This window comes from Desulfosporosinus sp. FKB (assembly GCF_002196705.1).
GTDB lineage: Bacteria > Bacillota > Desulfitobacteriia > Desulfitobacteriales > Desulfitobacteriaceae > Desulfosporosinus.
This window is the reverse complement of the sequence record NZ_NADJ01000038.1, coordinates 115343-230685: the sequence shown is the minus strand read 5'-3', so window position 1 is coordinate 230685 and position 115343 is coordinate 115343. Positions and strand designations below refer to the sequence as shown.

The window sequence follows — 115343 nt, the reverse complement described above, 5'->3', positions numbered from 1 at the left end:
AAACGAGAATAATCAAGGAATATTTATATTGGTTTTTTCATGGTTCTTTCATGGATGTAAACAGGGAGTGATTTTGCACATGAACAATAAGACAAGTGTTTATGGGAGCTTTACACAAGCTCTTTTCTTTTCTGGAGTCGTTTCAGTTCCTAAATATCTATTAACTCACTATAAATCAATTGGTATAACAGATCGTGAAGTTATGGTCTTAATTCAGATTCTCTGTGAAGCCGAGACCAATCCTTATCCGTCCTTAGCTTCCTTAGCTGCTCGTATGAGTGCAACTTTAACGGAAATCGAAGAAAGTGTCGGCCATTTGGTAGAGCGAAATCTACTGGCAATCGAACGATACTGGAATTCTGCTGAGCAAAAGTGGCTAAATAGTTATCGTTTTGTTGGTTTAATTGATGAACTTGCGGAATTGTGGGCCATTGAACGTTCTCAACAATTAGAAGAAGAACGAACCTTACGACAAACTCAATCAACGTCTGCCCCGACTCCTGTTAAATCGTCAATGGAAAATTTAGTTCGTGTTTTTGAACAGGAACTTGGAAGACCTCTAACAAGTATTGAATGCGAAAACTTAGATCGTTGGCTATCAACTCATTTTTCTGAAGAACTAATCATTGAAGCATTAAGGCGAGGAGTTAGCGCAGGAATCCGAAACTTTAGGTATTTAGATTCGATACTTCGAGAATGGGAGAAAAAAGGATTACGAACGAAGGCGGAAGTAGAAGCTGAGGATGCTTATTTTCAAGCTCGGCAAGAGAAAAAAGCTTCAAGGCCTAAAAAACAAGGATCTAAAACTTCTCCAAACAAATATGACAACTTTTATCTTTAAGAGAATAGGCCAGTTGGGAGGGTATTAATTGAATGAAACGTATCAGTGATATCTTGGCCAATAAGGGACTATCGCCAGAATCTAATACGGCTCTAAGCATATATGAGAATTCACAGGTGAAAGAAAATTCTTTTAGAACTCAAACTAATGATCCAGAGGAATGTCATCAACCTTCTGAAAGGTATAAATGTCCTCTTTGCCAAGATAGAGGAATTTTGCTGGAAGGAGATGTTGCTTTTCCTTGCAGCTGTATGAAATTAAAGAAATTAGATAATCAATTTCGAACCGCACGTATATCTCGAGAATTAAAAAAATGTCGTTTTGAAAACTTTAAGTTTGATTATTATCGTTCAAATGTTGGAGATCAAATTCACCATGAAAGCGCCATAAAAGCCTTGCGCGCTTCTCAAAGTTTCGTGGAAGAATGCCGGGCAAATCCTCATGCTCTTGGGATAATGTTTACAGGTCCGGTCGGGTCTGGCAAAACGTTTCTAGCTGCTGCAATTGCCAATGAACTTATGGAAGCGCAAAAACAGGTTTTATTTTTAGTTGTGCCAGATCTTTTAGATGAATTACGAGCAACGTACAAATCAGATGTCAATGAATTGGATTTGCTTGATACGGCGAGAACGATACCAGTTCTAATCCTTGACGATTTGGGCGCGCATAATTATACTGATTGGACAAGAAATCGACTTTATTCCATAATTAACTATCGTATGAATGATCAACTTCCTACCATCTTCACTTCGAACCTGACTCTTGAGGAGATGGAAGAATATTTAGGGGTACGTACTACTTCAAGAATTATTCAGTCATCGCGCATTTTTCGCTTAACTGTGGAGAGAGACATTCGTCATCAGATCTATCAGGATCGTGAAGTCAAAAAGTAACGTTCCGTAATTTAAAATCCATAAAAATTTTCCAAAACTATGCATGTCTTTAAAAGGACATGCATAGTTTTTTTTATAGAATAAATCTGAATTATAGGAGGTTGTCAGCTTTGACTAAAATTATAGCTCTTAATCGTAAATATCTCGTAATGCTAACCAGTGTCTTACTAATTTGTCTAATTGGATTTGCCGGGTATTCATTCTGGCAGACGAAACAAACGAGCGGATCAAGCGTAACAGGTACACCTGAAATTCAAATGTTGGGGGTAAATGTAGAACCGGCCTCAGTTGTGAAAGATCTGAATTACGGCAATGTTACTTTAAAAGGTGCACAAGTAATTACTAGTAAAACCTTTGATCTAATTGTTACTGTTCAGAATACAACTGCTAAAAAAATGACAAACATACCCGTTGAATTGCAAGTCTCTCTGGCAGGCGATGAAACCAAAAAAGTAATTTCTCCCGGCGTATTGCCTTCTTTGGAACCGGGTACTAAAGCACGAGTTGCTTTTCGCCAGATAAAATGTTTGGGTGATGCCCTTGGCAAAAGTGCGACTGCCGGGCAACATATGATGATTGTAAGAATTAAACCCAATCCTGCCGGTGGAGTAGATCAAGCCACGGAAGCCAGTTTTCGTTTCATTGTCGATTCAACCGTTAAGGCTCCAGCTGCAACGAACAAGCAATAGGTATTATACTAGCTGTAACTGACAACTTAGCAAGAAATAGATGAGGGGCTATACGTATGGATATAGTCCCCTTTCAGCATTTGCCTGAATTTTGCTTAACAGCAATTTGGAGGTATAATAGACCTGAGGTGAATCTGATGAAGATGTTAGTAGATTTACATACGCATACGATTTCTAGTGGACATGCCTATAGCACGATTTCCGAAAATGCCTTAGCTGCTTCGCGGAAAGGATTGCAATTATTAGGGATGACGGATCATGGCCCCAGTATGTTAGGGGCACCTTCTTTATATCATTTCGGAAATTTAGCAATTTTACCCGAAGAACTTCACGGAGTAAGGATCATACCGGGAGTCGAGGCCAATATTATTAACCATGAAGGTGAACTTGATGTACCCATAAATTATTTAACTCGAATGAAACTTGTCTTAGCCGGCCTTCATGTCCAATGTTATCCGGGTGGAACAATTGAACAAAACACCCAAGCGTATATTAAAGCCATGGAAAACCCTTTTACCGACATGATGGTTCATCCAGGCCGACCGGAGTTTGAATTAGACTTAGAAAAGATCGCTTATATGTCAGCTCAATTACAACTTCCGGTTGAAATTAATAACAGTTCTCTTGCAGCCGGAAAAAAAGAGACTCAGGAGAATTGTCATCGCTTCGCGAGTTATATGGCAAAATATAAAGGCCCTATTATTATTGGCAGCGATGCTCACTTTTGGGATCGGGTAGGGGTCTTCGATCGATCTCTGCAATTGATTGAAGAAGTAGGGATCTTGGAAGATCAGATTCTCAATACTTCTCCTCAACGGGTGCTTGATTATTTACAAGATCGACGGAGAAAGCGTTTTACAACCATTTAATAAGTTTATGTTCCGAAAGTTCAATCTCCTTTCTTAGGGCTCCTGAGCCTGTGATAATGATAGGATTTTCAAAAAGAAGGCTACTATGCCTTCTTTTTTCATAGATTGATCTTATGGATGAATTTATAAAAAGTTTGTTTCACAAAATAATTTATAGTAAAATGAGTTTTGTGGTAAAACTAGAAGTACTTCTAGAAGATAAGAAAAGGACGTGTCAAAGTTGTTAAATAAAGAAAGACAGTTCGATCGCGAACGGATGGCGGGAGCTATGATCATAGTGAGCTTATTAGTGATCTTCCTGTCAATGGTTGGCATAAGGCTCCTCAATGTTAAAGTATCCAATATTGAATTAGTTGACGGTGATTTGTATACTGTGATAACCGATCAAGGACCTGTAAATATAGATAAAAACGATATTTTACGTATAGAAACCACTAATACCAAAGCAAGCATTACGGGTACGCCTGTTGAGCTGGATAAAATTTATACCACAAAAGGATTTATTTATTTTTCCTCAGTTGATCCCTTTTATAAAATCGGTCAGAAAATCATTCAATCTGTTAAAAATACGGATAAGACTGTTTGGATACTGTCAGATAAAAAACCTATTTCCGATGCAACTCCGGATGAACTTCAAAATGCTAATTTAAAACTAATTCAGCCTTTTAGCTTTGCTATAGGGACTTCTCCAAACATGATTCCGTTTGTTTTTACATTGTTAACGATACAGCATTTGGCTTTTGCCTTTGGGGGTATTGCCTTATTTGTTCTTGTATTCCCGCTGCGAATGAATTCCGTTAAATATAATTCGTCTACAATCCAGCAAGATCCGGAGTTCTGCGCTGCTGATGATCATATTGGCGCTGTAGCTAAATAAATATAAAAAAACGCTCCCTTCGAGCGTTTTTTCATTAGAAGGTAATTACATATTAATGTCGATGAACTGAAGAACTATTAAACTATCTTGAATATTTTTGCATATCGCGGTATTATTGGCAAGTAATTTCGGGATTGAAATGGGTGAAATTCGAATGAAAAGGGCTATATTAGTATCAGGTAAGTCTGCTTTAAATCAAGAAATAAAATCTATGTTGCCCTTAGCAAATTATCAACTTCTAGCGACAACCGATAACGGCATGGAGGCCTTGCGTTTTATACATCGCTTTGAACCTGATCTTGTAATTATGGGATGGAATCTTCGCGGTTTAAGTTCATCGGAAGTTCTCCAAAATCTTGTATTGCAGCATTTATGCCCTATTGTGGTTGTCTTAACTCAAGAAGAGCATTATGTCCTTCCTGAAGTCATAGAAGCTGATGCCCATCATGTTGCTGTTTATCCCTGGCGTGTTTTAGATATAGTTGCAGGTATTCAAATGGCAGAGCATCGCTATCAACGTGAATCAGAACACTATCAGCAACTGCAGCGTTTAGAAGAAGACCTCAAGACGCGGAAACTATTATTCCAAGCTATGTTGTCTATCATTCAGCAGCACGGCATTTCAGAACAAGATGCTTATAAAGCTCTTCGTGATCATGCGATGACAACGCGTAAGTCCCTGAGGAAAGTTGCTCAAGAAGTCATTAAAGGAGTCTGGTCACCTACATTATAGATCATCGAATCTGTTTCGGATTTCGAGTGAACTCGTTCAGCTAAGCTGAACCACTCCCACTTGTAGAAGTGGGAGTCGTCTGACGATTAAAAAAAGTTGAAAGGAGTTTTTTTATGAAAGTAACTGTAAAACATATTAAGGGTATGCACTTTCAAGGTGAAGGAAGTTCAAAAACAATGACTCATATTGATACAGCTGTTACTGCCGGCGGTTCAGGACTTGGTTCTAATCCGATGGAGCTCCTTTTAATGGCTATAGCAGGCTGCAGCGGAATGGATATCGTATCTATCCTTGAGAAAATGCAAGTCAAGCTGCAGCGATTTGAGGCAACGGTAGAAGGGGAAAGGGCCAGCGATCATCCTAAAGTATTTAAAGATATCGAGGTTGTCTATAAATTTTGGGGTGAATCTCTTCCTGAGGATAAGCTGCGTCGGGCTGTTCAGCTTTCTATGGAAAAATACTGCAGCGTTGCCAATATGATTGATAAAGCGGCAGATTTGACGTACAGGATTGAAGTGAATCCAGAGTAAGCAATAAAGTGATAACTTATAGGAGCCGTATTAGCCGGCTTTTTTTTCGTTTGTCAGGCAGTGCAGAGGACAAAAGTTATCACATTGATTATGATAGATATCTTGGAGACAATCCTTGATTGAATTAATATGATTTGTTATACTTAAGACGGCGTTGTGGGTATATTTTAATGACGAATGAGGCTGAAGAATGTCAATATTATTAATGGTTTTAAGAAGTATATTTGTTCTTTGCGTAGTGCTTTATTTGTATTATTTTTCAAAACGCAAAAAATATGGTGTTGCAATTTATTTGTGGACGATTATTATTGTTGGTATGGCGTCTGGGTTACTTATTCAGTTCGTCGAGGTTTATCAAGGAACTTCTCAATGGTCTTCAATTCAGATCAGTGTATACTTTTATTTAGTCTTAATTCTTTATTCTATATGGAAGTTGATATCTGAATTGAAAAAGCGGGGTAAATAAGTCATAAAGGTCAAATAAGGGTTCGAGGCCGCAAAAAAATGCGGCTTTGTTTTTTAGAGAATTTTTTAATTTAAGATCAATGGAGAAGGGGAAAACAATTCTTATGAAGAAAAAGCGAACAATTAGAATCAAGAAGATTTTAGCCTTTTTAGTCTATAATCTTATTCTTGCTGGAATTCTTGCGCCCTTTGTTCTGTTCTGGGGACCATTTCAGTCCCTTAAAACTGTAGCAGTAGGTTCGGTTTATACTTCACGTCATCCACAGTTTGTCAAAGCCTTTTTGTCACAAGCTGAAATAGATAAAATCATGGAAAGTGGCTATGGCAATGGAGTTTTGACTAGTCAGGATATATCACGCAGCAGTGTTGTCAATGACGCAACTTCAGGAATTACCATTGAAGATATTAAAGGTCCGAGTTTCAAAGGAAAAGTTATGTTGATTAAAGATCCCAAGCGAATCAAGCTGGCAGTAACAAAGCAGATTGGCACAACGGGAGAACGGGTTAGTGACTTGGTTCAAGATATGGGAGCAATTGCCGGAATTAACGCAGGAGGATTTTATGATCCCAATGGTAAAGGTAATGGAGCCTTTCCCGACGGGCTGACTGTTCAAAATGGCAAATTGGTCCATAACAATGTCGGAAATCAAAAGGTAAATATTGTTGGCTTCGATGATCAAGGTAACTTAGTTATTGGAGATATGACTGCGAGTCAATTGGAAGAAAAACATATTCAAGAAGCTGTTTCCTTTGGGCCAAACCTGATTGTTAACGGCAAGTCTGTGATTCAAGGCGATGGCGGATGGGGGATAGCCCCAAGGACAGGAATAGGACAAACGGCCGATGGAACTGTAATTTTCGTAGTAATTGATGGCCGTCAACCAACTTGGAGCATTGGAGCAACGCTGCGAGATCTCATGAATGTCTTTAACGATTATCATGCTGTAAATGCTGTTAACCTGGATGGCGGTTCTTCTTCTGAACTCGTCTATGATGGGAAAGTCCAAAACAAGTTGTGGGATATTTTTGGCGAGCGCTATATCCCGACAGCTTTTGTTGTAACCCCTTAATAAGCAATCCCGGTGTAAAGGAGAAATTTCATGAAGAAGCTACGTACTGTTGCCGTTTGGACATTAATTTCCTTATTAGTGCAATATGGGGGATATTCTTATTTAAATCGTAAAGTGCAGCAAGTAATTACTCCAGACCAAAGTCCTAAAATTATTACTACTCAGCTTAAAGCTACTATCCCCGGATCGAATCTCCAAAACGTTCAGGTTTCTTACGCTAAGGACTATATTGCTTATTCCGAAGATGGTACTCTCAAGGTTTTTAATCTTAAAAAGCAGAAGGTCGTGTTCGAAAAGGCTCCCCCTTCCGGAAACGGCAGCTCCTTGGGAGTTTTGACCTATCAGTGGCTGCCGGATAGAAATACACTGCTCTATTTTTATGCTAAGGCAAACCCGAATCCCTACACCTTAGTAACCGTTTATCCTACTCAAACTCAGTCAAAGACTTCTGGTCAGACTTCGCAATCGACTGTTCAGACACCATCGACGACAGTACCCAAAACAGAAGATCCCAATGAAAAAGCGAATTCTAAAACTACGGATAAGTCGAGCAATAAAACTAACAGCAACAGTACCACAAAAGAATCCACGAAAGAGGAGACTGCTAAGCCGTACGTCGTGAAACGTTATAACAATCCCCAATTAACGGAGTTGTATTCACTCGACCTTCCAGACAGTGACGATGATTCGACGGCACCAGATGATCGATTTAATCAAACGATTGATAATTTTCCTGCAGGTGGAAAGATCGAGGAATGCGTCGTTTCAACATTCACAAATTTGATGTATCTGACGGTGAAAAGTGCACAGTCTGAATTGCTGCTGGAAATTGATGTTATGAAAAACGTCAAAACACTAAGTAAATCAGGTGAAACTATCGATAATATGGCGGCTTCTGATCGTTATGGGACTCTATACCTTGATAGTAAAGTTGGGTCCAAGCATGAAGTCATTGCCTTAGATGGTTCAAAGCGTGTAGTGATTTCTAATAATAATTCTGATCAAATTTTAGGTATAAGAGATGGCAGTGTTTATATCGGTGAAATTGAAAACAATCGACTTGTCAAAATCAAAACTACCGATGACCTTACCCATGTCACGAGCAATCCTTCACTTGATACTCTTTGGGAAGGAAATATTCCCTATGACGATTCTGTACGGACTCTAATTGGAGCAGACGGACAAGTTATTGTCTATAATGATCAAACTGCCAATATTATCACTAAAGGGAATCTCTCGGAAGTTAAATTGCAAGGGGACGAAAATTATGTTTCTGTTGATGGGGCGGAATTAGTTCAGCTTACCAAGAACGGGGATTCTACCCAGGCCGTATTGCAGCCGCTTAAATCTAAAGAATAAACAAATATCTCTGAAGCAAGGATGCCGAGTGTTCCTGAGTTCACTTTCATGGGCGAAGAAAACTTCCTTTGGGAAGTCTATAATTTAGTAATCATACAAAAGGAGCGCACGCGAGCGCTCCTTTTATGTTAAATTTCTTTGAGTAATTCTAAAACGATGTTTTTATAACGTTAGGTCTATGTTTTATCAATCGTAAGACTCCCAGTTCACTGCTTAGGGCTTGATGAACTTTGTAAGTCTTTAAGTTGAGTTTCTAAATTGTCAAGTAAGTCACGAATTTGGTTCATTTGATCTAGTATCGAGGAAATTGATTGAGATTGACTGCTCGGGGTTTCCGTCCCTGATGGTGTGGTCGGCGGAGGGGCACTTTGTTGCTGCCCAGGAATGGTTGGCTGGGGTGCTCCCTCTCCAAAGATTTGAGTTAACGCTGAACCGACATTATCCGTCATTACTAACTGATCCTCGTAAGCGAGAACGACTCGTTTCATTTCAGGGATGCTTCCGCCTTTGTCTGATTGCAGATAAACCGGTTCAACATAGAGGAAGTTTCCGCCGATCGGAAGAGCTAAGAGGTTTCCGCGGATGACGCTGGATCCTTTTTGATCCCAAAGCGACAACTGTTTTGAAATATCCGGATCTTGATCAATGCGCGATTCAATCTGCAATGGTCCGTCGATTTCGATACTCTTGGGGAGTTCGAAGAGCATGAGCTGTCCATAATGTGAGCCGTCCATTCGTGCCGCCATCCAAGCTACCATGTTGTTGCGAGAATTTGATTCACTGGAAGCCGGGGTAAAGGGCAACATAAGGACAAACTCAGGTTTTGTTTCTCCGGGAATTGTCATAATCGTATAATAAGGATCAACATTTTGAGGTTTGGCCTGGTAAAGTTCTTTGGCAATATCCCAGGCATCTTCTTTATTATAGAAAACGGAAGGATCTGTCATATGAAATGTTTTAAGCATGTTACTTTGGATAGTGAATAAGGTTTCAGGATAACGCAGGTGACTTTTCAAAGATGCCGGAAAACTGGAAAAATCTTTGAACACTCCGGGGAAAATGCTCATGTATGTTTTTAAAATAGGATCTTGAGGATCAATAGCATAAAAATCAACGGTTCCGTCGTTGGCATCAATGACGACTTTGACAGAGTTACGGATGTAGTTGAAATCTTGGTCGGAGTATTTATTCGAATACGGCAAGGCATCAGACGTGGTATAAGCATCGACAATCCACTTAAGGCGGCCGTTATCGATGACCATATAGGGATCAGAATCATAGGTTAGAAAGGGTGCTAATTTTTGAACCCGTTCTTTAATATTGCGGTAAATAAGCATTTTGCTATTTGCTGTTACCTCGCTGGCAAGATAGAATCGTAATGTTCCATGGCTGAGGGAAAGCATAAACTTATTAATTGGGGTAAAGGGGATTCCTGTTTTTCCGGTATAAGAGGTTTCAGAATTTGTATCCCCTTGAGGATAATCAAACTCTTTAATCGAAGTATCGGCAACAACCCAATCATTGGTAAGTTCACCGTAATAGATGCGTGGTTCTTTTAGCTTCAGTTCAGGAAAATTAGTGACAGGGGGGATATCGCTAATCGCAAAGGACGGTAATCCCTCAGGCCCTACAGCATTGGCAAAAGAAGCGGCGGCACCATAACCGTGAGTATATTTGAAGCGCAAGTTTACAAAGGTTTGAGCCTTGGGATCTAAGTCCGGTGTGGATATTTCTCTGGGGCCTAACATAACTTGGCGATACTCACCATTAACCATATAGCGGTCGATATCGATATCATTAAATTTATAGTAGAGGCGAATTCCTTGTTTTTGGGTAAATGTTTGCAGCAAGGGACGTGTATCATTAAGTCTAATATTGTTCAAAGTACCTTGATCGGCCTTTAAACTGCTTAAAGTTATCGGTGTGTTTCCGGGATAATTAACCTCAGAAATATGATTTAATCCATAACCGTATCGAGTCATGGCAATTTCATTTTGGATGTAGGGCTGTTCTTTAGTCAACTCATTTGGAATTACTACAAAGGATTGCAATAGATTCGGAAATATGCCGTAAATTACAATTCCAACAGCAATAACCCCTGCAACAGGGACTGTTAGTAAGCGAGGATCTTTAAATGTTTGGGCAACAATGGCTAGAACAAAGCCTATTATGCTGATCACAATTAAGATTTTAAGGGCAGGCAGGGCAGCCGTTAAATCTGTATAGCCTGCACCAACAACATGGCCGTGGATAGAATAAAGTAGCTGAAAAATGTCAAGATAATAACCGAAGGCTTTTAAGGCGAAAAGAATACATATTAATAAGGCAAGATGACGGCGAGCCCCAGGAGTAATTTCTACTGCTCCCTTACGCCAAAATTTGAGGGAATGAAGTTTTAGTACTCTTGTTACGATATAGAAAATCGCAGTAAATAAGGTGAGGAGAAATAAGGGAGCAAAGAAGGCATTAAAAAAGGTTCTTAAAAAAGGCAATTGAAAAAAATAAAATGCCAAATCCTTCCCAAATATAGGATCAGTTTGCCCAAAAGGTGTAGCATGGATAAAGGATAGAACATCTAACCATCCGGTAAACCCGGCAATAAAACTTACTCCGAAACTTATAACGACTGAAATAATGAGGAGCCAAATTGTTACTCTGCGCTGGGATAAGCTTAAAACCGGACGATTCATATCTTGGACTAAACGTAAACGAAGACGCAGACGTTCATTCACAAATGTTACGATGGCATGGCGTATGGAGAATAATGTCCCAGCTATAAAAATGAAGAGAATCGTTCCGTTGACAGCTTGGAAAATAACCTTGCTTAAGAGTGGCGTCCAGAAAAGCTGTGAATAACCGAGATCCTTAAACCATAACCAATCTTCATATAAGCCGCTTGAAGCCTTCAGTAAAGCTGCAATAAAGATAATCCCTACAAGGATTTTGATGAAACGTTGCAATAAAGATTCCTCCTTTAAAACTATGGCTAAAACCCATCATCATCGTTTAGATCTATAACCAGTATTCCATATATTCTTCCCAAGAAATAAAAATCCCTTCCAAAATTTTTATAAATTGTGATTAGAGTCTTTCTAAATTTAGTCTTGCTATGGTATACTAAAACATATAATACCCGTGAGGGGTATGTTAGAGCGCATTAAGAGGAGTTGTTTAATAATGTATGACGTAATAATAGTTGGAGCCGGCCCTGCGGGACTGACTGCAGGAATTTATGCTTCCCGGGGAGGTCTTAAGACAGCCATCGTTGAATTAGCAATGCCCGGCGGACAAGCGGCTTCAACGGAAAAAATTGAAAACTATCCGGGATTTCCGGAAGGGGTTAATGGTTATGAGCTGATGAATTCATTCCATCAGCAAGCCTTGTCCTTCGGCGTTGAATTTATTTATGAAGAAGTCAAAACTCTTGACCTTAAAGAAACGGTTAAAAAAATTCAAACTGATAGTTCTGTTCTTGAAACAAAGTCGGTAATTATCGCCGCTGGTTCAAAACCAAGATTGTTGAATGTTCCGGGGGAAGATCTATTCAGAGGCAGAGGCGTGTCTTATTGTGCAACTTGTGACGGTGCCTTTTTTCGAGGCAAAAAGGTTATCGTTGTAGGCGGGGGAGATGCAGCCCTTGAAGAAGGCGCCTACCTGACAAAATTTGCGGAGGAAGTTATTCTTATTCATCGGCGTGAGGGTTTTCGGGCTTCCCAAATCCTCATTGACCGGGCAAAAGGCAACTCGAAAATGCGCTTTGAATTAAATTACGTTGTTGAGGAGATTCTTGGTTCAGATCATGTTGAAGGAGTACGCTTACGTAATGTCCTTGATTCAACAACGAAAGAAATTCAGGCTGATGGTGTATTTATTTATGTCGGGACCGATCCCAATGACCAATTTTTAAACGGTGAGATAAAAACTAATGAACGAGGGTATATATATACTGATCAATATCTGCAGACAAATATTGAAGGTGTGTACGCAGTCGGTGATATTCGTGATACACCTTTACGTCAAGTGGCAACAGCTGTCGGAGACGGAGCTCTTGCTGCCGTTGAAGTTGAGAAATATCTTACGGAACATCAGAGTTAATATCAATTGTTCATGATTCTAATGGCTAATTAAGAAAACAAGTCAGAACTTGATAATTTATGGGGGTTGTAATATGCTGTAATTGTGCAAGAATTTATAACTCTAATCAATTTAAAATTATTAAAAAATAAGGGTGGAATGCGCTGTGCACTTTGTCGTCTGCCTAAAACAAGTACCAGATACCTCAGAAGTCCGAATAGATCCCCATACTAATACCCTCATGCGTGAGGGAGTACCGTCAATTATCAATCCCTACGATGCCCATGGTCTGGAAGAAGCAATTCGTTTGAAGGATAAAGTTGGCGGAAAAGTTACTATCGTCAGTATGGGTCCACCCCAAGCGAAAGAAGCTTTAAAAAAAGCAATGTCTTTTGGTGCTGATCGAGCAATTCTTCTAAGTGATCGCGCTTTTGGCGGTTCAGACTCTTTGGCAACAGCTTATATTATTTCAACGGCTCTTAAGACGATTCATGAGACGGAACCTATCGATCTGGTGTTTGCCGGAAAAGAAGCAATTGATGGCGATACTGCTCAAACAGGACCCGGTATCGCCCAACGCCTCGGTTTTCCCCAATTGACCTATGCTATCAGAATTAGGGAACTGACAGACACGAGCGTAACTGTTGAACGAAAAACGGAAAGTGGCCGGCAAATCGTTCAAGCTCAGCTGCCTGCTTTAATTACTGTCGAAAAAGAACTGAATGATATACGCTATGCGACATTACCCAACATGATGAAAGCCGCCGCTTATGAACCTGAACTATGGAATGTAAACTCTTTATCATTTGATTTAACTCAAATGGGTCTTAAGGGATCTCCTACGAGTGTTTCGCGAATTTTTGCCCCCCCAGGACGTTCTGGCGGAGAGATCATTGATGGGCAAAACGATCCGGCGGGGACCGCTGCTTCAGTCGTTCAAAAGCTTTTCCAACAAAACGTCATCATGGTTAATCCCCTTATGAAGGGAGGAAAACGTTAATGACAGTTGCTGTAGATAAGACAAAGTGTATTGGCTGCGGAGCCTGCGTTATGGAATGTTCCCTTGAAGCTATTGATTTAGTTGACGGTTTAGCTACTCCGGACCCAAATAAATGCAAAGACTTGGGTAGTTGTGTTAAAGTTTGCCCAACGAATGCTTTATCCCTTGCTATTCCCCAGGACTCAAAAGACGAACTGTCTTCTGAGGTCGGTTCAAAGTTTAATCTGAAGGAGCCTTTACCTGAATCTGTCAGCGATTATGCTCAGGGAAATGAGAAAAAAACTATTCGTTCTCAAGTGACTCCGATTGCAGGGGGAGATGTTTGGAGCGGGGTTTGGGTTATCATTGAATATAACAATGGAAGAGTTGCTCCGGTATCCTGGGAGTTATTGGGCGAGGGCCGAAAACTTGCGGATTCCCTTGGGTCTGAACTTTGCGGCGTAATTACCGGTTATCAAGTTGACAATGTTATTCCCGAAGCGTTTGCCTATGGCGCTGAAAAACTCTATGTTATAGATCATGAAGTTCTCAAAGACTATCGAACAGAACCTTATGCTGAGGCAATTACGAGTCTCGTGCGAAAATATCAACCAGAAATTATTTTAATGGGTGCGACATCAATGGGACGAGATGTGTTCCCAGCTGTTGCTACGAAGATGCAAACCGGTTTAACTGCCGATTGTACCGTATTAGGAATTGATCCGGAGACAAAACTCTTGCAGCAAACCCGGCCCGCTTTCGGAGGAAATATCATGGCGACAATTCTTTGCCGCGCAAGACGCCCGCAAATGGCGACGGTTCGTCCGAGAGTGATGGAAATGCCTGAGCGAGCAGAAGGTCGAGAAGGGGAATTAATTCGGGAAGAATTCGGCTTAAGTGAAAGTGACATTCATACAAAAGTCCTGGAGTTTATAGCGGCTGATGCCAGGAGCACTTTTCTTGATAAAGCTGAAATTATTGTTTCGGTAGGTTTGGGGATTGCTGCTAAACGGAATTTAGTATTAGCAGAAGAATTGGCAGAAGTTTTAGGTGCTACTCTGGCAGGAACTCGCGGGGCTGTGGAAGCGGGTTGGCTCAGCCATGATCAACAAGTAGGGCAATCAGGCGTTACTGTTCGTCCTAAAGTATATATAGCCATTGGGATTTCTGGTGCTATTCAGCATTTGGTAGGTATGGAAACATCCGATTTTATCATTGCCATCAATAATGATCCCGAAGCTCCCATATTAAAAGTTGCAAACTACGGAATTGTCGGAGATTTATTCCAGATCGTGCCTGCAATGACTTCAGAATTCAAAAAACGCCTTCAGCATGGCGTGGCTAATTAAGGAGGGGCAACCATGGAAAACTTTGATGTAATTATCGTCGGAGGTGGTCCTGCTGGCCTATCTGCCGCAATTAGTGCTGCTAATGGAGGTATGAAAACATTAGTCATTGAACGCGGGGATTATCCCGGCACGAAAAATGTAATGGGTGGTATCCTTTATACTAAGGCTACGGATATGGTAGTGCCAGAGTTTTGGAAAGAGGCACCCTTAGAACGCCCCATTATAGAACAGAGACTCGCTATGTTAAGTGGAGATGAATCGATACTGGCGGGGTATCGAGATCCGGATTGGGCGAAGGAACCTTATAACGCCCATTCGATATTACGGGTTAAATTTGACCGTTGGCTTGCTCAGCAAGCTGAAAAAGCCGGTGTTATGATTATTACAGAAACATTAGTCGAAGATCTTTTATATCAAAACGGAAACGTTGTAGGAGTTCGGACGGGTCGAGCTGAAGGGGATTTGGGAGCAAAAGTCGTCATTATTGCCGAAGGAGTAAATAACTTTCTTGCTGTTAAGACCGGGTTGGCTAAACCTTTGAAACCAGCCTCCGTAGCTGTCACTGTTAAAGAAGTTATTGCCCTGCCCAAAGAAAAGATTGAAGATCGTTTTTGTCTCGATGAAGGACAAGGGGCTACTATCGAACTCTACGGAGATTCCACTGCAGGCATGATGGGTGTGGGATTTATCTATACGAATAAGGATTCCATATCTATCGGGGTTGGAGCAATTTTGGCATCTGTGATTCGTGAACAATGGACACCTAATGATCTTTTGGAAAATCTAAAAGCAAAACCCTATGTTAAGCGTCTTCTGCAGGGCGGTGAAACCAAGGAGTACCTTGCTCATCTGATCCCGGAGGGCGGTTATACTCAAGTCCCAAGACTGCATCGTCAGGGAGTTATGGTAGTAGGGGACACCGCTATGCTTATGAATTCGCTGAACCGCGAAGGGTCAAATCTTGCCATGATATCGGGAAAAATTGCCGGCGAAGTTGCAGCTCAAGCGATCAAAGCGGGGGATGTCAGTGATCAAGCAATGGCGGTTTATGAAGCTCGATTGCGTGATTCTTTCGTTTTAAAAGACCTTTACCATTATCGTCATATGGGTGAATTCTTTGAGAATAACCCTCATCTTTTAAAGATTTATCCCAAAATGTTTTCCAAAGCCGCCAAAATGTATTTAACGGCTGATGGGACACCTAAGAAACAACGCCAGAAGGAAATAATGCAAATGCTCTTCGAACAACGATCAAAAGGTGGTATTATTAAAGATATCTATGGGGCATGGAGGGCATTACTATGAAATTAGACGATAAACTTTATTTAGTGCGATTTAATACTGATAAATTAAATCATATTAAAATCAGCGATCCAAAAGTTTGTCTGAACCAATGTCAAGATAAACCTTGTACTCGCTTTTGCCCAGCCCATGTTTATGATTGGGACGAAGAGGAGAAGCGAATTTCTGTAGGGTATGAAGGATGTCTTGAGTGCGGTACATGTCTCATTGGCTGCCCTTATGGCAACATAATCTGGAAATATCCGAGAGGCGGTTTTGGGGTTTCCTGGAAGAATGGTTAAATATTCAAACATAGTTTTGGTTCAAGAGCAGGGAGGTTACCCCCTGTTCTTTTTTACCAGGATTTTCATTAAAACGTTCTTTTAACCACGTGCAGATTTCCCTTCAAAGTTTCTTTGACAGTCATTTGAACGATCGGTAGAATAGAGTGGAAGGGAGCATAACCATGGAAGTAACACTCAACAAAGAAACTTTAAACAAAGAAACCAAGCTTATTAGTCTGATAAAATCCTATGAAAGCGTCCTTGTAGCTTTTTCGGGCGGCGTCGATTCTACTTATCTCATGGCTATAACTCAGGAGGCCTTGGGGCAAAACTGTAAAGCAGTTTTTGCACGTGGCCCGATGATTTCCAGCGAAGAGCAGAACTCCGCTCTATTGTTAGCTCAAACATATCACTTCCCCATCGAAGTGATTGATATTGACATTATTGAGTTACAACCGTTTCGAGATAATCCGCCGGACCGATGTTACTTTTGTAAAAAAGAATTATTTGAGACATTCCTGTCGCTAAGCAAACAATTAGGATATTCTAACTTAATTGAAGGAACGAATGCTTCCGATGACCAAGATTATCGTCCTGGAAGAAAGGCTCTCAAAGAATTAAAGATTAAAAGCCCCTTGCTGGAGGTTGGACTTACAAAGGAAGAGATCCGAGCTTTATCTCGGCGACGGAATTTACTGACTTGGGACAAGCCATCAATGGCCTGTCTTGCTTCAAGAGTTCCTTACGGTGATGCCATATCCGTTGAATTATTAACCAGAATTGCTCAGGCTGAGGCTATTCTGGTCAGTTTTGGCTTTGACGAATGTCGCGTAAGGGCCCATAAAGACATAGGGCGTATTGAGATTCCGACCCAAGAATTTGCGTCTTTTTTCCAACATTATACTGAAATTGCTGAAGCTATTAAAAAGTTAGGTTTTCAATTTGTAACGCTGGATTTAGAAGGACTTCGTTCGGGCAGTTTAAATCATAACCAGAAGGGAGGGGGACTAAATGGATGAGGAAACCCTTAAAACTCTCCTTGAAGCCGTTAAAGCAGGAAATTGTACCCCAGAGCAGGCTTTAAACCAACTGAAGGAATTGCCCTTTGAGGATTTAGGGTTTGCCCGCTTAGATCATCATCGAGCATTAAGGACAGGACAATCTGAAGTTATTTTTTGCCAAGGGAAGCAACCAGAGCAAATTGTTTCCATCTTGAAACATTTAGGCGCTAAATCTCGGAATGTCTTGGCAACTCGGCTTATCCCTGAACATGCTGATATAATACTGCATCATTTCCCCGGTGCTCAGTATGATCCCCTGGCACGCTGCCTCCTGTTGCTGCCCTTGGAAGAGCCAACAATTCCAGGAAAAATTCTTATCATGACTGCCGGCACAGCTGATTTACCTGTAGCCCGGGAGGCTTGGCTTACAGCTCGTTATATGGGTCATGACGTAGAAACAATTTTTGATGTTGGTGTTGCGGGGCTTCATCGCCTTCTTGCTCAACGAGAGACTATGGATAGTGCAGATGTCTTGATTGTTGTGGCAGGAATGGAAGGTGCTTTAGCGAGCGTTGTCGGCGGTTTAGTCGAGCAGCCGGTGATAGCCGTGCCGACAAGTGTTGGGTATGGCGCTCATTTTCAAGGGCTGGCAGCATTACTCAGCATGCTGAACAGCTGTGCTTCAGGAGTAGGCGTTGTAAATATTGATAATGGTTTTGGGGCGGCTTCTTTAGCGTCGACAATTATTCGCAGAGTAAACAAAAATCATTGAGAGGAGCCTCAATTTGAAAATTCTTTTTTGGGATACATTTGCAGGTATTAGCGGAGATATGGCTTTGGGGTCTTTAATAGCCTTAGGTGCAGACACGGAGAAGATTATTGAACAATTGCATTCTATAGGTTTGAACGAATTTCGACTGGATGTCCGTTCGCGTCAAGTTCAAGGCATTCAAGCAACAGATATCGATGTTGTAATACTAAATGAGCTCCAACACGAAAGCGATCATAGTCATGAAAACGAACACGAACACGAACACGATCATAGCCAAAAGCATGATCATACTCATAATCATAATCATAATCATAATCGGTTTCTGCCAGATATTCAGAACATGATCTTGTCAGGTTCCTTATCCGAACGTTCTCAAAAAAACGCTTTACGAGTGTTTGATGTCTTAGCTGAAGCAGAAGCCAGAGTTCATGGGACAACTCTTGATAAAGTTCACTTTCATGAAGTCGGGGCAGTGGACTCTCTTGTCGATATCGTTGGGACCTGCATCGCTCTTGATCTTTTAGACATTGAGGAAATTCGTGTTCCTACTCTTCCTTGGTCAAAAGGCTTTGTTCAATGTGCTCATGGAACGCTGCCCCTGCCGGCTCCTGCGACTCTGATGCTGCTGCGGGGCTTTAAATTCAGAGAATCCGGCATTACGGGTGAACTTATTACGCCAACAGGAGCATCTCTTATGAAGGCTTTAGCTCAACAGAGTGATTTCCCGGAAATGGTTATTCAGAATGTGGGTTATGGGTCAGGTAAAAATGATTATGGCATTCCAAGTCTGCTTCGAGGGGTAATTGGAGAAGTATAAACCTAAGGAGATAGTATGGTTGAAAAAATTATTGATAGTTTGAAACAGTCAGGCTGGAATGTAGGCACTCTAGCGGGAAACTGGTTTTGTGCTGTCTCTGACTCTCAGCCGCGAGGTCTTATCTTTGGATATTTAAATGAGATTCCTGATGATTTAATGGTTAAGATATCTGAATTTAATATTCCACTCTGGGACGCAATTGTTTTTTGTCCTACAGGGTTTGATTCAGCGCAGTTAAAGAAACATCGTTTTCCGGGTATCCAATTATGGTATTGGGATCTGGAAATGGGGAATCTATTTCCCTTTCCACCGACGAAAAAGCGGGATATTCCCAATATGTTACAGCAAATTGCCAGCGGAACTCCAATTACGCTGAATGTTGAACCCCAATCTCCAAAGCTATCGACGCCTTATTTTACTTATGTTCTGCTGGGAGTTAATGTCATAGTTTTTTTACTTCTGACTTTAGCAGGTGGGTCAACAAATCCTGATGTCTTAATCACCTTCGGCGCTAAAGTTAATTCTCTAATTCAAGCGGGTCAAGTGTGGCGCTTATTGACATCTATGTTTATTCATATTGGCATCCTGCATCTAGCTTTCAATTTATATGCTTTATGGGCATTAGGACCTGTGACGGAACAGAGTTATGGGCATGGAAAGTATTTTGCAATTTATATGTTAAGCGGTCTGGGAGGATCCTTAGCGAGCTTTCTGTTTTCGCCGGCTCTTTCGGCGGGCGCTTCAGGAGCAATTATGGGCCTCTTAGGAGCCCAGTTGCTTTTTATTTACAAACGACCGTATCTGTGGAAATCCGGTCTGGGAATGAACCTTGTGATCGTTATTTTGGTAAACCTTGGCTTTGGCTTTTGGCAGCCGGGAATTGATAATTTTGCGCATTTAGGAGGACTTTTTACTGGAATGTTAATGGGTCTCATTTTCTCCTGGAAAACCTTCGCGCAACCTAAGAGTACCAAACTTTCATAAAAATACCTCTTTCTTACAAGCATAGTTTCCACCTATCTAAGGACAAACTATTATCAAGAGCTTGCGGTTTCTTAGCGAGGTGGCTTTAATTAATTGCCATCGTTAGTTAAGAAAGCGTAAGCTCTTTAATGTTTGTAATCAATTCCTATGTATTCGTCTTTTGGGCGGTTCGATGAATCTCAGTAAAGAATTCACTAACTTCTTGGGGAGTAGGAATATGTTGCTCGACGTGACCTAATTCTTTAGTTATTGTGGCAAAGGCATTTAACCAAGCCTCAGTGATTCGAGTTGCAATTTCTTGAGGGCTATTCATAGTAACAACTCCTTTCAGTTTTATATAGCTTATGTTATTTTAGATAATGAGTGCATATCCATTGCGGTTATAGATATTTGAGGAGGATGGAGCATTTTTGGTGAAAGGGAAGAAAAATGTTAGACATTATTTTTCACGAGATTATTGGGTATATGCCGGAATTTTTCTTCTAATCGTCTTGGTTGGAGGGAGACTGCTTGTTCTTCAAGTTATACATGCATCCTATCTTCAAGCTAAAGGAATTGAACGTAGAACTGCAGATAAACGTCTTCAGCCTAAACGTGGTTCAATTTATGATGCTCAGGGGAACGTTTTAGCCCAGAGCGTTCCTGTTAAAGAAATCTATGCAGATCCGAATACTCTAAGGAACCTAATAGCTCAGAAGAAATTCAGCAATACCAAAGAACATGTGGCTCAAGAGCTTGCGGAAATCTTAGATCTTAATGCCCAAAACATTCTTGATAAACTTAATAAAAACCTATCGTGGGTTAGCCTCGCTCATCAAGTGGATCTACAGAAAGCTAATCAGGTTATGGCTTTGAAAATTCCAGGAGTCGGAATGAATGAAGAAGAAAAACGAGTTTACCCCATGGGAACCTTAGCCGCTTCAGCTCTAGGAATCGTTAATTTGGAGGGACATGGCGCCGAAGGCATTGAGTCTTATTATGATATAGTTTTATTTGGCAAGCCTGGTTTTCAGTCTTTGGAGCAGGACACTCGAGCGCGTTCTATCATTGAGACAATTGACCAAAATAGCCCTTCTCGCCCTGGCAATTGTTTAGTTCTTACCTTAGATTCAACGATTCAATATTTGATCGAACAACAATTAGATCATTTGCAGCAAAGTACAAAGGCTGACAAAGTGACGATTTTAGCCATGGATCCAATGAGCGGTCGTATTTTGGGCTTGGGTTCACGTCCGACCTTCGATCCTACAAATTACCTTACGTCATCGCCGGAAGAACGACGAAACTTGGCGATTAGTATGTCTTATGAACCAGGTTCCACATTTAAAATTATCACCGGCTGCAGTGCTTTAGAAGAAGGCGTTATATCAACGGAGGAGACATTTCCTGATCCGGGATATTTGCGAGTAGGCCCCCGTTTAATCACGAACTGGGATTCTGATCAAAAACCACATGGCAATCCTACCCTTACTGAGGGCATGCAATTGTCCTCGAATGTTGTCTTAGCTCAGGTTGGACTAAAATTAAGCAAAAGTACTTTCTATACATATTTGAAGGCCTTTGGCTTTGGCTCAAAAACCGGAATTGATGCATCAGGTGAGGAAAGTGGTTTGCTTGTTCCTCAAGAGAATGTGCGAGATTTGGAATTGGCAACTATGTCTTTTGGACAAGCTAATTTAGTGACACCTATTCAATTATTAACTGCAATATCGGCTGTTGCCAATGGCGGAACCTTATATCGTCCGTATATCGTAGATGCCGTTAAAACACCCGAGGGAGAAGTAATTCAACAGCAAAAGCCAATTCCCATACGCCAAGTGGTATCCCGGACTACGGCGACACAAATGACGAATATTCTTGAACAGGTTGTAACTGCTGGAACTGGTCATCTCGCTCAAATTCCCGGGATTAGGGTTGCAGGTAAAACCGGGACAGCGCAAAAAGTAGATCCCAGTACCGGGGGATATTCTGCAACAGACTTCATAGCTTCATTTGTTGCCTTTGCTCCTGCCGAGAATCCCAAAATCGCAGTCTTAGTTATTATTGATACTCCAAAAGGTGAGGAAGGGCATCAAGGCGGAACTTTAGGAGGTCCTCCAGCAAGGGCAATAATTGAAGGTGTACTTCAATATTACGGTATTCCTGCAGCCCAGAATACCCCAAGCATCATACCTTTTACATCGGATGATTCTCCGATCAGGCCTTTGCCAAAACCGATAATTCCCAAACGATCACCGGGGAACGGAGAAGTTATTATTCCGGATTTAACAGGAATGACAATACGTGAAGCCGGGGATGAACTGGCAAAATCCGGGCTGCATTTCAATTTTACCGGGAGCGGTCTCGTGATTCAACAAAATCCTGAGGCCGGCAATATAGTAAACAAAGGGACAATAATTGAAATCAAGTTCTCACCTTTAAAGCCTTAGTTTTTCCCAGAAGGCATCCTAAGTTTCAATTTTAACTGTGTCCTTAGGTATGATAAGATATGGTTGAGAAATAAGCAAAAACACGGAGGAATGGTAAGTCATGCGTCTTGATCATCAAATTGAAGCAATGAAAGAAGACATAATTTCAGCGATTCGTGATTGTATTCAAATTAAGAGCGTAAAGGATGTAGCTCATGCAGCCCCAGGATCTCCTTTTGGACCTGGAATTCAAGAAGCCTTGGATTGGACTTTGAAATTGGGAAGGAAACTTGGCTTTGAAGTTAAAAATGTTGATGGATATGCTGGTCATATTGAAATGGGTAGTGGAGATCTCTTAGGAATATTGGGGCATTTAGACGTTGTACCGGAAGGGGATGGTTGGTCGGTTCCACCTTACAGTGCAGCCATCGTTGATGGGAAAATCTACGGCCGTGGCGCCCTGGATGATAAAGGGCCGACTTTAGCAGCTCTATTTGCTATGAAGGCCATTAAAGATGCTAATATCCCTTTGAATAAGCGAGTTCGTTTAATTTTAGGTACGGATGAGGAATCAGGTTGGGCAGATATGGATTACTATTTAAAAAAAGAAGAGGTTCCCTATATTGGTTTTGCACCGGACGCCGAATTTCCTCTGATTCACGCCGAAAAGGGAATTCTTCATCTGGAATTAAAAAAAGCATTTGAGGCTTCTTTACCGCATCTTGTCAGTATTCGTGGGGGAGAACGAGCAAATATTGTTCCCGACCTTTGTGGAGTTACTTTGCGAGGTCTTGATCATGAGTTGATCGTTCAGTCCTTGAATTCCGTCGTTCTCCCTGAGGGAGTGGGGGCTGAAATCAAGAAGCAAAAGGAAACTTCGGAGATTATTATTAGTTTTAAAGGGATAGGAGCTCATGGCAGTCTTCCGGAGAAAGGAAAGAATGCCGTTATCTTTGCCCTGAAATATTTGCAGCAATTACCTCTAACTTCTGCGGAGCAAAAAATACTTGAGTTCATGTTAATGTATCCGGGAAAAGGCTTCTTCGGAGAAGGATTTGGCATTGCTTTCAGAGACGAACCCTCTGGTCAATTATCTCTTAACCTGGGAATCTTCGAATTGACTTCGGATCACCTGCGCTTTGTTCTTGATATTCGCTATCCGGTAACATACAAGCAAGAAGATGTTTTGCAGCCGATCGAAAAAATTATTCGGAGTGAGGGATTTACTTTAGAAATTCTTAGCCATCAAAAAGCTCATCATGTTCCCAAGGATAGTGAACTGGTGAAATCACTGTTGAAAGCTTATGCAGATGTAACTGGCCTCGAACCATACGCTTTTGCTATTGGCGGAGGAACGTATGCTAAAGCGCTCCCTCAGGGCGTGGCTTTTGGTCCTGTTTTCCCAGGTGAACCTGAAGTGATACATTGTGCTGATGAATATATTTCTATCAATAACGTGCTGTTAACGACCAAAGTTTATGCCCAGGCAATCCTAAATATTGCAAGTGACCTTGACCATCGCTAAGATTAAACGTAGGTGAATATAAAAGGATAGGAAAATTATATTCTATAAAAAAAGCTTGACTATCATTAGAATCGTGAGTATACTAGTTATTGTTGTTATTGCGCCACTAGCTCAGCTGGTAGAGCATCCGACTCTTAATCGGCAGGTCCGCGGTTCGATCCCGCGGTGGCGCACCAATTGAATTACAAGAGTAGGTGTATCAGGTTTTATTGAGATACCTGCTTTTTTTTGTGTATTTAGAGCTACTTTTGACTGCCAATTTTTAATTAAAATTTATAAGTCTCTAGATAATATCACTTTCTTTAATCAAATAGTAATTAACCATGTAAAGTACGCCAGGGTTCTGTATAGAAAAGAAGGGATAATCAAATAGATGATATCCCTTTCCGTTGTAATCATTATTTGGATTTTATAACTTGACCTTCTTTAAACACGGCGCCTACCGACTGACCTAAATTATAGTATCTGAAACCCATTCCTAAAGTCGGATTGATTTTCAGTGGGTCGGGTACATCACCTGTCAAGCAATTCTCATTTACAAATGTCGAAACTATTTCTCCAAAAAACACTTCAAATCCGCAGATAGGAACTGTTTGAACGACTTTGCATAAAAAGTTCATAGGGCATTCGCTAATCATTGGGGCTTTTCCAATTTCATCATAGAATGATGAAAACAAATGAGATTTATCTACTGTTTTTCCTGATACTGAGCCGCAGTAATCTGTTTTTTGAATCATATCAACAGAGGGGATATTTACACTGAAATATCCGTTTTCTTTGACACCAATAGTTGTAAAATGAGTATCCTTTAAGGATATATAAAATATCGGTCCTTCACACACTACTCCAAAAGCCCCAATAGTGGCATAATTAGGCTTGCCGTTAACTTCAGCTCCAGCAAGCACAATAGGAATTGGATTAACCATCGGGTAATTTTTGATTTTTACTTTTTCCATGTAAACCTCCAAATATTAGTCTTGCTTGGCTGCCAGCATTTATAATATAGCTGGATTTCTCCCAAAAGTATAGACTTTTTCTTTGCGATGAATTATCATATTGTTATAGTGTGCCCTGAGGATTAATTGTTTCTTCATGGGCATCTTTTTTAGTTTATTTGATCGGTTCCATTCTATGCTGATTGCACATTTAAATCCCATAGGTTTAAAAACAAGCGTTTGGTTTTTCTGGACGTTTGTTTTTTTATCGCCGAATAATTGTGCCGTGTAATCATTTCGTTTTCCAAGAAAAAGACAGGAGGATATCTGTATAAATATAGTATTATGGAGATACATGGATAGAAATTGTTGCTATTCATATAAAATAGAGGTATAATAAGAACATAAGTTCGAACGAATACCAAATAAATGTACTAGTATATTGTGTTACGGTGTCATGTATTGCAGGTCTCTTTTAGTTTCTTAATATCTTAAATCAATACATAGACGCATCCTAATCCAAAAGGAATTTGGCTATCTTGAAAAATGACTAGGTTCTTAATAGTGTAGTTGCTGTATTTCCTTCCTTGATCGGCGAAGACCAGTTATTGAGGTGGAGGTGTAATAATGCCCAAAGTTACAGTCGTTTGTTATATTGCTTCTTTATTGTTCTATGGATTTGGCTATTCCAAAAACTTGATGTTTAATGCAGGACAAATTTATACCTATGACGATAGTTTCAATTTATATCTTGCGACGATTTATTATGTTTTAACGATCTTTTCAGCAGTTATAGGATCTCTCGTCCTTTATCTCAGTACTTTAAGAGTGGAAGCTCCATTTAAAGCCCAGGAGACAATGGAGCTGGGACGCAGCTATAACTATAAAAGAGTTAGAGAGAGGGTGGGTGAAGAGCGAGCAAGATCCAAGATAAAAGCCCAATCTGTACAATATAACCATGGTGTGGATTGGGAAAGAAGGATATCTTCATAATTCGGCGGAGAACAATCTAATTCTTATGTTAAACATAGGCGATGTTTCTTATAAGTTAAGCCAGACAAGTTAAGTCTGGCTTAACTTTTTAATTTTAAAAATTTATAATTGTCGAAATTATTTTTTCAAGAAGAAGGAAATATACTAAAGATGTTGAATGTTTAAATTATACTGACTTTTGCAACAATGCCTACATATTATGTAATACTAAAAGGGGAGGGCTTTTAATGACTAAAATGATAAAGGTTATTGGGTTAACTGGAAGCCTGCGAGAAAAGTCCTATAATTTAGCAGCCTTACATGCAGCAGCTGAGCTGCTTCCCGAATGGGCCACTTTGGAAATAGTGGATTTATCTCCAATCCCGTTTTTTAATGAAGATGTTGAAGCGGAAGGGATACCTCAAACAGTATTGGATTTTAAACGAAAAGTTGCTGAGGCAGATGCTATTCTAATATCAACTCCTGAGTACAATTATTCCATTCCCTCGGTTTTGAAAAATGCTTTGGATTGGGCTTCGAGAGGAAATGATTTGCCATTAAGCAATAAACCATTGGCAATTATGAGTGCTTCTCCAGACATGTTAGGGGGAGCTCGTGTCCAGTATCATCTTCGACAAGTTTGTTTTAAGCTTCACTCGCAAACAGTAAGAACTCCTAAGGTTTTAATAACAAATGCAGCCAAAAAATTTGATCAGGATGGAAAGCTGGCTGATAATCTAACGAAAAGATCAATCTCGAAACTTCTGCAAGTACTGCTTGAAAAAGCACAAGCAAATACTCAATTGAGTCAATCAGCAACTTTTTGCTGATGAGATAATTATGAATCGATCATAGACCCTATTTGTGGCGCATATCTAAAGGCGTCCCAAATGGGACGCCTTTAGTCATAAGCAGAATTTAAGGGGGATCACACCGACTCAGGTTATCATCTAATACCTGTATCCGCAGCCTTTGGCCATTGTCATAAAATCATCTTGAGGACAATCGACCTTGACCGTGAAGTGAGACAGTTTCCTAAAATTAGTATCAGTGTGCTCTCGGCTATCAATCTGCCATTGAATCCCTTGCTTTTTTGCGAAGGTCAGGATTCTTGCTAAATATTCTAGACTTACATTAACAAGACCGAGTGGAGTTATATTCTCGCCATTAGGGGTAAGGATCTTGTTAATGACTTGAATGTCCATTCCTTCCGGAATTTCTCCACAAGCTTCAATATGCTTAGCAATTAGATTATTGTAGATTAATTGATAATCTGCGGTCTCATGATTTTGAAGTTCTTTTATACCACTATCTTGGCCTGTTGAGGTAAATCTTTGAATTGTCCCTTCACACGCTTTCATGGGCAGCCTCCTTGAAATTAGATCTACTCAAGTGCTTAAAAATAGTGCATAAGTTGCTGTATCTAAAGATACATATTTGCTTGTACGAATTCTGCTACTGTTCATGGATATTCAATATAAATTTAATTAATTTTAAACGGAATTGATTCGAATTGGTCTCGAAATATTAACTGATCATCTTAGCGATAAGCTCTGCCGGATCAACAACTCGTACAGTTTGCTTTTCGGTATCGACTTTATCCTTGATGCCGTCTTCCAACATCGTAATACAGAAGGGACAATTGGCACCGATAACTTCCGCGTTCTTCTCAAGAGCTTGTTCAACTCTTAAGTTATTAACCCGTTGGTGATTTTCTTCTTCCAGCCACATACGGCCACCGCCGGCTCCGCAGCAGAAGCTCTTATTATGGTTGCGATCCATCTCGACGATCTCTACTCCCGGAACCATGCGGAAGAGCGAACGAGGAGCATCAAACTCTTGTTGGTAGCGGCCTAAATAGCAGGAATCATGGTAAACGATCTTTTGTGGTTCGACTGCGCCGTTTTTGTTCAGTACTAATTTTCCATCCTTAATTAATTGGTTGAGGAATTGAGTATGGTGAATGACCTCATAATTACCGCCAAACTCCGGATACTCATTCTTTAACGTATTTAGGCAGTGGGGGCAAGCTGTGATGATTTTCTTCACGTTATAGTTATTTAGGATTTCTACATTTTCAGCTGCAGCGGTTTGGAACAGGTATTCATTACCGGATCGACGAACAAAGTCGCCGCAGCATTTTTCTTCTGTTCCCAAGATCGCGAAATTAACTCCGGCAGCTTTCAGAATCTTAGCAATAGCAACAGTAACTTTTTGAGCACGACTGTCGAAAGAACCAGCACATCCAACCCAGAAGAGATAGTCAACATTTTCTTTTTCGCTGATGAGGGGGATGTCTAAGTCAGAGGCCCAATTAGCACGTTCAGTATAGCCGACGCCCCAAGGATTGGCATTATTTTCGACATTACGGAAAGCGGTTTGTAATTCCTGCGGGAAATTACTATCCATCATAACTAACGATTGACGCAAATTAATGATTTTATTAACATGTTCATTGGCAACAGGGCATTGGACTTGACAGGACATGCAGGTAGTGCAAGCCCAGATTTCCTCTTCGGTAACAATGTCACCGATCAGTGATTTTTGCAGAATCTCAGCAGCCTGCGGGTCCTTTGCGGCGATCTCAGCTAAAGCTTCGGCATTTTCGTCGCCGGTGGAGGTTAATCCGTTAGCTCTCAGAATTGCACCTTTTTCCATAAGATGTTCTTTCAATTGGTGACTTAACAAATGTTTAGGATTAAGAGGTTTACCGGAAATATTGGCAGGGCAGTTGGCCATACAGCGACCGCATTCACCGCAGGCAAAACAATCTAATAGTTGTTTCCAAGTAAAGCTTTCTATTCTGGCAACGCCCAACTCTGTCAGTTCTTCATCTTCAAGATCAATCTTCTCAATTTGAGCACCAAGGGGCTTTAAGGATGAGAAATATACATTAGGATGAACAGCTAATAGGTGCATATGCTTGGAATTCGGAATATAAACTAGAAAACTAAAGACGACAACCATATGAATCCACCAAAATGATGTTTGAATACCGACCAATGTATCAGGACTGAGTCCCTTAAAGAGGGAGGCGAAGGTATGATACATAATAGCAAGAGCGTACGCGCTTTTTGGCTCAAGAGCAACTTTAGCGCCGCTGGAAATCCATTCAGTCACTATGACTCCGATAACTAGTAAAACAATAATTGCTGCTTCTTTAGAACGATAGAGTTGAGCTGGCTTAAAGATCCAGCGTCTAATAGAACTAATGATTAAGCCGATGGTCACTAACAAAGTTAAGATATCTTTAAGCATATAAAAATATGGGTTCGTACCTAGAAGGGGAAAAGAATAGGCAGGGAAAATTCCTTCAAATATTAATGGTAATTCGCCTAAACAAATAAAAATAAATCCCCAGAAAATGAAAAAATGAATAAATCCATAAGGTTCACTGATCATTTTACTTTGACCTAAGACTATGGATACAAAATTCATAAAACGTTTTTGGGGGTTTTCGAATCTTTCTTCCTTTACTTTAGCCCCTAATGACAAAATACTAATCTTTTTCTTTAGGGCAGTACTAAAAGCTACGACTGCAACGGCAGCCATGATTAAGAAAACTATTAGCCAACTTAAACGCATTTAACTCCCTCCAATTTAAATAAACTCTCAGCATTGCCGAGGATTAGGAAACTACAACACTTAAAAACTTGTGCAGCCCTATGACCAGGATCTGGTGTCAAACTTCCACTATGCTCCTGTCCTATCCACTCCTTTAAATAATAATATTTAGAAAAGTCCAACAAGTGAAATAATTCACTTTTATTGTGAATCTTTACACTTAAAACATGAAAAATAACCTCAAAACGTTTAGCAATTATTCGGTAATTTCATTTAAGAAATTACTAATAATACACCTGCGTTTTTCTTATAGTCAAAGACTATCATTGAGGTCGTATTATGTCAACATGCTCAATATTAATTTAATATATGGATGCTAAATGTCGAATTATACTACTATATGCCATTAAATAAACGTTTTAGCGTTCTATAAACAAATATTTTTCTTGCAAGAATGGAGTTGAAGAGTTTAGAGGCAATTTTTGCTTTAAATTCAATAAATATAATTTTCTTAATCCATAATAAATACCTATATCACCATTAAGATGGGACTTGCATCATAATTAAGTTGTATTGGCAGTTTTATTCAATTGCAATTTTTTTATGATTTACAAGGAGACATCGCAATGGGTGAACCGAAAAAGTTCCCAATCAATAAAGTTACATTTTTTAAAGATCGTTCATAATTTATGTTAGGAGAGGAGTAAGATTATGAGCGACAATTATTCGACGTCTCCTTTAGATCAAATTACTCAAAAAAAAATTGCGTCCTCCTTTGATAAACCTTTGGTAATGTCGAATGCTTGTGACCCATTGGTAAGTGTCGTAAATTCTTCAAAAGAACCCTTGAATTTTGGAATCTCTCTTTTTTCTCCGGTTAGTTCCTTGCCGGGAAGTTCTTCTCTCTTTTTCCTTCAACCATTATTAACGGGAAAAGTATTTGCATCACTTGGTATTCTAATTGCTGCTCAGCTTTTTCTATTTTTAGGTAATCGTTTGTTTGGACTAGAATTAAGCACAATTAAACCTGGTACAGTTATCTCTCCGGAGCAAACTGTTCGAATGTCAGTCAGCGATTTGCAAGATTTTTTAGCGTCTGTGTCTAGTAGTAATATTCAACCTTCAGTGGTTCAATCTTTAAATAGTCAATCAACGAGCTTACCAACTGATATATCTTCCGGGACTACAGAAACACCTGAAGCCCCAGTTATTTTCGCTTTGGCAGTTTGGGGGGATTTTGTAGCTAATCCTTATGGCCCTACTGTTTTTATATTACTACCGGTTGTAACGTTTCCAGGATTGCGCGGAGCGTTACCGATGCTTATTTTAGAATTACTAGCAACAATTTTTGTCCGGGCTGTGGTACCTCCCCAAACTACGGGAGCCAAGCCTTTACCAGAATCCTCTTCCACTAAGCCAACTCTTTTGCAATTTACCCCGGAGAGTTTAGTGAACTTATTAAACCGTTTTAGTAAACATTTTTAGTTTTGTGTTTATAACCATTTAAAGTATAATGTATTAGTTGCTGGATTTATCTTTTCTTTTGGAAAGGGTTTATCTATAATAATAAATAGATATCCTAAACGTTTATGATTTTTAAACAGATTGATTATTCCTTATTGAATATAGTAAACCTTCCATGATTTTATTAACGGAGCGTAGATTATATATGAATGTAGCTTTTTTTCTTATACCTAAGAAGGATATAGTCTATTTAAAAGAAAATGCGACAATGCGCCAAGCATTGGAAAGGATGGAGTATCATAGTTATTCGGCGGTCCCTCTTATCAATAATGATGGAAAATATATCGGAACCATCACTGAAGGAGATTTGCTTTGGAAGCTAAAAAATACTCCTGGTTTAACCTTTCATAATACGGAAGACATTCATTTAAGTGAAGTGGAACAACATGTTCAAAATTTGCCTGTAACTATTGATGCCCAAATAGAGGATTTGATTTCTCGAGCAGTCGTACAAAATTTTGTTCCTGTTGTTGATGACCAACAAACGTTCATTGGAATTGTGCGGCGACGCGAGATGATCGAATATTGCTCTCAGTTATTGCTCCAACGAAAGGTGGAGTAACCGGTTAGCAGATAGTATTTAATACGTGTTCATACGACATATCTGAGTAAGGCCACGGTTATCGTGGCTTTTTGTTTCAAATTATTCCCATGACATTGTCTCTTTAGACATTGAACTTCGATGAAAAAAATGCAAATTATAGGATGAGTACGGGAGAGAAAAGTGTTTGCAATCTGAAAGACAGATTTTTCAATCACAAATTGAGATGCTAAACTTAGTATATAAACCAATCTTGCAACAGCGTTTAGGTATCCAAATAACGTAAAAATATAAGGAGGTTATGGCAAACCAGAGTTAAGGAATTGAATATAAACGGAAATAACATAAAGAAATTTCTTTAAGATACTTTAAAATCTGGATGTTAGTCATATAATAATAAGGCAATTTTAGAGGGAGAGGGGGCTGGAAAAAATGCCAACGCGTCAAAAATTTGATCAAGATCTGGAAGATTTGCGCCTAAATATCCTTGATCTAGGGAAGATGGTGGATGAACGAATTGGCTTAGCGGTAAAGTCTTTAATTGATCAAGACTTAGATTTAGCCAATACTATAATAACCGGCGATTCCGTAGTTAATGATCTGCAAGCAGTTATTGAAGAAAACTGTATTCGTTTGATTGCGACCCAACAACCGTTTGCCCGTGATTTGCGTAAAGTTGTGGCAGGTTTAAAAATTTCTATATATCTGGAAAGAATGGGCGATTTGTCTGTTGATCTGGCAAAGTTAACCCACAGAATAGGTCAAGAATCATTGATCAAGCCGTTAATAGATATTCCTCTAATGAGTGATACGGTAAAAGAAATGCTTGAACTTGGCCTTAAAGCCTATGTCCAAGAAGACTGCGACGCTGCAGCTTCTATGGCTATAATGGATGATGATGTGGATAAAATATATTCTCGAGTTTTTGAAGAGTTAAAAGTTATTATGATGACAAAACCTCATCAGGTTCAGCAAGCTAATTACCTGCTTTTTGCCTGCAGGTTTTTAGAACGACTGGGAGATTATTGTACTAATGTCTCAGAGGAAATTGTCTATCTCTGTTCCGGAAAACGAGTTAATTTGAATGATTAGCATCCAAGAGCAGAACAAGGGAGAACATAGAAGAACGAATCGAGCAAATTAAAAAAATTTTAGGATGGAGATAAATCTCCATCCTTTTGTACTATTAGAAAGCGAATTCACGATTGTCGAATAAGTCCTGAAATTCTAAGATAAATTATTGAAATATTAATGGGAGATTGTGATTAAAACCACATCAACAAACACATTAATCTGTTAAACTATCAGCGGATCGGGTAAAGATAAACTTTAACACTTACTTTTCTCTGGAGGGAAATCTCATGCAGCAAAATGTGCAGCAGAATGGGTTTCAGCTAGAACATTGCCGGCCGAATTGTCCTAAATCTGCTTGTAATTGGCAAAATCTTTATGAAACAATGGTGAACAAACTTAATGACATAAATCTTATCCAAGCGCTTTCTCAAAAAATAAACCCTATTCACTATCATCATATACCGAAAATTAGTATATCTGGCTGCCCCAATGGGTGCTCACAGCCAGATATAAAGGATTTTGGCATATCCGGGTATGTTGTTCCCCAAATTACTCAAAAACAGTGTGCAGAGTGTAATGCTTGTGTCAGTGCATGCTTAGAGAAGGCAATAAAAAGGATTAACCGGGAAATTATTATTAATTGGTCAAGCTGTATTTCATGCGGAGATTGCCTAAGAGTTTGTCCGACGGGTACTCTGTCCGTCGGTCAACAGGGATGGACCATAAGTTATGGCGGGCGGGTTGGACGTCACCCACAATTTGCTAAGTTGGCCGGTCAGGTCAAAAACGATGAAGAGGTAGTGTCTTGGATTTCCGAAGCATTGCAGCAATACATCGCTCAGGGACATCAGCAAGAGCGATTAACCCATTTCTTGGAATCTATTGATCTTGCTCTGAAGAAGAATGAGAACGCGCAGAGCGGTCATGTATCCACTGGCTTAATTTCTGAGGATCAGAAACTGTGATGTTTTTTTTCTCAATTTCTATTAAATTCGAATCCTTCAATTCACTCAAAATACGACTGACGGATTCTCTGGCCAAACTGCACATTCCGGCAAGTTCCGTGGCTGATAAAGGGATCGTAATCAATATTCCCTTGGGGGTCTGCTGACCATGAACATGGGCCAGGGCATAGAGTTTGGCACCTAAACGTAAGCGAGCATCACCGATGGATAAATTTCTGATTTGTCTATAGGAACGACGCAAATCCAATGCTAACATTTTATAAAAACCCCAAAGAGAAGAAGGGTTCCTTTCAATGAAGTGTATTAGAGTATCACGATTTAAAGCTAAAACTTCTGTTTCTTCCATCGAAAGTGCGGCATGAGGATATGGCCTTCCGTCTAAAACGATTTCGGGAAAGAAAACCGGGGGGCTTAAAACGCGAATGATTTTTTCATTGAATTCTCCCATTAAATATAACCTGATTCTTCCGGATAAAAGAAAATATAGGGTATTTCCTTCGTCACCGGGAAAATAAAGATATTGTTTAGGACCATAAAGCCGCGTACGACCGTGGGTAAGGCAAAAATCGATAAAGTTATCAGGCATGGCAGCAATGGGTGTATCTGTTAATCGTTCTTTTATTTGCGCTTGGTTTAACACGTCATACCTCCTCTTAGGAATTAATCTAAAATAATAGTTTCGTTATCAATAGTATCATTATAGCCTAAAAAGAATCATAAATTATAGCCTTAAGAGAATCATAATATAGAATAGAATTTCATAAGATAGTCAATCTATTAAAGCTCGTAAGTGATAATTTTTGATGTTCGGATAAGTCTCGGTTTCTTGGAAAAACTATAACGGGTCATAATTTTTGCTAAAAGGGAGGATGAATATGGGCACGCGCAAAAAAGTTTCACGTCCCAAATCTCCTGTTACCAAATCTGATCCCCATTATACCGAATATGATACTCAAAAAGAACGAAATATTCAAAGATCAATACCCAATAACGGTTAACAAGATTGAGGAGTGTGTAGATGCACTCCTCAATCTTGTTTTAGTGGACCAATTTGTTCATTAAACATATTTGAGAAATCAGGCTCTTTCTGAGATAGGCTTCAAACCATGGCAGAAGGATTTCCCTTGATCTTTGTCGAATAAGATTGACAATACAGAAATTTCAGGGGGGTTCTCAACGATGCTGGAGGAACAGCCTGGCACAATTCCAATAGAAAAAATACTCGATAATACTAGTAATGCGATAATTGCTATTAATTTAGAAGGTCAAATAATATATGCTAATAGGGCTGTCTATAATATTTTACAAACTCCGGATCGGGACCTTGTTGGGCAATCGATTACAACATATTTCCCTGGAACAGGGCTGTTGAGAGTATTTGAAAAGGGAATCGCTGAGTTGGGTCAGCAGTTGACCATGAACAATAAGGTTTTATTAAGTAATCGCACTCCTATTTACATTCATGGTGAATTGGTGGGCGCTGTTGCAGTTTTTCAAGATATTACAGTTCTCCAAAATCTAATTGACAACATGGTAATTGAACATGAAAAAACGAAACAACTTCAGCGCACTCTTGAAGTCGTTCTAAATACTGCTTACGATGGCTTAATTGTTGTGAATGAAAAGGGAACCGTAACAATGACAAATCAAGCTTTCGCCAATTTCTTTAATAAATCCCCTGTGGAAATGATTGGAAAACATATTCAAGACATTTATGAAAATCCAAAATTTACGGACGTATTAATAACGGGGCAACCTGTTCATGGATATATTCATGATTTAAATGGTCATGAAATTATAGCCAGCAGGATTCCTATTACGCAAGAGGGTAAAATAGTCGGTGCTTTGGGAAAAGTTGTATTTAAGGATGTTAATGAACTTTATGCTTTAACCAAAAAGGTGAATTCTTTACGCTCGGAACTTGATTACTATAAGAAAACTATTTTAGAAAAAAATTTTTCTGCCTTGGAGCTTTTAAAGGGGAAAAACCCCCGCATGGTTTCCTTAGTTCAGATAGCACTTAGAGTTGCTAAATCCGAGTCGACCGTACTTTTAAGAGGCGAAAGCGGCACTGGAAAAGAATTGTTTGCCCAATTGCTTCATATGGAAAGTCTAAACAAAGATGGCCCTTTTATAAAAGTTAATTGTGCGGCTGTGCCAGGGAATCTTCTTGAATCGGAATTGTTTGGGTATGAGGAAGGGGCTTTTACGGGTGCCCGCAAAGGAGGCAAAATCGGAAAATTTGAACTGGCTGATGGCGGTACCCTGTTCTTGGATGAGATCGGGGATATGGAAATGGCTATGCAGGTAAAATTGCTGCGTGTTCTTCAAGAACGTGAAATTGAACGTCTGGGCAGCAATAAGCCTCGAAAAATCCATGTTCGACTCGTAGCAGCGACGAATCGCGATCTGGAAACAATGATACGGGAAAAACAATTTCGTGAAGACTTATATTATCGTTTAAATGTGGTAACGTTAACGATTCCTCCCCTTAGAGACAGGATCGAAGATTTAGATGCTCTGATTGATACATTTATAAAGAAGTTTAATTTGCAGTTTGCTCAATCTGTTACAAGTATTTCTGAAGAAACAAGAAATGTCTTCTTAAATTATCGCTGGCCTGGGAATGTCCGAGAACTTGAGAACATTATTGAGAGGGCCTTTAATATGCTTGATGGCTCGGAGGTTCAATTGAAACATTTACCAAATTATCTGCAGATCTTGGCGGGCAATGAAACTCGCCATTTTTCGGGTGGATCACTGGAGAGCATCTTAGATGCCGTTGAAAAAGAAGCCTTGATTTATGCGTTGGATGCTGTAAACGGGAATAAAGTACAAGCCGCTAAAAGTCTAGGACTATCACGAGCAGGCTTGTACAAAAAATTAATTAAACATGATCTTCATAAATAATTTGAATCGACAAAATATTTTCCCTAATAATGTCGCATTTTAGACTTAATGATCTGAATATTTAAAACAAATATGTAAACGAATGTAGACATGTCTATCATTGTAAACATTGTTGAATATTTGGCAATAAATCATAAAAGCATTACTAGGTTTTGAGAATGTGTCAACAAAAGTTTACAGTTAAAATTACAACTAACGATTATTATTTTATTGCTAACAATTGGAAGGCTTGTCAGCATTGAGGTTCAAGATTCTGAATCTATTGAATAGTAAAATGGCACAGAAATTGCAATAAGATTCATGCGATTCGGTAATCACCCATTTCTGCGGAATCGTAAAAATTTTAATAGAAAAAAGGAGGAGCATGTGTGAAAACTATCATGGTTATTGGGGCAGGACAAATGGGTGGCGGGATCGCCCAAGTTGCAGCTCAAGCAGGTTATTCAGTTATTCTAAATGACATTAAGGAAGAATTTGTTAATCGCGGTCTTGGAATCATTGAGAAAAACTTAAAACGATCTGTTGAAAAAGGTAAGCTAATGGCGGAAGAAAAAGATGGGATTTTGAGCCGAATCACAAAATCAACGTCTTTACAAGACGCAGCTTCAGCAGATTTGGTTATTGAAGCTGCAGTAGAAAATATGGCCATCAAGGTACAAATATTTTCTCAGCTTGATGTTATTTGCCCTGAACATACGATTCTTGCGACAAATACATCATCTCTCCCGATCACTGAAGTCGCCGCCTGCACCAAGCGTCCAGAGAAAGTGATAGGGATGCACTTCATGAATCCTGTTCCGGTAATGAAACTTGTCGAGGTTATTCGTGGTTTAGCAACTAGTAATGAGGTTTATAGCACTATCGAAGACCTTAGTATAAAAATGGGTAAAACACCGGTAGAGGTCAATGATGCTCCCGGATTTGTTGCTAACCGTATTTTGATTCCCATGCTCAATGAAGCTATTTTTACACTTAATGAAGGGATTGCAACGGTTGAAGCTATTGATAACGTTATGAAGCTGGGAATGAACCACCCCATGGGTCCTTTGGCATTAGCTGATTTGATTGGTTTGGATACTGTCTTGTCAATCATGGAAGTTCTTCATGAAGGACTTGGAGATAAATATCGTCCATGCCCATTACTTCGCAAATATGTCAAAGCAGGTTGGCTGGGACGGAAGACTGGCCGGGGCTTCTACCAATATGAGTCGTAATCATAAGGCCGTCTAACGGGCTAATACAAGTCTTGAGGGATATCTGCTCTTTATGAGTAGGAATATTTTTCGATTTGTAACAACGAGGAGGTCAAAGCGTGGAGTACACAAATCTTTTACTTCAACATCAAGGTAATATTGCCGTTCTAACGATCAATCGACCAAAAGCTTTAAATGCCTTAAACAGCGAAACCTTGTCGGAACTGTCCGCCGCACTTGATGAACTGGGGAGAGATTCCAGTGTCAAGGCAGTCATTGTCACAGGCAGCGGTGAAAAGGCATTTATCGCCGGAGCGGATATTTCGCAAATGAAAGACTTTTCTCCTTTAGAAGGCCGCCGTTTTGCTCAGTTGGGTCATGCAACTTTCCGCAAACTTGAACTTTTGCCTCAACCGGTAATTGCCGCTGTTAATGGTTTTGCCTTGGGTGGAGGATGTGAATTAGCGATGGCTTGCGACATCCGTATCGCCAGTGAAAATGCTAAATTTGGGCAACCGGAAGTGACTTTAGGACTTACTGCCGGATTCGGAGGTACTCAACGATTGCCGCGTCTGGTGGGTACAGGACTTGCTAGCGAATTATTGTTTACGGGCGATATTATTGATGCTCAGGAAGCTTACCGTATAGGACTCGTCAATAAAGTTTATCCTTTAGAGTCTCTTATGGAAGAAGCGCAGAAACTGGCCCAACGGATTGCCGGACGAGCCCCTGTGGCCGTTCAGTTAACAAAGAGCGCCATTCAAAGAGGAATTAATTTAGATTTAGACAGTGCCCAAGCTTATGAAGCAGAAGTTTTCGGTTTAACCATGAGTACTTCGGACAAAACAGAGGGTTGTACAGCATTTGTGGAAAAAAGAAAACCAAACTTTGAAGGACATTAATAATTAAAAAATTTGGAGGTTGAATATTATGAATTTTGATTTAACTGAAGACCACGTTATGATGCGGAAAATGGTACGTGATTTTGCGGAAAAGGAATGCGCACCGGGGGCTGAACATCGTGATGAAACTGAAGAATTCTCTGTAGAAATTTGGAAAAAAGCAGGGGAACTTGGCCTTGCCGGTATCACTTTCCCTGAAGAGTACGGCGGTGTAGGTGCTGACTATATTTCCTATGCCATCGCTGTTGAGGAGCTTTCCCGGGTTGATGCCTCAGTAGGTGTTACGATTTCTGCCCACTCCAGTCTTTGTGCCAACCCCATATATAAATTTGGTACAGAAGCTCAAAAGAAAAAATATCTTGTACCTTTGGCTACAGGCGAAAAACTTGGTGCCTTTGGTTTAACTGAACCCATGGCTGGTTCCGATGCTTCGGGAACAAGAACGACAGCAGTTCGTCAAGGTGACGAATATATCATAAATGGCAGCAAAATCTTTATTACTAATGGCTATTATGCCGATACTTATGTTGTCACTGCTCAAATGGATAAGAGCAAAGGAAATCGCGGAATTGCTGCTTTTATTCTTGAAAAGGGAATGCCGGGTTTCTCTTTTGGTAAAAAAGAGAAGAAGATGGGAATCCGTTCTTCAGCAACCTATGAGTTAGTGTTTGAAGATGTTCATGTACCTGCTGAAAATCTCCTGGGTGAAGAAGGCCAAGGATTTAAAATTGCGATGCAGACCCTTGATTTCGGTCGAATCGGAATTGCTTCCCAAGCTTTAGGAATTGCTCAAGGAGCTTATGAACAATGCATGAAGTATGTTAAAGAACGTGTACAATTCGGCAAACCCATTGCAGAGTTCCAAAACACCCAATTTAAACTTGCTGATATGGCAACACAAATCGAAGCTGCTCGCTTGCTCGTTTACAAAGCTTGCAAAATGGCGGATGCTCATGTATCGGTTTCCAAGCTTTCAGCAATGGCTAAAATGTTTGCTTCCGAAACTGCAATGGCTGTAACCACCATGGGTGTTCAACTCCACGGCGGATATGGTTATACACGCGAGTATCCCGCTGAGCGTATGATGCGCGATGCCAAAATCACCGAAATTTATGAAGGAACGAATGAGATTCAACGTGTAGTTATTAGCAGCCATATCCTTAAAGGATAATATACTAGTCCTTCAATATTCGAATATTGGTGTAGGAGATGACTAAATGAAAGACGTTGTTATCGTTAGCGCAGTTCGTACCCCAGTGGGTTCTTTTGGCGGCGCTTTAGGACAAGTTCCTGCCGCTGAACTTGGGGCGATCGTTATTAAAGAGGCAATGAAGAGGGCTGGAATTACCCCTGATCAAGTTGACGAGGTCATTTTAGGCAACGTACTGCAAGGCGGATTAGGACAAAATCCTGCTCGCCAAGCCGCAATGAAAGCTGGGATTCCCCAAGAAGTTCCTTCATGGACTCTTAATAAAGTTTGTGGTTCAGGTATAAAATCTGTCGTTTGTGCAGCTCAAGCAATTATCGCCGGAGACGCAGATACAGTTATTGCTGGTGGAATGGAGAGTATGTCACTTGCTCCCTATGTTCTTCCTAAAGCACGAACAGGCTATCGAATGGGAAATGCAAATGTCGTAGATCTTATGATTAATGATGGTTTAACAGATGCATTTCATAATATTCACATGGGAATTACGGCCGAAAATATAGCTGAGCAATTTGGTATTTCACGCGAAGAACAGGATCATTATGCCGTATCGAGTCAAAACCGCGCGGAAGAGGCAATCAAAGCCGGGAAGTTTAATGAAGAGATTGTACCTGTAAGCATTCCTCAGCGTAAGGGAGACCCAGTTGTATTTTCCCAGGATGAATTCCCTCGCTTCGGAGCAACCTATGAGTCTGTAGCTAAATTGCGCGGCGCCTTTAAAAAGGAAGGGACTGTAACCGCTGGAAACGCATCAGGCATCAATGATGGTGCAGCAGCAGTTGTCGTTATGTCCAAGGAGAAGGCCTTAGAACTGGGACTAACCCCCATAGCAACCATTAAATCTTGGGGTTCGGCTGGGGTAGACCCGCGCATAATGGGCACAGGTCCGATTCCTGCGACGCGGAAAGCCTTAGAAAAGTGCGGCTTGAAAATAGAGGATATTGACCTTGTTGAAGCCAACGAGGCATTTGCATCTCAAACTTTAGAGGTAGCAAAAGAATTAAACTTGAATATGGATATAACCAATGTCAATGGTGGAGCCATAGCCTTGGGGCATCCTGTGGGAGCTTCGGGGACAAGAATTTTAGTGACCTTACTTCACGAAATGAAACGCAGAAATTCAAAACGCGGTTTAGCGACCCTTTGTATCGGCGGCGGTCAAGGGATTGCTTTAATTGTAGAACGTTAGGAACAATTACCAACACGAATTTTAACGCCAGAGGTTACCACAACTAATCAAAATATATAAAACGGCTTGTTAACAACTTACCATTGTTACAAGCCGTTTTATTTTCTTATTTAATTGGAAACTTGTAAATAAAAACTTGCAAACAATGGTTTGCAAGTTTTTATTATGTTTAGGGAATCCTAATCATACAAACAAAAAAATGTGTAAATAAACATTTTATCTAGCAGGAATTTGTTCATTTGCACAGAATTATTGTTAATATGTTAACAGATTATCTAACCAATGAACGTTGGAGCATTAAGAGGAGGTAAAAACAAATGAGTTTACGAGTGGCTATTAATGGGTTCGGTCGGATTGGCAGATTAACACTTCGTGCTGCCCTCAAACAGCAATCACTGCCTTTTGAGGTTGTCGCTATCAATGACCTGGGAAGTCCGGCTTTATTAGCCCATTTATTTAAGTATGACTCTAATCATGGGATTATTCCTAATTCAGTGGACCTTGATGGAAATACTATGATTATTGATGGAAAACGCATTGAAATTTTAGCTGAAAGAAATCCTTTAGATTTGCCATGGGCAAAGCTCGGTGTTGATATTGTCATTGAATCAACAGGACGTTTTACAAAACGAGATGCTGCGGCTCAACATCTTACTGCAGGGGCTAAAAAAGTAGTTATCTCCGCGCCAGCAAAAAATGAAGATATAACAATCGTTTTAGGTGTTAATGAGGAAAAATACGATCCCCAAAATCATCATATTATCTCTAATGCTTCATGCACCACCAACTGTCTTGCCCCGGTAGCCAAAGTATTACTCAACGCTTTTGGAATCGAGCAAGGAATGATGACAACCACTCACTCAGTAACAAATGATCAGAGGATTTTAGATTTAGAACATTCCGATTGGCGCAGATCGAGAGCAGCCTATCAATCCATGATTCCAACAACAACAGGAGCCGCTAAAGCGGTAACTCTTGTTCTTCCCGAATTGGAAGGTAAAATGAATGGGCTTGCTGTTCGAGTACCAACCCCTAATGTTTCCTTGGTAGATTTTGTCGCTAATTTGAGTAAGCCGACAACGAAAGAAGATGTTAATGCAGCTTTGCGCCAAGCCGCAAATAATGAGTTAAAGGGTATTCTTGATTACACAGATCTCCCCCTCGTCTCGCGTGATTTCAATGGAAACCCGGCAAGCTCGATTGTCGATGGCTTATCAACAATGATGATGGGGGATCGAATGGTCAAAGTGTTATCTTGGTATGACAATGAATGGGGCTATTCCAACCGTGTTGTCGATTTGGTTAAACTGATTGTTGCGAAAGGTCTGTAATCAGGAGGAAATAAATAATGAGAAGGACTAAAATTGTCTGCACGATAGGCCCGGCAAGTGAATCCAGAGAAAATGTTCAAGCTCTTTTAGCTGCGGGGATGGATGTAGCACGATTAAATTTCTCCCATGGAACCCATGAGGAACATGGACGACGAATTGCGGTTTTAAAAGAAGAAGCAGCTAAAATCGGCAAGCATTTAGGAATTCTTCTCGATACAAAAGGTCCGGAAATTCGTACGGGAATGGTTCCAAATGAGGGAATTAGACTAGAAAATGGCATGAGCTTTACACTTGATACGGATCTCAGCCTGGGGAATCAAGAACGGGTAGGTATTACTCATAACACTTTGTGGCAAAGTGTTAATTCTGGGACCCATGTTTTAATAGATGATGGTCAACTTGATCTCGAGGTAAGTTCGGTAGAACAAGAAAAAATCCGGACCATCGTCCGTAACGGCGGGATTCTAAAATCTCAAAAAGGTGTTAATGTTCCCGGTATCCATGTCGATTTACCGGCAGTAACCGAAAAAGATATTGATGACATCCGCTTTGGCGTTTCGCAAGGAATTGATTTCATTGCGGCATCCTTCACCCAAAAGGCTGTGGATATTTTGGATGTGCGCAGAATTGTCGAAGAAATGGGTGCGGAAGTTCATATTATTGCTAAAATAGAAAGCCAAGAGGGCATCACGAACTTAGATTCAATCTTAGAAGTTGCAGATGGATTAATGGTTGCCCGTGGAGACTTAGGGGTTGAAATCCCCGTCGAGGAAGTTCCTATTTGTCAAAAAGAAATGATCTCTAAATGTAACCTCATGGGGAAACCGGTAATCGTAGCTACCCAAATGCTGGACTCAATGATTCGGCAGCCTCGGCCAACGCGTGCAGAGGCCAGTGATGTTGCTAATGCTATTTGGGACGGAACTGATGCCATTATGTTATCGGGTGAAACAGCTGCAGGGCAATTTCCGATCCAGGCTGTGCAGATGATGGATAAGATTGCGCGACGCACAGAAAAGACATTTTTGGAAAGTCAGGCTAAGCGCCATCCACAGTTAAATGTTGCTGAAGCAATAAGTTATGCAACGTATAATATTGCCAAGGATCTTGATGCCGCAGCTATTCTGACGCCAACGCATTCAGGCTTGACGGCGAAAATGATTTCAAAATATCGTCCTAAAGCTCTGATAGTTGCGGCTGCACCATTTGCTGCCACCGCAAGAAAGCTGTCACTCCAATGGGGGGTCCAACCTCTTGTAGTCCCTGAAAGTTCGGGAACTGACCAAATGCTGTCTGTAGCTGTGAATAGTGCCCTAGCCATGAATTATATTTCCTCGGGAGACGTCGTGGTTATTACAGCGGGTGTACCAATCGGCAAAGTTGGTTCTACCAATATGATTAAGGTCCAGATTATAGGGAACATTCTCTCTAAAGGAACCGGCATTGGGCGAAAATCATATTCTGGTTTGGCGCAAAAAATTAAAAATCCTGCTCAGGATAATTTCAATCAAGGAGACATTTTGATTGCTGAAAGTACTGATGCCAGCTTCGTTCCCCTGATTGCTCGTGCAGGCGCACTTGTAGTTCGAGAAGGCGGATTAACTTCCCATGCGGCCATTGCAGCTTTGCAGTATGGAATACCTGCAATTGTTGGCGCAGGAGAGGCCTTTTCAAAAGTAACGAATGGGCAGCTGGTGACCGTTGATGCACTTACAGGTATCTTATACGAAGGTTCAGTGAGCATTCTTTAAACAACTTCAATAACAGAGAGGAGGGAGATCGTGAGTTCTGAAAGGCAGGATGAAATTCAGTGGTTACTCCAAGAGCATGGCAATTTAACTGTCACCGAATTGGCGAAGCGGTTTAATGTTTCGGAAATGACAATTCGACGAGACCTTAAAAACCTGGCCGCTCTGGGTCTGATTCAGCGCGAACATGGACGAGCGATCTATCCTCCAGTTCTACCAACGGAAATTTTGATGATGAGTATGGGAGAATCGGAGCGTGAGAAGGCTAGGATCGGACATTTAGCCGCAACTCTAATTGCCGAAGGGGATTCGGTTATATTAGATGCTGGAACTACAACGCTGGGTGTAGCTCAAGCTTTAACGACTAGATGCACCGTGATAACTAATTCAATATCCATTGCAGGTGTTTTAGGAAATCGAAATGAGATTACCGTTTTACTAACTGGAGGGGAAGTTCAGGGTAAAAACTTTGCTCTTGTTGGACCAATGACACGATCTGTCCTGAAAGGTTTTAATGCCGATAAATTATTTTTGGGAGCAACGGGTGTTGCCATTGAACGAGGTTTATCAACTGCTAATATGCTTGAATCAGAAGTTAAACAAGAAATGCTTAAAGTGGCTAAAGAGGTCATCCTTGTCGCGCACAGTGCAAAGATTGGCCAGATCTATTTTCATACTTTTGCGCGCTGGGACAGTATTCATACGTTAGTAACTGATTCCGGTCTGGAGGAAGCAACTAGGGATAAATTAATTTCTATGGGAGTTAAGGTCCTTCTTGCCTAATTTTCCTCATAATATTTGCAGTTCTTTAATTATAGACAGTGGCAAAATCTTTAGTAAACACAAAAAATTCCGCACTAACATTAAGTTTGTGCGGAATTTTTTAAGGGAACAAGGCGGGAATGGGTCCCCATACCTTCAGTGGGGTAAAGTCCCCCCACCGAAGCCACGGCTTTAGCTGAAGGAGTTCACTTCGGAAGATTCAAAGAGTCTTTTTCATTAATGTGCCGCTTAAAACTTGATAAGTCGTGAGCAAAATTACCGGTATTGGTCATTTGGTCATCAATAGTATCTTTATCCATCGTACTTTGTGAACGAGAATTTAAGACATCAATCATTCCCGCGTTTTGTAATTCAGTGGCAATCTCGAAGAGAGAATCTCGTTTGTCTAAGGGTAATTGATTGACAAAACGATTTATTTTTACAGGTGGGACGAGATTGCGGATTTTAACGCCCCCAAATTTCAGAATTCGTTCCGGCAAAAGGATCCTCCTCCTTTTTAAAACGTTTGAACACAATTAGTATTTGCCAAACGATTTAAAAAATACGCTGAAAAGGTATTTTGAGTTTTTTGTCGAACAAACTAATCTAACAAACTAATTTGGAGAAATTAAAAAACATGCTGCGTTCCTATAATGAACAAACAGCACGTTGACTAGCCTTCAAAAGAGCATTAAAATAATTAACCGAATTTGTTATTCGGTTATTATTATTGGAGGGTTTCATTATCGACAAACTTGACTTTGCTTAAAGTCTCTTTAACTTGGCCCCGGATAAACGACAAATATTCTTGCCGAAGGACTTCTTGTTCCGCCTTTTCCCAATCTTCCAGGCCTTCAGACCTTTGCTTTTTGGAGAGTTCATTAATTCGTTGAATCAAGATGTTAATTGGTGTGCTCAAAAAAAGTTCCCCTTCCATTAGGAATACTGACATCATGATAGTTTATTATAACATGTTGAATACAATAATGACAGATTCATAACTGAGTTAACGATTAAACCAAAAATTTCAGTTGTTCACCAAACTATGTTTATCAAGAACTAGGAAGGTGAAAAATGTAGAAGAAATTTAATTGCTTGAACATGTTTAAGGAGGCGTACAAATGGGATTATCAGGCAAAAGTCGACTGCGAGTTCGTTACGCTGAAACGGACCAAATGGGAATTGTCTATCATGCAAACTATCTTATTTGGTTTGAGGTTGGACGTTCCGAATTTTTTCGGGATTTAAATCTCCCTTATACAAAGTTTGAGGAGCAAGGATTTTCGTTAGCAGTAATAGAGGCCAATTGTCGATACCGAAAACCTGCTCATTATGATGATGAACTGGAAATAATTACGACCATTGAGAAAATTACATCGCGTTCTGTAACGTTTTTATATGAGATATATCGGGATAATACGCTTCTAGCCCAAGGAAAAACAGCCCATCTTTTTATTAATAAAGAGGGCCGGCATACAGATATTCGAAATACCGATTTATGGACTCAGATTCAATTGCTTGTTAAGAAAAACTGACTTGACATTATGACATTTTTTAAGGATTCAGATCTCAGGCGAAACTTGTTTTCTGTTTTGTATTATGGTATTATGTATACATAATTCATAATACAATTGAGAGAAGGGGATTCTATGTTTCTTGTAACATGGATCGAAGGCGAAGAAGTAAACTATCGGTTGGTTAAGAAGCAGGATCTTCCACAATTGATGGCCATTATTGGGCAACACGCAATTATTCAAAATTTGGCATCGTAGTATGTAAGTCCGCGGATCAGATAAACCCACTGATATATTATTATAGACTTAAATGTCCATTGCTTATAAGCATGGACATTTATTTTTTTAAGCGTGCAGGGATAATATTGTCCCACATCGAATTATAATAATTGTATCGTCTTCGTTAGGGAGGTAATATTATGCCCTTCAAAATTCTTGTTGATAGTGCCTCAGACATCCCTTTAGACCGCGCAATTGCCGCCGGTATCGAGACGGTTCCCATGCCGGTTACTATAGATGGCAATACTTATCTTGAAGGAGTTAATCTTAACACTCAGGATTTTTATTCTGAATATCGCCGCTACAAAGAATTGCCGAAAACTTCTCAGCCTAATCCCAATACTCTCCTGGAGCATTATGAACGATGGTTATCTGAGGGCTGCGATGTGGTGGCGATTCATCTTTCATCAGGCCTAAGTTCTACCTTTGCTACTGCTCAAATCATTGCCGAAACAACATCGGCTCCTGAGCGAGTTCATATAATAGATAGCCTGGGAGCTTCCTTTGGCTATGGTTTACTGGCCATTTCTGCTCAACAAATTCTGGCCTCTGCAACGAGCTGGAAGGATGCGGAGGCGGAGATCCTTGATATTCGAGCTAAGATGCGATATATTTTTACATTAGATACCCTGGAGTATTTGGTTAAAGGGGGTAGAGTGAGTAAGACTGCTGGATTTCTGGGTAGCTTACTCGATGTCAAACCAGTTTTACACATGACCTCGGAAGGGAAAATTGAGCCCTTTGCTAAAGTTCGTTCCAGGCGAGCAGCAATCCGTAAGTTGGCCGAGGTGTTAGAAGAGGAAATTGATCATCCGGAAGAACAAATCATCGGTATTTCTCACTCTGCATGTTATGAAGAAGCATTGATTCTTGCACGAGAAATCCGGGAGCGCGTAGCAGTAAAAGATATTTGGATCAGTGATATTGGCTGTGTTGTCGGCAGTCATACAGGGCCGGGCACTCTCGCACTTTTTTATCAGCGTAAAGTATAGCAAGAATAGGAGGCTTCTCTTCCTTGAAATTTATAATGGTTATAATACTGGCGGTATCGATGATAATAAGCAATATAACGGTTACTTATGCTTCGGACAAGCCTTCGAACAATCAATCGTTACCCCAGGTACAAGGCGAGGGTGCTTATTTGATCGATGTTCAATCTGGGCAGACACTGTTTTCTAAAAATCCTGACGAGCAACTGGCCCCTGCCAGTACTACAAAAATCATGACCGGACTATTAGCAATCGAACGGGGAAATTTAAATGATATTGTGACAGCCTCTTCAACGTTACTCAATAGTAAACTTGTTTATGGAACCCAGATTTACTTACAGCCTGGCGAAAAAATGTCACTTCAGGATTTGCTTTACGCGATGTTCTTAAACTCTGCGAATGATGCAGCAGTAACTGTAGCTGAATATATAGGCGGAAACGTCAGTGATTTTGTCGATCTTATGAACCAAAGAGCTCTTGAGATTGGGGCTACCCGGACGCATTTTGTCAATCCCAGCGGTTTAACCGCAGAAGGGCATGTCACTACAGCTCACGATTTGGCCTTAATTGCTCGGGTCGCTTATCAAAACCCAGTATTTGCTCAATATGTGCGAACTAAAACTCATGTTATTTCCAGAGCAAAATCGGATGTTCCAACCCAAATGATGAATGAAAACAAATTGTTATGGCGAGATTCCGATGTCGATGGAATAAAAACAGGTTATACAGCGGCAGCGGAAAACTGTCTCGTAGCCTCGATGACAAGAAATGGCCGTCAATTAATTGGCGTGATTCTTAAATCACCTGGCCGTGAAATTTATACAGATATGCAGGCAATGCTTGATTATGGTTTTACACAATATTCTGATCAGGTTTATAAACCTGCGGGCTCGGTGCTGGGCTCAATAACGGTTAACAATGAAAAGGTTGATTTAAAGCTGGAGCGGCCAATTTATTTAACACAAGGGGTCAATGGTCAAACCTCTCCAGTGTTAAGTTTGAAAATATTGTCTCCTTCGAAGGTCCTAAACTCAGTTGAGGAAGGTCAGGAGATTACTCAAGTACAGGTTTATGATGGCGACACCCTCACAGACACACTTCCACTTAATGCTTCGAAGACTGTCCTGCCTCCAAAAGCTCAAGAGGATCCAAAACCTAATGGCCTGCCTTGGCCTTTAGGTATTATGGGTTTAGGAGTATTTTTGCTGTTTCTCTATCGCTATAAGTTCCTGGCGAAACGCCAGTCGCGCAAACGAATTTTGCTTGCTAGAAGAAGGGAGTCTAGTTAGTGAACCGTGTAACCAAGTCATTTTTAATTCGAAGTTTGAAGTTCATTGCTTTTTGGTTAGTCATTGGTATTTTAATTTACTTAGTGGGGCGCTTTAGTTATCTTTTTTTGCCCTTTATTTTGGCATTTATCATGACTGCAGCCATAAGCCCGCTTAAGAATTTTCTTATCAGAAAAGTCCGTCTTCCCCAAGTTCCAGCGGTACTGACAGCTATGATTGTAGAAATTGGGGGAGTAGGCGTCATAATTACCCTTTTGGTTTTCCGTCTGGTTCGAGAAATTCAAGAAATTTATATTCATTGGCCATTCTATAATCGGTTATTACAACACTTTATAACTCATTGGCTTACGAAATTTGAAGTATATTATCTAAATATTCCGGGTACTGAGGATAGTATAAATAATACTGTTAAAGAATTTGTAAGCAGAGTGCCTAACGTTTTATCAAATGTTTTGACATTTGCTGCAAAAATTCCCGAATTTATTATTATCATAGTCATTGCTTTGGTGGCGACATTTTTTATGTCCAAGGGGAGCAAACGCTATCTAAGTGACTTCGTGAATATATTTCCTCTCGAATGGCGTGAAGAGTTACGAGAATTAGGCTATGACTTTTCGCGTGCTTTTGCGGGATTTGTGCGGGCAGAATTCATTGTCTTTTTGGTTACTCTCTTTTTATCCATTGTTGGCTTGCTGATTATTCATACTAAATTTGCCATCGTTTTAGGAACTATTACAGGGATCTTTGGTATACTTCCCGTGTTAGGGGTGGGAATCATTTTAGCTCCTTGGGCTCTCATTGCTTTCCTCGGCGGGCATAACTTGTTGGCTCTGGAACTTGTTCTTCTCACGATTATTATTACGATTGTCAGACACGTTATCGAACCTAAAATTTTGGGAGATAATGTGGGACTCGATCCCCTTTTTGTTCTTATTAGCATGTACATTGGTTTAGCCTCAACGGGAATTGTCGGCTTGATTTTAGGACCGTTTATTCTCATTGCCTATCATGCACTGAGTAAGGCGGGCGTTTTTCGCAATCTTTAATTTCGCTGAATCGGTTTAGAATAATGAGGTACAGTAATTAGCCATTTAGGAGTTGAATCACTTGAGTAAGGAAAAGAATGTAGTCACTTTAACATATGGCTGTCAAATGTCAGAAAGGGATGCTGAGACTCTGACAGAAATTACACGGCAAGAAGGATATAATAGAACGAATGACCTTGAAAATGCTGACTTAATTATCGTCAATACATGCTGCGTCAGAGAAAGCGCTGAAAATAAAATTTTAGGCAAAATCGGTGATCTCAAAAAACTGAAAGATAATAATCCAAACTTAAAAATCGCGATCAGCGGTTGCATGGTTCAACAACCCGGTGCCTTAGAACGCCTGCAAAAACGTGCTCCCCATGTAGATATCTGGATGGGTACTCACAACTTGCATGAATTTTCCGAGCTGCTGCACCGTTCTGACACCGGAGCAAAAGTCGCTGAAATTTGGCAGGAACCTCATGAAACGAAGGAATCAACACCTCTGGCAGAAAAAGGAAAGCTTCAAGCCAATGTGAATATCATGTACGGTTGTGATAATTTTTGTTCGTATTGTATTGTTCCCCATGTTCGGGGGAGAGAGAGAAGCCGCAAGCCAGATGATATTGTTCAAGAAATTAAGAATCTGGTGGCCAATGGCTGTAAAGAAGTTACTTTACTAGGGCAAAACGTAAATTCCTATGGAAAAGATTTCGTGCCTCCCTATGATTTCGCAGATTTGCTGCAGGAAGTGGATCAAATACCCGATCTTTTGCGTATTCGTTTTATTACCTCTCACCCCAAAGACTTGTCGGATAAATTAATTCAGGCAATCGCCAAGGGAAGTAAATTATGCGAACACGTACATCTGCCGCTTCAATCGGGCAGTAATTCTATTCTAGCTTGTATGAATCGGCAATATACCCGGGAATACTATATGAGTATCGTCGAAAAAATTCGCGAGCTTCTTCCTCAGGCGACACTGACAACTGATATCATTGTTGGCTTTCCTGGCGAAACTGAGGAAGACTTCGAACAAACCCTTGCAATGATTAATTCAGTACATTACAGTCAGGCTTTTACCTTTATGTATTCAAAACGTTCAGGCACACCGGCGGCGAGCATGGAAGATCAGATACCTTTGCAGGTCAAAAAGCAGCGCCTGCAAAAATTGATGAGCCTGCAAAACGAAGAAAGTTATCAACTAAGACAAAGAATGATTGGGAAATGTTATGAGGTTTTGGTTGAAGGACCAAGTAAGAACAATCCTAATCGCCTGACTGGCCGGACGCGTGGAAATATTCTCGTTGTTTTTGATGGCCCCCAGGAAATCATCGGTTCTTTAGTATCTCTGCGAATTCTGGAGGCAGGGTCATGGACCCTCGTAGGCGAACTCGTGGAATCAAAGTGATGTTAAACACTTTTTAACTGTCTAGATGGAGTTAAGCAGGAATTAAGTGGTTTGATGTAGAATGTAACGATTATGGAGGTGTGTATAAGTGACGAATGAAATTATTGAGAAGGCTCAGATTCTAGCAGATGCAATTGCTCGAAGTCCGGAGCTTGCTGAATTGCATAGCAAAGAAGATGCTATGACTGCTGATGAGTCCGCACAAAAACTGATTGCTGAGTTACAGAAAGCTCAGGAACGTTTTATGGAGATGCAGCAAAACAATCAAGAGCTTTCTGAAGAGGATAAAAAAGCGGTTGATGAAATTGAATCTCAGGTAGAGGCTAATCCTGCTATTTCCGAATATATGAAAGCACAGGATGAGTTTACGCAAATGTTGGACAGTGTAAATGCCATCTTGGCAGGCGCTATTGCTAACTCTTCGGATAGTTGTTCCTGTGGAGACAGCAGCTGTTCCAGTTCTGGATGCGGAGGCTGTAGCTGCGGCTAATCCTCAAGAGGAAGACTGAAATTAACTAAGGGAAGAGCTAATCTATAGCTCTTCCCTTTTAAGATTTAGCTGCTGGTGTAAAATGAACTCAAGAGGAGAGTATAAGGGATGACCACCCCGATGATGAAACAATATCAAGGAATAAAGGCAACGGTTCCCGACGCGATACTCTTTTATCGGCTTGGTGATTTTTATGAAATGTTTGGTGAAGATGCTGAATTAGCAGCACCGATCCTGCAAATTGCCTTAACGAGTCGAGATGCGGGGGAAGGCAAACGGATACCTATGTGCGGTGTTCCTTATCATGCAGTTGAGACATATTTAGTAAAACTCGTAAGCACGGGGCATAAAGTTGCCATTTGCGAGCAAGTTGAAGACCCGAAAGCCACGAAGGGTATTGTTAAACGAGAAATCATTCGTATTGTCTCTCCGGGTACTTTAACTGAGTCGATTTCTGAACGCAGCAATCGTTATTTAGCGAGTGTTTTTTTTAATACTCAGTGGGGCTTGTCCTTTTTGGATTTGTCAACGGGAGAATTTGCTATTTTCCAGACCTCGGAAGCCGAGTCTTTGCTCGCCGAGCTTTCCCGCATTAATCCTGCTGAAATTTTGCTGCCGCCTGAACTTGTAAAGAAAGCAAAACTATGGGCCGGATACTACTGCAGTGTTCGGGATCTTAAGGCTTATGAGAGTACGGTATTTAAACAGCGATTCTCTGCTCAGGCTCCTTTGCTTCAAGAATTCCCTGTGGCGGCTTCAGCAGCATCCGCTCTCTGGGACTATTTGCTGGAAACGATGCCGGGTGTTGATCCCTCGCATATTGTCGAGATCAAAACGTATCGCTCAGAGCAATGGATGTTTCTCGATCAGTGGACTCGACGAAACCTTGAACTTACTGAATCCTTAAGAAATCAGGGTAAAAAAGGGACACTCTTATCTGTCCTCGATATGACTCAAACAGCTTTAGGCGGAAGATTACTGAGACATTGGATCGATAAACCCTTGCTCGTGCAAGCTGATATTGAACAACGCTTAAATACTGTTGAAGAGTTAGCACTAGATTCCTTTTTGCGTCAAGATTTAATGAAAATTCTGGCTAAAGTCTATGATTTGGAACGACTAATGGGAAAAGTATCTTATGGAACAGCCAATGCAAAGGACTTATTATCCCTGGCTCAAACCTTAGCCCTTCTTCCGGCAATTCGTGAGATTCTTAACTCAAACACTGCAACTATTTTGAAAAGGAAAATTCCTGTATTGGAGGGACTTGATCCTTTAGTCAATACGCTTTTTAACGCTCTCAATCCTTCTCCGCCCATATCTCTGCGGGATGGAAATATCATTAGAACAGGATATTCCCAAGAGGTGGATGAATTGCGCTCCATTGCAACGGGTGGAAAAGAGTGGGTCGCGGGTCTTGAGAACGCTGAACGTGAAAGGACAGGGATACGATCCCTAAAAATTGGCTATACCAAAGTTTTTGGCTATTATATAGAAATCACACATTCCAATGCCCATCTTGTACCTGAGGCTTATATCAGGAAGCAGACTCTTTCAAATGCGGAACGATTCATAACTCCGGAACTTAAAGAGTATGAAGAAAAAATATTAGGTGCTGAAGAACGATTAAAGGAATTAGAGTTTGAACTTTTCCTGGAGCTTAGAGAAGATGTTCGTTCCTATACTCAGGCTATCCTCAAGGCGGCCGATAGTTTAGCAGAAATCGATGTCTTCGTAAGCTTGGCTGAAGTCGCAGTGCGTAAACGCTACATTCGTCCTCAAATAACAATTGATGGTCAAATTTCAATTTTAGAGGGGCGGCACCCAGTCGTAGAGGATATGTTAGAGGCGGGTGTCTTTGTGCCGAACGATGCGCAGTTGTCCAGGGAGCGTCATTTAGCCATCATTACCGGGCCCAATATGGCAGGAAAGTCTACTTATATGCGACAAGTAGCTCTTATTGTCTTGATGGCACACATTGGGTCCTTTGTGCCCGCCAAACAAGCGACAATTAGTTTAGTTGACCGAATTTTTACCCGGGTAGGGGCGTCAGATGATTTAGCGGCAGGACAAAGCACCTTTATGGTCGAAATGCATGAGGTAGCACATATTTTGAAATATGCTACCAGGAGGAGCTTAATCATTTTAGACGAAATTGGGCGAGGAACGGCTACCTTTGATGGACTGAGCATTGCTTGGGCTGTCGCAGAATACTTAGTCCAACATCCTGATTTTAACCCCAAAACCCTTTTCGCGACACATTATCATGAACTGACCCAACTTGAAGATGATTTTTCTGGTCTTTTCAATCTTCATGTCGGCGTTAAAGAACGCGGAGACGACATTGTCTTTTTACATAAGATATTGCCGGGCCGTGCCGACCGAAGTTATGGTATTCAAGTAGCCCGTTTAGCCGGTCTTCCCCATGAGCTCCTTCAGAGAGCTAAAACCTTACTTTTGGAACTAGAGGCATCTAAATCCGTCCCTGGTCCAATCGATTCTTCTCAAGCTGTAACCCAGTTCTCACTTTTTGATATTGCGCAGACCCATCCTATTTTAGAGGAATTGGCTCAACTGCCATTAGAAGATATGACTTCACGTCAAGCCTTACAATATCTCTTTGATCTAAGGGAACGAATCCAATCAACTTAGTGAACTCGTTCAGTTAAAGCTGTGCAATCCTAGCCATTAACAAATGCTATCGTGCTTAAGGATAAATGATTTTAAGGCAGAAATCACCAATTTTGATGGAACGCTTTATTTCAAGAAAATGGCCTATGATAGGAAAACAAGGGTTCTGCAGGAGCAGAATCATATATGCTTAGAATATCATTATAAATTTTATTTAATGGCTAAAATATCGAAGATGGATTTGGGGGGGATTATATTGTCCTGTCATGTGGGTATTGATGTTGGAGGTACTTATACCGACGCGGTATATCTTGAACAGGGCCAAATTCAACGGACAGCTAAAGTTCCTACTCAGGAAGAGAATTTAGTCGAAACTATCGTAAATGCCCTCGAAACGTTAAAATTGCCTGACGTCAGCCAAGTAAATCAGATTACAGTAAGTACGACACTCGTCACCAATGCCATCCTGCAAAAACGGCTGCCGCCTGTTAACCTATTTTTGTTTCCCGGAAATGGTATGAGCCTGAGTGCTCTTCCTTGGCCTGTTGACTATCATGTGTTCAGCGGGGAGATGGACTTTCGGGGACGGGAAGTCAGCCCCTCTGATCCGAGTGAATGGCAGCGTCTGACCTGGAAGGAACGCTCAGAGAGCCCTGAACTGGTGGCAGTTGTAGGCAAATTTTCTCATAGGAACAATCTCCATGAGACCCAGCTGGCGGATTATTTAAGGAAGTCTTACCCCAAATGTCAGATAGCCCTGGGACATGAATGGGGCCAAGCAAATTTTTATCGCCGCAGCCTTACAACCTATTTGAATTTGGGAGTCACGAGACGCTATCAGCACTTCGCTCAGCAATTACAAACGGCTCTTTCCGGTCTTAAGATTCAGGCTCCAATTGCAATTTTAAAAGCAGATGGGGGCATCCTGCCAATCGGGAAACTCAGGCCCATTGAGTCGATCTATTCCGGACCGGCAGCGAGCGTTCTGGCAGCTCTGGCTCAGAATGAAACCTCTGCTTCCACAATCGTTGTCGATATCGGTGGAACAACCACCGATCTGGGTTTGATTCTTTCCGGAACGCCTTTGCTCAGCTCGCGGGGGGCTGAAATTGGTCCTTATTCGACTCTCGTTCATTCTCTGGCTGTTCGCTCAATTCCGGTTGGCGGAGATTCAGTTATAGAGGCCTCTGGACAGGGATTTGAGGTAAAAAACTATCGTCTTGGTCCGGCCTATTGCCTTGGCGGAAAAGCTTTGACCCCGACAGATGCTATGCGTTATCTCGGGCTGATCGATTATGGCAACCGCCAATTGGCAGAAGAAGCTTTGGCGTCTCTTTGTCCGCCTGATCGCAGGGATCCTCAGTATTATCAGCAGCTTGCCGGTGACATTATTGAGGCCGTCGTGAACCGAATTGCAGAGGCTGTTGATTCTTTAAAACGTGAATGGCAGGACGAGCCTGCTTACAAAGTATGGGAAGTTCTTCATCCCCATGAGGCTCAGACCTTTAATACGCTGGTAAGCGGAGGCGGAGCCCAAGGGTTGACGAAAGCTTTGCAAAAACGCCTGGGAACTCCTGTTCTGCTTGGAGTTTATCCCGAAGTCTCCAATGCTCTGGGGGCAGCCATGGCCCGGCCGACCTTTGATTGTACCCTTCATCTGGATACTTACATGAAACGTTATCATGTGCAGGAAACAGGTGAGCAAGGAAAATGGACGGGATCTCAGCGTCCTTACCGTGAAGTTGAAGACTTTTTAGATCAACTTGTCCAAAAACAAGCAGAACAGTATGGAATTCAAATTCATGATATCGAGAAAGAACCTTTTGATTTCTTCCCTATCGTTCAAAACTATCAAACGGTAGGCCAAATTATTCGTGGAGCTGCCCATCTACGACCTGGAGTGATAGGGAGGGTTGTAAAATGAAGCATACAGGAATATTATTTTTCCCCGCTTTTGATTGGTCTTTAGGCAACTCCCATCCTGAACGAGAGGAACGTCTTTTGTATACTCAGGAACAACTCTTTGAAGAAGGAATTCTTGATTTGCCGCAAGTGAAGCAATTTACTCCTCGAGTTGCCTCATTAGCAGACGTAGCTCAAGCTCAAGCCTTATTTCCTACGCCATCATTGTATCCGGAAACCTTGGATCCTCATCTTATCGCCGCAGGAAGTGCTATCTTACTGGGAGAGGCACGGATTCGGGGTGAGATCTCCAATGGTTTTGTTCTTGTTCGTCCCCCCGGACATCATTCAGGAGCAACGGTTTGGGGGAACCGCGGATTTTGCACAATAAATAATGAAGCAATTCTTATCAATCAGTTGAGAGCACGTTATGGCATCAAGAAAATTGCCATCGTCGATACCGATGTTCACCATGGAGATGGGACTCAAGATATCTTTTATCATGATCCCAATATTCTTTTTATATCTCTACATCAAGATGGACGAACGCTTTATCCGGGCAGTGGTTTTATTGATGAACAAGGAGGCCCCAATGCATGGGGTCAGACTCTAAATATTCCGCTCCCTCCGGGAACGGGGGATGAAGGGTATCACTATGTTTTAGAAACCTGGGTTTTGCCCCGTCTTCAAGCCTTTAAACCGGAATTGATCATTAATTCTGCGGGACAGGATAATCATTTTACGGATCCTTTAGCTTCCATGAATCTTACGGCTTCAGGGTATGGAAAGATAACCGAACTCCTTCAGCCCGACCTGGCTGTTCTCGAAGGCGGCTATTCCATTGAAGGAGCGCTTCCTTTTGTTAATCTGGCAATTTTATTGGCTTTGGCGGGTGAAGACTATCATTATGTTCGCGAACCTCAAAAAATAGGGCGTTCGAGTTTACCCTTAGCAACCCTTAAACCCTACGTAGAGACCCTTAAAAAGCAAACTCAAATAGTTAAACCTGACTTTACAATTCACAATGTAAAATTCTTCCCGGCAGGAGAATGGGTTTACATTCCTCATTCCGTCTATTATGATACGGAAGGGTTTCAAGAAACACGACAGGATTTTGTGCGTAAGTGTAATCATTGTGCAGGTACGGTATATATTGAAAGTCAGCGAACTCATGCGAAGACGAAGTCTGTTTTGGTGCGTATTCCTTTTGAGGCTTGTCCCCAATGTGAACAGGCAGGCTATGATCTCTGGGAATATGTGCAGCATCATCATCAAGAGATTCACAGCGGCCTGCTGCAAAATCAGCTCCATAATCAACATCAGGTATGGCAGAGAAAGAAGGATTGAGGTTGACATCGGCAATTCATATCCTTGATTCCCATTCGGCGAATCAAATCGCGGCAGGGGAAGTGGTAGAGCGTCCGGTTTCTGTGGTTAAGGAACTTGTGGAGAACGCTTTAGATGCCGGAGCAAAACATATCGATATCTCAATTGAAGAAAATGGCGTTCCGCTGATTAGAGTAAGGGATGACGGCAAGGGAATGAGCGAGGAGGATTTACCCTTAGCGGTGCTTCGTCATGCTACCAGTAAAATTACCAGAATTCAAGATTTGGATTATTTGCAAACTCTTGGCTTCCGAGGAGAAGCTTTAGCGAGCATCGCTTCAGTGTCTACTCTGGAAATTGTTTCTCGCCCAGAGACAGAGATCTCAGGTATATCCTACACTCTGACCGGAGGAGGAGAGGGGATTCTCCAAGAAGTGGGCTGTCCTGCCGGAACATCCGTGACAGTGCGCAATCTCTTTTTTAATACACCGGCTCGCTTGAAATTCCTGAAGTCCAAAGCGACTGAATTTGGTCTCATCAGCGATACAGTGGGTCGGATTGCCCTCGCCCATCCGACGATCGCCTTTTCTTTAGCCCATCCCACTCAAAGGGTATTGCAAACCTCAGGGCGAGGAGATTTAAAGGAAACGATGGGAGCTATTTTCGGTCAATCAATAGCCCGTCAGTTGATAGTCGTGGATGCCCAAAGCCAGGATTGGAGGTTGGAAGGCTTAATCAGTCCTCCGGATCTGGTTCGAAAAACTAAACAAGCTCAGACCTTTATGATTAATGGGCGGGTTGTGCGTTCTTCCTTTTTAAGCAATGCTTTAGAAGAAGGATACCGTACGCTGATTCCGGTCAAACTTCATCCGCTAGTTGCCCTTCACCTGCACGGTTCTCCCTCAGATTATGATGTCAATGTCCACCCTGCTAAGATGGATGTGAAATTCAAGAACGAACAGGAGCTTGCCTCATTTATAACCAAGACTATTTACCAAACCCTGCTAAAGAGTCAACCCTTGCCATCCTTTGGCAGGCCAATGGAATCGGTGCTTAGAACTCAGGCAAATACGGTTGTCCAGGGAAAACCTATTCGGATCGTGACTGCGCCTTATAACAGTCCACAAAATTCTGCGCATCAAGCCAGAGAAGAAATTCGCGAAAACCAGGTTAGGAAAGATCCATCGATACCCAAAGCGTTATTACCGGAAAAAGAAGCTGAGCCCATTGTCTCTGAAGATCAAGGATCTTCACGTTCACCTGTGAATGTTGAATCAACGGCTGAGGCCAAAAAGACGTTCCCCCGGCAACGTAATCTATTCTCTGATGACAATGTCACTCTAATTCCTCCAGTTTTTTCGGAAGATCGAGAAATTCCAAAGAACAGGGAAGAAGGAACGAATGATTCAGCGACAATGGACAAAGCGGATAATGACAGTCATAGCCTCAGCCGTTTCTGGCCAATTGGGCAGCTGTTTAATACCTATATTTTAGCAACTGATAGTGATGTTCTCTTGCTGATTGATCAACATGCAGCCCATGAACGGATAAATTATGAACGTATTCTGGCTGAAGTGAAAGCTAGAAAGCAAGAAAGCCAAATGCTTTTAATACCAATTCCGCTGGAGCTCACGCTTCAGGAAGAACAAATGTTAATCGAGCAGATGTGGATACTCAGGGAAATGGGCTTCGTTCTTGAGCAATTTGGAAATCAAACCTATTTATTGCGTGGCGTCCCTGTCCAAACGGGGAGTGTTCCAGCGGATGAGCTGCTGCGGCAATTCCTGGAAGAGATTTTGCAAAAAAACACCTCTCCAAGTTTTGATCAGCTTTTAAAAGAGTGGATATATCTTTTGGCCTGTAAGGAATCAATCAGGGCTAAGGATTGCCTCTCGCTATTAGAAATGGAACAATTAATTTCCCGCTTAAGTCAGACAGAGAATCCCTATACCTGTCCGCATGGGCGCCCTACAACCATCAAGATCACCCGTGCAGAGCTTGAGAAGCGTTTTTACCGAGTTCTTTAGAAGGTTGAGCATTGAATTGACAGGGACATACTACTGGTGTTATACAAAGGAAGAGCATTTGTGCAGAGACTGTTATAATGGAGGTTTTAAAGGGAGGAGATTCATGGATCAGCCTATTATTCCAATTTACTTAAGAGTTACTCAGCCCGACATCGAACTCTGGGAACGGGTTCAGTGGTTCCGACAACGACCGGGATGTTCTTGGGTTGATCAACAAAACAATTTAGGATCTCTTCCTGAACTAAAAATTTCAAGGCGAGGTGTGGAACTAATCTTGGGGGGGAACCGTTTAGCGTTTCATCCTAATATGGCTTTAATTCGGGCTATTAACATTTTACGAGGCAGTTCAGATCGTTTCCTAGATGCGACTCAATTAAAGGCTGGTGATTCCTTTCTCGATGCTACCTTAGGGCTGGCTTCCGACGCTCTTATCGGTGCGCTTGCTGTAGGAGAGGGTGGTCATGTTTTAGGATTGGAAAAATCCCCGATTTTAACTGCAGTTATTCAAGACGGTCTAATGCATCTTACGGAAATTAGTTTTCAAGCTAGAACTGAACATAAGAAAAAGGCATGGACATCCTTAGTGCAAGCTGCCTCAAGGATTGACGTTCGCTGGACAGACCACAAGGAGTTTCTAAGTTGTTGTCCTTCAAAGTCTATTGATGTGATATATTTTGACCCGATGTTTCGCAGAACGTTTCGTGAATCCGATGGTATCCAGCCCTTGCACCAATGGTCTGAGCACAGTCCCCTTGATCAGCAGACTGTGAAGGAAGCCTGCCGAGTTGCTCGAAAAAGAGTTGTGCTTAAGGAGCGGAAGGACAGCGGGGAGTTTAATCGCCTTGGTTTCAAACTAATGTCTGGCGGTCGATACAGTTCCGTTGATTATGGTCTTATTATAATTTAATGGAGGAGTTGTCTTGTTACCACTGGTTATCATTATTGGCCCAACCGGCATTGGCAAGTCTTCATTGGGGTTAGCTCTTGCCCAAAAAGTCGGGGGAGAAATTATCTCCGGAGATTCTATCCAAGTTTATCAAAAACTCGATATAGGGTCAGCCAAACCTTCCCAGGAAGAACTGCAACTCGTTCCTCATCATCTTATCGATTGTTTAGATCCTACGGAACCTTTTACGGCTGCTCAGTTTAAAAAATCGGCAAGTTCTCTGATAGAGGAAATACGTGATCGAGGTCATGTTCCCATTGTGGTTGGAGGAACAGGTCTGTACATTCGTTCCTTGCTGGATCCTTATGATTTCTGGGAGCGTGGTTCAGAAGAAATACGTCTTAAATGGCAGGAATTTGTTAATAATTATGGCAATCAAGCCTTACATCAGGTGCTGGAGCAGCGAGACCCGGAAACTGCCCGTCAATTGCATCCTAATAATGTGCTGCGCGTGATTCGGGCTTTAGAAGTTCAAGAATTGACCGGTAAACCATTGTCCAGTCAGCGTCAGTTCAAGGATGATGAATACCGGCCGTTAGATCCTCAGGTGCTTTATATTGGGCTAACTGCTCCCCGTGCAATCATTTATGAGCGGATAAATCGACGGTGTGAAATAATGCTTGCCGAAGGTTTACTTGAAGAAACTCTTAACCTGCTTAAGACGGGATATTCTTCAACGTTGAAACCGCTCCAAAGTATTGGCTACAGGCATGCTGTCTGGTGTTTGCAAGGCCTTGTGACAAAGGATGAAATGCTCAGAATTTTACAAAGGGATACCCGTCATTTTGCCAAGCGTCAATTAACCTGGTTTCGCCGTGATCCCAGAATTCATTGGTATGATACCGAAGAGGGAATTGATCAAATCCTTGAAGAACTAATCTTGACTTGCAGAGCCCAGCAAACTCGTGTAGAATAGATGGCGTAGAAATATAAGGTGATGGAGGGAAATATATGAATAAATCGCCCATCAATTTACAAGACACCTTTTTAAATCAAGTACGCAAGGAGAACCTACCCGTGACCATTTATTTGGTTAACGGATTTCAGCTTAAAGGACTTATCAAGGGGTTTGATAATTTTACGGTTGTGATTGAATTTGAAGGTCGGCAACAAATGGTTTATAAGCATGCTATCTCTACGGTTATGCCGATACGTCCGATTAATTTAGCAACTGCAGCTGCTGTAGAATAAAACGCTAAGCATAATTCGCTGAAATTTATTCCCAAACATAAAGATCTTAAGGATTTTTAATTTTGGACGAAAGAACTAGGTTCGGAAATGCCGGGCTTAGTTCTTTTTACTTGAATTCAATACCTAACTATGATATCTTAGCTTTGTATGCATTTATTAAGGTAAAAGAAAGGAATTCAATCCAACTATGGAAACTCGAAATTTAAGAAATATTGCAATTATTGCTCACGTGGATCATGGGAAAACAACACTTGTCGATGCGATGTTAAAACAAAGCGGCACGTTTCGTTCAAATCAGCAGGTTGTGGAACGTGTTATGGATTCCAATGATTTAGAACGGGAGCGTGGTATTACTATTTTATCTAAAAATACTTCCGTTCATTGGCAAGGAACAAAAATTAACATTATTGATACACCTGGTCATGCTGATTTCGGAGGAGAGGTTGAGCGAGTTTTACAAATGGTTAACGGCGTTCTTCTCATTGTCGATTCCTTTGAAGGGCCGATGCCTCAAACTCGCTTTGTTTTGCGTAAAGCATTAGAATTAAAATTGATTCCTATCGTTGTTATTAATAAGATTGATCGTCCCGATGCCCGTCCCACAGAAGTTGTCGATGAGGTATTAGATCTCTTTATAGAACTGGGAGCAGAGGATAATCAATTGGATTTTCCTGTCGTCTATGCTTCAGCGCGAGCCGGGATTGCAGGGCTTTCCTCTGATGCCCTTGAAGATACCTTAGAGCCTTTATTTTCCGTTATTCTTGATCACATTCCTGCGCCGGTTGTGGACCTTGAAGCTCCTTTTCAAATGCTGGTCACGACTCTCGATTATGATGATTATGTGGGAAAAATTGTCGTCGGAAGAATCGTAAGAGGAACAGTTCATCAAAACGAAACCATTACTCTTATTAAACGAGATGAGAGTTTTGAACGGGCAAAGGTTGGCAAGGTCATGGTTTTTGAGGGCTTGAAGCGTCAGGATGTTGCCGAAGCCTCGGCAGGAGAAATTGTTGCTTTAACGGGATTAACCAGTGCCAATATTGGGGAAACTGTAGCTTGTGCTCTAAATCCCGAAGCTTTGCCAGTTATTGAGGTTGACGAACCAACCTTGTCCATGAATTTCATGGTTAATACAAGTCCTTTTGCGGGACGTGAGGGGAATTTCGTAACTTCCCGGAAGCTGCGTGAACGGCTTTGGAAGGAAATTGAGACGAATGTCAGTTTAAGAGTCGAAGAAACGGATTCGGCAGATTGTTTTAAAGTTTCCGGCAGAGGAGAATTACATCTTTCCATACTCATCGAAAACATGCGCCGTGAAGGCTATGAACTGCAAGTTTCCAAGCCTGAAGTTATCTATAAGATGATTGATGGGGTAAAATGTGAGCCAATGGAATTTCTCATTTGTGACGTTCAGGAGAAATCTTTAGGAGCAGTCATGGAACTCTTAGGGAAACGAAAAGCAGAAATGGCCAATATGACCAGTCTGTCAGAGACACAGCTGCGGGTTGAGTTTAAAATTCCTGCCCGTGGTCTTATCGGTTTTCGAAGTGAGTTTCTCTCTGAAACACGGGGTGAAGGTATGATGAGCCACGTCTTCCTTGGGTATGAACCTTTTAAAGGTGAAATTCCCGGAAGAACTCGAGGAGCTTTGATTGCTTTTGAAGAAGGTGAGACGACAACCTATGGGTTATACGCAGCCCAGGAAAGAGGAAATTTGTTTGTTGATCCCGGACTTCATGTTTATGCAGGCATGATTGTGGGGGAAAATAACCGCGAACAGGATATTGAAGTAAATGTTTGTAAGAAAAAGCACCTCACCAACATGCGGACAAGCGCTGCCGACGAAGCTTTACGTCTTGAAAGACCCAAAGAAATGTCTTTAGAGCAATCCTTGGAATTTATCAATGATGACGAGTTTGTCGAAATTACCCCCAAAAGTGTACGCCTGAGGAAAAAATTCCTTGACCATGCCTCACGTGTGAAATATGCCAAGAGCTTAACAGGAAAATAATACCACCTAAAAATCAGGACACCTTTTATTCCTTCCTGCGTATAGTAGTAAGGATGGGAGGTGTGCCTGTACATATGACAATTCGAGTAACGTTTCGGCCGGAAAATCAGCAGTCTCCGGTGATTCAAACACCCATACCCCCCAAACCTGAAGTGTCGGCTCATTCCACGGAGGGGATAGGGATACGCCTTCGTAAAAGTAATTTTTCCTCAACAGAGAAAGATAAAGATAAAGATAAAATCGCGGAAATTCTTGCAGAATTACAATCCTATATTGGGCTTGAAACGGTGAAACGTTTTATTCTTGACTTACAAGCCTTTGTGGAAATTCAAAAGCGGAGAACTCAGGAAAAGCTTGTATCAGAGCCTTTGGTTTTGCATATGATTTTCCGTGGAAACCCAGGGACGGGAAAAACAACGGTAGCCCGCTTAGTCGGTCGCCTGTATAAAGAAATGGGAGTTCTGCAAAAAGGGCATGTTATTGAATGTGAGCGGGCAGATCTTGTCGGTGAATATATCGGACACACGGCTCAGAAAACGAGGGAACAAATCAAGAAGGCTCTGGGCGGAGTTTTATTTATCGATGAAGCTTATTCTTTAGCTCGCGGCGGTGAGAAAGACTTTGGCAAAGAAGCAATTGATGCTTTAGTCAAAGCGATGGAGGATAATAAGGATAATCTTGTCCTGATTTTAGCGGGTTATCGTCAGGAAATGGATTGGTTTCTTCAGACCAATCCAGGACTGCGCTCGCGTTTTCCGATTCATATTGATTTTCCGGATTATACGTTGGAAGAGTTGTTAGCTATTGGAAATCTGATGTTCAAAACCCGGCAATACGAGTTAACGAAAGAAGCGAATGAGGCGCTCCGCAGCTACCTGCACTCGCTTCTGCATTCCCACCCCTATGCCGGGAATGCTCGCTTAGTGCGTAACCTTGTGGAGAAAACAGTTCGTAAGCAGGCTGTTCGCTTGTTTCAGAAATCGACGTCCAGTAGGGAAGAACTTATTCAAATTTTACCGGAAGATATTAATATGGAAACGATTTAACGTGCACCACGGTGTTTGTTTTTAATAAGGTTAAAGTCGAGGTTGTAAACTATGGAAGTCTCGGGCGATTTGTCTGGTATCAAGGCGAGTCAAATACTGGAGCTTAAAATGCTGTCCGATTATCAAACAGAGCGGCAGCAATTGATTCATCCCCAAATTCTCAGCAGCCTAATCCGTTTGACACAGCTTTGGAACCGAGAGATTTGTATTTACCTTTCCCGCGGGGGAGTACTGATTGCGTCAGCTGTGGGAAAACATGCGGCGGTTACTCTCCCACCCCTTAAGGGAAGATCACAAAGCAAACATTTGCGCTGCCTGCATACCCATCCCAATGGAGTTCCAACGCTTAGTTCCCTTGATTATAGTGCCTTGACATCTTTAAGGCTGGAAAGTATGACAGCTATTGGAGTACGCCAAGGTGAACTGACAGGTTTTCAACTTGCTTACCATACAGGTGATGGTAATCCTTTAGTAGTTGATCTTAGCCCGAATAACTGGCAAGAGTTTGATTATTACGAATCTATACCTGATCCTTATCACAGTCACAATGGGCGGAAAAAGACAGAGACGAAACCTGAAAAAGAGCGTGCATTTCTCCTGGCCTTGCAAGAAGCAGATCAAGAGTTTAATGAGGATCTGGAAGAGCTGGCAGAGTTAGCACTTACTGCAGGAGTCGAGGTCGTTGGGCAGCTTGTCCAACTGCGCCGTAACGGCCAGTCACGAAGCTATATAGGCAGCGGAAAGCTGGAAGAATTAGTTCATCGGCTTCAGGAAACAAGGGCTGAGGTGCTAATAAGTGATGATGAATTGTCCCCGGCACAGCTGCGGACCCTGGAAATGGAAACGGGATTGAAAGTTTTAGACCGCACGGGGCTAATCTTAGATATTTTTGCCCAGCGTGCCCGTTCTCGTGAAGGTAAACTTCAGGTGGAACTGGCACAGCTAAAACATTTGCTGCCTTATTTAACAGGACAAGGACAAGCTTTATCCAGGCTAGGCGGCGGAATTGGATCACGCGGCCCTGGAGAAACCAAATTGGAGCTTGATCGTCGGAGAATGCGCGAACGAATCAATCTTCTGGAAAAAGAGCTGAGAGCTGTCCTGCAGCATCGAGAGATTCAAAGACGTCAGCGGGCTAAAAGCGGTTTAACTGTAGTAGCCTTGGTTGGCTATACAAATGCCGGAAAAACGACGTTTATGAAGAATGCTATGGAGCAAGCCGGCTTTCGTTCTGATATTCCTAGCGGAGAAAATAAATTATTTGCGACCTTAGATCCTATTGTCCGCAGAGTTCAAATTAAACCTGCGCTTGAAATTCTGCTGAGTGACACAGTTGGTTTTATCCGCAAACTGCCTACTAAGCTGCTCAGAGCTTTTTTGGCAACTCTCGAAGAAGTTCAGCAGGCTGACGTTCTTATTCATGTCTTAGATGTAAGTCATCCGCAGGCAATTCAACAGGCTGAGACTGTCCACGACGTTTTAGGACAATTGGAGTGTCAAGAAAAGCCGATCATCACTCTGCTCAACAAAGTTGACAAAGTTCAGGATGATGAGAAAATCTCAAAGCTGGCCCAGCTTTTGCCTTATCCTATTCCTTTATCGCTTAAACGTGGGGATTCTTTGAGCCCTGTCTGGACTGTCCTGGAATCTATGTTAGAGTGAAGTTACTAAACTATAAGGAGGACCATCGTGTTTTCGAATCCTAATTGGCCGGAGCTTATCCATAAAGCAGTTGCAGAGGCAGAAGAAGTTCTCCGCCAACAATTGCCCTATCTGCAAGAAGTTTCGGCTTTAAATCATGAAAAAGTACTAAGAGCTTTTCAAGAAGAACGTGTTTCTGCCTATCATCTTCAGGGAACAACGGGCTACGGTCTTGGAGACAGCGGACGGGACGTCCTTGATCGAGTGGCAGCTCGTATCCTGGGGACAGAAGCGGCTCTTGTACGGGGGCAATTCGTTTCGGGTACTCATGCCATTGCTGCTGCGTTGTTTGGCGTCCTTCGGCCAGGTGACCAAATGATTTCTGTGAGTGGTACACCCTATGATACTCTGGAGGAAGTTATTGGACTTCGGGGAGAAGGACAAGGAAGTTTGCAGGATTTTGGGGTAAGCTATCAGGAGATCCCTTTAGACAGCCAAGGACATATGCAATTTAGGTTGTTGAAAGAGGCTCTTACGGCTAAAACAAAAATGGTGATTGTCCAGCGTTCGCGAGGCTATGCTTGGAGAAATTCCCTGACGATTGCTCAACTCAAGGAACTTGTTGATTTTGTAAAAAGCCATTGTCCTAATGTGGTTATATTTGTGGACAATTGTTACGGTGAATTGGTGGAACCTCTGGAACCTGGTGACATTGGAGCAGATTTAATGGCCGGGTCGCTCATCAAAAATTTAGGAGGAAGTATCGCTCCTACCGGGGGATATGTTGCCGGACGGTCTGACTTAGTCAGTTTGGCCGCACAGCGTTTAACGGCACCTGGAGTCGGCGGTCATATGGGTGCAACCCTGGAATGGGAGCGCTTATTTTATCAAGGACTGTTCTTTAGTCCTTTAACTGTGTCTGAAGCTCTTAAAGGAGCGGTTTTTTCCGCAGCTTTTTGGCGAGCCTTAGGTTTTGAAGTTAATCCAGAACCCGAATCGCCCAGAGCGGATCTTATTCAGGCTGTAAAACTAGGATCGAGAGAAAAAATGATCGCTTTTTGTCAAGGACTTCAGAAAGGTTCTCCTCTTGATTCTCACATTAAACCGGTCCCTTCCGACATGCCTGGGTATGAAGACGAAATTATTATGGCAGGAGGGACTTTTATACAGGGTTCGACGAGCGAATTTTCAGCGGATGGCCCTCTTAGAGAACCTTATATTGCTTACCAACAGGGGGGGATTTCTCAAAGGTATATCCAAATGGGAAATATTTTAGCCGCCCTGAATTTATGGCAGCAAGGACTTTTAGGTTAAGTATTGGTCATGATATTTGGAACTTTGACCATCCTGTGATACTATTAAACACAGAAAAGAGGTGGATCATGGAAGAGTTAGAATCCAAGAAAAGCACGACTCGCTTTTTTGTAGAATTACTTGAAATAGTCCTGATTGCCTTCGCCCTTTCCTGGGTGTTGCGGACTTATGTTGTTGAAGCACGTAAGATACCTACCGGTTCAATGCTTCCGACAATTCAGCTTCAAGACCGGGTCATTGTCGATAAATTCTTCTTTAAGGAGATTGGTCACTTAACCCGGGGAGATATTGTGGTTTTTAAACCGCCTGCGAGTGCCCATGCAACGGAAGATTTTATTAAACGTATTATTGGTTTGCCCGGAGATAAGATAGAGATTCGTAATCACACGACATATGTCAATGATAAACCTCTCTATGAGCCCTATATCTTGGAAAAATCCAAAAATGATTACGGTCCCATTGTTGTTCCCCAGGATTCCGTATTTGTGATGGGTGATAATAGAAACAACAGCGATGATTCAAGAGTTTGGGGTACTTTGCCTATAAAAAATATTACGGGCCGTACGTTGTTCCGCTATTGGCCGCTTGATCATTTTGGAGCTCTCGCCCGCTAAGGTGGGAGCTTTTTTTAAATTCGCGCATATACTAAAATGATGAATCTAATCATCATAACTAGTGTTACGGTCTAACATAATCAATCAGGGAATTTTATTCGTAACGAATACTTATGAGAGGGTGGAGAATTGTGGAAAATCACAAAATCTGTGTGATTCTAATCTTTGGCGGACGTTCAGGGGAACATGAAGTTTCTCTTAACTCGGCTCAGTCGATTTATAAAGCGATTGATCGCAATCGCTATGATGTTGAAACTATCGGAATCAATAAGCAAGGTCAATGGTTTTGGGGTATTCTCCCACAAGATGTAATTAAGGCAGGATTTCCCGAGAGCAATCAGGCTTCTCAAGTAACCCTTGTCGTTGATCCTTCCAATCCACGCTTTATTGCCTTAGATGGCCGAACGCTGCCTAATGAGGGGAAATTTGACGTTGTGTTTCCAGTCCTCCATGGACCATATGGGGAAGATGGAACGCTGCAAGGACTTTTAGAAATGGCCAATGTTCCCTATGCCGGTTCAGGTGTCCTCGGGTCTTCTCTCGGAATGGACAAAGACCGCATGAAAGTGGTATTCCAGGATAAAAAACTTCCTTTAGCCAATTACCTTACAATCTTGCGTTCCGATTACTTTAAGCAGCCGGAGGATTGGGCGGCAGCTATTGAAGCTAAAATAGGATATCCTTGTTTTGTGAAACCGGCCAATTTAGGCTCCAGCGTAGGAATTTCCAAGGCCCATAACAATTCAGAACTGATTCAAGCTTTAAAGCTGGCTACGACTTATGATCGTAAAGTTGTCGTCGAAGAGAATATCGTGGGCAGAGAAATTGAAGTTGGAGTCTTAGGTAATGATGACCCCAAAGCCTCATTGCCCGGCGAAATTTTGCCGGCGGAAGAATTTTATTCCTATGAAGCGAAATATTCGGATATCGGCTCCAGTTTGAAAATACCGGCGCCTCTTCCTCAATTCATTATTGAACAATTACAGAGTATGGCCATTGAAGCGTATCGTGCGGTTGATGCAAGCGGCCTTAGCCGTGTGGATTTTTTCCTGACAGATAAGAATGAAATTGTTCTCAACGAGATTAATACCTTGCCGGGATTTACGGAGATTTCAATGTACCCGAAACTTTGGGAAGCAACAGGCATTCCTTATGCGAAACTGATTGATCATTTAATCACCTTGGGATTTGAACGGTTTGAGGAAAAACAGAAGAGTAAAATATCAAAAGATTAGTGAACTTGTTCAGCTAAAGCTGAACATCGGGGCTTCGATGACGAAAGTGTCCTGTGGACACTTTCGCCGAAAGCGCCAATCCCATAACAAATGCTATCGCGCTGAAGGAAGGATTCTACCCCCACCGAAGCATGGTATGGGAACCACCCTCACTTAAACTCAATGGGCTGGAGCAAACGAGAAAGACGTTTGTTCCAGCCCATTATTTTTAACTATACTATTCAGTGTGCTCTGTGTCGCTGTGGAACTATTGGCTCTGCTTCTTCACAGAGGCTTACAAGTGCGAAGACTGTACCCTTGGGTCCCAGTCAAGATTATTTACGCCTTTGAGTTAAGTTCGTGAGTAGTTAACCTAAGTAAGAGGGAAGATGCATATCTTAATTAGGGAGTTTGGAGTTAATGCAGGGTGCGAAAAACACCGATGACCTTGCCCAAAATTGAAACATCTTGAGAGTAGATGGGTTCCATTGCCGAGTTTTCAGGCTGAAGACGAATGAGTGTTCTTTCCTTAAAAAATCGCTTTACAGTTGCTTCGTCTCCAATTAAGGCAACGACAATTTCTCCATTGCGTGCTTCATTTTGCTGGTGAACAATAATTAAGTCCCCATCCAGGATTCCAGCCTCAATCATGCTGTCTCCCTGAACTCGCAGCATAAAAACGTTTTCCTGATGGACCAGGTCAGCAGGCAAGGGAAACGTTCCTTCCATATTTTCTACAGCCAAAATGGGCTGCCCTGCTGTTACACGCCCGATAATTGGAATATGAACAACTTTCCTTGAGTCGAGAGCGTCACTGGTACCGTCTAAAATCTCGATGGCCCTCGGTTTCGTGGGATCTCTCCGAATATATCCTTTATCCTCAAGAGTTTGAAGATGCCCATGAACTGTAGAACTAGACAATAATCCAACTGCTTCGCCGATTTCTCTAACGGAGGGGGGATATCCTTTTTTGTGGATTTCTTGTTTAATAAAATCCAAAATTCTAGTTTGTCGTTCCGATAAATCTGGGTACATACTTTCACTCCCTATTAATAATCATGTATATTTTACCATTCCTTGAAACGTATTGCAAACAAATGTTCGAAGAATGATAACTATATAACAAAGACAGAGAAGAGGAGATGACGATTTGCGAACTAAGATTCGGCGGAATTTTCTGATAGCGCTGACTCAAATCCTTTGTCTGATGGCTGTGGCCTTGGTTTTTTGGAACTTAATCCATCGTTATCCCAGCCAGGATAAGGATGTTTATCCTTACTTGCTCTCGATTTCTCCCGACGTCGTTAAGGAATGTTCCCAAGAGTATAGGGCCGGTAAGACAGTTTCCTGGGAGGATCTGCTGGCGGTCCGTTCAACACTTTCCCCAAAGGAGGCCCAATTATTAACCGAACAGCTCAAAAATAGGATTTCTTTCAATAACTTATCCTGGGGGGATATTCCTCTGCCCGCAAAGAAACTAGTAACAAGACATCGGGAAATATTAGTTCAATTTAAATATCTCACACCAGGAAGGTACAGATTCCCGGTAGTTGGAAAAACATGGTTTGAAGATAGTTACGGTGCAGATCGTGAAGGAGGTAAACGTACTCATGAGGGGACGGACCTCTTTGCCCCGGAAGGTACTCCGATAATCAACATTTGCGGAGGAAGAATAGAACAGCTGGGATGGAATCGCTTGGGTGGAGAACGAGTTGGAGTACGCGGCGATGATGGGAATTATTATTATTACGCTCATTTGGAAACAATATCGTTCAAATTAGTTAAAGGAAAACGAATTGAAGCAGGCGAAACTATTGGAACTATGGGTCATACGGGAGATGCTTTAACGACACCGGATCATCTTCATTTGGGCATTGAACTCCCAAATGGTCAGTGGTTAAATCCTTATCCTTTTCTCGTTGTCTGGCAATATTGGGATGCTGAGAACTCGGTTAAGGGTAACAACAACTCAGTTTTAACGTCTCAAATTTCGGCAAAACCTTCAGTTTCGCATATATTTGATTCTCAGGAACTATCGACTCAAGATCTAAGTTATATTCTGATCAACCTAAAAACTAACCGTTTATTAAAGGCAAGAAATGGCGACATTCAACGTGCTCCCGCGAGTACAACAAAACTTCTTACCGGTTTGCTTGCAGTACAGAGTCTTAAAGAAACGGAAAAGGTCCGAGTGGGCAAAGAGGTAGAAGTGGAAGGCTCGCGGCTGGGTCTCTTGCCTGGGGATGAGATTTCAGTCCGCGATCTTTTGACAGCACTCTTTGTGCACAGTGCTAATGATGCTGCTGCCGCTCTAGCAGTGAAAGTAAGTGGTACAATACCAGCCTTTGCAGGAGAAATGAATAAGTATGCCTCATCCTTGGGATGTTCCAAAAGCAATTTTGTAAATCCTCATGGACTTCCGGCTCCTAATCACTATACAACTGCTAGTGATCTAAGCAAAATCGCCAAAGCCTTTATCAACAATCCTGATTTAATGAAATTTGTTAATGAAAAGACTGCGGCAGTACACTGGGCGGATTCAAGAGGACGAGACCATTCTATAGTACTTAAAAATACCAACAGCCTGCTGGGGGTATATCCCGGGGATCAAGGCCTTAAGACCGGTACAACAACTGAAGCGGGACAATGTCTCATATCCTATGTCTCTTGCACGGATGGGGAGCTTTTGCTCGTCTTGTTAGGCAGTCAGCAGCGCTACAGTGATAGCATAAAATTACTGGATGAAGGGTGGGCTGATCAACGAATCAATGCAGCGATTCATAATCTTTCCAAGGATCAAAGACGTTTATTTTCAAGCCCCGGAATTTATTAGTTTTGTCTGGAATCGGTATTCTATGTTATTATAGAAAGTAACATAAATCAAATAGCAGATGACTCATAGAAATCATTAAAAATAACTAAATTCTGAGGGATTGATAAACTTGAAAACAATTAGTAAACAATGTATTTTGGAAGACCGGCTATGCACAGATTGTGGTGAGTGTGATCGCTGCGATCTAGACCCAAGTAAATTATGTGATAATTGTTGTCAGTGTATAGATACTCTTGAAGGTGATTATGCCGAAATCGGAATTGATGATATATTAATTAATAAAGAAGAAGAAAGTTCTGGAAACAGACTTCGAGGAAAGGGTATAAACTATACTCTTAAACGCCGATAATGTCCATAAGAGGACGAACCCCTATGTTGGAATAATCCAAATATAGGGGTTTTGTCGTAACATAGGGATATTCTTCCCGCCAGACAAGTTGCGCTCAAAGCTGGTTGTTGTGCCTGAAAGTTTGAAACCTCAAGCTGTTAGGCATTTTTAATCAGCCCTAAAATAAGAACCGATTTTACAATATATTACAATATATTGGAAGGTGATTTTTGATTGTTTATAGAAAATAAGATTTAAAATGTTCCTTCTGGTATCTATGATATTAACACTTACATTAGGATTGAGGTGGACTTAAAAGCATATGGTTAATCAAATACTTGAATCTTGTCGCAGGATCAGTTTTCAGGTTAATTTATTTGAATTACTTGAAGGTCTGTCCATTTTAGTACTAATAACAGTGATTGTTTTACTACAGAGAAAAATTCTTAGTTATGTAAGAAAGGAAAGTATGATTGATGAGCGGATAAGAGAAACAAGCGCCAGAATTGCACGGGTGGTGGCAGAAATAGAAGAATCCAAAGAAGAAATTGCAGGGAGGTCTAAAGAAGAAACGTGCCTAGCGGAGATCTCTGAAGCAGAACTCGATTCCAGTAAACAAGAAACCGATAATAATGGTCCTAAAGGAAAGAAGACTCGAGCAATGTCAATGGAAGAACGATGGGCGGAGTTTGAAAAGAAAAGAGCGATACGCACTACAGCGTGATGATAAGCCACACCTAAAAAGGTTGTGGCTTTTGAATTTTTGTAATAGGATATTATTTAACTAATCAATGTTATTTTTGAAGTCGGCAATCGAGCGGAGGGAGTTCCCGGCAGTAATATTGCGGCGGTGAAAGGAATTTTTTTCGTGAAAAGAGTATGTATGATTGAATTAGTTTAGGTCATAGAATTATTAGTGGTTACTGGTTAAATAGTATTAAGATAAAAATGATAGATAGAGGTGATATCGTTGGTAATTTTAGGAGTTTTGATATTTTTTGCCCGAATTATAGACGTTTCCTTAGATACCCTTCGTCTGAAGTCAATGATAAGAGGCAAAAAATATATTGTTTCACTCATTGCCTTTGTGGAAATTATTGTTTATACCTTGGGAGCATCTCAGGCGTTTAAATACGTTATGCATCCGACAGTGCTGATTTTTTATGCCTGCGGATATGCAGCAGGCAACTATATTGGCATGATAATAGATGATAAATTATCGCGGGATAGTATTTATGTCTTAGTTGTTGCAAATCACGATGAGTGGAGTTTGGCAGATACCCTGAGAGAACAGGGATTCGCTGTAACAACGGCTAAAGGATATGGAATGAATGGCTCAGAAAAGTCTCAACTGATACTTATCGTTAAGAAAAAACAGTTTAGAGAATTAACAAAGCTTATTCAGGAGTTTGATCCCACTGCCTATGTTGTAAGTATGGATGTCAAAGATATGAAGAGATAGCTGTTCAAGGGAACTATGAGGCGAACATTTTAGCCTCACGGACTTCCGGTATTAGAATGGAAAAAGATATTTATTAACCTAAAACCAACCTTGTGAATATGCTATTACTGAGTCGAGCCTATTTCGCAATGGAGACTATCGTAATGATTGGGAGGTGGAAAATGCCAACTTTGGGTCTTGTATGGACGTGGCCATACTGGCTAAATTATTGGGGAGGACCATATGGCGCCGGTTTTGGGTGCGGGTGTTATCCGGACTTAGGGCGACGGTGGTGGTAATCACCTTTAATGGACCTTTCTCATCTCAAATTTGCTGATCTTAAAATCATGAATCTGCAGATCTTATCTATATGGTATCAATATACACCAGTAGATTGATACCATATTTACTGTCCGGTGTTTCTCTGGCCTTATAACATCCGACGCCGTTATAAACCAATTAAATCGGAAGTAAATTATACATAATGGGAATTTGCGATTAATTGTCCTTAGGAATATTGAAAGTCGGATAACTTTCTTGGCCCTTCCAGAAACTCTTTAGCGATAAATAATGTTCCGTCGTCCTTAGTTTTGACACTCCATTTGATAAGCGCTATTGATCCATCATTGATTTCGATACCCGTGATACTTCGCGGATGGACACAGCTTCCGTCATTAAAATAGGGAGGGCCGCCTACCTCCGGGAACATTGGCCTATGAGTATGCCCGGCAATAAGCGGATGTTTATTTAAAGTTACCCATTCAATCAGTGCTTTATCTACATCTTCCTTTTTCTCATAATTTTTTGCAGTACTTGTGGGGTCATTCATACCAAATAACTCGAGGTGTTTCCATAAATATCTTACGAGAAATCGGGATAATCTCCAGAGCTCATAATCCATAATATTTACCTGGTGACCATGAATTAAGAGGATCTTCTGATTTGTTTCTTGATGTCTTAAAATTAACCCCTCATGTAGTTTTAGATCCTGAAATAAGGGAATAGACTTTTTTTCTTGTTCATCGAAGTATTGATATAAGTTATTGAATACATAATTCTCGGATTGTTTAACGATATCGTGATTTCCCCAAATCATATAAAGACGGCCCTCATTGTAAAATTTAGAGAGGAGCAGAAAAGTATCATTATGTACATTAATGATGTCGGTTAGTTTATTATTTTTCCAGAGCTCGTCACCATCACCAACTTCGATGTAGGTATAGTTTTCATGGTAGTAATGGTTTAAAGCAGCGTAATATACATTTTGGTTTTTAGAAAAATCATCAGCCCAACTTCCGTCTCCTCGATGGATGTCACTCATTAGAATAATTTTTGAGGAGTTGTCAAAAGGAATCTCTTCTGCTGTTTGAAATATTTTTGAAATAAGTTCTAACTTATCCATGTCAGCCTCCTCGTTCACCTAATAAATTGTTACTTTTTTAATTAACTAATTTAAGCAACAAGACACAAGCAGCAGCTGGTTTATAATCTAATATATTGGATGCAGATAAAAAGGGTGCCCTTAAATACACCCTTTTTGCAGAGAATTACTCGTATTAAAAAAATAGTCTGAACATAAGCGATTAACGTTTACTCTTCTGACGCTGAAGATTTAATGTTAAGAGCCTGAAAAAGAAGATAGCGATGAGCAGCGACTATCTTTATCTAGAGTAAAGCTGTAGGATAATGATAAAATGGTTAAAAAGTTATCTATTAATTTCAGTGGGTAATTTTGTCAAGAAATATATTTAACGGCTCTAGATACATAAGAAGAGGAAGTGATATCACTTGGACGAACATGTAGAGGAAATAAAGCCTATAAGCAGCATTCGCCCAGCTCGAAAGATCAGGCTTGACGATTCTCGTCAAGGACAGCGGGAAACGATGTATCACTTTGACAGAAAGAAGGTTCAAAAGCGACAGGATTTAAAATCTTCTTCCTTAAAAAAGATGCAAACCCACAATGAAACCTGCGCTAATAGCTTGGCAACGATTTCGGAAGAGATCATGGATATAAAGAAACGTTTGGCTTTTGACCGAGCTAAAATTATCCCGGAGGAGTAACCTCCTAACCCTTAGAAACGCTGGAAACTTTATATGAGTATCGGAAAAGGAGTTGTACTTAGGTTATAAGTAAAGAAAATTAAGAATCACTTAATTTCTCCCAGTCATCTAAAGACAATGATTCCCAATATCCGCAGCATCTACAAAGCACAATTTCTCGCTGGTTAATATAGGTATAATAATACTTTTGACTGTTGCATTTTGGACATCGTAATACCATATTGAAAACTCCTTAAAAGCTAAACTTTGAAAGACGGTTTCCCGTTTTTTGAATATGCCAGTTGGCCATTAACAAATGTATAGATGACTTTGGAGTTAAGATTAAATGGATCTCCGTCAAAGACGACCAAATCAGCATCATAGCCTATTTTAATAGCTCCGATTTGCTGACCGCATTCTAAAATTTCTGCGGGGTTCGAAGTAAGAGCACGCAGTGCTTCGGAAGGATTCAAGCCTTCAGCGATACTCAAAGAAGCAATAGTGCGCAATTGGTCTATGGAATTATAGGGATGATCAGTAATTAGAGCAACTTTTATGCCGGCATTAACCAGATTAATGGCAGTCTTGTAATTTCGGCTTTTTAATTCCATTTTAATTCGCGGTGTTAACATAGGGCCAAAAGCTACTGGTATTTTGCGTTCTTTAAGATAGTCTTCGACTAAATCAGCTTCGGTTCCATGTTCAATAACGAGTTTATGAATTTTGAATTCTTCAGCAATACGTATAGCGGTAACAATATCGTCAGCTCTATGAGCATGGGCCCGTAAAGGAATTTCACCTTGAAGGACAGGAATAACCGCCTCAAGACGGGGATCTCGATAGTTAATTTTGCCTAGTTGCTTTAACTCTCGATAATCTTCTGTTCGCATAAATAGTTCCCTGATTAAAGCAGCCGTTCCCATTCTCGTAACTGGGCATTTACTTTCGATGCCATAAGTACTGATTGGATTTTCGCCCAGGGCAATTTTTAAGCCAACCGGGCTTTTTATGACCATTTGATCAATGATGCGTCCTGATGTTTTTATCGCTAAAGAGAGGCCACCTACAACATTATTACTCCCTGGTCCCACCATAACTGTTGTAACCCCAGATTTAACAGCGTCTTTAAAAGACACATCCAGAGGGTTGACTGCATCGATGCCTCGAAGATTGGGGGTAACCGCATTGGAGGTTTCGTTATTGTCGACTCCGATTTTTCCGGTGCATTCTTCAATAATTCCTAAATGAGTATGGCAGTCAATAAATCCAGGCAAAACATATTGCTCTTGAACATCAATTATTGAAGAACAATCGGCAGAGGATAGACCCTCTTCCAGAGATGATATCTTACCCATCTCGATTAAAATGTCCTTATGTACGGTTTTTCCATGCTGTTCTAAAATCAGACAATTTTTAAGAAGCAGTGAGTCCAAATAACCATACCTCCTTTCGTAGTTTTAGTTTGTCTTAATAATTATGAGATTATGAAATTATACAGATATAAAGATTGAAAACACAAAAGACGCTTTCAGCGTCATTTGCTTGACATAATTAATCTTGGGTTCACTCACTCTCAAAATCTGACGTGTTATTGCTTAATTTGATTGCTTCGTCATTGATTGCTTCGATGTCTTCCTCCGCTGGCATTACTTGCTGGTCCTCTTTTATTCGTGTATTGGGCAAACCACAATTGGGACAAAAATATACTAAGATTGGCTTATCTCGATTGGCAACCTCTTCAATGCTCATGGTTAAAGCATAAGCAGTCGTAATAAACCATTGATCCTGATTGCTTTTTTTATCGCAATGGACACATCGGATTTCTTCCGTCATTCTTATCAACCCCTTACTTCAATTTATGGATTTGAGTGAACAAGGTTCCTGAAATTTGTTCATTGCCCATCTTATGACATAATAATTAAAGTTACTTCACGACCATTTGTGGTTCGGATTTACATCTATTACGCGGACGTATCCCCAAAATGCCCAAAGGATTTATTATTGGTCATGAAGCTATGGGCGTTGTTGAAGAAATAGGGAGCGATGTCAAAAAAGTTAGAAAGGGCGATCGAGTAATAGTGCCTTTTCCAGTGGCTTGCGGGTACTGTTGGTACTGTATGTATGGGCTGTGGAGCCAATGCGATAATTCAAATGATCATGGTGAAATAGGCGGCATTTTGGGCTATAGCGAGCTAATGGGCGGCTATGACGGCGGTCAGGCAGAATACCTGAGAATACATTAAAGAAATAACCCATGGCAGAGCGGACGTAGTTATTGATTGTGTTGGGACGGACGGGGAAATGTCTTCAGTTGAAAAATTAGAAACACTATTAAAGATTCAAGGAGGCTCAAAATCGGCCCTTGAAATTGCCTCACAGGCAGTCCGTAAGGGGGGAACAATATCTGTGGTTGGTGTCTATGGAGCGAGATATAATAATTTCCCCTTTGGAGATTTCTTTTCCAGAAATGTTACCTTAAAAATGGGCCAATGTCCCGCACATTCGTATATAGATCGTATTTTAGATATGATCATCAAGAATGAGTTTGATGCAACAGATATAATAACTCATCGAATGTCACTAACTGAAGGCGAAAAGGCTTACGAACTATTTGATCAAAAGCTTGAGAACTGCATCAAAGTTGTGTTGAAATCTTAATTCAAAGAATTGAAATAAACAAGATTGCCCTGAGAGGACGCATTTTAACGCCTTTCAGGTTTTTTTATTCACTAAAGATCGATAAGTTCATAGTCTCGATACATACAGATTATTTCAAGAGTTTTTAGAATATCATTACCATAAATCGCTCTGAAGTGAAACTTTATGAAATACTAGATATTTCAGCCAGAATTCAGCAATGATTCAGCTGAATTTCATCTGAATGTAGTACTTTAAGGCGAGAGGAATAATTGCTACTAAAGTTACATAACAGCGTTTCATCGTCTTATCAGTTTGGAAAGGGAAGAAAGTATGAACAAAAAATGGATGACAGTTGGGGTAATGGGTTTTCTCCTTTTATCAGGAGGAGGTTATTGGGCCTATAACCGTTTTATAGTTAAACCGGTAACAGCTTCGGTAACGACCACCAAGGCTAAAATAGGAAATATTACAAAAGCAATTAAGGCGACCGGAACCGTTAATTACCAGCATGCCATTACTTTGACATTTCCTACAGATAATTCTTCTACGGCGGGAAAAATCGTGGAACTGAATGTTAAAGAGGGAGATACGGTTAAGGCAGGACAAGTTCTGGCTAAAATTGATGAAACGAAACTGAAGACATCTGTTTTACAAGCCCAGGCCAATGTGACTACGGCCAAGTCAAAACTCCAGAGTCTTGAAGATTCTTATAATGAAAATACACGCGCTCAAGCTATGGCTGCCTTAGCCAAAGCAGAACAAAGTTTAACTGCAGCGAAGCAAAATGTCGAACCTGGTTATTTAGAAAACCAGGTCACACTTGCCCAGAATAATATAAAAGCTGCTAGTGACAATTTAGCGAAAGCACAGTTGAGCGGCGATTCCTCATCGATACAATCTGCTCAGACTTCCTTGAATTCGGCGCTGAGTTCTCTGACCTCTGCAAAGAATCTCCAGAATGGGGGGGCTGAAAAAGCGTTAGCAGCCGCGGAAGCCGACGTTACTTCTGCCCAGTATCAAGTAGACCAACAAACCAAAGGACCTAACGAAGCAGATATCAGATCGGCACAAGCGAATATTCAGATTGCCCAGGCGCAATTAGCCAGCGCCCAGGCAGATTTAAATAATGCCTCCATTGTTGCACCGGTGGATGCTGTGATTATTAGCTGCCCTCTTGAGCTGGGTCAAGATTCGGATTCGAATTCCATAATCACCCTTACACCTACGGGGGACAAACTTGAGGTCGATGCTTCGATAGATCAAGCAGATATTACCCAGTGTAAAGTTGGGCAAAAAGTGGATATTACCCTGGATTCTTATCCAAATCAGCATATCAGCGGAACAGTGAATTCCGTTGCTTTAGAAGGCTCAACTACCCAGAACGTTACAACCTATGAGCTCAAAGCGACAGTCGATAACAACAGTGATCTGCTGAGAGCAGGAATGAATGCCAATGTGGAGATCATAGCAGCTCAAGCAACGAATGTTTTAACTGTTCCCAGCGAGGCTCTTAAAACCTCCGGGAATCAGACAGGCGTCATGGTTCCCGGAGGTTTTAATGTTGACTCCGGGCAAAGTGATTCCGGCACAAGTAACGGTAAGGGTGGAACTTCAATAGGGAATAGCCGTTTTATTCCAGTAGTAATTGGTCTGGATAATGGAACGAATGTTGAAATCAAGAGCGGTTTAAAAGAAGGGCAAGAAGTTGTTACGGGAACTAATTCTGCTTCAACGACAACGAAATCCAGCTCTGGTTCAGATCTCCTTTTCGGGGGCGGGGGTCCTGGTGACGGCGGTCCCCCGCCAAACTAAGGACATCGATGAATTATTATACAGTTAGATCAGAGAGGTCACTTGGTGCAGTCAATAATAGCCCCGGCAGTTTGCCGGGGCTATTATTGTGAAGATCAAAGTCCAGTGAATGGCTGGCTCGAGCATTTAAACATTTTGCAGATTTTGTAACGAATGCAGGATATTTGTTGATAGAAGTAGAATTATACAGATGAAATCTAGAGGTATAAGAACTCATTAAGAAATGCTCCGGTGTTATTATTATTGCTCCGGTTTAATTTATAAATGTTCGCCCAAAAAATCCTGAAAAAGAGGAAAAGCCAAGTTCTAAGGAGGGGAAAACAAAATAATGAAATCCATTTTTTTTGTAGCTTTGACGCCTGATATGGCTCAAGTAGCGGAACAGGTGATGCATGAGCTCAATTTATCGTTTCCTATCGAAGTTGTAGGCTTTGATCGAGGCCCAGAGGTAGTTAGGGCGAACCCTCAAGCGGATGTTATGATCAGCAGAGGCCTTATGGTTGACCTCTTAAAAAAACATACCGATAAGCCTGTTGTTGGATTGACTATGACTATTGGTGAGATGTTGGAGGCAGTTCAGCGTTTGATTGTTGGTGGAGCTGCAAAAGTGGGAGTGGTGGCTCATAAAGGATTTCTAGATGATATGGATGATTCGGATTTCGTTGTCGGTGAAACGACAATATATGTCAGGCCATGGACTACCCTTAAGGAAATTCCCAAAATACTAGAACAACTAAGCAGAATTGGTGTTAAAGCTATTACTGGTGACAAAGGCGGATATACGGCGGCCAAGGAACAGGGCGGATATATGCTGGACCTTCTTGAATCGGATCAATTGGCAGTAAAGCGTGCTATAACCGAGGCCTTAAAAATAGCTCAAGTCTCGGAACGAGAGCGTGAGAAAACACTACGATACGAGCAGGTGTTAACTGAACTTTATTCAGAACTGGAGCAATCAGCTTCTTTTGTTGAGGAATTAGCGGCTTCTTCGGAGGAACTAGCTGCTTCCAGCGAAGAATCCTTTAACATCGCCCAAATCGCCACTCAGGAGGTTAATGGTATTTCTGAGATATTAGAAGTTATTCGACGCGTGGCCCAGCAAACGAACTTATTGGGACTTAACGCTGCTATTGAGGCTGCTCGTGTAGGGGAACACGGACGGGGTTTCTCGGTAGTGGCTGAGGAGGTACGTAAACTGGCCGTGGAGAGCAATAAGTCAGCTAAAGATATTGATGAGATGCTTAAAAAATTTCGCGATTCGGTCATTCGCGTACAAAAAAATGTCGAGCAGAGTAATGTGATAACTAAAGAGCAAGCAACGGCCACTCAAGATTTGTCTCAGAAGTTAGATAGTCTTAAAATGTTAGGGGAAAAGTTAACCTCCGCGTCTTAATAATTGGGGAAGTGAAACGACGAAATTCATTGTAATCAAAAGTCCGGTATATTGCCGGGCTTTTTTTCATGCTCTTCCAATGAGGTTTTTGTTAAAAATCCTATAATAGTTTTGTATTTTTTCGTTAAAACAGAAAATAATAGTAATATATTGAGAGATGGGGTAATACTGAATGTGACTTATTCATAAGGGAGGATAAAAACAAATAATGTTGGAAGAACTAAGGGAAGATAGCCTTAAATCTTTAGAGATTGATAACAATATTAGGGAAATTTTAATGAATCTCATTTATACATCTAAGGATATTCGAACTAATCACTTAGTTTTTCAGGACCCAAGAAATGAAAAAATTAAATATCTACTTTTGCGAGATGGACTGACCTGGATTCTAATTAGAGGCACAATATTAGCCAATGATTTAGTAAAAATTCGTGAAGACATCTATCTTTTTGATTATAATGAACCTGAAAATAATTTTAGGTTTCTTCTGTCTCAATTCTGTGAAGAAGTTGACCGGGAGATGTTCTAACAGGAAAATAGCCCAAAAGGCGTTAATAGCGCCTCTTGGGCTATTTTTTATTCACTATCTTTTTCGAAAGTTGTATCGCAGCAGAACCTTTTGAGCTTACAATTAAGGTCAATTTGAGAACTAACTTGAAAATGAAGCTTTGATCCAATCGTAGGACTCCCACTTCTACAAGTGGGAGTGGTTCCATACCTTGCTTCGGCGGGGGTAGAGTCCATCCTTCAGCGCGATAGCATTTTTATGGGCTTGGCGCTTTCGTCACCGAAGCCCCGATGTTCAGCTTTAGCTGAACGAGTTCACTATTAGCTCTCTAAAGCCGCATTTTCAAACACTTTGCGGAAATGATAACCGTAAATAGATAGAGTGATCGCTAAAGGGAAGACTTGAGGGCGTTTAATTAGTGACCAGAAAATAAGGCGCCAATAATATCGCCTCTCTTTCTCAATAATCCCTAAGCGAATGATCGATTTTAAAAAGGCTAAAATATGATTGAAACTTAAAGGGCCTGTAGTGGAGGCAATAGGTTTGTACTCCTGCAAAAATACAAGGATTCTTTCATAGTAACGACTCGGAGAATAGATAGTGTTTACAATTCTATGATATCCTTTGACCAGAGTTTCCCGATCCATCTTGGGAATAAAATTCATACTAAAATCTGTATTATCTCCTGTAAAACCTTTTAATAATCTGCCTTCACCCGCTAAACGCTGATACAAATTAGTTCCCTTAGGCGCGTTTAACAACCCCACCATAGCAGCAGCGATCCCGCTTTGTTGGATAAAATCAATAACGTTATCGAAGATCGTACTATTGTCATTGTCGAAACCAACAATGAAGCCGCCATGGACTTGTAGACCAGAGTGTTGGATCTTTTTCACACTTGATATTAAGTCTCTGTTTTTGTTTTGTACTTTGTTACACTCGGCTAAACTGCTTTCATTGGGAGATTCGATGCCAATAAATACGGTATTAAAACCGGCTTTAACCATCATCTCCATTAAGGTATCGTCATCAGCAAGGTTGATTGAGGTTTCAGTTAAAAAGGCAAATGGATAGTTTTTTTCTCTCATCCAGTTTATTAGGGATGGAAGAATATCCTTCATAAGCTTTCGCTTATTGCCAATAAAATTATCATCGACAAAAAAGACTCCGCCACGCCAACCGGATTCATAAAGGGCGTTTAACTCTTTAATTAATTGCGGGGCGTCCTTTGTTCGGGGTACATGCCCAAATAAGCTGGTTACATTACAAAAATCGCAGTTAAAAGGACAACCGCGTGAATATTGAATGTTCATCGTTGAATACCTTTTTTGATTGATAAGTTTCCATAAAGGTACAGGAGTTTCACGCAGATCTGCCCATTGATCTGACGTATAAATATGTTGTGCTTTATTCTCTTTAAGGTCATGGATAAATTGGGGGATGGTAAGCTCACCCTCATTTAATAAAAGATGATCAACATCATCAAAGACTTCAGGTTCTGAGGTAAATAGAGGTCCGCCAGCGACTGTTTTTATACCGAGAGCTTTACAGCGATCAATTACTTCTCTCGTTGATTCTCTCTGGACGGCCATGGCACTAAGCATTACATAATCTGCCCACAATAAATCTTTATCTTTTAGTGTGGTTACATTCATATCAATCAGGCGCTTTTCATCATCATCCGGAAACATGGCAGCAATAGTAGCCAGTCCAAGAGGTGGAAAGCTAGCCTTCTTTGATACAAATTTCAAGGCATACTGAAATCCCCAATATGTCACAGGGTATTGCGGGTAAACAAACAGTATTTTCATAGCTAACTCCCTTCTGTACAATAAAATTATTTGGTATATAAACAATGAAATACGCAAGTTTATTAGCTTTAGGGTTTATTTTTTTATTGATTATAAACCTAATCAAAACGAAATGCAAAAAAATGGCATAAATATAAAATATTAATTACTTATTCGATATTATGGTAAACGTTATATTGATGTTACATTTGGGAGGGCGTCTATTTGAACTAAGGTATGGGGAATACTAAAGTAGTATCCGAAGACCAGTGGAACTCGCAAGAAACTATATTTTAGGTACTGTAAAGTGAAACTGTGACTTTTTTTAAATTCCGCTAAGGGAATTTTGTAAGATGTGGTATAGTATATTTTGGTCGATTAAGATGAACTAAGACAGATTGGCGGAGAGAATATGATTGACTTTAAAGATGCAGATTTAAATTACAAAAAATGGATAGAACCACTTCTTACTGTAGCTGACTTGAGTGGATGCCATCAGAACTTTACCAATATATTTACTTGGTCAAAAATCTATCACTATCGTGTTGCACAGGTAGATGGTTTTCTGGTGGTCAAGGGAGTTATGGATGATTTACCTTATTATTTTTATCCTGCTGGTTCAGGAAACCTTATGAACGTATTGCAGGCAATGAAGCAGGATGCTGTTTCCTGCGGACATGAATTTGTTTTAGCCGGGCTTTCCCCTGAGAATGTTAAACAGCTAAATTCCTTGTATCCTGAGCAATTTGAATATCGTGAGATGCGCGATAGTTTCGATTATGTTTATTTTCTAGACAAGCTTGTTTCTCTTGCGGGCAATTCTCTTCACTCAAAACGAAATTATATTAATAGATTCAAGAAGGAAAATCAGGACTGGGCTTTTGAAAAAATTACCTTAGATAACCTTTCTGATTGTTGGGAAATGAATAAAGAATGGTGTAAAATTAATCCTTGCGACGAAGGGAGTATTGCTGAGGAAAACTGCGCAGTCCGTCGTTGCTTCAAAAATTTTACCGAACTGGGTTTAGAAGGCGGACTAATTCGGTTAGAGGGCAAAGTAATCGCCTATACAATGGGGGAAAAACTCAATTCAGATACGTATGTTATTCATGTTGAAAAGGCATTTGGTTATATTCCTGGGGCTTATCAAATGATCAATCATGAGTTTGCAGCGACTATTAAGGAGAAATACCCTGATTTGGTATATGTAAATCGTGAAGAAGATATGGGTGTTGAAGGGTTAAGAAAAGCGAAACTGTCCTATCATCCAGACAAAATGGAAGAAAAATATCGGGGTACTTATTTTCAAGAGTAAGGGAAAATTTTATTGACAGTCAGGTGGAGATCAAAGTTCGATGCATAAAATGCGGTTGGCCGAGATCGGTGAGGAACAACAACAAAAAGAAATATGGAAACTCTGTTTTGGAGATCCTGAACGTTATATTAATTTCTTTTTTACCAATAGGTATAAGGCAGATGAAACAGCTGTTATGCTTGATGACAGGGAAATATTGGCAATGCTCACGATGATGCCGGTTAAAACCGCGATTTCTGATCATCATAGCTACAATACCGCCATGCTCTACGCTATCGCGACAGCTCCGGAATACCAGAATCAAGGTCTGGCTTCGAAGTTAATTGACTATAGCTGCCAATATCTTAAACCTTGTAAGGCTGAGGTTTTTGTGTTGGTTCCGGCGAATCTAAAACTTTTTGATTTTTACCGTAAGCTGGGATTCCGTAATGGATTCTATATTAAGGAGACCCAACTGAATTACAGCAGTGTAGATACCTTACCGGTTTATCAACAGGGCGAGTGTCTTATTTACCCTATCACCCCTGAGGATTATAATCGCCGCAGGAACCATCAACTTCAGGGCAGTTTCTATATTTCGTACTGTGATGAGGACATTGTCTATCAAAAAAAACTGTCTCAACTCTCGGGAGCAGACATTTATGCTCTAGATATTGGAGAAATTGAGGGATGTTTAGCGGTTGAAAGACTAAGTCCTGTGAAGGTAATAATTAAAGAGATCTTAATTCCAGCAGATTTAATGACCATAGCTATTAAACAGCTGGTTCGGGAAATACCGGCAGATGAATATGTTCTGCGCACCCATCCCCGCTTTGGTAAATATTTAGAAGGAATTGTGCGGCCTTTTGGAATGATTAAAGCACCTGAAGAATTTGAAGGGACTAGTTCTCAGGAGAATTCCGGATATCTGGGATTAGCCTTTGATTAGATAAAAACGTCCAACCAGTCGAAATGGTTGGGCGTTTTTTGTGGTTATGCAAAAACCTCCTTCACGAGTTCGCGGAATGGAGGTTTTTGCATTAATATATACTAGTTAAAAATTATTTTAAATTGAACAAAGGAATTGATACTTCTTTGGCGAATATTGAAATAATAAAGAAAATGTAAAAAAGTGAATGTTTACTTACTCATTGTAAAAGTAAGAACATATGTCAACTTTAAAATCACAACCAGGGTTCTGCATGCAGCCAGATAGTGTGAAAGAAAACATAGAAAGTAACAGTCTACGTTAAGAAGGTTTATTTCACTGGATCAACGCCTTTTGCATTACGATTCTTTTCACAACAGGAATGTATATCGGTTATCCGGCGTTTATTGTCAGCGGTGAGGCTGCCGGTCATTTTCTCATGGGTACCTTCCGTTATGTTCATGTAGTAACGGCATTGATTTTTACAGCTAATATGTTGTTCCGCCTCTATTGGTTTTGGGCAGGCAATGACTATGCTAAACTCCGCTTCTGGAGAAAATCATTTTGGCAAGATACCTTTAAAACCCTAAAGTATTACCTGTTTCTTTCGAAAAAGTCGACGCCACATGTAGGTCATAATTCCCTGGCCAGTTTATTCTATCTTTGTTTCATCTGGGTGGCTGGTTGTATGATGATCATCACCGGGTTGGCGATGAAAAGCGGCAGTGACCCGAATGGAACATGGTTTGCTCTATTTGGCTGGATAATTCCGGTTTTAGGTGGAGAATATAACGTCAGGATCTGGCATCATCTTCTGGCGTGGGGGTATCCGCTCTTCCTAATCGGCCATCTCTACATGTTATTTCGTCAGGACATTTTGAACAAAGACGGAACCGTCTCCTCCATTATAACCGGATATAAATTTGTTGAGACCAATAGTTACGTCTCGCCTGACTTGGACTTTTCTCCAGAGACAATTTCAGCGGGGGCTTTGGAAGCTGCCAACTCGCAAAATAACTCCATATAAAGGATACAGAGCATTGATCGGGAGGACATATTCTTGAAGAAGGTTAATAGGGAAGGCCAAATTGAAATCGGAATACTGGGACTTGGAAATTCTATTCGACAGGACGAAGGGGTCGGTATTCACCTTTTAGAACGGCTCCGCAATGATCTGCCACCGGAAATTGTCCTTCTTGATGGAGGAACGGATGGCTTGAGATTATTAGAATTCGTTGAGAATACTAAACGTCTGATCGTTTTGGATGCTGTTGAGGCAGGGAAAAAGCCTGGAGAGGTAGTCGTGTGGCGTGGAGATGACGTGCCGAAGTATACAAGTAATAAACTTTCTGTGCATCAAATGAATTTTGCAGAAGTTTTGTACTGGGCTGGATTCCAAGGATGTTCTCCGGATGAAATTGTTGTTATTGGCGTTCAGCCTGAGAATTTGGACTGGGGTACTGAATTAACGGAGACGCTGCAGAGAAGTATTCCGGAAGCCCTTAATCAAGTGCATGCCTGCCTGGAAGAGTGGATTTAAGTGCTAGGTGTTAGTAACTATAAGCTGCTAGCCATTGAGGCTAGGGCTTTTTTTATTTTCTCAGCAGCAAGGACGTAAAAATTCACTCCCGTTCTTACAGCTGAAAAGTGCTTAGGAATCACTGTATTTATCAAGGAAGGGCAGCGGTGCATATGTTTTCTGGCAAATACTCAAAATAGATAAAATTGTCTTGCGAATTGGAGATGGGACAGATGAACGTTGCAATAATGGGCGCGGGATTGTCTGGATTGGCATGCGCAATTACTTTAGAAAAAATGGGTGTAACCCCGACAATTTTTGAGAAAAGGTCCCAAGAGTTAATTAAGCCCCTAAAGCAAAGCTATAAGTATTCATTAGCTTTGCGCCGTGCGGTGGAGAAACTAGATAATAATAAGTTGGATAGACTAGTACGACTTATTGATACTGAATTAGCCAATAACTTAATCACAAATCCGTACATTAATCTTATGAAACTATTAGGTTTTGCCTTGCGGCCTTATCAAATAATGAAAGAAGTTTAGGTACGTAATGATAGCCTGATTTGAAGGAAAGGAATTTTAAACTATAGTGGAAAAACATGGTAATTTGGCATATTGTGTATTAGGTTTGCAAGAAAGGAGGAAAAGAGAATGGCATTTGGAGCAGCTGGCGGTGGAGCAGGTATTGGTTGGGGAGCAGGTATTGGAATTGTTGTGGTAATTATCTTACTTTTAATTGCTATGGGCATCGTATTCTAAAAAAATAAAAAAAGAAAGAGGAGAATAAATTATGTACGGATATGGAGGCTTCGGTGGTTATGGCGGTTACGGCGGCGGCTATGGTTATGGCGGCAGCTGTATCGGAGCGGGGATTATTGCCATTGCTGTTCTTATTTTGATTGCACTTGGAGTAATCTTCTAAATCGGAGTATTAAATCTAAAATATTGCAGACTGCTGGCAATGTGGCAATGCTGGCAGTCTGCATTGATTTTAGGCCCTAATTATTTGCAATGTAATTACGTTTCCATAGGCATAAGAGCAAAGAAAAAATATAATTTGTAAAATAAATAACGTTGACGTAAACTATAAATAAGTGGTCTTATAGCCAAAAGCTCTAGCTCAATCAATTTCGTAATCTTTTCAATCGGAAGAATGTTGAGAGGAAGCTATTTTAGTAGAGAAAAGAGAAAGGAAAACGACAACTATTGCTATTGCTCAAAAGATTGATATTTGCAGAATGACAACGCTTAAAAAGGCACAAAATAAGACAGTTATGAATCTTGAAGATCAGTAAGCTTTAACGGATGGTCACCATCAGTAAAATCTTCTGGTAATCTCGGCGAATTTAATTAGGGAAGGATCACAGTTTATGCAAAGTTCACGTTATAAATGGATTGCATTGTCAAATACAACCCTTGGAGTATTTATGGCGATGCTCAACGGAAATATTGTATTAATTTCGCTTCCGGCTATTTTTAGAGGAATCCAAATAAATCCCATGGCCCCTGCAAGCACCGCTTATTTGCTCTGGCTGTTGATGGGGTATACAGTGGTGACAGCTACATTGCTTGTTTCCTTTGGCAGGATATCCGATATATATGGCCGTGCCCGCTTATATAATCTAGGTTTCGCTATTTTTACTGCAGCTTCAATCTTGCTCGCTCTAACCCCGGGAAAGGGAAGCATTGGAGCAACCGAATTAATTCTCTTTCGCCTTTTGCAAGGGGTTGGTTCAGGATTCCTGTTCTCCAACAGCACTGCGATTCTTACAGATGCCTTTCCTCCTAATCAAAGGGGCATGGCAATGGGTTTGAATCAAATCCTTGGCATCGGTGGTTCCTTAGTAGGTTTAATCCTGGGTGGCCTTTTAGCTGATATCCAATGGCGTTTAGTTTTTTTAGTCAGTGTTCCTGTAGGCCTTACGGGTACAATATGGGCCTATCTTAAATTAAAGGATACAGGTTTATTGTTGAGGAAAGAGAAGATCGACTGGTTAGGAAATGGTACCTTTGCCGTTGGCTTAACGGCCCTTCTCTTAGCGTTAACTTATGGTATTATGCCCTACGGAGCATCGAAAATGGGTTGGGGCAATCCTTGGGTTATTGGCGGCATTATTCTTGGAGTTGTCCTTTTAGCAGGCTTTATTTATATTGAACTTGTTACCGAGACACCTATGTTTCGCTTAGAATTATTTAAAATCAGAGCTTTTGCAGCAGGTAATCTTAGTTTGTTTTTATCATCAGTAGCTCGAGGCGGATTACAGTTCATGCTGATCATCTGGCTCCAGGGAATTTGGCTTCCTCTCCACGGCTATAGTTTTGAACAAACACCCTTGTGGGCTGGAATTTATATGCTCCCTATGATGTTAGGCTTTTTTGTCATGGGACCGATAAGCGGCTTTCTTTCGGACCGTTTCGGCGCTCGAGGTTTTGCCACAATTGGCATGCTATTATCAACGCTTGCTTTTATATTATTAACTTTTTTGCCGGCCAATTTCAGTTATTTGCCCTTTGTTATCATATTGCTGATTGCCGGCATAGGAATGGGGATGTTTGCTGCTCCTAATACAACGGCTATCATGAATACTGTTCCTCCCGAGCATCGGGGAGCTTCTTCCGGGATGCGTGCTACATTACAAAATACAGGCTCGGCTTTAAGTATGACATTGTATTTCAGCATCTTGATCATTGGCTTAGCTCATCATTTGCCTGCCACCATGTACCAAGGACTTATCAGTGCCGGAGTTCCGGCAGCAGCCGCCCAAACAGTTGCCAACCTACCGCCGACCGGAGCTTTGTTTGCTGCCTTTTTAGGTTATAATCCGATGGCCCAATTGTTACCTGCATCTGTTCTCCATAATTTGCCTCAGGCGAGTCAACAGCTGATTCTTGGTACGGTCTTCTTCCCTAAACTAATTGCTCCTGCAGTCATGTCAAGTTTGCGAATTGCTTTTTACATTTCTGCTGTATTGTCAGTTATTGGGGCGGTAGCTTCCTATATGCGAGGAAAAACGACTCAGCCTCTTCAATAGTCAATGAAATTTTTTCATATGATATCTAAATACTACGATAAAATTAACAATTACTTTAAAGGGGTGGGGTAATTATGGCAAAAGCATTTGAAACTATGGTAAAGCAGGTCGTATCGGTAAGTAATAATGATTCAGTAAAAACGGTCCTTCAGGCTTTTGTAGAACATCGGATCAGCGGAGTTCCTGTCATCAATGCTAAGAATGAACCGATCGGTTTTATCAGCGATGGTGATATCATGAAAAATATTGGCTATCAGGATCCAAAAATATTCTTTATTGACGCCTTTAATTCAGCCTCGTGGGTGGATACGGAAACCTTTGATGATAAAATTAAAAATCTCATGAATTGCAATGTTATGGAAATCGCCACCAAACGGGTCATGACCGTGGAAGCAGAAGAGGATCTGGATCAAGTGGCCAAAGTCTTAGGTAATAAGAAAATTAAGAAAGTCCCTGTTGTTTCCCAGGGGAAACTTGTAGGTATTATTAGTCGCGGAGATATTGTGCGTTATATCGTAAATAACTATATTAAATAAGCCAGAGAGAGAACACATACAAAGCCCCCAGCATGAAACTGGTCCTCATCAGTTCCAAGTAGGGGGCTTTTGTCGTTACACATTAACGGAAGATAGTTTCAGGACAACAACTTCTTAGCTTTGAGTCAAGGATGGTGGGTCTGTCAGGATTTTTAGGCCCTCCTGATTAGTAAAAAGAAAGCAGAAGTGACCAAGCTAACAAATATGCAATTGTTTTCACCTCTCCTGGGAAACAATTAGAAACGAATAAGTCGCCATAAAAATCCGGGCGAATTTATGGGTTGTAAATTTTGAAGCGGAATAGATTGGACTTCTTCACCGGATTTGATTTTCAAGGCGGCGCTATTACTGTTGGCTGTGATTGGTAATTTAGTAGTTTGGAGATCTATGGAATAGCTGACTTTCATCCCAGGATATCCAAAGATTTGTACAGGCTTAGACGCTTTTAACGGACTGTTGCTGTTCCAAGCTGTTGTAAGTTCGCCGTAACCCGAGGCAGGTTGGTCCAGGGTATAGAGTTTGAATTGAGAGCGAACTTGATCTAGTATGTTAACATTTGCTTGGAGCGCACTTTGGAGAGATTGCTGAGTAATTTGACCTAAGACTGCACCAATAATGTAATGGGTTTCATCGCCAACAACAACGGGAGTTGCCGATACAAAACAACCGCCTGCCGCTGTTGTGGATCCTGTTTTAATGCCTGTAATGCCATGTTTTCCTACCATACTATTGACATTGTAAACTGTTCCGGCAACAGGAAGAGTCGCTTGCGGCATAGCAACAATTTGACGAAAAGCAGGTTCTTGCATGGCTGCTTGGGCAATTTTTATTTGATCTACAGCAGTGCTGACTGTCGTTTCGCTGACACCGCTGGCATCTGCATAGTGTGTTTTAGTCATGCCCAGTGATTTTGCTGTTTCGTTCATTTTGGCAACAAAAGCTTCATCAGACCCGGATACCCAGCGGCCAAGGGTATCGGCAATATTGTCTCCTGAAGGGAGTAATAAACCTTCCAGGAGTTGCCTTTCAGTGAGGGTTTCCCCTTCTTCAATCTTTAAATATGAATAGCCATTGCTTAAAGCGTTTTGATAACCAGAGAAATCTTGGGCACTCATAGTTAAAGCGGGACCGTCTTGACCAGGTTGTAAAGGATGAGCTTTTAAGACTAAATAAGCAGTCATAATTTTTGTTACGCTGGCAATTGGTACGGATGTTTGGTTTGGCGTTGACGTTATGACCCCTAAATTTTCTGTACCCACAGCTGATTCACCCTGTTCGGGAAATGTGACCGAAAAATGACCGGGCAAAGAAGAGGATGTTGCAGCTAGTTTCGCTTCTACGCCCGGCAGAGGACCATTATAACGACCAACGGCCAGAGCACAAATTAAGACTACAATGAGCAAAACCAAAATTCCTTTGATGGGAACCATCGAAACCTTGTGAGATGGGGAAGTGGACGGAGTCCCAGACATAAAAAAACCTCCTTAAATAGATTAATAGGAACAGTTTAATTTTACAGGAAGAGTTCGGTTTCGACAAATGGTTTCTTCGCAATATGCTTATTTTAGACATAAGTTTATTATAGGTAATTAGTATATCCACCGAAGTGAAATGGGTCATATAAACACAGATTATGTCAAATTAAATTTGATGTTTGTTATAAATTTGGAAATAATGTAATAATATGATAAAAATACGTTATAATGGTTAAATGATGTTGTACTTTATCATATCTTATAATATACTACCTTTCAGTGATGCAAAACTGTTTAATGATGTAAGGAAATAATCGATAATTTAACATTCAGTGATAAAGGCAAACTCAGTGAGAGCTGAGGACGCAAAGCCACGGGTCTAGCTAAAGGATGATAGACAGCCGGGTTACCAAACAAAGAAACTGTGTCGCCGTTCATTGAGTTCGGCGTTTTTTATTTTTTGTAAGGACGGGTTAAGGGAGATAAAGAGGAGGGAGAATTCTTGAATTGGTTGTTAAAGCAAGTTCATACGAATTTAGCTTCGAGTATGACAGCGAATGCCGATTTATTTGATAAAGTGGGTGTATTGTTATTACATAAAGGACAACCAATCACAGAAGGTATCCGGGATCTTCTTGAAAATAGGGAGGTTTTTATTTGGGAGAAAAAAGAAGATGAAAATCATTCAAATAATGTCGTTAAACCTTTTCCTAAGGATGTCTATGTGAAATTAGTTGGTTCTTTATGGAATATTTATCATGGGGCAAAGCTTATTAGTCAAGAACAGATAGAAACTACAATTGAACTAGTGGAAACAATTATCAAACAATTAAGACCCATTAATGTATATTTAAATTTAAATATGGTTCGACTTGATGTTGAACAATTTAAACATCATGATTATGGGACCTTTGCGCATTGTCTGAACGTGGCTATTTTAGCGACGTTGACGGCCAGACGTTTGGGGTATAGCGAGAAGAAACTTAAGCATTTAACTCTGGGAGCACTTTTGCATGATTTGGGTAAATTGAATATTCCTCAAGAAATTTTGAATAAACCTGGAACTTTGACTGCGAAAGAGCTGCTTCTTATGAAGCAGCATCCAGAGTTTGGCGCGGATATGTTGAAAAACTCTCGGGTATTGCCAAGTGTATTAGAGACAGTCATTAAACATCATGAACGCTGGAATGGCACTGGCTATCCTTGTGGTTATAAAAAGGATGATATTCATTTCGATGCCCAAATTGTGGCTGTTACCGACGTGTTTGAAGCATTAACTGCTGACAGACCCTATCGAAAAGGTTTGCCTCCTTACTATGCTTTGGAGATGATCATTGCAGGGGCTGGAAAAGGTTATAATCCTACAGTTGTTAAATCTTTTCGGGAAAGCCTTATCTTATATCCGGAAAATGCTGTTGTAACACTCAATTCCGGTGAAATAGGAGTAGTTGCGGCTGTTCCTGTGCAAATGCCTACACGGCCGTTGATTCGTCTGTTAAAAGATGATAAAGGGCGGTTTATCAACAAGGCACAATATGTAGATTTAATGCAAGATTTAACTCGTTTTATTGGGCGTGTTGAGTTTAACCTTCCAATGTGAAGTTATCCAGAGGATGGGAATCCAAACAAAGACGAAAGGAAAAATAAGGTAACTTTCAACAAAAGAAAGTTTTGTACTTAAATAGAATCCCTTTTTAACCCCGAAAGCGATTCCTAGAAATGCAGCACATAATAGGAGCCGCCATTTAATTCCTTTTAAATTTAGAACTGTTTCTAATCCCCAAGTCGTCATATAAAAAAAGGCGCAACATTTTATCACTAAGGCACCGAGCCAAACTCCCATAAATAAGGATTCTACACCGGCCACGGTCCTGCTTATTTCTACCATTTTACCTAATTCAAGAATGCCAAAGGATAGACGAATTGTTTCTCTTGGTCCAAAGACAAGAATTTGACTTAAAACTACGATGGTATTCAAAATCCCTACAAGAAAAGCTGCTCGCCAAATCCCCGTCTTAAATTGGCTTATTTCTTGCTGATTGTTCTGGGGCAGAAATGTAATGATTCCTGCTAAGAACATGGAATAGACCATGGGAAAAGGTATTACTTTAAGAGCGCCCCATAAAAGAGGTTTAACTCCATTTTCAAAGAAAGGAAGAAGTTCATTTTGTTCAATTCGCGGAACTGTTAGGACAATGTTAAAAACTAAGGCCACAACTATGACGGGCAAGAGGACTTCAGAAAAGCGAGCAAAGACTTCAATTCCAGTAGATGCCAAATAGAATACTAGAAGCAGACCACCAAGGTAAAGGACCCAACGAGGTACTAAGGGCATTATGGATTGTTCGTAAATAATTCCGATAAAAGCTAAGAGTAACCCGCCATAGTAACCGGATATTACAATATAGAGAGAACCTATAATTTTTCCAGTCCATTTCCCAAAGATAATTCCTGAAATATCCAACAAATTTTTTTCGGGGTATCGGGCTGATAATGAAAGTACCATAATACCGTAAGGAATTGTTAAAGCAAAGGCAGGCATAATAGACATCCAACCGTCCCGTCCTCCTGCTTCGGTGACAAAAGTGGCAATGAGAAGGAACGTTCCGCCCATAAGTACAGATGATCCTAAGGTCATGAATTGGTGTGCTGAAATTCTTTCCATAGTCCCTTTCCGTTTTAACCTTCTCACGTTTGCTTTACCGTTGTGTCAAATTTTGAAAACAAACATGGTATCCAATAGTTTTACCCGTCAATCCTTCAATTATCCTTAATTTAATAGGGCTTCGCAGGTTCTCGTAAAGATTCAGGTCTGCGATTTTAGCAGTTTAGTTAAAGGGACAATTTTTATTCCCTGAGCTTTAATTTCTGGCAGCATCTCCTTAATCGCCCGTGCCGTATTAGGCCCTTGAGGGCCGACATGACCGATACCTATTGCTTTACCGGAAATCTTTGCTTTGGAAATCAGAAGTTGAATTTGTTTTTTAATTGAATTCACATCTGCAGAATTATCCAAGAAAATATCCCGAGTACCTGCAGCTAAACCAGCATTTTTTGCTTCTCGAGCTAAAATGGTTGACTCAGTAGTCTTGCTGTCCAAGACTACTAAACTATGTTCTTTTGCCATCGCTACTATTGCCGATACGACTTGAAGATTTTCTGTGCCCTTTGATCCCATATGATTACTTATCCCAACTGCATAGGAAATTTGCTTATAACTTTCTTCTAGGCGTGTTCGAAGTTCTTGCGGTGACAAATTTGTTGTTAAAGCCCCAGGTCCAAGCCAATCCCGACGCCCGTTCTTTGCTTCAATGGGCATGTGAATAATAATTTCGTATCCAAGATCATGGATTAATTCTGCTTCCTTTTTGCTATAGAGCAGATTAGGCATAATTGCAGCAGTAATTGGAATGTTTAGTTCTAACATCTGTTTTGTGCCAGGGTTATCAATGCCGAAGTCATCGATGACGATAGCTATTTCACCGCTGACAGGCTCTACTGATATGGGGTGATTTGAAGAAGACGCATGTCGTATAAATCCTATAATTGTCATGATTGTAATAATTAAGATTGAAAGTGATATGATAGGACGTCTAAGGATTAAGATTATGTTACGGTAATTCATGGCCTTACACCTCTGTTTCGTTTCTTATTTGAATATATTGATTAATAACCGGAGTAAGACATAAACTTTAAAAAAAGAGTGAATTCTTCAGATGTCTCTTGTTCTATTCACTCATAGGTAAGAAAATCTGAAAAGTATTCCAACAGAAAAACTAAGCAGCCTCGTTTCGGTATTGAACGAAACAAGGCTGCTTAGTTTTTCTGTTGGAATTATTTGCTATTCAATTTTCATTGAACTTTCAGCTTACGTTCATTATAGATTCAGCTTAACGCTTAATAATTGAAGAAAGTTCTCTAAACTTCAAGGAGGTTGATAACAATGCAAAGAGCCGAAGATATTAAGATTTTATTAGTTGCAGACGAGCCAAATATTCTGGAGTTTTTAGAGATGGGTCTTAAATATGAAGGATTTACTGTTCGTATTGCTCAGAATGAGAAGAAAGCTTTGAAAATTGCCAAGCCTTTTCAGCCCCATGTTGTCCTTATAGACCTCGTGGGATTAAAAGTTGGTGATTCAAATTTAAGTTCATCCCTAAAAAGAATAGGTGAAACAGCTATTATTTTCTTGACAGAGAAGGATGAGATCAACGATGCGGTAAATAGTTTGCTGGAGGCTGATGATTATCTGGCAAAACCATTTAGTTTTGAAGGCTTATTGGCAAGAATCAATTACAAAATTAATGAACAATTTCCTCATTTACTGGATGGGAGCGATACTCAAGAGATTGTTTAAATAGACCAAATTTCAGTAAACTTTCAGCCTGCATTTAGAGGCAATTCAGAAACACAGGTTATAGTAGGTACAGTAAAAGTAAACAGCATTAGAAATTTATAAAGGAGTAAGAATCATGAAATTAAAGGGAAAACGAATCGATCCGATTCTTATCGGGATCACCTTGCTTGCGGCGTTTCTCAATATATACGGAATTTGGAAAGACCAATACGCCAATGCTTACTATACGGCCGCAGTAACAAGTATGCTCCAAAGCTTTCATAATTTCTTCTTTGCTTCCTTCGATCCAGGCGGATTTGTTACGGTGGATAAGCCGCCAGTGGCTTTTTGGATCCAGACCCTTTTTGCTTCCCTCCTCGGAGTTCATGGTTGGAGCGTAGTTTTGCCTCAGGCTTTGGCAGGGGTCGGTTCGGTATTACTAATATATTCCTTGATTAAACCAAGTTTTGGACGGACTGCGGCAAGAATTTCAGCTTTAGTGATGGCCTGTACGCCGATTGCTGCAGCGGTTAGCCGTTCAAATAATGTCGATAGTATGCTGGTCTTTACCCTCTTGCTGGCAACTACGTTGTTATTTAAAGCCGTTCGCAAGAGCAAAACCATACTTTTCCTGGGAGCTTTTGCTCTTATTGGTGTCGCTTTTAATATTAAAATGCTTCAAGCTTATATGGTTCTTCCGGCATTTTATCTCTTCTCTTGGCTGGCCTATAAGGTGAACTGGAAGAAGAAACTAAAAGTTTTGGCCGCTTCTACGGCAGTCATGCTCGCCTTATCCTTCTCTTGGGCCCTGATTGTTGACAGCATTCCTCAGGCAAATCGTCCCTATATCGGCAGCAGTCAGACGAACTCTGTTCTGGAACTGGCGTTTGGGTATAACGGTGTTTCCCGGCTGACCGGTCAAGGCGGTCCTGGCGGAGGGAACCAAAGAAGCTTTGCTGATAGCCAAACACACGGCCGATGGCCGCAAAACTTGAAGCAAGGTGATAGTTCAGCACAAGATGGTCATGGAGGAATTCCAGATGGCATCAATCCGACGGGTGGCCTGGCAAATGGAGGGCCTGGAGGTAATCGGGGCGGGGGAGGCATGTTTAATACCGGTACGGCAGGACCACTCCGTTTGTTTCAATCAGAATTATCAGGACAAATCAGCTGGATGCTCCCGTTTGCCCTCTTATCGGCTCTTGGTTTGCTCATTGGAATACGCAGGAAACAGCCATTGACGGATAAGCAAAGGGAAAGTCTTTTTTGGCTGGCTTGGTTAATACCGATGATGGGATTTTTCAGTGTCGCAGGCTTTTTCCATCAATATTATTTAGTCATGTTGGCGCCGGCTATTGCCGCTTTAACAGGCACAGGATGGGTTGAGTTATTAGGTTTTAATCGCAGCCGAGAGGGTTGGAAGCAATGGCTGCTGCCCATAGGAATACTGGGGACAACAGTCTTTCAACTCTATATCCTCTTGCCTTATAAAGAGTCAATCGGATGGAGTTTGCCGATTTCCCTAGGAATCTTGGGCAGCCTCTTAACTATCTACTTCCTTCTGCCTTTGTCCAGAGGAAATGGCGAAGAGGCGAATCAGTCAGCAAGCAGGGCGCGTGTGCTCTACACTAAGGCCGCTGCTATTGGCGGGATCTTAGTTTTGTTGGCGGCTCCACTCTATTGGGCGGCAACACCGCTCATCTATGGAGATAACGCCATGATGCCCGCGGCTGGACCGCAGCAAACCTTTACTTTTGGGCAGTGGCAAAATAGAAATCAAGCTCAGTCCCCAATTCAGAGACAGTCTTCTGCCAGTAACAGAAGCCAAGGCGCTGGACAGAGACAGGAAACTATTAATACTCAGCTGTTAGCTTATTTAGAAGCTCATAATACCGGGGAAAAATACCTCTTTGCAACGACCAATGCAGGTACTGCAGAAGCCTATATAATTCAAACCGGTCAAGCGGTGATGGCAATGGGGGGGTTTTCAGGTTCAGACCCAATTCTTACTGTCGACAAACTGAAACAAATGGTCGCTAATAAAGAAATAAAGTATTTTCTGCTCTCCGGAGGCGGCCCTGGTGGAGGCAGTTCAGATATTCAAACCTGGATTCAGCAGAATGGTACGGAAATCCCCCAGTCTGAATGGCAAGCTAATTTGAGCAGTAATACTGGCGGAGGTATGGGTATGAACGGCGCCGGAACGTTATATGAAGTCAATCCTTAAAAAGGAGGCACAGGTATGACTATGAACAATAACATTCGCTATTCCGTGGTGATTCCGGTCTACAATGAAGAAGCAGTTCTCGAGCAGACGTATCGGCGTTTAAAACAAGTGATGGCCTCATCAGGAGAAGCTTATGAATTAATTTTTGTCAATGATGGAAGCTGTGACGGCTCAGTTGATTTGATTAAAGGATTATGTGATCGTGATCCTTCTGTAAAACTTCTATCCTTCTCACGTAATTTTGGCCATCAAGTGGCTATTACTGCCGGAATGGATTATTCAAAAGGGGCGGCAGTTGTGGTTATTGATGCCGATCTTCAAGACCCTCCTGAGCTTATTTTGGAAATGATTGACAAATGGAAGGCGGGTTATGAGGTTGTTTATGCTCAACGCAAACAGCGCAAGGGCGAAACATTTTTCAAGAAACAAACAGCTCATCTGTTCTATCGTTTTTTGAACGCATCCACAGATATTGATATACCTGTTGATACCGGCGATTTTCGCCTTATAGACCGAAAGGTATGTGACATCCTGAAGCAATTACCGGAAAAAAACCGTTATGTTCGGGGCTTAGTGAGTTGGGTGGGCTTTAAGCAAACGGCCGTTGAATATGACAGAGACCCTCGGTTAGCCGGTGAAAGCAAATATCCCCTAAAAAAGATGATTAAATTATGTCTTGATGGTTTGACTTCCTTTTCCTTTAAGCCGATCAAACTGGCCAGTTATTCAGGGGCAGGGCTTATAGCCCTGGGGTTTGTATACTTGATTTTCTTGCTGTTGTTTAAAATCGTAGGTTCTTCAGCTATAGGCGGATGGAATCTAGTGTTGGTTGGTGAAATGGTTTTGACAGGTTTTCTGCTGTTAATGATGGGGATCATGGGGGAATATATCGGTCGTATTTATGATGAAACAAGAAACCGCCCTCTTTATGTCGTTGGAGAATCTTACCATCAGGAAGAGAAAGAACGGAACGTGATGAAGATTGGCTAAGATAACAAAACGTCAGCTCGAATTCCTGAGATTTTGTGCCGTGGGAGGAATAAATACCGGGATTGATTTTGCGGTTTTTGCCCTATTGTTTGCCTGGGGAGTTCCTTTACTCCCCGCCCACACTCTTTCTTACAGCTGCGGGGTTTTAAACAGTTTTTGGCTGAATCGGAAATGGACCTTTAAAGCCAAAGACAGTGGAGCGAATCAAGAAGAATTAACCTCTGACCGCTCAATGAGACAAATGATTCAGTTCGTATCTTTAAATATCGTTACTTTGGCCTTGACCTATGGCCTTTTAGTATGGGTTCATGACAACTGGGGATGGCCGATGCTGGCGAGCAGATTGATTGCTGTAGGAGCAAGTTTAGCCATCAATTTTATGGGCAGCCGTTTATGGGTATTTCGGCAGCCTAGATTAAGGAGTGAAATGATATGAAGATTAAGAAGGCCGTGATTCCGGCAGCCGGTTTAGGCACAAGATTCTTGCCGGCAACAAAGGCACAACCTAAAGAAATGCTGCCGATTGTTGATAAACCGGCAATTCAATATATTGTTGAAGAAGCCGTACAGTCCGGCATTGAAAGTATTCTTATTGTTACCGGACGCAATAAGAAATCCATCGAAGATCATTTTGACAAGTCCGTCGAACTGGAACAGACTTTAAAAGATAAAGGGAAAACAGATGTACTAAATGAACTGCAGCGTATTAATGAATTGGCTAATATTCATTACATTCGCCAGAAAGAACCGTTGGGATTAGGCCATGCCGTCCTTTGTGCCGAGCAATTCATCGGGAATGAGCCCTTTGCAGTCTTGTTAGGTGATGACATCATGGTTTCGGACAAGCCCGGACTGCAGCAGCTTATGGAGGTTTATGAAAGATATGATGCCACCGTGGTTGGTGTACAGCCGGTCCCCAATGATGATGTTAGAAAATATGGAATTATTGCTCCCCAAGATACTAAAGGTCAAACTTATCAGGTTAAGGATTTAATTGAAAAACCTACGCCGTTTCAAGCGCCCTCAAATTTGGCTATTATGGGAAGATATATTCTTAAACCTTCAATCTTCTCGATTCTTCATACCTTGGAACGAGGAGCGGGCAATGAATATCAGTTGACGGATGCTTTAAGGCAGGTTTGTTTTCGCGAAGGATTGTTAGCCTGGAGATTAGAGGGAGAACGCTACGACATCGGTGATAAGTTTGGCTATTTACAGGCCATTGTGGAAATGGGGCTGCAGAGGGAAGAATTAGAGCCTCTGCTTATGGATTACTTGCAGCAGGTTATTAGCAGAAAACTGAGAGAAAGAGAGAAGTCAGCGAGAAAACCTATGTGCTCCAGCTTCTAGAAAAAAGCCCACGATCCTCTTTGATAGAGTATCGTGGGCTTTGTCTTTCTGTGATTCACTTATTATTGATAACGGTTGCTTGTCCCTATTAACGTTTGCGAATTCCTCCGCCGCCAAAGATCAGAAAAATATCTAAAATAAATGTAAACAAATTGATGAAATCTAAAAAGATGCTTAGGGTGACTAAAACAGCATTGTCAGCAAGGCTATATTTTGCTCTTTGGAAATCTAAGGCCGTCATCAGGGAAAAAAGAATAGCGCCTCCTAAACCGATCAGCAAACCGAAAGGACTGAAAAAGCTGCTGAAAATCGTTGAAAGAATTGTAACTCCCAGCAGGACTAACAAGCCAATAAAGAGCGCTTTTGCCATACCGCTTAAATTACGCCTTGTCATGAGCCCATAGGCACCAAAGGCGGCAAAGACAATAAAGGTTACTAAAGCAGCTTGTCCAAGTACTAAAAGTCCTTCGGTCGTTGCGGTTAAAGCTTGGACGATTGGACTAAGAACAGCTCCCGCACATGCTGCAAAGAGCAGAGCCAGTCCTGCAGTTAAACCGGCGGCAGGATCGTCTCCTCGTACGACAGCTCGCCGACTAACGATCGGAATAAAAAAGAGCAACAAAAATTCCAAAATAGCAGCAGGCATAAAATATTGCGGAGGTACTAGTAAAGCTCCGGCAGCCATCGCTAAGAACATAAAGGATAAAAGGCCCATGATCTGGGATAATGAAACAGTCTTGACCTTTTTAATGTCAATAACATAAGGATTTTGATAATAATGGGATGAATTTTCAAATGGCGACATCAGCGTTACACCTCTTTCGTTAGTTCTTTTAGAATAGTGACTTTAACCTTATAGTATCACGACATTCCTTACTTTACTAACAAATCTCTAAAATTTCACAAAACCTTAAAAAGTTCTTTACCAAATTCCTGATAAATTCGCCTATAATACAAAATACCTGAACTATGTTTTTACCCTAAGGAGTTGATGTATACATATACGCAAATTTTATTTCTAAGGCTTCAATAATTAACTAAGTGTCTCGACTCTGTTTTTTTAAGTTGTAACTTAAAGTAGGCAGGACTATAGTAAATTTAAGAAACCTGAAAGTAGGGAAATGATTCTATGAGGAAATTACCGACTTTGTTTCTAACCGTGTTATTTTCATTTTCGTCAGTTCTCCCGGTATTGGCTTCGACGGATACGTCAACCATTTCACCAATCATCAATAGAATGGCAGGTCAAGATCGTTATGAAACGTCCAGCACAATTGCCGAACAAGGTTGGCCCAATGGTTCAACAAATTGTATCTTAGCCTTTGGAGGTAATTTCACGGATAGTCTTGCTGCCGTACCCCTGGCTAAAAAATATGATGCCCCAATATTACTTACTGAGAGCACAACACTGCCAGCTATCACCAAAAAAACATTAACTGATTTAAAAACCAAAAATGTTACAATTATAGGTGGTACTGGAGTAATTTCTGCTGCTATAGATTCTGACCTACAAACAATGGGGATAACAACTAACAGGATTTATGGGTATGATAAATATGAAACCGCAATTGCAGTAGCTAAGCAAGTGACCTCGTCCCCATCGATGCTATTCGTTTGTACTTCTGACGATTTTACCGATGCTCTTTCGATTTCACCTGTTGCAGCGATAAAACAAGATCCGATCATTCTTGTATCTCAAGACAGTATTCCTGATTCAGTTAAAAACTATATTTCTGCAAACAACGGCATTGTCAAGACTTATGTAATCGGTAATTCCGATGAAATTAGTGATAATGTTGCTAATCAGTTTCCTGATAATGAAAGGATTTCAGGTGATAACAGTTACGGTACAAATATTGCTGTTAACAATCAATTTGCCAGTGTTTTTGGCACTAAAATTACAACTGTAGCTTCCGGTGAACAATTTCCGGATGCCCTAAGCGGAAGTGCTCTAGCCTCAAAGATTGCTGCTCCTATTATTTTAATCAATGATTCTCCGGCAGATGTGACAAGAAGTTATTATCAAGATCGAATTGCCAATGGTTTAAATGCTGATAGTAATGTAACCCCTACCGTTGATATATTTGGCGGAACAGTTGTTATCCCTGATAGTGTTATATCTGGGTTAGGGCAGGAAAAGGCAGGAGTAAGTCATTTAAGTAATGTTAGTGTAACAACTTCAATCGGAATTGCCCCGGTGCTGCCTTCAACGGTAACGGCTACTATGATGGATGGGACAACTAAAACCGTTAATGTCACTTGGCCAATTATAGAATCAAGCAGGTATGTCTCTGCGGGTAGTTTTTGCGTGACAGGTACAATTGCTGAATCTACCACGGTTAAGCCTATAGCTACCGTCGAGGTTAGACATGAGAATCCAATTCCGACTTTAACAATTGACCAAGTGCAGCAGAATATTTTGGGTACATGGACAACGTCTGATGGAAAATACACATTGAACTTTGATAATGATGGAACCGTAGAAGTCACTCAAGAAAATACCGGATATATAACTAATTATAAAGCTAGTTATTCTTTTCCCAATACCACAATGATAAAAATTACAAACTCTAGCTGGACTGAAGAAGATAATTTTGTCTTAATCGGCAAGTATTTAGAAATTTACAATATGGGTATTCCCCATATAACAGGTAATAATATAATAACAGGAACTTCCGCTTATACAGGTTACCTAAATCATCCAACGAGTTTTACTCCTACTACAGATCCGGTTAATTTTATTTTTATGAAGACAAACTGACATTGGTCATGTTTATACTTTAAGGATATATGAGAAAAAAGTGCTTTTGGCAGAGTTACATGCCAAAAGCACTTTTTCGATTTGTTATTCAATTACCATTGATGTGGCGAATTATTTATACCTTCGAGCTCCAAGATAATTTTTAACATAAAAGCTGTCACTCAGGCTAGTAATAGTTACCCCTTTTTTAGGGTTATCAGCATGAACAAATTTTCCGCCGCCGATATAAATACCTACGTGAGACGCTCCCTTAGAATACGTTGAAAAGAAAACTAAGTCACCCGGTTGGAGGTTACTCTTGCTGACAGAACCGCCTGAAGCATATTGAGCATAAGACGTTCGCGGAAGAGTAATACCGGATCCAGCGAAAACATACTGAGTAAATCCGGAACAATCAAATCCCTTTAGCGATGTCCCGCCAAAAACATAGGGCTTTCCAACTAAACTTACAGCATGATCGATGATGTCAGAATGGTTACTGCTGCCGCGAGATACATTGGCCTCATCATTCATAGTATTATTTGACGCGGCCTGAGCAACTTGAATCATATGTACGGATGACGTACTTTCAGGCGGAGAGATTTCTGCTGTTTGCGTAGTTTTCGTCTGAACTTGATTCTCCTTTGGTATTGCTGCCATCACGGTTGGTATTGTTGTAAAGATTGGATCAGTTTTCTGTGAAGATAACTGTTGGTGAATAAATTGTGGAACAATGACTGACGTTGAAGAGGACGTTGAGGCACTAGAATTCATGAAAGAATTGAAACCCAAGGTTTGTGACGTTGATGGAACTAAAACATTCCCTACCAAGAGCATTCCGGATAGAATGACACCTGATAGTTGAGACAGGGCTGGAGACAATTTCATTACCTTTTCACCTTTCATAGCTTACGAGGTTAGTTGTCGGATTCGGACAAAAGGTAACAGCCCTACGCCATAGCGGCGATTCACCCCGTTTAGAAATAAAATCCCCCGCTCTGGAATAATTTCCAGATTCAGCTTTATTTTTCTTGTCTATATTTTCATAAACAAGAATTCGACAGTATTCGCCAATATCCTTTAAAATGAAATGTGTAATATTTGGCAAGGAACCATTTTTATACAAATCGTTTTAATATAGTTCGTGGTATGGTTTACATAATTAGAGTCCAGACCAAACAGTAAAAACGCCAAATCATGATCGATTTGGCGTTTTTACTGTTTGCAGTTAGGAGATATCCCGGTAGTTTATAACGCAATCTTAGAGAATTTTAAGCCTACTAAATTACTTTTAAGCCTGAATATCAATAATACGTAAATTATTTTGGGAATTTTGTGTGCTTTTATTGCTCTGGCTTTGTTGAGCAGAATTTTTGTTTTGATTCTTTGATTCAAGCTGCGTTAACTGGGCCTGCAGCAGCTCAATTTGAGCTTGCAATTGCTGTGTTTTCATTTGTTTCGTTTGAGCGTCATCTTTACTCTGATTCTCAGTTTTCAATTCTTGTTGCAGTTTTTGTATTTGGTTTTGAATTTGTTTAATTTGACTATTATTAGTTGATGAAGAATAATCGTTATTAGATCCAAACGATACTGCTGAAACGTCCATAGAAAAATTTCCTTTCTAAATTAAATAGTTGAACTTCTGAAAATCACCTTTAAAATTGATAATGATCTATTCCAAAAACAAAGCCAATAAAAACAAGTTACTACAGGTAATTGAATCTTAGCTGAAAATTAACTGAATTTTAGCTGAAAATAGCACAGAAGTAACTCTGGAATTTTTCTAAATTTTTTGACCGAATCTTTTAGTTATGTTTCTTTAGCTGAACGAGTTCACGGTATAATTACCATAAGGATCGAAGAGGGCTTTGGTTCATTCGAAAGGAAATGCTTAACAATGTGTCGAATATTTAAAGTTGGATATTAAGATGTCATTATTTTTGTTTTTGTTGAAGAATTTGAAGAAAATTTGGGGCGAGCCCCCATAAAAAGCAGAAGCCCTATCGTATAAAAGGGTAGGAGGAAGAAAGCATGCCGGAATGGGAAGACCAATCGACGTGGCAGCGTTTGAAAGAGGATTCGAAAGCCCGAGAGGATTTTTTGGCCAAATCTCAAATGTTTATTTGTCATGTGGCTAGTCAGGCGTGTTTTCATTTTTTGGAATGGGGCAGAGATGAGGAATTATCAGAGGCTTTGATCGCTTTTAACGAAGCCATCGATTTGTTTGTAGTTGATAAAGGCGTGCCCTTTTTAGCATTTGCCAGACTTTTAATCAAAAGGCGCCTTATTGATTATCATCGGAAACAGCGGTCACAACTGACAAATTCTCTCGACCAAGATGATATTGGACGAGACATTGAAATTCATCTTAGTTTAAATGAATTCAAAGTGAAAGAACAAAACCGGGAGAGGGCGGCCGAAATTCAACAGTTTACACAAGCTTTGGCGGCAGTAAACCTTACCTTTCAGGATTTAGTTGCAGCTTCCCCCAAACATCGAGATTCTCGTGAGACATTGCTTAGGGCGGCAAGAGAGCTGGCATTTGACAAAGAACTATGGGCTCATGTTGAACGCACAGGAAAAGTTCCTATGCAAGCTTTAGCACTGAAAACTCAGATTCATCCTAAAGTTTTGGAAAGGGGACGGAAATATATCTTAGCAGTAGCTTTGCTTATTGCCAATCAACATGACTATATATATTTAAGAGAATATGTCATCTCGCGGGAAAAGGGGGGAGAAAATGAGTAAGTTGAAAGCTGTGGTGTTAGAAAAATCTGGGCTTCGTTATACTGTTTTAGGAAATGACGGCACCTTTCGCCATGTTTACAGGCGACAGAACATTGAAGTAGGCGAGGAAATCGAAGTTTGGACAGGTATAATGAATGTAAACAACCTACGTATAGGGGCAGGAGTAGCCGCATTATTCCTTTTAGTCTTGATGGCTTGTTTGGGGTGGAATCTATATCAAGCGCCGACTGCAGTTGCGTTACTCTCAGTAGACATTAACCCAAGTTTACAATTTACGATTGACTCCCAAGGACACTTATTAAAGTTCCAGAGTGAAAATGATGACGCCAAAAGCATGCTGAGTCAGTTGAATCTTAAAGGACAGCCGTTGGATAAGGCCTTAGAACAAATCATCAGTCAATCCTATGATCATAAATTTCTAAATTCCCAACAACACTGGGTTGTGGTGGGATATTCTCCAATGTCGGATAAAACCTCAGATCAAATGCCTAAGGAACTTAACGATCAGCAAATCGCCTTATGGGTCACGGGAGCAATTAAAAAAAATGGTTTAACACCACAGGTAGCAGTTTTTCCTCTGACTTCTCAAGAGCGTGAACTAGCGCAACAAGGAGAACTGACCCTTGGAGAGTATGCGCTTTGGCAGGCGGCCCAAAAGGCTGGAGTTGAGACGCAAGCTCAGCAACTTAAAGATAATTCCGAACGGGTTCGATTACTTGAAAATCCTCAGGTTCAAGAGCAGATCAAGACTGATAGGCGTGGGATGGAATTAAATGCGCCTCAAATGAACGGAGATGTAAGGTCTGATTCCGGATCGACTGATCAATCCGATAAAGAAACAAAAGGAAAACTAAAGCCTGATAAGCTGCCGCCCTCCTCAGCTAAATTGCCTGGTAATGGTAGTAATATGGCGCCAAAACAACAAAAGAGTAATGATTCTCGGAATAATAGACATGCGATGCCTCAGATGAATAAAGGATCAAATCGTTTTCCAGAGGTATCAAAGAAAAAAGCGGAGAAGGGCACTCCCAATGAGAGTTCAAAAAGATAAGGGAGCATTAGCAATAGAACTCAAATTAACATCTTCAAATAAGCAGCAGTTGAGCTGGAAAAGATTTGAAGATGATTTTTGGCGTATTGTACCAATAATTTTTGCTGCTCAGATCTAAATAAACGTTGCATCTTAGGGATAGCAGATGGTAGACTATAAAACGCATATAGTGAGTTTGGCTATTGACAATTTACTCTGTTAATGGTAGTATTTGAATTCGGTCAAGGGTAATAGAAATTTGATATCCCCTTGGTTTTTAGGTTATTAATTTTTACGTCTTGACAAGGTTAATTTAAAGTGTTACTATACAGTTCCGGCATTAAATAGCTGGATCACCTTCTTTCTATGGAGAACACCTGCCCATCAATTAAAAGTATTGTTATTTTTGGAGGGGTGTCCGAGTGGTTTAAGGAGCTGGTCTTGAAAACCAGTGACTCCGCAAGGGGCCGTGGGTTCGAATCCCACCCCCTCCGCCATTATACATGCCATTGTAGCTCAGTCGGTAGAGCGTATCCTTGGTAAGGATAAGGTCACCGGTTCAATCCCGGTCAATGGCTCCATTTATTGCGGGAGTGGCGTAATTGGCAGACGCGCACGTTTGAGGGGCGTGTGGGTAACTCCGTACGGGTTCAAGTCCCGTCTTCCGCACCAAAAATATACTTGGAGAAGTACTCAAGTGGCTGAAGAGGACGGTTTGCTAAACCGTTAGGGTGGGTAACTGCCGCGAGGGTTCAAATCCCTCCTTCTCCGCCAGACACATTCCTCGATAGCTCAATGGTGGAGCAACCGGCTGTTAACCGGTAGGTTGTAGGTTCGAGTCCTACTCGGGGAGCCATTCATTGCGGGTGTAGCTCAATGGTAGAGCACTAGCCTTCCAAGCTAGCTACGTGAGTTCGATTCTCATCACCCGCTCCAGTAATTCTTATGGCGGCATAGCCAAGTGGTAAGGCAGAGGTCCGCAAAACCTCGATCCCCTCGTTCGATTCAGGGTGCCGCCTCCAATTGCCGATGTGGCGGAACTGGCAGACGCACGGGACTTAAAATCCCGCGGGTTAATAGCCCGTACCGGTTCGATTCCGGTCATCGGCACCATTGCATAATAAGCTGGAAAATATCATAGAGTAATCTTTATTTCTGTAGTAAAAATACGTTGGTGAATGAGATTTACCAGCGTATTTTGGCATTCTCGGGTTTTGTTTATTTAAAGTTAAAATAATCCTTCATAATGTTTGTGTAGTTTCTTTAACTGTTAAAACTCATATCGTCAAAAAAAATGCCCTAAAGAAAGTTTCTTTAGAGGCATTTTTCTCATTTTTTCTTAGAATTTCCTGGTGAAATATCATACCAAAATCAACAGTTCCGTTCAGTAGTGAGCGAATCTCGAAACGATGGGATAAAGTTTAATGTTGATGGGGGTTTAGTTATTTTCTGGGGATAATTTCTAACCAGTAATTGTCTGGGTCGTTAATAAAATAGATTCCCATTTCTTTATTTTCATAACAAATGCATCCCATTTTTTTGTGATGTTCATAAGCTGTTTCGAAATCGTCAACCATAAAAGCTACATGAAATTCGTTCTCCCCTAAATCATAGGGTTTTGTTCGCTCTTTTAACCATGTAAGTTCCAAACTATGTTCAGTGACTCCGTCTCCAAGATAAACAAGGATAAATTCACCGCTTGGCGGTTCAAATCGTTTGACTTCTACCAGCCCCAAGGCTTCTTGATAGAATTTCAGACTTTTTTCCAGGTCAAGAATGTTAAAGTTATTATGATTAAACCGGAATTTCATCGTAAACCTTCTTTCTTAAATTTTGTTAAGTTGCCTTGAGCAGCAAACTCTTGATTTCTCCAAATTTATTGTATAATCATTATGAGGTGATAACAATGAAAAAGGCTCATCTTAAAATAAAATATTTGTATCATAGTGGTTTTGCTGTCGAAACTCAAAACAATTTACTTATTTTTGATTACTATCAAGGTAGTATCGGGGATTTAATAAAGAAAAGTCCTAAAAATATTTATGTCTTTGTCTCCCATAGCCATCCTGATCATTTTAACCCCGTAATCCTAGAATGGCAAAAAGAAAGATCGGATATTCACTATATCTTAAGCAATGATATTCCCGTTTCTCCAACCATCAATAACCTGACTGTACTTGCCCCATACGAAAAAATCGAATTGGGCAGTTTGAAAATTAAAGCTTATAATTCAACAGATATAGGTGTTTCTTTTCTGGTTCAGGATGAAGAAGCCCATCTTTTTCATGCCGGAGATTTAAACTGGTGGTATTGGCTTGATACTGAGGATGAAATGGCCAAGGCCGAGAAAGAGTTTAAGGATGAAATTCAAAGAATCAAAGGTGAAGTCATCGATTTTGCTTTCTTTCCGGTGGATCCAAGACTTGAAAAGAATTATCTGGCAGGAGCGAAGTATTTTATTCAAGAACTTAATCCTAAATATCTAATTCCAATGCACTTTGCAGATAGCCCTGAAATCCTTGAGGATTTTGAAAATGAAATGAGAAATTCCCCCTGCAGAATCCTAAAATTTCCTCACAACGGACAAGAGTTAATTCTTTAACGAGAGTACGGACAGCACTCCAAGGAGGTTATTTCTTAATGGATAAGACGCAGTGTAGTGAGTGTAGTTCTCTTTGGGCCATGGTACGTGCTATTCCCTTAGCCTGCTGTGCAGTTAATGATGAGAATAATCAGATCATTTTTAGTAATCAGGAGTTTACAAAGTTATGGCACTTAGAACATGCGCAGAATGATCTTCAGAAGGGTATTTATAAGCATACGGATTTTATTGATTTTTGCTCAACTTTGGTTCAAGATGTTTCGAGTATTAGGGCGGGATATGAACAACTAGTCGAAGAATCTGAACGGACTAAGGAAGATTTGCTTTTTTTAAAAGATGGCCGGACGATCAGACGATATGTATCACTCATGCTTGATGATAAGGGGAAAAAGATCGGGCATCTTTATCTGTTTAGAGATTTAACCAAACATATTGAGTCCCAAAACCGACTACGTCAAAAACAGATGGAATATCATTACCTATATATGAACAGTCCTGCAGTAATGATGGTCGTTGATTCTAAAACCGGTAAAATTGTCAAAACTAATCAAGCAGCTGCTAATTATTACGGCTATACGGCAGAACAATTAGATAAAATGACAATCTATAGTATTGAGAAGGATCATAGATTACGAGTTGATGAATTGCTGCAAGAGATTATAAAAAGTGATGGAAAATCCTTTTACACTGAACATCGACTGATGAATGGGGAAATTCGTAACGTTGAAGTTTTTGCTTGTCCATTTCAATCCCTTGATAAGCTATTAATCAATTCAATTATTTTTGATGTTACGGAAAAAATGCAAAGTGATAATAAGCTAAAAGAAAGCAACGAACGCTTATCGCTTATTCTTGATGGAGCAAGGGCGGGAACTTGGGAGGTTGACCTTATTGAGAACACAGCCCGTCAAGATTCACGCTGGAAAGCAATTGTCGGCTATAACGCCAATGAAGTGATCGATGATTGGCATAGCTTAATTCATCCCGAGGATGTTAACTGGGTTGATCAAGCAATTCAAAGCTGTAACACTAAAAAATCCCATATATACGCATTAGAATACCGTTTGCTTCATAAAGATGGTACTTATCGCTGGGTTTATTCCACGTGTTCTATAATTTATGATCAGCAGCAGCGTCCGATTCGTTATTTAGGCCTAATCCTCGATATTACTCGACGCAAAAAACTTGAAGAATTAATCAGCGAAAGCGAAAAACGCCTAAAGGATTTTGCCCAAGCTATCCCGGAACTTACTGCCATTATTGACGAAGATGGATGTTATATAGAGGTCTTTGGTCATGATAACCAGTTTCTCTACCCGCCAGAAACTATGAGAGGACACACCGTTTATGAGCTATTTCCTCCGGATCTGGCCCAAACTATGCTTAAGCATGTTCGCAAGGCTATAGCCACCGGAGAAGTTAGTCATCTATTGCGGGATCTGAATATAGGAACAGAAAAACGCTATTTTGAAGGCCGGACTGCTCCCATGGATTATAAAGTGAACGGTAAAAAAACCGCAGTTCTCTTAGTATCTGACATCACTAAAAGGATCCGCATTGAGCAGACTCTCCGCTTTACTTATGAACTAAGGCGGCGAAGCGATTTTATCAATGATCTGATAAATGGTGATACAGTCTATGATGATAAAACCTTGGCCATCGTTAAAGAGTGGGGAATTGACCTTGAACAATCTCTCTATTGCTGTTTAATCCCATTACAGGATATTGATTCAACGTTTCAAGGAAGCAAGCTGAGTCCTAATGGAGATCTTAAGCTTGAAATTGTGCAGCAAATCACTGAGCAGATGAATGTTACGGTCTGGGAAAATCGAAATAATATTTGCATACTTTGTCAAGATAAAGAAAGAGGAAATGGACGGGAAAAAACTCAGCAAACCGCGTTACAAATTAAACAAATTATCAATAATTATGCCCCTTATCTTACTATAACAATTGCTATCAGCGATATTCACTGTAAAGCGGGCAGTGTTGAAAAAAGCTACCAGGAGGCATGGAATACACTTCTGGCATCAAAATGTTTAACAGAAGAAGAAGGAGGAATTTTTTATTTTCGTGATATAGGCCTTTTTCAAATTCTGGCAGCAATAGACAGGAAGGATGATAAGAGAGAGTTTGTTGAAAAAAATATCGGGCCTCTTATCGCTTACGACCAACATAAAGGAACAGACTTTTTGAACACTCTTGAAAAGATCTTGAAAAGTAACAATCTCCGACAAGCAGCCGATGAATTATTCATTCACAGGAAAACCTTATTGTTTCGCAAGCAGCGAATTGAAAAGTTATTATCGGTATCATTAGATAATTATCAAATACGTTTAGCTCTTTCGGCAGCAATAATGATTTATAAGTTGAATAAGATCGTATAACTATTCGACATAAAGAAACAGTTTATTAGCCAAATAGGATAATGAACTGTTATTTTTGTGTCGAAAATATAGACAATTTGGGCAATTGTGTGTTGCTTCTAGATACTTTAATATTTATTTAAAGTTAGTTTAATTCTCTTTCTAGATGAATAAGCGGGAGAATTTTGCTTGCAGGAGTATGATTCATCTAATCGTGAGGCTCCCACTTCTACAAGTGGGAGTGGCCCCCGTTCTCTGCTTCGGTGGGGGTAGAGTCCCCCCACCGAAGCCCCGATGTTCAGCTTTAGCTGAACGAGTTCACTTCCTGATGTCTTTACCTAAATAAAACGATCTTTACCATAATCCATAGAGTTAAGCGAAAGAAAGGAGGTTTTAATATGAGTTCTTTAGAATTGGTTGTTTTTACCTTGGGAGAAGACGAATATGGTATTGAGATTGCTTACGCCCAGGAAATTATCCGTATCCCGGAGAGAATCAAAAGAATGCCTGATATGCCACCATTCATGGAAGGCGTTATCGATTTACGAGGAAAAGTAATTCCCATTCTTGATTTAAAAAAAAGGTTCAGTTTTAAGCAGACCGAACGAGGCCTTGATAGCCGTTTGCTTGTCCTTGATTTGAAAGGAATTTTATTGGGAATCATTGTTGATGACGTCTCGGAAGTTATTAAGCTTGAAGAACAAGCTTTTGAAAAACTAAGTACTGAGATATTTTCTCTGGCTTGTAACAGCGTTGAAGCCATCGCTCGAATTGATAACCGCATAGTTCTTATACTAAACAGCACTAAACTCAAAGAAGAATTAGTCACAAAATGGCATAATGAGGAGTGATAGGCATGATTGCATTATCAGAATTAGAGTCGTGTAAGGTATTAGCTGAGCTGTTAACGAATTTTATCCCGGGCGGGGTTATATTCAGTATCGTGGAAAGAGACACTTTTGTATGGGTGAAAGCATCATCATCGTTCTCAATTGAGGCCATTAAAGTCGGTAACAAATTAAACGACAATTCAACAACAATGCAGGCGATCCGCCAAAAAGAAGTTTTAATCCATAACATTCCGCGAACAGTCTATGGGAAAAGAGTCTCCATTATTTCCATCCCTGTACTTGATAACAATGGCGATGCAGTAGGTGCATTTTCTATAACCATTCCCAAATTGCATCCTGTTGCTGCCGCCTTTGATGATTTCGCTCCGATTTTAGCAGAAATGTTTCTTGAAGGGGCTTTTTTATACATGTCTGATTTAACGAAAATCGCTTATGCCCAATCTTCGCAAAAATTTGATCTGCCATCTGTTAAAGTTGGCAATGATTTAACGGATGATGACATAGCTTATCACGTGATAAAAACAAAACAACCCATTATTGATGAGATCGATGCTTCGCGATTTGGCATGCCGCTCCATATTGCGAATTTTCCACTTACAGATGATGAGGGGGACATTGTGGCAACGATAGGGATTGTCACACCAAAGAAAACGGCCTTTACACTTCGTGAAATGTCCAGTAATCTTGAAAGCAGTCTGACAGGAATTGCAGCGGCTATCGAGGAGTTATCGGCATCGGCAACCCAGATTCATTCTAACGAAGAAGATCTGAATTCTCACATTAAAGAGATTATTGATATATCGGAAAAAATCAATGAAGTGTCTGATTTTATCAAAGAAATAGCAGATGAAACTAAAATGTTAGGTTTAAACGCTGCTATCGAGGCCGCCAGGGCGGGTGACGCGGGGCGAGGTTTCGGAGTGGTCGCCGAAGAGATCAGGAAGCTTTCTGCACAATCCAAAAGTACTGTACCGAAAATTAAGCAACTGACAGAAACGATTAAGACCAAAGTTGAGGAAGCTAGTCAAAAAAGCAATCAATCCCTGGACGCC

Annotated in this window: 103 protein-coding genes, 9 tRNA genes, 2 pseudogenes and 2 riboswitches (1 of these 116 cut by a window edge); of the genes and pseudogenes, 94 read left to right on the top strand and 20 right to left on the bottom strand. The window is 40.8% G+C overall.

The genetic code is table 11. The annotated features are described in order from the left end of the window. Nucleotides 1-79 precede the first annotated feature (79 nt). The 9 genes from B5Y67_RS17580 to B5Y67_RS17535 all read left to right on the top strand — a co-directional run bounded on the left by B5Y67_RS17580 (nt 80) and on the right by B5Y67_RS17535 (nt 8326). The gene (locus B5Y67_RS17580; RefSeq protein ID WP_088227715.1) at nt 80-841 is read left to right on the top strand and encodes a DnaD domain protein; all 762 of its coding nucleotides are present in this window, start codon (nt 80-82) and stop codon (nt 839-841) included. Nucleotides 842-873: 32 nt separating this feature from the next. Continuing rightward, on the top strand, nt 874-1734 hold the full coding sequence (locus B5Y67_RS17575; protein ID WP_088227714.1) for an ATP-binding protein: 861 nt from the start codon (nt 874-876) through the stop codon (nt 1732-1734). Between the two features lie 110 nt (nt 1735-1844). Then, nucleotides 1845-2423, top strand: a complete 579-nt coding sequence (locus B5Y67_RS17570; RefSeq protein WP_088227713.1) for a hypothetical protein — start codon at nt 1845-1847, stop codon at nt 2421-2423. A 137-nt stretch (nt 2424-2560) separates the two neighbouring features. After that, nucleotides 2561-3292, top strand: coding sequence for a phosphatase (locus B5Y67_RS17565; RefSeq protein WP_088227931.1), 732 nt, complete (start codon nt 2561-2563; stop codon nt 3290-3292). A 220-nt stretch (nt 3293-3512) separates the two neighbouring features. Further along, on the top strand, nt 3513-4169 hold the full coding sequence (locus B5Y67_RS17560; protein ID WP_088227712.1) for a hypothetical protein: 657 nt from the start codon (nt 3513-3515) through the stop codon (nt 4167-4169). Between the two features lie 154 nt (nt 4170-4323). Further along, on the top strand, nt 4324-4902 hold the full coding sequence (locus B5Y67_RS17555; protein ID WP_088227711.1) for an ANTAR domain-containing protein: 579 nt from the start codon (nt 4324-4326) through the stop codon (nt 4900-4902). Between the two features lie 113 nt (nt 4903-5015). Next, the gene (locus tag B5Y67_RS17550) at nt 5016-5432 is read left to right on the top strand and encodes an OsmC family protein (RefSeq protein ID WP_088227710.1); all 417 of its coding nucleotides are present in this window, start codon (nt 5016-5018) and stop codon (nt 5430-5432) included. 569 nt (nt 5433-6001) lie between these two features. Further along, a complete protein-coding gene (locus tag B5Y67_RS17540; RefSeq protein ID WP_088227708.1) occupies nt 6002-6967 on the top strand; it encodes a phosphodiester glycosidase family protein in 966 nt (321 codons plus the stop codon). A gap of 30 nt (nt 6968-6997) precedes the next feature. Beyond that, a complete protein-coding gene (locus B5Y67_RS17535; protein ID WP_088227707.1) occupies nt 6998-8326 on the top strand; it encodes a hypothetical protein in 1329 nt (442 codons plus the stop codon). 206 nt (nt 8327-8532) lie between these two features. Here the strand turns inward: B5Y67_RS17535 and B5Y67_RS17530 are convergent, their stop codons facing one another. After that, a complete protein-coding gene (locus B5Y67_RS17530; RefSeq protein WP_088227706.1) occupies nt 8533-11286 on the bottom strand; it encodes a UPF0182 family protein in 2754 nt (917 codons plus the stop codon). Nucleotides 11287-11503: 217 nt separating this feature from the next. Between B5Y67_RS17530 and trxB the strand changes: the two genes are divergently transcribed. The 9 genes from trxB (at nt 11504) to B5Y67_RS17485 (ending at nt 19867) form a co-directional block, all read left to right on the top strand. Continuing rightward, the gene (gene trxB / locus B5Y67_RS17525) at nt 11504-12421 is read left to right on the top strand and encodes a thioredoxin-disulfide reductase (protein ID WP_088227705.1); all 918 of its coding nucleotides are present in this window, start codon (nt 11504-11506) and stop codon (nt 12419-12421) included. Between the two features lie 145 nt (nt 12422-12566). Continuing rightward, nucleotides 12567-13400, top strand: coding sequence for an electron transfer flavoprotein subunit beta/FixA family protein (locus tag B5Y67_RS17520; RefSeq protein ID WP_088227704.1), 834 nt, complete (start codon nt 12567-12569; stop codon nt 13398-13400). Continuing rightward, nucleotides 13400-14728 carry an electron transfer flavoprotein subunit alpha gene (locus tag B5Y67_RS17515; protein WP_088227703.1) on the top strand — a complete coding sequence of 443 codons (1329 nt, stop codon included), beginning with the start codon at nt 13400-13402 and terminating at the stop codon, nt 14726-14728. The genes B5Y67_RS17520 and B5Y67_RS17515 overlap by 1 nt, the downstream gene beginning before the upstream one ends. Nucleotides 14729-14740: 12 nt before the next feature. Further along, nucleotides 14741-16033 carry an FAD-dependent oxidoreductase gene (locus B5Y67_RS17510; protein WP_088227702.1) on the top strand — a complete coding sequence of 431 codons (1293 nt, stop codon included), beginning with the start codon at nt 14741-14743 and terminating at the stop codon, nt 16031-16033. Next, nucleotides 16030-16311 carry a 4Fe-4S dicluster domain-containing protein gene (locus B5Y67_RS17505; protein WP_047808118.1) on the top strand — a complete coding sequence of 94 codons (282 nt, stop codon included), beginning with the start codon at nt 16030-16032 and terminating at the stop codon, nt 16309-16311. Before B5Y67_RS17510 ends, B5Y67_RS17505 begins: the two co-directional genes overlap by 4 nt. A gap of 164 nt (nt 16312-16475) precedes the next feature. Continuing rightward, on the top strand, nt 16476-17312 hold the full coding sequence (gene larE / locus B5Y67_RS17500) for an ATP-dependent sacrificial sulfur transferase LarE (RefSeq protein ID WP_088227701.1): 837 nt from the start codon (nt 16476-16478) through the stop codon (nt 17310-17312). Beyond that, on the top strand, nt 17305-18066 hold the full coding sequence (gene larB, locus B5Y67_RS17495; protein WP_088227700.1) for a nickel pincer cofactor biosynthesis protein LarB: 762 nt from the start codon (nt 17305-17307) through the stop codon (nt 18064-18066). The genes larE and larB overlap by 8 nt, the downstream gene beginning before the upstream one ends. Nucleotides 18067-18079: 13 nt before the next feature. Then, entirely contained in the window at nt 18080-18883 is an 804-nt protein-coding gene (locus tag B5Y67_RS17490) for a LarC family nickel insertion protein (RefSeq protein WP_088227699.1), read from the top strand. 15 nt (nt 18884-18898) lie between these two features. Continuing rightward, complete coding sequence (locus B5Y67_RS17485) at nt 18899-19867, top strand: rhomboid family intramembrane serine protease (protein ID WP_088227698.1); 969 nt, start codon at nt 18899-18901, stop codon at nt 19865-19867. Between the two features lie 145 nt (nt 19868-20012). Here B5Y67_RS17485 and B5Y67_RS25425 read toward each other — a convergent pair whose 3' ends face one another. Then, nucleotides 20013-20180: a hypothetical protein gene (locus B5Y67_RS25425; protein ID WP_170932730.1), complete on the bottom strand. Its 168-nt coding sequence runs from the start codon at nt 20178-20180 to the stop codon at nt 20013-20015. Between the two features lie 97 nt (nt 20181-20277). On the opposite strand from B5Y67_RS25425, the gene B5Y67_RS17480 reads away from it, so the two are divergent. The 3 genes from B5Y67_RS17480 (at nt 20278) to B5Y67_RS17470 (ending at nt 23976) form a co-directional block, all read left to right on the top strand. After that, complete coding sequence (locus tag B5Y67_RS17480; RefSeq protein WP_088227697.1) at nt 20278-22296, top strand: penicillin-binding transpeptidase domain-containing protein; 2019 nt, start codon at nt 20278-20280, stop codon at nt 22294-22296. A gap of 100 nt (nt 22297-22396) precedes the next feature. Next, complete coding sequence (gene pepV, locus B5Y67_RS17475; protein ID WP_088227696.1) at nt 22397-23800, top strand: dipeptidase PepV; 1404 nt, start codon at nt 22397-22399, stop codon at nt 23798-23800. Between the two features lie 100 nt (nt 23801-23900). Beyond that, nucleotides 23901-23976 (top strand) — tRNA-Lys (locus tag B5Y67_RS17470). A gap of 222 nt (nt 23977-24198) precedes the next feature. On the opposite strand, the gene B5Y67_RS17465 is transcribed toward B5Y67_RS17470, so the two are convergent. Further along, a complete protein-coding gene (locus tag B5Y67_RS17465; protein ID WP_088227695.1) occupies nt 24199-24756 on the bottom strand; it encodes a flavin reductase family protein in 558 nt (185 codons plus the stop codon). Between the two features lie 606 nt (nt 24757-25362). On the opposite strand from B5Y67_RS17465, the gene B5Y67_RS17460 reads away from it, so the two are divergent. Beyond that, the gene (locus tag B5Y67_RS17460) at nt 25363-25728 is read left to right on the top strand and encodes a hypothetical protein (protein WP_088227694.1); all 366 of its coding nucleotides are present in this window, start codon (nt 25363-25365) and stop codon (nt 25726-25728) included. Nucleotides 25729-25955: 227 nt separating this feature from the next. Then, entirely contained in the window at nt 25956-26537 is a 582-nt protein-coding gene (locus B5Y67_RS17455; RefSeq protein ID WP_088227693.1) for an NAD(P)H-dependent oxidoreductase, read from the top strand. A gap of 120 nt (nt 26538-26657) precedes the next feature. On the opposite strand, the gene B5Y67_RS17450 is transcribed toward B5Y67_RS17455, so the two are convergent. Continuing rightward, nucleotides 26658-27068 carry a hypothetical protein gene (locus B5Y67_RS17450; RefSeq protein ID WP_088227692.1) on the bottom strand — a complete coding sequence of 137 codons (411 nt, stop codon included), beginning with the start codon at nt 27066-27068 and terminating at the stop codon, nt 26658-26660. A 166-nt stretch (nt 27069-27234) separates the two neighbouring features. Continuing rightward, entirely contained in the window at nt 27235-29292 is a 2058-nt protein-coding gene (locus B5Y67_RS17445; protein ID WP_088227691.1) for a (Fe-S)-binding protein, read from the bottom strand. A 690-nt stretch (nt 29293-29982) separates the two neighbouring features. Between B5Y67_RS17445 and B5Y67_RS17440 the strand changes: the two genes are divergently transcribed. The 4 genes from B5Y67_RS17440 (at nt 29983) to B5Y67_RS17425 (ending at nt 33375) form a co-directional block, all read left to right on the top strand. Continuing rightward, on the top strand, nt 29983-30756 hold the full coding sequence (locus B5Y67_RS17440; protein WP_242976026.1) for a hypothetical protein: 774 nt from the start codon (nt 29983-29985) through the stop codon (nt 30754-30756). Nucleotides 30757-30940: 184 nt separating this feature from the next. Continuing rightward, entirely contained in the window at nt 30941-31357 is a 417-nt protein-coding gene (locus B5Y67_RS17435; protein WP_088227690.1) for a CBS domain-containing protein, read from the top strand. A 411-nt stretch (nt 31358-31768) separates the two neighbouring features. Next, the gene (gene phoU, locus B5Y67_RS17430) at nt 31769-32428 is read left to right on the top strand and encodes a phosphate signaling complex protein PhoU (RefSeq protein ID WP_088227689.1); all 660 of its coding nucleotides are present in this window, start codon (nt 31769-31771) and stop codon (nt 32426-32428) included. 269 nt (nt 32429-32697) lie between these two features. After that, entirely contained in the window at nt 32698-33375 is a 678-nt protein-coding gene (locus B5Y67_RS17425) for a 4Fe-4S dicluster domain-containing protein (protein WP_242976025.1), read from the top strand. Here B5Y67_RS17425 and B5Y67_RS17420 read toward each other — a convergent pair. Further along, nucleotides 33290-33961, bottom strand: a complete 672-nt coding sequence (locus tag B5Y67_RS17420; RefSeq protein ID WP_088227928.1) for a Crp/Fnr family transcriptional regulator — start codon at nt 33959-33961, stop codon at nt 33290-33292. The genes B5Y67_RS17425 and B5Y67_RS17420 overlap by 86 nt on opposite strands. Nucleotides 33962-34250: 289 nt before the next feature. On the opposite strand from B5Y67_RS17420, the gene B5Y67_RS26255 reads away from it, so the two are divergent. The 9 genes from B5Y67_RS26255 (at nt 34251) to B5Y67_RS17380 (ending at nt 44638) form a co-directional block, all read left to right on the top strand. Beyond that, nucleotides 34251-34373 (top strand): hypothetical protein, encoded by a 123-nt coding sequence (locus tag B5Y67_RS26255; protein ID WP_282432791.1) that lies wholly within the window; start codon nt 34251-34253, stop codon nt 34371-34373. A 181-nt stretch (nt 34374-34554) separates the two neighbouring features. Next, nucleotides 34555-36285 (top strand): sigma 54-interacting transcriptional regulator, encoded by a 1731-nt coding sequence (locus B5Y67_RS17415; protein ID WP_088227688.1) that lies wholly within the window; start codon nt 34555-34557, stop codon nt 36283-36285. 368 nt (nt 36286-36653) lie between these two features. After that, a complete protein-coding gene (locus tag B5Y67_RS17410; RefSeq protein WP_088227687.1) occupies nt 36654-37499 on the top strand; it encodes a 3-hydroxybutyryl-CoA dehydrogenase in 846 nt (281 codons plus the stop codon). A gap of 98 nt (nt 37500-37597) precedes the next feature. Further along, the gene (locus B5Y67_RS17405; RefSeq protein WP_088227686.1) at nt 37598-38380 is read left to right on the top strand and encodes a short-chain-enoyl-CoA hydratase; all 783 of its coding nucleotides are present in this window, start codon (nt 37598-37600) and stop codon (nt 38378-38380) included. Between the two features lie 28 nt (nt 38381-38408). Further along, a complete protein-coding gene (locus B5Y67_RS17400) occupies nt 38409-39551 on the top strand; it encodes an acyl-CoA dehydrogenase (RefSeq protein WP_088227685.1) in 1143 nt (380 codons plus the stop codon). A 46-nt stretch (nt 39552-39597) separates the two neighbouring features. Continuing rightward, the gene (locus B5Y67_RS17395) at nt 39598-40776 is read left to right on the top strand and encodes an acetyl-CoA C-acetyltransferase (RefSeq protein WP_088227684.1); all 1179 of its coding nucleotides are present in this window, start codon (nt 39598-39600) and stop codon (nt 40774-40776) included. Between the two features lie 317 nt (nt 40777-41093). After that, on the top strand, nt 41094-42107 hold the full coding sequence (gene gap, locus B5Y67_RS17390; protein ID WP_088227683.1) for a type I glyceraldehyde-3-phosphate dehydrogenase: 1014 nt from the start codon (nt 41094-41096) through the stop codon (nt 42105-42107). 17 nt (nt 42108-42124) lie between these two features. Beyond that, a complete protein-coding gene (pyk, locus tag B5Y67_RS17385; protein ID WP_088227682.1) occupies nt 42125-43858 on the top strand; it encodes a pyruvate kinase in 1734 nt (577 codons plus the stop codon). Between the two features lie 30 nt (nt 43859-43888). Continuing rightward, entirely contained in the window at nt 43889-44638 is a 750-nt protein-coding gene (locus B5Y67_RS17380) for a DeoR/GlpR family DNA-binding transcription regulator (RefSeq protein WP_088227681.1), read from the top strand. 185 nt (nt 44639-44823) lie between these two features. Here the strand turns inward: B5Y67_RS17380 and B5Y67_RS17375 are convergent, their stop codons facing one another. Continuing rightward, nucleotides 44824-45117: a hypothetical protein gene (locus tag B5Y67_RS17375; protein ID WP_088227680.1), complete on the bottom strand. Its 294-nt coding sequence runs from the start codon at nt 45115-45117 to the stop codon at nt 44824-44826. 227 nt (nt 45118-45344) lie between these two features. Further along, entirely contained in the window at nt 45345-45536 is a 192-nt protein-coding gene (locus B5Y67_RS17370; protein WP_242976024.1) for a DUF896 domain-containing protein, read from the bottom strand. A gap of 202 nt (nt 45537-45738) precedes the next feature. On the opposite strand from B5Y67_RS17370, the gene B5Y67_RS17365 reads away from it, so the two are divergent. The 20 genes from B5Y67_RS17365 to B5Y67_RS17275 all read left to right on the top strand — a co-directional run bounded on the left by B5Y67_RS17365 (nt 45739) and on the right by B5Y67_RS17275 (nt 69501). Further along, nucleotides 45739-46152 (top strand): thioesterase family protein, encoded by a 414-nt coding sequence (locus B5Y67_RS17365; RefSeq protein WP_088227678.1) that lies wholly within the window; start codon nt 45739-45741, stop codon nt 46150-46152. 114 nt (nt 46153-46266) lie between these two features. After that, a complete protein-coding gene (locus B5Y67_RS26250) occupies nt 46267-46389 on the top strand; it encodes a hypothetical protein (RefSeq protein ID WP_282432790.1) in 123 nt (40 codons plus the stop codon). Between the two features lie 161 nt (nt 46390-46550). Further along, nucleotides 46551-47402 carry a DegV family protein gene (locus B5Y67_RS17360; RefSeq protein ID WP_088227677.1) on the top strand — a complete coding sequence of 284 codons (852 nt, stop codon included), beginning with the start codon at nt 46551-46553 and terminating at the stop codon, nt 47400-47402. Between the two features lie 23 nt (nt 47403-47425). After that, a complete protein-coding gene (locus B5Y67_RS17355; RefSeq protein WP_242976023.1) occupies nt 47426-48688 on the top strand; it encodes a D-alanyl-D-alanine carboxypeptidase family protein in 1263 nt (420 codons plus the stop codon). Beyond that, nucleotides 48688-49734 (top strand): sporulation integral membrane protein YtvI, encoded by a 1047-nt coding sequence (ytvI, locus tag B5Y67_RS17350; protein WP_088227676.1) that lies wholly within the window; start codon nt 48688-48690, stop codon nt 49732-49734. The genes B5Y67_RS17355 and ytvI overlap by 1 nt, the downstream gene beginning before the upstream one ends. A 61-nt stretch (nt 49735-49795) precedes the next feature. Then, nucleotides 49796-51127 carry a tRNA (N6-isopentenyl adenosine(37)-C2)-methylthiotransferase MiaB gene (miaB, locus tag B5Y67_RS17345; RefSeq protein ID WP_088227675.1) on the top strand — a complete coding sequence of 444 codons (1332 nt, stop codon included), beginning with the start codon at nt 49796-49798 and terminating at the stop codon, nt 51125-51127. A gap of 88 nt (nt 51128-51215) precedes the next feature. Then, entirely contained in the window at nt 51216-51617 is a 402-nt protein-coding gene (locus B5Y67_RS17340) for a YlbF family regulator (protein WP_088227674.1), read from the top strand. 108 nt (nt 51618-51725) lie between these two features. Beyond that, entirely contained in the window at nt 51726-54269 is a 2544-nt protein-coding gene (gene mutS / locus B5Y67_RS17335; protein ID WP_088227673.1) for a DNA mismatch repair protein MutS, read from the top strand. Nucleotides 54270-54504: 235 nt separating this feature from the next. Continuing rightward, complete coding sequence (locus B5Y67_RS17330) at nt 54505-56172, top strand: hydantoinase/oxoprolinase family protein (RefSeq protein ID WP_088227672.1); 1668 nt, start codon at nt 54505-54507, stop codon at nt 56170-56172. After that, nucleotides 56169-57497 carry a histone deacetylase gene (locus B5Y67_RS17325; RefSeq protein WP_088227671.1) on the top strand — a complete coding sequence of 443 codons (1329 nt, stop codon included), beginning with the start codon at nt 56169-56171 and terminating at the stop codon, nt 57495-57497. Before B5Y67_RS17330 ends, B5Y67_RS17325 begins: the two co-directional genes overlap by 4 nt. Before the next feature lie 2 nt (nt 57498-57499). Then, nucleotides 57500-59503, top strand: coding sequence for a DNA mismatch repair endonuclease MutL (gene mutL / locus B5Y67_RS17320; RefSeq protein ID WP_088227670.1), 2004 nt, complete (start codon nt 57500-57502; stop codon nt 59501-59503). 103 nt (nt 59504-59606) lie between these two features. Next, nucleotides 59607-60410 carry a class I SAM-dependent methyltransferase gene (locus tag B5Y67_RS17315; protein WP_088227669.1) on the top strand — a complete coding sequence of 268 codons (804 nt, stop codon included), beginning with the start codon at nt 59607-59609 and terminating at the stop codon, nt 60408-60410. Nucleotides 60411-60423: 13 nt separating this feature from the next. Then, a complete protein-coding gene (gene miaA / locus B5Y67_RS17310; protein WP_088227668.1) occupies nt 60424-61365 on the top strand; it encodes a tRNA (adenosine(37)-N6)-dimethylallyltransferase MiaA in 942 nt (313 codons plus the stop codon). 35 nt (nt 61366-61400) lie between these two features. Beyond that, complete coding sequence (hfq, locus tag B5Y67_RS17305; protein WP_047808087.1) at nt 61401-61640, top strand: RNA chaperone Hfq; 240 nt, start codon at nt 61401-61403, stop codon at nt 61638-61640. A gap of 187 nt (nt 61641-61827) precedes the next feature. Further along, a complete protein-coding gene (typA, locus tag B5Y67_RS17300; RefSeq protein ID WP_088227667.1) occupies nt 61828-63651 on the top strand; it encodes a translational GTPase TypA in 1824 nt (607 codons plus the stop codon). A 74-nt stretch (nt 63652-63725) separates the two neighbouring features. Continuing rightward, nucleotides 63726-64697, top strand: coding sequence for an AAA family ATPase (locus B5Y67_RS17295; protein WP_088227666.1), 972 nt, complete (start codon nt 63726-63728; stop codon nt 64695-64697). A gap of 51 nt (nt 64698-64748) precedes the next feature. Next, nucleotides 64749-66359: a GTPase HflX gene (hflX, locus tag B5Y67_RS17290; RefSeq protein WP_088227665.1), complete on the top strand. Its 1611-nt coding sequence runs from the start codon at nt 64749-64751 to the stop codon at nt 66357-66359. Nucleotides 66360-66386: 27 nt separating this feature from the next. Next, nucleotides 66387-67652, top strand: coding sequence for an aminotransferase class I/II-fold pyridoxal phosphate-dependent enzyme (locus tag B5Y67_RS17285; RefSeq protein ID WP_088227664.1), 1266 nt, complete (start codon nt 66387-66389; stop codon nt 67650-67652). Between the two features lie 68 nt (nt 67653-67720). Next, nucleotides 67721-68266: a signal peptidase I gene (gene lepB, locus B5Y67_RS17280; protein ID WP_088227663.1), complete on the top strand. Its 546-nt coding sequence runs from the start codon at nt 67721-67723 to the stop codon at nt 68264-68266. A gap of 131 nt (nt 68267-68397) precedes the next feature. Continuing rightward, nucleotides 68398-69501 (top strand): D-alanine--D-alanine ligase family protein, encoded by a 1104-nt coding sequence (locus B5Y67_RS17275; protein WP_088227662.1) that lies wholly within the window; start codon nt 68398-68400, stop codon nt 69499-69501. Between the two features lie 396 nt (nt 69502-69897). Here the strand turns inward: B5Y67_RS17275 and lexA are convergent, their stop codons facing one another. Continuing rightward, nucleotides 69898-70515 carry a transcriptional repressor LexA gene (gene lexA / locus B5Y67_RS17270; protein ID WP_088227661.1) on the bottom strand — a complete coding sequence of 206 codons (618 nt, stop codon included), beginning with the start codon at nt 70513-70515 and terminating at the stop codon, nt 69898-69900. Between the two features lie 115 nt (nt 70516-70630). Here lexA and B5Y67_RS26380 point away from each other — a divergent pair, with 115 nt between their 5' ends. The 3 genes from B5Y67_RS26380 (at nt 70631) to B5Y67_RS17250 (ending at nt 74103) form a co-directional block, all read left to right on the top strand. Beyond that, nucleotides 70631-72313, top strand: a complete 1683-nt coding sequence (locus B5Y67_RS26380; protein ID WP_348982309.1) for a peptidoglycan DD-metalloendopeptidase family protein — start codon at nt 70631-70633, stop codon at nt 72311-72313. A 650-nt stretch (nt 72314-72963) separates the two neighbouring features. Continuing rightward, nucleotides 72964-73365, top strand: coding sequence for a hypothetical protein (locus B5Y67_RS17255; RefSeq protein WP_088227659.1), 402 nt, complete (start codon nt 72964-72966; stop codon nt 73363-73365). Nucleotides 73366-73611: 246 nt separating this feature from the next. Next, nucleotides 73612-74103, top strand: coding sequence for a DUF5698 domain-containing protein (locus B5Y67_RS17250; protein ID WP_088227658.1), 492 nt, complete (start codon nt 73612-73614; stop codon nt 74101-74103). Between the two features lie 487 nt (nt 74104-74590). Here the strand turns inward: B5Y67_RS17250 and B5Y67_RS17245 are convergent, their stop codons facing one another. Continuing rightward, nucleotides 74591-75484 (bottom strand): metallophosphoesterase, encoded by an 894-nt coding sequence (locus B5Y67_RS17245; RefSeq protein WP_088227657.1) that lies wholly within the window; start codon nt 75482-75484, stop codon nt 74591-74593. Between the two features lie 386 nt (nt 75485-75870). On the opposite strand from B5Y67_RS17245, the gene B5Y67_RS17240 reads away from it, so the two are divergent. After that, nucleotides 75871-76146: a hypothetical protein gene (locus tag B5Y67_RS17240; protein ID WP_088227656.1), complete on the top strand. Its 276-nt coding sequence runs from the start codon at nt 75871-75873 to the stop codon at nt 76144-76146. Between the two features lie 239 nt (nt 76147-76385). Here B5Y67_RS17240 and B5Y67_RS17235 read toward each other — a convergent pair whose 3' ends face one another. Both B5Y67_RS17235 and B5Y67_RS17230 read right to left on the bottom strand, forming a co-directional pair. Continuing rightward, nucleotides 76386-77558 (bottom strand): amidohydrolase, encoded by a 1173-nt coding sequence (locus B5Y67_RS17235; RefSeq protein ID WP_242976022.1) that lies wholly within the window; start codon nt 77556-77558, stop codon nt 76386-76388. Nucleotides 77559-77688: 130 nt separating this feature from the next. Next, nucleotides 77689-77958 (bottom strand): hypothetical protein, encoded by a 270-nt coding sequence (locus B5Y67_RS17230; RefSeq protein ID WP_088227655.1) that lies wholly within the window; start codon nt 77956-77958, stop codon nt 77689-77691. 75 nt (nt 77959-78033) lie between these two features. On the opposite strand from B5Y67_RS17230, the pseudogene B5Y67_RS17225 reads away from it, so the two are divergent. From B5Y67_RS17225 to B5Y67_RS17210, 4 genes and pseudogenes are all read left to right on the top strand, one after another. Then, nucleotides 78034-78783: pseudogene (locus B5Y67_RS17225) on the top strand (alcohol dehydrogenase catalytic domain-containing protein); the annotation flags it as partial. Between the two features lie 312 nt (nt 78784-79095). Then, nucleotides 79096-80577 (top strand): HlyD family efflux transporter periplasmic adaptor subunit, encoded by a 1482-nt coding sequence (locus B5Y67_RS17220; protein WP_088227654.1) that lies wholly within the window; start codon nt 79096-79098, stop codon nt 80575-80577. A gap of 328 nt (nt 80578-80905) precedes the next feature. Next, complete coding sequence (locus B5Y67_RS17215; RefSeq protein ID WP_088227653.1) at nt 80906-81970, top strand: PrpR N-terminal domain-containing protein; 1065 nt, start codon at nt 80906-80908, stop codon at nt 81968-81970. 208 nt (nt 81971-82178) lie between these two features. Beyond that, on the top strand, nt 82179-82499 hold the full coding sequence (locus tag B5Y67_RS17210) for a hypothetical protein (protein ID WP_088227652.1): 321 nt from the start codon (nt 82179-82181) through the stop codon (nt 82497-82499). A 299-nt stretch (nt 82500-82798) separates the two neighbouring features. On the opposite strand, the gene B5Y67_RS17205 is transcribed toward B5Y67_RS17210, so the two are convergent. Continuing rightward, nucleotides 82799-84289, bottom strand: coding sequence for a B12-binding domain-containing radical SAM protein (locus B5Y67_RS17205; RefSeq protein ID WP_088227651.1), 1491 nt, complete (start codon nt 84287-84289; stop codon nt 82799-82801). A 391-nt stretch (nt 84290-84680) separates the two neighbouring features. On the opposite strand from B5Y67_RS17205, the gene B5Y67_RS17200 reads away from it, so the two are divergent. The 8 genes and pseudogenes from B5Y67_RS17200 to B5Y67_RS17170 all read left to right on the top strand — a co-directional run bounded on the left by B5Y67_RS17200 (nt 84681) and on the right by B5Y67_RS17170 (nt 91576). Beyond that, nucleotides 84681-85583, top strand: a complete 903-nt coding sequence (locus B5Y67_RS17200; protein WP_088227650.1) for a DUF2156 domain-containing protein — start codon at nt 84681-84683, stop codon at nt 85581-85583. A gap of 40 nt (nt 85584-85623) precedes the next feature. Further along, the gene (locus B5Y67_RS17195) at nt 85624-86511 is read left to right on the top strand and encodes a GNAT family N-acetyltransferase (protein WP_088227649.1); all 888 of its coding nucleotides are present in this window, start codon (nt 85624-85626) and stop codon (nt 86509-86511) included. A 322-nt stretch (nt 86512-86833) separates the two neighbouring features. Then, the gene (gene cybH / locus B5Y67_RS17190; protein WP_088227648.1) at nt 86834-87517 is read left to right on the top strand and encodes a Ni/Fe-hydrogenase, b-type cytochrome subunit; all 684 of its coding nucleotides are present in this window, start codon (nt 86834-86836) and stop codon (nt 87515-87517) included. Nucleotides 87518-87550: 33 nt separating this feature from the next. Next, nucleotides 87551-88030 (top strand): HyaD/HybD family hydrogenase maturation endopeptidase, encoded by a 480-nt coding sequence (locus B5Y67_RS17185; RefSeq protein ID WP_170932729.1) that lies wholly within the window; start codon nt 87551-87553, stop codon nt 88028-88030. 212 nt (nt 88031-88242) lie between these two features. Continuing rightward, nucleotides 88243-88341, top strand: a pseudogene (locus B5Y67_RS25985) (NAD(P)-binding protein); the annotation flags it as partial. A gap of 457 nt (nt 88342-88798) precedes the next feature. Continuing rightward, on the top strand, nt 88799-88930 hold the full coding sequence (locus B5Y67_RS26245) for a hypothetical protein (RefSeq protein ID WP_282432789.1): 132 nt from the start codon (nt 88799-88801) through the stop codon (nt 88928-88930). Nucleotides 88931-89378: 448 nt separating this feature from the next. Continuing rightward, nucleotides 89379-91040 (top strand): MFS transporter, encoded by a 1662-nt coding sequence (locus B5Y67_RS17175; protein WP_088227645.1) that lies wholly within the window; start codon nt 89379-89381, stop codon nt 91038-91040. A 74-nt stretch (nt 91041-91114) separates the two neighbouring features. Continuing rightward, nucleotides 91115-91576: a CBS domain-containing protein gene (locus B5Y67_RS17170; protein WP_088227644.1), complete on the top strand. Its 462-nt coding sequence runs from the start codon at nt 91115-91117 to the stop codon at nt 91574-91576. A 236-nt stretch (nt 91577-91812) separates the two neighbouring features. Here B5Y67_RS17170 and B5Y67_RS17165 read toward each other — a convergent pair whose 3' ends face one another. Continuing rightward, nucleotides 91813-93048 carry a D-alanyl-D-alanine carboxypeptidase gene (locus B5Y67_RS17165; RefSeq protein ID WP_088227643.1) on the bottom strand — a complete coding sequence of 412 codons (1236 nt, stop codon included), beginning with the start codon at nt 93046-93048 and terminating at the stop codon, nt 91813-91815. Between the two features lie 333 nt (nt 93049-93381). After that, a riboswitch (cyclic di-GMP riboswitch) is annotated at nt 93382-93465 on the top strand. An 88-nt stretch (nt 93466-93553) separates the two neighbouring features. On the opposite strand from B5Y67_RS17165, the gene B5Y67_RS17160 reads away from it, so the two are divergent. Next, a complete protein-coding gene (locus B5Y67_RS17160; RefSeq protein ID WP_242976020.1) occupies nt 93554-94651 on the top strand; it encodes an HD-GYP domain-containing protein in 1098 nt (365 codons plus the stop codon). On the opposite strand, the gene B5Y67_RS17155 is transcribed toward B5Y67_RS17160, so the two are convergent. Both B5Y67_RS17155 and B5Y67_RS17150 read right to left on the bottom strand, forming a co-directional pair. Beyond that, complete coding sequence (locus B5Y67_RS17155; protein WP_088227642.1) at nt 94607-95716, bottom strand: endospore germination permease; 1110 nt, start codon at nt 95714-95716, stop codon at nt 94607-94609. The two genes, B5Y67_RS17160 and B5Y67_RS17155, sit on opposite strands and share 45 nt — an antisense overlap. A 141-nt stretch (nt 95717-95857) precedes the next feature. Beyond that, entirely contained in the window at nt 95858-96676 is an 819-nt protein-coding gene (locus B5Y67_RS17150; protein ID WP_088227641.1) for a divergent polysaccharide deacetylase family protein, read from the bottom strand. Nucleotides 96677-96994: 318 nt separating this feature from the next. Here B5Y67_RS17150 and B5Y67_RS17145 point away from each other — a divergent pair, with 318 nt between their 5' ends. The 5 genes from B5Y67_RS17145 (at nt 96995) to galU (ending at nt 101954) form a co-directional block, all read left to right on the top strand. Beyond that, nucleotides 96995-97408, top strand: a complete 414-nt coding sequence (locus B5Y67_RS17145; RefSeq protein WP_088227640.1) for a response regulator — start codon at nt 96995-96997, stop codon at nt 97406-97408. A gap of 115 nt (nt 97409-97523) precedes the next feature. Continuing rightward, on the top strand, nt 97524-99614 hold the full coding sequence (locus B5Y67_RS17140) for a glycosyltransferase family 39 protein (protein WP_088227639.1): 2091 nt from the start codon (nt 97524-97526) through the stop codon (nt 99612-99614). A 21-nt stretch (nt 99615-99635) separates the two neighbouring features. Then, nucleotides 99636-100604, top strand: a complete 969-nt coding sequence (locus tag B5Y67_RS17135; RefSeq protein ID WP_088227923.1) for a glycosyltransferase family 2 protein — start codon at nt 99636-99638, stop codon at nt 100602-100604. Continuing rightward, a complete protein-coding gene (locus tag B5Y67_RS17130) occupies nt 100597-101040 on the top strand; it encodes a GtrA family protein (RefSeq protein WP_088227638.1) in 444 nt (147 codons plus the stop codon). Before B5Y67_RS17135 ends, B5Y67_RS17130 begins: the two co-directional genes overlap by 8 nt. Then, nucleotides 101037-101954 carry a UTP--glucose-1-phosphate uridylyltransferase GalU gene (gene galU / locus B5Y67_RS17125; RefSeq protein ID WP_088227637.1) on the top strand — a complete coding sequence of 306 codons (918 nt, stop codon included), beginning with the start codon at nt 101037-101039 and terminating at the stop codon, nt 101952-101954. Before B5Y67_RS17130 ends, galU begins: the two co-directional genes overlap by 4 nt. 88 nt (nt 101955-102042) lie before the next feature. Here galU and B5Y67_RS17120 read toward each other — a convergent pair whose 3' ends face one another. Beyond that, the gene (locus B5Y67_RS17120) at nt 102043-102759 is read right to left on the bottom strand and encodes a Bax inhibitor-1 family protein (protein WP_088227636.1); all 717 of its coding nucleotides are present in this window, start codon (nt 102757-102759) and stop codon (nt 102043-102045) included. A gap of 324 nt (nt 102760-103083) precedes the next feature. Between B5Y67_RS17120 and B5Y67_RS17115 the strand changes: the two genes are divergently transcribed. After that, nucleotides 103084-104715 carry a cell wall-binding repeat-containing protein gene (locus B5Y67_RS17115; protein WP_088227635.1) on the top strand — a complete coding sequence of 544 codons (1632 nt, stop codon included), beginning with the start codon at nt 103084-103086 and terminating at the stop codon, nt 104713-104715. 111 nt (nt 104716-104826) lie between these two features. On the opposite strand, the gene B5Y67_RS17110 is transcribed toward B5Y67_RS17115, so the two are convergent. Both B5Y67_RS17110 and B5Y67_RS17105 read right to left on the bottom strand, forming a co-directional pair. Further along, on the bottom strand, nt 104827-105582 hold the full coding sequence (locus B5Y67_RS17110; RefSeq protein WP_088227634.1) for a C40 family peptidase: 756 nt from the start codon (nt 105580-105582) through the stop codon (nt 104827-104829). A gap of 3 nt (nt 105583-105585) precedes the next feature. Beyond that, nucleotides 105586-105726: riboswitch (cyclic di-AMP (ydaO/yuaA leader) on the bottom strand. 259 nt (nt 105727-105985) lie between these two features. Further along, nucleotides 105986-106300: a FlxA-like family protein gene (locus B5Y67_RS17105; RefSeq protein ID WP_088227633.1), complete on the bottom strand. Its 315-nt coding sequence runs from the start codon at nt 106298-106300 to the stop codon at nt 105986-105988. A 425-nt stretch (nt 106301-106725) separates the two neighbouring features. Between B5Y67_RS17105 and sigI the strand changes: the two genes are divergently transcribed. From sigI to B5Y67_RS17055, 11 genes are all read left to right on the top strand, one after another. After that, entirely contained in the window at nt 106726-107442 is a 717-nt protein-coding gene (gene sigI / locus B5Y67_RS17100; protein WP_088227632.1) for an RNA polymerase sigma-I factor, read from the top strand. Continuing rightward, complete coding sequence (locus B5Y67_RS17095) at nt 107435-108493, top strand: anti-sigma factor domain-containing protein (protein ID WP_088227631.1); 1059 nt, start codon at nt 107435-107437, stop codon at nt 108491-108493. The genes sigI and B5Y67_RS17095 overlap by 8 nt, the downstream gene beginning before the upstream one ends. Next, on the top strand, nt 108474-108611 hold the full coding sequence (locus B5Y67_RS25420) for a hypothetical protein (RefSeq protein WP_170932728.1): 138 nt from the start codon (nt 108474-108476) through the stop codon (nt 108609-108611). Before B5Y67_RS17095 ends, B5Y67_RS25420 begins: the two co-directional genes overlap by 20 nt. 269 nt (nt 108612-108880) lie before the next feature. Continuing rightward, nucleotides 108881-108969 (top strand) — tRNA-Ser (locus B5Y67_RS17090). Nucleotides 108970-108977: 8 nt separating this feature from the next. Continuing rightward, nucleotides 108978-109053, top strand: a tRNA-Thr gene (locus B5Y67_RS17085). 6 nt (nt 109054-109059) lie between these two features. Beyond that, a tRNA-Leu gene (locus B5Y67_RS17080) sits at nt 109060-109144 on the top strand. A gap of 11 nt (nt 109145-109155) precedes the next feature. Next, nucleotides 109156-109246, top strand: a tRNA-Ser gene (locus tag B5Y67_RS17075). A 7-nt stretch (nt 109247-109253) separates the two neighbouring features. Continuing rightward, a tRNA-Asn gene (locus tag B5Y67_RS17070) sits at nt 109254-109328 on the top strand. 6 nt (nt 109329-109334) lie between these two features. After that, nucleotides 109335-109408, top strand: a tRNA-Gly gene (locus tag B5Y67_RS17065). 11 nt (nt 109409-109419) lie between these two features. Then, nucleotides 109420-109494: transfer RNA gene (locus B5Y67_RS17060), tRNA-Cys, on the top strand. Between the two features lie 3 nt (nt 109495-109497). After that, nucleotides 109498-109585: transfer RNA gene (locus B5Y67_RS17055), tRNA-Leu, on the top strand. A 329-nt stretch (nt 109586-109914) separates the two neighbouring features. Here the strand turns inward: B5Y67_RS17055 and B5Y67_RS17050 are convergent. Further along, a complete protein-coding gene (locus B5Y67_RS17050; RefSeq protein ID WP_088227630.1) occupies nt 109915-110283 on the bottom strand; it encodes a VOC family protein in 369 nt (122 codons plus the stop codon). Nucleotides 110284-110378: 95 nt separating this feature from the next. Here B5Y67_RS17050 and B5Y67_RS17045 point away from each other — a divergent pair, with 95 nt between their 5' ends. The 4 genes from B5Y67_RS17045 to B5Y67_RS17030 form a co-directional block, all read left to right on the top strand. Then, a complete protein-coding gene (locus B5Y67_RS17045; RefSeq protein WP_088227629.1) occupies nt 110379-111074 on the top strand; it encodes an MBL fold metallo-hydrolase in 696 nt (231 codons plus the stop codon). A 38-nt stretch (nt 111075-111112) separates the two neighbouring features. Beyond that, a complete protein-coding gene (locus B5Y67_RS17040; RefSeq protein ID WP_088227628.1) occupies nt 111113-113461 on the top strand; it encodes a PAS domain S-box protein in 2349 nt (782 codons plus the stop codon). A 377-nt stretch (nt 113462-113838) separates the two neighbouring features. Continuing rightward, a complete protein-coding gene (locus B5Y67_RS17035; RefSeq protein WP_088227627.1) occupies nt 113839-114291 on the top strand; it encodes a chemotaxis protein CheW in 453 nt (150 codons plus the stop codon). Between the two features lie 5 nt (nt 114292-114296). Further along, nucleotides 114297-115343, top strand: the 5' portion of a protein-coding gene (locus B5Y67_RS17030) for a methyl-accepting chemotaxis protein (protein ID WP_088227626.1). The gene runs 99 nt beyond the window's last position; the window shows 1047 of its 1146 coding nt (coding positions 1-1047); its start codon is at nt 114297-114299; its stop codon lies off the right edge, out of view.

Excerpts from the sequence above, each read along its gene's own strand:
- B5Y67_RS17295 (WP_088227666.1), top strand. The coding sequence starts at position 63,726 with ATGACAATTCGAGTAACGTTTCGGCCGGAAAATCAGCAGTCTCCGGTG.
- B5Y67_RS17415 (WP_088227688.1), top strand. The coding sequence starts at position 34,555 with ATGCTGGAGGAACAGCCTGGCACAATTCCAATAGAAAAAATACTCGAT.
- B5Y67_RS17565 (WP_088227931.1), top strand. The coding sequence starts at position 2,561 with ATGAAGATGTTAGTAGATTTACATACGCATACGATTTCTAGTGGACAT.
- B5Y67_RS17420 (WP_088227928.1), bottom strand. The coding sequence starts at position 33,961 with ATGCCTGATAACTTTATCGATTTTTGCCTTACCCACGGTCGTACGCGG.
- hfq (WP_047808087.1), top strand. The coding sequence starts at position 61,401 with ATGAATAAATCGCCCATCAATTTACAAGACACCTTTTTAAATCAAGTA.
- B5Y67_RS17540 (WP_088227708.1), top strand. The coding sequence starts at position 6,002 with ATGAAGAAAAAGCGAACAATTAGAATCAAGAAGATTTTAGCCTTTTTA.
- B5Y67_RS17445 (WP_088227691.1), bottom strand. The coding sequence starts at position 29,292 with ATGCGTTTAAGTTGGCTAATAGTTTTCTTAATCATGGCTGCCGTTGCA.
- galU (WP_088227637.1), top strand. The coding sequence starts at position 101,037 with ATGAAGATTAAGAAGGCCGTGATTCCGGCAGCCGGTTTAGGCACAAGA.
- B5Y67_RS17205 (WP_088227651.1), bottom strand. The coding sequence starts at position 84,289 with ATGAAAATACTGTTTGTTTACCCGCAATACCCTGTGACATATTGGGGA.
- B5Y67_RS17515 (WP_088227703.1), top strand. The coding sequence starts at position 13,400 with ATGACAGTTGCTGTAGATAAGACAAAGTGTATTGGCTGCGGAGCCTGC.
- B5Y67_RS17035 (WP_088227627.1), top strand. The coding sequence starts at position 113,839 with ATGAGTTCTTTAGAATTGGTTGTTTTTACCTTGGGAGAAGACGAATAT.
- B5Y67_RS17360 (WP_088227677.1), top strand. The coding sequence starts at position 46,551 with ATGCCCTTCAAAATTCTTGTTGATAGTGCCTCAGACATCCCTTTAGAC.
- pepV (WP_088227696.1), top strand. The coding sequence starts at position 22,397 with ATGCGTCTTGATCATCAAATTGAAGCAATGAAAGAAGACATAATTTCA.
- B5Y67_RS17440 (WP_242976026.1), top strand. The coding sequence starts at position 29,983 with ATGAGCGACAATTATTCGACGTCTCCTTTAGATCAAATTACTCAAAAA.
- B5Y67_RS17535 (WP_088227707.1), top strand. The coding sequence starts at position 6,998 with ATGAAGAAGCTACGTACTGTTGCCGTTTGGACATTAATTTCCTTATTA.
- hflX (WP_088227665.1), top strand. The coding sequence starts at position 64,749 with ATGGAAGTCTCGGGCGATTTGTCTGGTATCAAGGCGAGTCAAATACTG.
- B5Y67_RS17210 (WP_088227652.1), top strand. The coding sequence starts at position 82,179 with ATGTTGGAAGAACTAAGGGAAGATAGCCTTAAATCTTTAGAGATTGAT.
- B5Y67_RS17550 (WP_088227710.1), top strand. The coding sequence starts at position 5,016 with ATGAAAGTAACTGTAAAACATATTAAGGGTATGCACTTTCAAGGTGAA.
- B5Y67_RS17150 (WP_088227641.1), bottom strand. The coding sequence starts at position 96,676 with ATGAATTACCGTAACATAATCTTAATCCTTAGACGTCCTATCATATCA.
- B5Y67_RS17450 (WP_088227692.1), bottom strand. The coding sequence starts at position 27,068 with ATGAAAGCGTGTGAAGGGACAATTCAAAGATTTACCTCAACAGGCCAA.
- B5Y67_RS17460 (WP_088227694.1), top strand. The coding sequence starts at position 25,363 with ATGCCCAAAGTTACAGTCGTTTGTTATATTGCTTCTTTATTGTTCTAT.
- B5Y67_RS17365 (WP_088227678.1), top strand. The coding sequence starts at position 45,739 with ATGGGATTATCAGGCAAAAGTCGACTGCGAGTTCGTTACGCTGAAACG.
- B5Y67_RS17510 (WP_088227702.1), top strand. The coding sequence starts at position 14,741 with ATGGAAAACTTTGATGTAATTATCGTCGGAGGTGGTCCTGCTGGCCTA.
- B5Y67_RS17195 (WP_088227649.1), top strand. The coding sequence starts at position 85,624 with ATGCATAAAATGCGGTTGGCCGAGATCGGTGAGGAACAACAACAAAAA.
- B5Y67_RS26245 (WP_282432789.1), top strand. The coding sequence starts at position 88,799 with ATGTACGGATATGGAGGCTTCGGTGGTTATGGCGGTTACGGCGGCGGC.
- B5Y67_RS17255 (WP_088227659.1), top strand. The coding sequence starts at position 72,964 with ATGGTTAATCAAATACTTGAATCTTGTCGCAGGATCAGTTTTCAGGTT.
- B5Y67_RS17040 (WP_088227628.1), top strand. The coding sequence starts at position 111,113 with ATGGATAAGACGCAGTGTAGTGAGTGTAGTTCTCTTTGGGCCATGGTA.
- B5Y67_RS17165 (WP_088227643.1), bottom strand. The coding sequence starts at position 93,048 with ATGTCTGGGACTCCGTCCACTTCCCCATCTCACAAGGTTTCGATGGTT.
- lexA (WP_088227661.1), bottom strand. The coding sequence starts at position 70,515 with ATGTACCCAGATTTATCGGAACGACAAACTAGAATTTTGGATTTTATT.
- B5Y67_RS17435 (WP_088227690.1), top strand. The coding sequence starts at position 30,941 with ATGAATGTAGCTTTTTTTCTTATACCTAAGAAGGATATAGTCTATTTA.
- B5Y67_RS17215 (WP_088227653.1), top strand. The coding sequence starts at position 80,906 with ATGAAATCCATTTTTTTTGTAGCTTTGACGCCTGATATGGCTCAAGTA.
- B5Y67_RS17105 (WP_088227633.1), bottom strand. The coding sequence starts at position 106,300 with ATGGACGTTTCAGCAGTATCGTTTGGATCTAATAACGATTATTCTTCA.
- B5Y67_RS17230 (WP_088227655.1), bottom strand. The coding sequence starts at position 77,958 with ATGACGGAAGAAATCCGATGTGTCCATTGCGATAAAAAAAGCAATCAG.
- B5Y67_RS17245 (WP_088227657.1), bottom strand. The coding sequence starts at position 75,484 with ATGGATAAGTTAGAACTTATTTCAAAAATATTTCAAACAGCAGAAGAG.
- B5Y67_RS17095 (WP_088227631.1), top strand. The coding sequence starts at position 107,435 with ATGAGTAAGTTGAAAGCTGTGGTGTTAGAAAAATCTGGGCTTCGTTAT.
- trxB (WP_088227705.1), top strand. The coding sequence starts at position 11,504 with ATGTATGACGTAATAATAGTTGGAGCCGGCCCTGCGGGACTGACTGCA.
- B5Y67_RS17580 (WP_088227715.1), top strand. The coding sequence starts at position 80 with ATGAACAATAAGACAAGTGTTTATGGGAGCTTTACACAAGCTCTTTTC.
- B5Y67_RS17175 (WP_088227645.1), top strand. The coding sequence starts at position 89,379 with ATGCAAAGTTCACGTTATAAATGGATTGCATTGTCAAATACAACCCTT.
- B5Y67_RS17140 (WP_088227639.1), top strand. The coding sequence starts at position 97,524 with ATGAAATTAAAGGGAAAACGAATCGATCCGATTCTTATCGGGATCACC.
- B5Y67_RS17045 (WP_088227629.1), top strand. The coding sequence starts at position 110,379 with ATGAAAAAGGCTCATCTTAAAATAAAATATTTGTATCATAGTGGTTTT.
- mutS (WP_088227673.1), top strand. The coding sequence starts at position 51,726 with ATGACCACCCCGATGATGAAACAATATCAAGGAATAAAGGCAACGGTT.
- B5Y67_RS17465 (WP_088227695.1), bottom strand. The coding sequence starts at position 24,756 with ATGGAAAAAGTAAAAATCAAAAATTACCCGATGGTTAATCCAATTCCT.
- B5Y67_RS17575 (WP_088227714.1), top strand. The coding sequence starts at position 874 with ATGAAACGTATCAGTGATATCTTGGCCAATAAGGGACTATCGCCAGAA.
- B5Y67_RS17110 (WP_088227634.1), bottom strand. The coding sequence starts at position 105,582 with ATGAAATTGTCTCCAGCCCTGTCTCAACTATCAGGTGTCATTCTATCC.
- lepB (WP_088227663.1), top strand. The coding sequence starts at position 67,721 with ATGGAAGAGTTAGAATCCAAGAAAAGCACGACTCGCTTTTTTGTAGAA.
- larB (WP_088227700.1), top strand. The coding sequence starts at position 17,305 with ATGGATGAGGAAACCCTTAAAACTCTCCTTGAAGCCGTTAAAGCAGGA.
- B5Y67_RS17425 (WP_242976025.1), top strand. The coding sequence starts at position 32,698 with ATGCAGCAAAATGTGCAGCAGAATGGGTTTCAGCTAGAACATTGCCGG.
- larE (WP_088227701.1), top strand. The coding sequence starts at position 16,476 with ATGGAAGTAACACTCAACAAAGAAACTTTAAACAAAGAAACCAAGCTT.
- B5Y67_RS26255 (WP_282432791.1), top strand. The coding sequence starts at position 34,251 with ATGGGCACGCGCAAAAAAGTTTCACGTCCCAAATCTCCTGTTACCAAA.
- B5Y67_RS17325 (WP_088227671.1), top strand. The coding sequence starts at position 56,169 with ATGAAGCATACAGGAATATTATTTTTCCCCGCTTTTGATTGGTCTTTA.
- B5Y67_RS17315 (WP_088227669.1), top strand. The coding sequence starts at position 59,607 with ATGGATCAGCCTATTATTCCAATTTACTTAAGAGTTACTCAGCCCGAC.
- B5Y67_RS17170 (WP_088227644.1), top strand. The coding sequence starts at position 91,115 with ATGGCAAAAGCATTTGAAACTATGGTAAAGCAGGTCGTATCGGTAAGT.
- B5Y67_RS25420 (WP_170932728.1), top strand. The coding sequence starts at position 108,474 with ATGAGAGTTCAAAAAGATAAGGGAGCATTAGCAATAGAACTCAAATTA.
- pyk (WP_088227682.1), top strand. The coding sequence starts at position 42,125 with ATGAGAAGGACTAAAATTGTCTGCACGATAGGCCCGGCAAGTGAATCC.
- gap (WP_088227683.1), top strand. The coding sequence starts at position 41,094 with ATGAGTTTACGAGTGGCTATTAATGGGTTCGGTCGGATTGGCAGATTA.
- B5Y67_RS17395 (WP_088227684.1), top strand. The coding sequence starts at position 39,598 with ATGAAAGACGTTGTTATCGTTAGCGCAGTTCGTACCCCAGTGGGTTCT.
- B5Y67_RS17505 (WP_047808118.1), top strand. The coding sequence starts at position 16,030 with ATGAAATTAGACGATAAACTTTATTTAGTGCGATTTAATACTGATAAA.
- B5Y67_RS17050 (WP_088227630.1), bottom strand. The coding sequence starts at position 110,283 with ATGAAATTCCGGTTTAATCATAATAACTTTAACATTCTTGACCTGGAA.
- typA (WP_088227667.1), top strand. The coding sequence starts at position 61,828 with ATGGAAACTCGAAATTTAAGAAATATTGCAATTATTGCTCACGTGGAT.
- B5Y67_RS17200 (WP_088227650.1), top strand. The coding sequence starts at position 84,681 with ATGATTGACTTTAAAGATGCAGATTTAAATTACAAAAAATGGATAGAA.
- B5Y67_RS26250 (WP_282432790.1), top strand. The coding sequence starts at position 46,267 with ATGTTTCTTGTAACATGGATCGAAGGCGAAGAAGTAAACTATCGGTTG.
- B5Y67_RS17485 (WP_088227698.1), top strand. The coding sequence starts at position 18,899 with ATGGTTGAAAAAATTATTGATAGTTTGAAACAGTCAGGCTGGAATGTA.
- B5Y67_RS25425 (WP_170932730.1), bottom strand. The coding sequence starts at position 20,180 with ATGAATAGCCCTCAAGAAATTGCAACTCGAATCACTGAGGCTTGGTTA.
- phoU (WP_088227689.1), top strand. The coding sequence starts at position 31,769 with ATGCCAACGCGTCAAAAATTTGATCAAGATCTGGAAGATTTGCGCCTA.
- B5Y67_RS17555 (WP_088227711.1), top strand. The coding sequence starts at position 4,324 with ATGAAAAGGGCTATATTAGTATCAGGTAAGTCTGCTTTAAATCAAGAA.
- B5Y67_RS17400 (WP_088227685.1), top strand. The coding sequence starts at position 38,409 with ATGAATTTTGATTTAACTGAAGACCACGTTATGATGCGGAAAATGGTA.
- B5Y67_RS17145 (WP_088227640.1), top strand. The coding sequence starts at position 96,995 with ATGCAAAGAGCCGAAGATATTAAGATTTTATTAGTTGCAGACGAGCCA.
- B5Y67_RS17135 (WP_088227923.1), top strand. The coding sequence starts at position 99,636 with ATGAACAATAACATTCGCTATTCCGTGGTGATTCCGGTCTACAATGAA.
- B5Y67_RS17155 (WP_088227642.1), bottom strand. The coding sequence starts at position 95,716 with ATGGAAAGAATTTCAGCACACCAATTCATGACCTTAGGATCATCTGTA.
- B5Y67_RS17220 (WP_088227654.1), top strand. The coding sequence starts at position 79,096 with ATGAACAAAAAATGGATGACAGTTGGGGTAATGGGTTTTCTCCTTTTA.
- sigI (WP_088227632.1), top strand. The coding sequence starts at position 106,726 with ATGCCGGAATGGGAAGACCAATCGACGTGGCAGCGTTTGAAAGAGGAT.
- B5Y67_RS17115 (WP_088227635.1), top strand. The coding sequence starts at position 103,084 with ATGAGGAAATTACCGACTTTGTTTCTAACCGTGTTATTTTCATTTTCG.
- B5Y67_RS17120 (WP_088227636.1), bottom strand. The coding sequence starts at position 102,759 with ATGTCGCCATTTGAAAATTCATCCCATTATTATCAAAATCCTTATGTT.
- B5Y67_RS17455 (WP_088227693.1), top strand. The coding sequence starts at position 25,956 with ATGACTAAAATGATAAAGGTTATTGGGTTAACTGGAAGCCTGCGAGAA.